The organism is Paraburkholderia sp. 32, assembly GCF_050435345.1.
Lineage (GTDB): Bacteria > Pseudomonadota > Gammaproteobacteria > Burkholderiales > Burkholderiaceae > Paraburkholderia > Paraburkholderia tuberum.
This window is the reverse complement of sequence record NZ_JBNDKD010000002.1, coordinates 57672-171861: the sequence shown is the minus strand read 5'-3', so window position 1 is coordinate 171861 and position 114190 is coordinate 57672. Positions and strand designations below refer to the sequence as shown.

Genomic DNA, 114190 nt, shown 5'->3' with positions numbered 1-114190 from the left:
GGCGTCGACGCTGATCGCGACGGTGCTCGGCACACTCGCCGCGCTCGGCTTGAGCCGCACGCAGTTTCCTTACCGCTCGATCATCATGCCGATCATCGTGTCGCCGATGATCGTGCCTATCGTTGTCGTCGCGGCAGGGTTTTATCTGGTCTTTTCGCCGCTCGGCCTGGTCAATTCGTATCTCGGCGTCGTGCTTGCGCATGCCGCGCTCGGTACGCCCTTCGTGGTGATCACCGTGACGGCTTCGCTGCTGTCGTTCGATCAAAGCCTGCTTCGCGCTGCGTCGGGGCTGGGCGCGCAGCCGTGGGTCGCGTTTCGTCGCGTCACTCTCCCGCTGATCACGCCCGCCGTCGCAACGGGCAGTGTGTTCGCATTCGCGACGTCGTTCGACGAAGTGATCGTCATTCTGTTCATTGGCGGCCCCGAGCAGCGCACCGTGCCGCGGCAGATGTGGAGTGGCATCCGTGACCAGATCGACCCGTCGATCCTTGCCGTGGCCACACTGCTGATGGCGTTCGCCATCGCCCTGTTCGCCTGCATGAACTGGTTGCGCAAGCGCGCAGCGGCGGCCAGCCGCTCGTTTGGCTGAGCCGACTGTTGTGCCGGCGTGATGCCGTGGACATGCGACTTGACGACCTCCCTGTAACCGTCGACCGTTGCCAGCCTCGTTGCGGCAAAGCCGGAACCCTTGGCGCGGTCCGTCCTTGGCTGTTAGTTGCGCTTTTAAAAAGAAAAATATTGAGCGCCTGACTGTGTGGCGATATGCTTCGCATCGCCGCTCAACCACATGCAACGACCGAGGGTCGCGAAGGAAACGACAAAATGCGATTGCGACGCATCACCGCACGACGCTCACCAGTGCATGGCATGGGACTGTTTGCCCTGCAGCCGATCGCCCCGGGCGAACGGGTGATCGAGTACAAGGGGGAAGTGACCAGCTGGCGGCGCGCCGCCGCCCGTCAGCGAGCCGACGCGGGCCACACCTTCGTGTTTGGGCTGTCCAGCGGACGAGTGATCGACGGCAGCCGCGGCGGCAACAGCGCCCGCTTTCTGAACCATGCGTGCGCCCCCAACTGCGAGGCCATCGAGACGGGAGACCGGGTGTTCATTCATGCGCTCGCCACGATCGCACCCGGGGAGGAGCTTTTCATCAATTACGGTCTGTCAGTGGACGGCGCGGTCACCGACGACGTTCGCGCCCAGTACGCGTGTCATTGCGGCGCGCCGGCATGTCGTCGAACCATGCTGGGAAATGACGGACAGTCGTCGTAGTCCTGCCGTCGCGCAGACGCTTCGATGAGCGATTCCTGCGGCGGTTCATCCGACGCGCCTGCCGCGTCTGTGGTGCGCGTCGATGTCTGGAACATGGCCTCGGCGTCGATCGCCGCATGGTCGCCCCGTCGCGCTGCGTCGCGTTTCAAGGTACAACGTCACAGCGCGAACAGCCGCCCAAGCTGAGGCTCGCAATCTCCCACGCCGGCGAGCCGCAACGCGTGCCACGCCATCGCGTAGTTGCTCGATATCACCGGCTTGCCGATCGCCGCCTCCAGCTCCGGAATCAACCCGGCGATGCGCAAGCTCGTGCACGATACGAAAATCGCGTCCACGTCACGATTGCGCGCAAGTCGCTCAACACCAGTTCGCAATGACGCCGCATCGATCCGCGCCACTTCGTTATCGTTCGCATGCTCGAACGACGCCACGCGCGTAATGCCAAGACCGCGCGACTCGATATAGTCGCGCATGTATTCGTTGATCGAACGCACATAGGGAGTAAGCAGGGCCGTACGTTGGACGCCAAGTGCGCGAAGCGCCGCCAGCGCCGCGGTGATCGGCGTAGTGCACGCGGCGTCCGCACGCGCTTCGCGAATCCGCGCGAACACCTTTTCCTCCCCAATCACCATCGACGCGGACGTGCAGCCAAACGCCACCACATCGATACGCTCGGCCGGACGGATCAGCGCGACCGCCGGTGCAATACGGTCCTCCATTTCCGCTAGCCGTTCGGGCGTGATGTCCGCCGAGTTATACACACGGCTTTCGTAGAACGCCACGCCGTCCTGCGTCAGCAAGCCCCGCCACTCATGCTCGATCGTATGATCGGTGGCGAGCACCACGAGCCCAATCGCGGCACGACGGCCGATGCCGTCGTCCAGCGTGAAATCGAGCTTCGTGTACACGTCGTCATGCGGTGCAATCGCACTCATTTCGGAGTCGTCCTGTCATGTCGCGTTCGGGCTCGCGAGTCTCTGTCGTCACTGCCTCTTAAAGGTAGGGGATTGCCGGCGCCTTTGTGTAATGGTTTATACGCAAATACCCTATACCGTCCAACGCACACCGGCTTCTATCATGAAAGAAGCGCTTTAGTGTCAGCGCTCCGGTGAAACCAGCAGTCACGCCGTTGACCTGGTGGGTATGAATCACACGCAATCGCCCCATTTCCGTCCGCTTTCCGATGTCACCGGTATACCCGTGTGGCGGATCGTCCGATCCCTCTCACAATAAGGAGTCTCTAACATGTTTGCTCAGACGATTGGCTGGTCCGGTGCAAAGCGGGGCTCGCGGCAAACGGCCTTTGCGGGCATGGCGGCCGCCGTGGCCCTGCTTGTCGGCATGGCTCCCGGTTCGGCGCTAAGCCAGGGCGCCACCATCAAGATCGGCGTGCCCGTTCCGCTGTCGGGCAGCAGTGCCAATGCCGGCACGGATATTGTCAATGGCGCGAAGCTCGCCGCCGCCAGAATCAACGCGGCCGGCGGCGTGCTCGGCAAGCAGATCGAGCTGGTGCCCGAGGACGACGCCTGTGATGCGCAGACCGCGGTGCAGGCGGCACAGAAACTCGTCGATGCGGGCGTTGTCGCGGTAGCGGGCGGATATTGCTCAAGCGCGGCGCTGCCGGAATCGACAACCTTTCATCGCGCCGGGATTCCCTACGTGCTGGATGCGTCGACGAATCCGCAACTGACCGAGATGGGGTACGACAACGTGTTCCGCACGATCGGCCGTGACGACCAGCAGGGCCCATTCGCGGCAAGCTTCATGAAAGACGTTCTGCACGCGAAGCGCGTGGCGGTGATCGACGACAACACGACCTATTCCAAAGGCCTCGCCCAGAACACCGTGCAAGCCCTGAAGAAGGACGGTGTCGATGTCGTGTACGCCAATTCGATCACCCCCGGACAGATGGACTATTCACCGACGCTCACGCGGGTCTCCTCACTGAAGCCTGACGTGATCTACTACACAGGCTATTTCTCCGAAGCCGGCCTGCTGGTCAAGGAGGCGCGGCAACTGGGTCTGAAAATGACCTTCATGGGCGGCGACGCCACCAATGACCCCACCCTGATGAAGACGGCCGGCCCCGCCGCCGACGGCATGATCATCACGACGGCACCGCTCGCGCAGTTCCTGAGCGGCGCGCACGCCTACGTCGATGACTATATGAAGGCTTACGGGCAAGCGCCGGGACCGTACTCGGTCTATGAATACGACGCTGTCGGAGTCACGGCCAAAGCCATCGCGGACGCAAAATCGGCCCAGCCTGCCGCGATCACCGCGGCTCTGCACAAGATCTCGAACTACCCGGGCGCGACCGGAACGATCTCCTTCAATGCGAAGGGGGACCGCAGTAAAGCGGTGTACATCACCATCATCGTGCACAACGACAAGTTCGAGCCCTACCAGCGGCAGGAAGCGAACGGGCATTGGGTGGCGATGAAGTAGGCGTCATTGCGCGCGCCGCCCCGTCATGAGCGACTTCTTCCAGTTCGTCATCGAAGGGCTGACGACCGGCTCGTTCTATGCCCTCGTCGCCCTCGGCTACACGATGGTCTACGGCATCATCCGGCTGATCAACTTCGCCCATGGCGATCTGTTCATGGTCGGCGCGTTCATCGGCTGGACCGGTCTGATGGTTCTTGCATCCGCGCATCTACCGCTCGCCCTGGCGCTGCTGATCGCCCTTGTGGCCGCCATGACGGTCACAGGCGCGCTCGGCCTGCTGATCGAGCGGCTCGCGTATCAGCCGTTGCTGCGCGCGCCACGGCTGTCGATTCTGATCACGGCGCTAGGCGTCTCGCTGGCGCTGCAAAATGGGGTGCTGCTGATCTACGGCGCGGGCTTTCGCACCTATCCGCACGTGCTGAGCCAGGCCGGCTTCGAACTCCACGGCGTGCAGATCACCTTCGCGCAGATCGGCATCATCGTGACGAGCCTGGCCCTGATGCTGGCACTGTATTTCTTCGTTCACCACACTTTCCTCGGCACCGCGATGCGCGCGCTGGCAATCGATCAGGACGCCGCGCGTCTGATGGGCATCGACGTCGAACGCCTGATCCAGCTCACCTTTCTGCTCGGCTCGGTGCTGGCCGCCGTGGCGGGCGTCATGGAAGGTCTTTACTACACGCAGATCAATTTCTTCATGGGCTTCGTGCTAGGCCTGCGCGCGTTCACCGCCGCTGTGCTCGGCGGCATCGGCAACATCCCGGGCGCGATGGCGGGCGGCATCCTGATTGGCCTGCTCGAAGCCTTCGGCGCGGGCTATGTCTCTTCGCAATGGACCGACGTGTTCGTCTTCGGCGTGCTGATCGCCGTGCTCGTGATCAAGCCGACCGGGCTGTTCGGCGAACGCGTTGTCGAGAGAATGTAGTCCATGAGCGCCAGTCAGGTCTCCGCGCGTTGGGCCAGGCCTCTCGGCGGTGCGCTGCTGGCCGCCGCCGTGGCGCTGCCCGCTGTCGTCAGCAACTATGTCGTCGATGTCGGCCTGACCATCGTCACCTATTCGATCCTGGGTCTTGGGCTGAACATCGTAGTCGGTTATGCCGGGTTGCTCGATCTGGGCTACGCGGCCTTCTTCGCGATCGGCGCATACACGACGGCATTGCTGGAAACCCTGCTGCACTTCTCGTTCTGGGAGACGCTGCCGTTCAGTCTGGCGTTCGCCGGGGTATCGGGCATCGTCATCGGCTATCCCACCCTGCGCCTGCGCAGCGACTATCTGGCGATCGTCACGCTGGGGTTCGGCGAAATCACGCGTATCGTCGCCACCAACCTCGACATCACGGGCGGCCCGAACGGCATCTTCGGCATCGCGAGCCCGAGCCTGTTCGGTTTCGAGATCAGTTCGCCGCTAGCGCTCTACGAACTGGGCATGGCGTTCCTCGTGCTGGTGCTCGTGTTCGCCATCCGGCTCGGCCAGTCGCGGCTGGGCCGCGCATGGACCAGCATCCGCGAGGACGAGGCAGCTGCCGAGGCCGTCGGCGTGCCGACGCTGCGCGTCAAGCTGCTCGCCTATGTGATGGGCGCGCTGATCGGTGGGCTGGGCGGCAGCCTGTTCGCCGCCCGCTTCGGCACCATCGATCCGACCGGCTTCACCTATCTGCAGTCCGTCACGATCCTGATTGTCGTCGTGCTCGGCGGCCGGGGCAGCATTCCCGGTGTGCTCCTCGGCGCCATCATCGTCGCCGGCCTGCCGGAGATTCTGCGTTTTCTCAATCTCTGGCGCATCTTCGCTTTTGCGATCGGGCTCGTGATCCTGATGCTGTTAAGGCCACAGGGATTGTGGCCAGCGCCGTTGCGCCGCGTCGCGCCGGCGCGCAAGGGCGCTGACGCCGATCGCGTCGCTGTGCCCGATCACGCCGTCACCGATGAGGTCCTGCTGGAGGTGCGCGACATGCAGCGCCGCTTCGGTGGCGTGCTGGCGGTCGGCGGTGTCAGCTTCATGGTGCGAAGCGGCGAGATCGTGAGCCTGATCGGTCCGAACGGTGCCGGCAAGACCACCGTGTTCAACTGCCTGACCGGCGTCATCCGCCCGACTGGCGGCCAGATCGTCTGGTGCGGGGAACGGCTTGCCGGTGGCGCGCCTCATCGCATCGTCCATCAAGGCATGGCGCGCACCTTCCAGGGCATCCGCCTGTTCGGCCACATGACGGCCTTCGAAAACGTCCTGACCGGCATGGACCATCGGCTTCGGACACCGCTCGCAGCCGAGCTTCTAGCGTTGCCGTCCGCGCGCGCCGAGGCGGCGGACCATTCCACCGAAGGCCTGCGCTGGCTTGCCTTCGTCGGTCTTGCCGGCAGGGCGGGCGAGCGCGCCGCCGATCTGCCCTACGGCGACCAACGCAGGCTGGAGATCGCCCGTGCGCTCGCCAGCAGCCCTCGCCTGCTGCTGCTCGATGAGCCGGCTGCAGGCATGAACCCGACCGAGAAACGCGCGCTGATGGAACTGATCCGGCGGATCCGGGATCATGGCGTGACGGTGCTGCTGATCGAGCACGACATGATGCTGGTGATGGGCGTATCGGACCGGATCATCGTGATGGACCACGGCGTCATCATCGCCGAGGGCCAGCCCGCCGCGATCCAGGCGGACCCGCGGGTGATCGATGCCTATCTCGGCACAGCCGGAAAGGACGAGGCGAGCGACGATACTGCCGGGGAGAAATCGCTGTGGGACTCCTAGAAATCCGCGATCTGCGCGTGAGCTATGGGACTGTCGAAGTGCTGCACGGCATCTCGCTGGACGTCGCGGAGGGCGAGATCGTCGCGTTGCTCGGCAGCAACGGCGCGGGAAAAACGACCACGCTGCGGGCGATTTCCGGATTGATCCGGCCGCGCGCGGGCGACATTGCGATGGCTGGCCAGCGCCTGACGGGCTTGCGCGCACACCAGATCGTGGCGCTGGGTCTCGGTCATGTGCCAGAGGGGCGGCGCATTTTCGGGGCGCTGACGGTGGAGGAAAATCTGCATCTCGGCGGCTATCTGATCCGGCGCGACAGTGCGGCATTGCAACAGCGAAGGGATCAGCTCTATGCGACTTTCCCCCGGCTCGGCGAGCGACGCAGCCAGCTGGCGGGCACGCTCAGCGGCGGCGAACAGCAGATGCTGGCGATTGCCCGAGCCTTGATGCTGCGCCCGCGTATCGTGGTGCTGGACGAACCGTCGATGGGACTCGCGCCGAAGCTGGTCCGCGCGATCTTCGGCATGATCGCCGACATCTGCCGCGAAGGCACCTCGATTCTCCTCGTCGAGCAGAACGCCCGCCAGGCGCTGCGGATCGCTCATCGCGCTTACGTGCTGGAAAGCGGGCACATTGCGCTCGCGGGGTCCGCCCGCGAGCTGGCTCAGGATAGCCGGGTCCGCGCTGCCTATCTGGGCGGCAGTGCCAGCTCGGCAGAGTAACCCGCCAACTGGGCAATCGACCTTGGCTGAAACGGGTCAGACGTCATGGAGGCAAAACATGTCAGAGATAGATAAGGAAAAAGATAAGGAAAAGGTCGTTGCAGTGCTGCGTCGCCCGAGCGATGACGACGCCGCCTCGTCGCGGCACGGCGCCGGCCTGAGTTCGACGGAGAATGCATCATGCTGAATTATCCTGCTGCCTATCAGTCCACCAAAGGCTCAGCGCTCGACGTCGACAAGACGTTCTATCAGCGCATCGCCTCACAGCACGACACCCGCACGCTGGTCGAATCGATCGTCGTGCCGATCCGCTCGGGCCAAGCGTGGACCGTGCCGGCCGGCCACGTGTTTCGCATTGTCACGATCGAAGGCCCGCAGGTTGCCGACCTGAACATGTGGAACCGGCACAACCCGCGCGAGCGCATGTGGGCGTCGCGCACGCGCCAGTTGCAGCAGGCGCACGTGAGCACGTTCGACCGTCTGTGGTCGACGCTGCCATTCCTGCGTCCGATGGTGACCATCACGGACGACAGTCTCGCAGGCTACGGCGTCGACGAGCACGGCGGCCGTGTCCACGATCTGCTCGGCACGCGCTGCGACCCCTACGTGAACCGCATGCTGACCGGCGAGGATTTTCATTTTCACTGCCACTCCAACCTGACGCGCGCCATCGCCCCGTATGGATTGACTGAGTACGACGTCCACGACGTGCTCAACGTGTTCCAGTGCACCGGCCTGAATCTCGAAGACAAATACTTCATGAAGGCGTGTCCGGCAAAGAAAGGCGATTACCTCGAATTCTTCGCGGAGATCGACTTGCTGTGCGCGCTGTCGACCTGTCCGGGCGGCGATCTGTCAGTGCCGATGTGGGGACCCGACGCGCGCGATCCGCTGGAAGTGTGCCGGCCGCTTGGCATCGAGGTCTGGCAACTCGCGCCACAGATGCTGGATGGGTGGACGCCGCCGGCCGTGGCTGCCTACAAAGGGCAGCACGGAATGGTGCTGAATCAGCCGCAATGGAAGTGAGACTGGCGCCTCCTGTCCAGCAGGAATCGATGGTGGCGCAGCACAAAAGCCGGAGCGAGACCGCGCCGCCTTGAATGCCGCCGGCCCCCTTGTATCTGAGGACATCATGAAAGTTGTCGTGCTCGGTGGCGGGGTAGTCGGTGTGACAACCGCGTACCAGTTGCAGAAGGATGGCCATGAGGTCGTGATCGTCGAGCGGCAGCCTTTAGTCGCATCGGAAACCAGTTGGGGTAACGCGGGCATGATCGCGCCCGGGCATTCCTTTGTCTGGTCCTCGCCCAAAGCGCCGATGATTCTGCTCAAATCGCTGGTGCTGAAAGATCAGGCGTTGCGCTTCAAGTTCTCGGCAGATCCCAGGCTTTACAGCTGGTCGTGGCGTTTCCTGATGGAATGCACATCAGAGAAGGCACGCCGCAATACCCTGCTCAAGCATCGGCTTGCCGCGTACTCGCAACGCGTGCTACAGAATGTGATCGCTGAGGACGCCATCGAATACGATCGAAATGACCGCGGAATTCTGTATTTTCATCGGACGCAGGAAGCGCAGGATCGCGGAGTCGAACACATGAAGCTGCTGGAATCCGATGGGCAAGTCATCAGGGTTCTCAGCCGCGATCAGGTCGTCGCTCTCGACCCGTCGCTGGCTTCGGCAAAAGACAGGATAGCGGGTGCCATTTACTGCCCGACCGATGAGACCGGAGACCCTGCGAAGTTCACCCGCGCCCTAGCGGAAAAGATTGTCGCGCGTGGCGGTACGCTTCTGACGGACACCACCATCGACGGCTTCGAAACCGCTGGGCAGGACGTGGTGGGCATAAGAACGAGCCGAGGCCTTGTAAAAGCCGACGCGTATGTGCTCGCCCTTGGCCCCTATAGTCCGGTTCTTGGCCGACAGATCGGCATCGATCTTCCGATCTATCCGATCAAGGGATACTCCCTCACGATTCCGATCGATGGCCGGCCCATGCCACCCTCGGTCGCAGTGGTCGACGAGCACAACCTGGTCGCAATCTCGCGCTTCGGCGACCGGATCCGGGTCACCGCAACGGCGGAGTTTGCTGGCTACGACACGAGCCATAAGCCTTCTGATTTTGCGTTTATGAAGAGCGTGACACAAGAACTCTACCCGGCCGGCGCCAACTACGATCGCGCCGAAATGTGGGCCGGTCTCAGGCCGATGACGCCGACGAACCTGCCGTTTCTTGGGCGCAGGAAGTATCGCAATCTTTATCTGAATACCGGTCACGGTCATATCGGCTGGACCATGTCACACGGATCGGCTCGAATCACGGCCGACCTGATCGCGGGACGAACCCCGGCGATTCCGATGGTGGGGCTGCTTTGCGACTGATGGCGACGCGTTTTGCAGCCAAAACATGGGGCCCAGCCGAACGATGCCTGCAACTATTGCATCGGCCGGTCGAATCCGCCGCGCATGACCCGTCGGTACACGTCGCGCTCAAAGAATCGCGACTTCGAGACGCGTTATCGCGCGTCACGCGCAGCTTTTCGCCATCAGATCCACTGGAACGCTGGCGACGGTTGCGCGGCTCGTGTCGGGGTTGCTACGATCCACGCCCAGCTCAGAGCTTTCTCAAGCGCATCTGCAATTGCGGCCGAGTTGAGCGCCGCGTCAAGAGAATCGAATCTTCGGCTTGACCACACGGGTCAATTTTCGCCGCGAACGTCCTTCATCAAGGCCTTTTTGATTTGATCGGGCGCCATGGGTTGCCGGGCAGTCTGTCAGGATCTCTCTCTCCCTACGTAAGCTCATATTACAATGCCGGGCCAAAAAACGCTGCCCGGTAGGGCGGCACTCAGACCAAAAGGTTCAATGTCGACCCAGCTTTCGAATCCCACGTCGCTCGCCTCAGCCTCCGATAAACCTGCCGCCGCGCGCGTCGCATCACTCGGCTGGCTGCTCCCCTTCCACGCGCTGGTCTGGACGCTGGCCGCCTGGCTCGCGCGCGGCAATCTCGACATCCAGGGCGACATGGTCGAGACCTATGTCTGGGGCATCGAGTGGCAGGCCGGTTACGCGAAGCACCCGCCGCTTTCGTCATGGGTCGCAGCGGCCTGGTTCAGCGTGTTCCCGCACACCGATCTCGCGTATTTCGCGCTGTCGGCGGTGAACGTGCTGGTCGGCCTGGCCGGGATCGTCGCGCTCGCCGGGCGCTTCGTGCCGCGCCAGATCGCGATCATCGCCGGGCTTGCGATGGCGGTCTCGCCGCTTTACTCGAATCTCGCCATCAAATTCAATCCGAACTCGATCCTGCTGTCGGTCTGGCCGTGGACCGCCTACTTTTTCGTCCGCTACGTGCAGCCGGGCAGCCGCCTCGCGCGCAGCGGCGCGGCGCTCGGTCTCGGGGCGTGCGCGGCGCTTGCCGTGCTGGGCAAGTACTTCACGATCGTGCTGCTGCTCGGGCTGTTGCTGGCATTGCTCGCGCGTCCCGCATGGCGTGCGCGCCTCGTCAGCGTCGATTCGCTGCTCGCGGTGGCGGCGGGAGTCGCCGTGCTGGCCCCGCACGTACACTGGATGATGGTTAATCATTTCCCGACGCTCGAGTATGCCGCGCAACGCACCGGCGGCACGCTTCTCGCCGCGGTCGGGCGCTTTGGCATCTACACGCTCGCGCAGATCGGCTATCTCGCGCTCAGTTTCGTTTTCGTGCTGTTGATGGTGCGCACGCGCGGGGCTGCGCGGCTCATGGCGCTGAGCGTTGTTCGGAGCGCGTCGTACCCGGATCTCTGGTGGCTCGCGCTGGGGCCACTGTTCGCGGTGGGCCTGCTGTCCGTGATCGGCAAGACGCAGATGGCCTCGGTCTGGGGCATGGCGCAGTGGTTCGCAATGGTGCCACTCTGGCTTGCCGTGCTCGTGCAAGCCCGCTTCGAGTTCGCGCCGCAGCGTGCCATACGCGTCATGGCGGTGTACTGGGCGCTGGTGCTCGCGGTATCGGCAGTGGTCGGCTACACAGGGGCGCGGCGCAATTCCGACGACGCGGCCGAGCCGCGCGCGGAACTCGCGGCAGCCGCGCAGGCGGTGTGGCACGAACGCACCAGCCAGCCGCTGTCGATCGTGGCGGGCTCGACGCATGAGGCCGCTTCGATGGTGTTCTATGACGGCGGCCACCCCCGCTTCTGGGATCTCGACTGGCCGGCGGCAACGCCCTGGCTCACATCCGCCGATTTCGCGCGCCAGGGCTCGCTGATTGTGTGCCGTGGCGACGACTCGGGCTGCATCGCGACGGCATCGTCGCTAAGCCATGCAGCGCCGATTGCGCTCGAGGTGAGCAAGACCGCATGGGGACGGGAGTTGCCCGCGCGTCCCTACCAACTGTTCGTGATCGTGCCGCAGTCGTGAGCCACGCGCCCATCACGGCGTACCGCGGCCGGCCGGTGGCGCCGATGGCCTCGACTGCCTCTCAGGGGAAGATCGGCTCGTAACCTAACCGAGCGAGTGGAAAGAGGTACCATGAGTACGCCGTCGAACGCCAGGCTCATCCGTGCCTGAGCGTGTAACGTCTCTCTGGCTAGAGGTCCTGCCATGATCCTGTATCACACCGTCCCCGATTCGTCGGTCATCGAAATATCCGTCGAAGGCAAAATCACCGACCACGAACTGCGCGAAGCCATCGAGCGCATGCGCGGTGATCTTGAACTGAACGGTAAGACCCGCGTGCTCGAACGCATCGAGCATTTCAGCGGCATCGAGCCGAAGGCGCTATGGACCGACCTGACGCTCGGCGTCTCCGTCGCCCGCAAGGTCACGCGCGCCGCCGTGGTGGCCGACGCGGGCTGGATTCGCGCCTCGATGCATTTGGCCCGGTTCTTCACGAAGGCTGAAATCAAGGCGTTCCACGTCAACGAGCTGGAACAGGCGCGAGCCTGGATCAACGCCTGAACGTCGTCTCCAGCCGGCCGCATCGGGCGGAGGCCGGCTAGTTGGGGCCGCACGACTCAACATCAGAACTGTTACTGCCGAATCAAGGACACGGAGCGCAACGATCCTATGATGGAATGAGGCCGCGCGACACGCGCGGAAAAGCGCTAAAACATGTAGGAAAACAGGAGAAGAGGAGCACATGACGAAGCGAGTGATCGTGACCGGCGGCAGCGGCCTGGCCGGAAAATGGGTGGTCCAGAACCTGGTCGAGCACGGCTACGAGGTGATGAATCTTGATCGCGTGCCGATGGCGGCGCGCACGGCGCGCACGTTGATTACGGACATCACCGATGCGGGCCAGGTATTCAATGCGCTGGCATCGAGCACCGCGCCGGGAGAATTCGCCGACGACCTCGAACCAAAGCCGATCGACGCGATTGTGCATTTTGCGGCGATCCCTCGCATCATGATCACGCCCGACAACGAGGTCTACCGGATCAACGTGATGGGCACGTACAACATCCTCGACGCAGCGTCGAAGCTTGGCATCCGCAAGGTGATCGTGGCATCGAGCGAAACCACATACGGTATGGTGTTCGCGCACCGGGATCGCAGTCCAGAGTACTTCCCGCTCGACGAGGAATACCCGGTGAACCCGATGGACAGCTACGCGACGTCGAAGGTTATCAACGAAGTGACGGCGAAGGCGTTCCACGCGCGCACCGGCTCTGACATCTACTGCTTTCGTATTGGCAACGTGCTCGAACCCAACGACTACGCGAAGTTTCCGGCGTGGCTCAAGGATCCAGCACTGCGCAAGAGGATTGCATGGAGCTATATCGACGGGCGCGATCTCGCGAGCGCGTGCCGGCTCGCCATCGAAAAGGACGGCCTCGGCTTTCAGGTGATGAACGTCGCGGCCGACGACGTGTCGTCCGACGTACCTACCGCGGAACTGCTCCGACGCTACTACCCCGGCGTGCCGCTCAAAAAGCAACTCGGCGAGTTCGAGACCCTGCTCAGCAACGAGAAGCTCAAGCGCCTTCTTGGGTGGAACCAGCAACACTACTGGCGCGACGAAGCGAAAAAGATCGCCCAGTAAGCATGGCGGGCCGGCCCCCGGCCGGCCAATCACGCCGTGCGAGTCTTCATGGACTGCCTTGCAACGACGCAGACCGGCGCAATGGCGTCGTTCCCGCAGTCGTGTGGTGGGTCTTCGGAAGAATTCTCGAACAAGCCCGCAGCAAAAATTCTCCATGCGATGCACTGCATTGCAGGCGTGCCGCCACCTCGAACGCGGACCGACAATGAAGCCAATGGCTCGCCTTCACGGCTGTCAGCGCTGGCGCCTGCGTCGCTTATCCGCCGTCGGTATTGCTACGTTCAGCCGCCGGTCAGCGAGTAGTCGTTTGCAGCAGGTCGCGCGCGGTGCTTAGCATGCCGTCGGCGATCTTTCCGGAATCGATCTTGTAGCTGCCGTCACGCAGGGCGGCCTTGATCGACTCGACCTTCGCCGTGTCGCTATCCGAATCGCTGGACGTGTGCATCGCGGACATTGACGAAAGATTAACCGTCGAATTCTGCGCGCCGGCAGCGCTGACCTGGTGCGCGGACTCGACGGCATCCTTCGCATCGCTGTTGATCGTTGCGCGTTGCGGACCGTTCTGCGAAGCCGCGAGCGGAAAATTGCTGGATTCAATCTTCATGGTGTGTGTTCCCCACTGGTTGAGTCCTTTAACGGTTCAGCATTTGAAATCTTCACCCTGCTGTGGGAAGCGGAACCGTATCCACGTTTCGCCGCGAGCCGCTAAGCCTTGCCGGGCGGGCACTCTAGCCGCCTGCAGCAAATTGCAACAAAGTGTGAGCAATACCACACAACGGCTATAAGCTGATCGAAGCGTCGACCCGCTCCGAATCAAAGGCGCAGGTATGCTTGAGAACACGACGCCGCACCCCATTTTGCTTGCTGTGAACAAACGTACCCGCCGCCCCTTGCAGCCTCGATGGCCCTTTCCGCCAAGTCGCGATGTCGCTGGTCGCGCCTTTGGCGATCTCGTCGCGCTTCAATATTGCGGCGCGGACATGTGGCTCTGGCGATGCCGATGCGGCGACCATGTGACTTCCGCCCTGAAGACGGTAGAGAGCGGTGCAGTGCGTGATTGCGGCTGCCGTGAGCAGCGTCGCGTGTGGCGGTCGCGACCGGGCTCACCTGCGCTGAAGAGCGGCGAGGTTTTCGGCCAGCTGACGACCGAGCGGTACGCTGGCGATGGATTGTGGGTTTGCCGGTGCGACTGCGGTGGTGAGGCGACAGTTAGCGCCGGACGCTTGCGAATGGGCAAGGCGCGCTCGTGCGGCAGGTGCCTCGTCGCTTCGACTCACCGAGTGGCGTAGCGCCGGAACGGAAAATGTTCGTTCGACTCAGGTCAAGCGATCTACACTGCAATTCAACGAATAAGAAAAGATCGCCAGCCTTGGCTGGGCCTGGACGATCGTATTCCGATTCCGCTTTGATTTCGCTTTGATCAAGCGTAGTCCGTACATGCTCCCCTTTCTGTCTGGAGGCGGTCATGAAAAAGGAGAGGAAGACAGCACGGCAAATTCTGTCCGGGAACCCTCGGGAGGTTATCTCAGTGGGCCCCGACGACACGGTGCTGAACGCGTTGCAGTTGATGGCCGACAAGGACGTGACGACGGTGCTGGTGCTGCAGGGCAGCAATCTGGTTGGCGTGCTGTCTCAGCGCGACTACGCCCGCAAGGTCGAGGTGCTTGGCCGCAACGCCGCGAACACCAGGGTTGGCGACATCATGACCACCCAGGTGCTTTATGTGACGCCCGAGCATACCTGCGATCAATGCCTCGCGTCGATGCATACCCGGCGGATCCGGCACCTGCCTGTGATCGAATCCGGGCGCGTCATCGGCGTGCTTTCCGACAGTGACGTGCTGGAGGAACTCCTGCAGGAGGACGAGCATTTCATCAGGATTCTCGAGGACGACATGCTCCATCTGACCATTGATACCGGTGGCGCCTATTAGAAAGTCGCGCTCGAATCAGGCGAGGTGAAACGTGAGCACGCAATCAACCGCGGGGGCGCTTTCACCGGCCATCCTTTCCCGTTCGTCCGGCAAAGTGGCGTCGGCGCGCGATGCCGTGCGCCTGATCCGCGACGGCGATACGGTCGCGACGGGTGGCTTCGTCGGCATCGGCTTCGCCGAAGACATCGCCATTGCCATCGAGGAACTCTGTACGGCGCATGACGAGGATACGTTAGTCACCCTCCCAAAGCCCGCCAACCTCACGCTAGTCTACGCGGCCGGCCAGGGAGACGGCAAGGAACGCGGACTGAACCACCTGGCGACGCCGGGACTCGTCAAGCGCGTCATCGGCGGACACTGGGGCCTCGTGCCGAAGCTACAGCAGCTTGCGGTGGATAACCAGATCGAGGCGTATAACCTGCCGCAGGGCGTGATCAGCCACCTGTTTCGCGACATTGCGGCCGGAAAGCCAGGCCATCTCTCCCGGGTCGGCCTCGGCACCTTCGTCGATCCGCGCTTCGGCGGTGGCAAACTGAACGAGCGCACCACCGAGAATCTGGTCGAGTTGATGCGGATCGGCGACGAGGAATATCTGTTCTACAAGGCCTTCCCGATCAACGTCGCGATCGTGCGCGGCACCACTGCCGACCCGGAAGGCAATGTGACGATGGAGCGCGAAGCCCTGACACTGGAGGCTCTCGCGATCGCCATGGCCGCGCACAACTGCCGCGGCCTCGTGATCGTCCAGGTGGAGCGCATCGCCGAAAGCGGCTCGCTCAATCCGCGACAGGTCAAGATCCCCGGCGTGCTGGTCGATTGCGTCGTGCTGGCGCCGCCCGAGAACCACCAGCAGACCTTTGCCACACCATACAGTCCGGCGTACGCGGGCGAAATCCGGGTCCCCGCGAGCAGTGTGGCGCCGATGCCGATGAGTGAGCGCAAGGTGGTCGCGCGACGCGCGGCAATGGAACTCCAGCCAAACAGCGTGGTGAATCTCGGGATCGGCATGCCCGAAGGCATCGCCAGCGTCGCCAACGAGGAAAGGATCCTCGACCTGATGACGCTGACCACCGAGCCCGGCGTCATCGGCGGCATTCCGGCGGGAGGCTTGAACTTCGGCGCGGCGACCAATGCGCAGGCGATCATCGATCAGCCCGCCCAGTTCGATTTCTATGACGGCGGCGGGCTCGACGTCGCCTTTCTTGGCCTCGCCCAGGCCGATCGCATGGGAAACCTCAATGTGTCGAGATTCGGGCCGCGCCTGCCCGGCGCCGGAGGCTTCATCAACATCAGCCAGAATGCCAGGAAAGTCGTGTTCGTCGGCACTTTCATGGCGGGCCACAGCCAGATTTCGGTCGTCGACGGCAAGCTGCATATCCACCGTGACGGCACGGCCAGGAAATTCATCGAGGAAGTCGAGCATCGCACGTTCTCTGGCCCGTATGCGGCGGCAATGGGCAAGCCGGTCCTCTACATCACCGAGCGTTGCGTGTTCGAGCTGGGCGCCGAGGGCATGGAACTCATCGAGATTGCACCGGGCGTCGATCTGGAGCGCGATATTCTGGCCAGGATGGACTTCGCACCGATCCTGCGTTCGCCGACGCAGATGGACGAGCGGATTTTCCTGCCTGAACCGATGGGCCTGCGCTCGAATGTTTTGCGACTGCCGCTGGAAGCGCGCTTCATCTACGACGACCACAAGAACATCATGTTTCTCAATTTCGCGCGCCTCGAGGTGAAGCGTCCCGACGACATCGCGGCGATCCGGGCTCAGGTATGCCGCGTCTGCGAACCACTGGACCACAAGGTTTATGCAGTGGTGAACTACGAGGGTTTCGTGTTGGACCCCGCGCTGGAGGACGCGTACGTCGAAATGGTCGAGGATATGGTGCAGCGCTACTATGTCGGCGTAACACGCTTCACTACCAGCGCTTTCATGCGCGCCAAGCTGGGTGGCGCCCTTACGCGGCGCGGGCTGTCACCTTATGTCTATGAGACGGAGGCGGAAGCGCAGGCCTACCTGCGCGAACAGTCGTCAAACCGCTGAATCCGGCTTGCATCGTGATCGCGGCACCGAAGGCCGAGTGCGCCCGCGCCGGGTTCTGTCGGACCCTCGATGTCAGTGCCCTGCCAGCCAGCGCAACTGAGGCCCCGGATATCCCGCGACCCACGTGCCGTTCGCGCTGAAATCCCACGTCGGACCGAAGCTCGCCGGCTCGAGCAACTGGATGTCCGTGAGTCCGCTCGAACTGGCCACCGCCGTGCCCGAACCGACACCCGCCGCCGCCCCCGACGATTGGCTGTTCCAGAACACGTTCGCCGCGATCCGGCCGCTGTTCGTGCCCGCGATACCGCCCTCCGTCGAGTTCGCGCCCGCCGTGAGTCTGGACGCGGCATACGACTCGCGGATGAAGCCCGTATTGCTGCCGACAAGTCCGCCGACAGTCGCGCCGCCGTTCAGGAATTCGTAGGCATACGATCGGCCGATGACGCCATGGTTCGTACCGACGAGTCCGCCGACCGTGCTTTGCGCACCGGCTGTTGCGCGGCCGATTGCGAAAGACTGATCGATGCCGCCATCGTTGAGCCCGACGAGCCCACCGATCTGGCCCGCGCCGATGATGTTCACACCCGCCCACGAACGCTCGATGCGCCCAAAGTTCTCGCCGACCAGACCGCCGGCCACTGTGCTCGTGTTGCCCGGGGCACCGATGGCGCCCGTTGCGCCGACGTTCACCATGTATCCGTAGCTGATGCCGGCCAGCAAGCCGACCGTTTCTCCCGAGGACGTCGCGGTGCCGTCCGCGAGCGTGAAATTGCGCACGACGCCGCTCTTGCCGATCGCGCCGAAGAGTCCGGTATCGGTCGCGCTTGAGAGACGCAGATCCGCGGGGAGATGCCCCATGCCGTCGAACTGACCGGTGAACGGATTCGCGGCGGTGCCGATGCCTCCGAACTCCGGCGCACCCGCGAATTCCAGCCCCCTGCTGCCCAACGCATAGTTGCCGGAGAGGTTGTTATTCACCGCGCTCAGGTCCGTCATGGAGTTGACGAGCTGATAGGCCGTGAACTGCGTGACGAGCCCTGTAAACGGCGCGGGGTGCCACGATACGTTGCTGTACACGGTGCCGGGTGTGTAGCTGCCGTTCATGTCGTACAGGCCGCTGACGATGCCCATGCTTCGCGACCAGTCGATCGTGCCCTGGTTGGTCAGACTGCCGCCGTTGTCGAAACCATAGGTGTCGGCGGACAGCGTGAGCGAGCCTGTGCCCCTATTGGCGATGGTCGCCTGCGGTGCGATCGTCAGCGAGTGCGCCGCGTCGAGCGTCAGGGAGGAGGCTCCGTGCCAGCGCACGCTCGCTTCGATCGCGATGTCTCCCTCGCCGGTCGCCCCGAGCTTGCCGTCCGCGCCGTTCGCGAGCACGGAGATGGACGCGCCGTTGCTCAGACTTGCGCCGAGCGTGTTGGCGGTGGGGACGTCCGCGGTGAAGTCCCCCGTGGTGATGTTCCATGCTTTCGCCCGCACATCCGCGCCGCCGACCTTGACGTCCTTGCCGGACATGTCGAGCGCGCCGCCGCTGCCGTCGGCGTTACGCGCGCTGATTTGCGCCCCGCGCGCATCGACGTTGCCGGAGTTGACGACGACCCCGTTGACGGTGGTGTTCGCGACGAGCCAGACGTGGCCGTCGCGCGTCGCGGTGCCGGTGGCGCGCAGGGCGCCCGAATGACCCGCGAGCGCGAAGATATTGCCGTCGGCCGCTTGCACGTCGATGATCGCCGCCTGTACCGTGCCTGAGTTCGTCACCGTGCCGCCGCTTCCGACGTCCACGAAGACTTGTTGAAAGTTGCCGTCGAAGAGCCGGACCTGACGGCCTGCGACGAGTTCGGCATTGCCGTTCGGCGCATCGATCGTCCCTGCGTTCGTGACCTTGCTGGCCGATATCAGGAACACGTCCCCACCCGACGAACTGATCTTGCCGAGATTGACTACATCCGCCGTGGAACTGCCTGTGTAAGCCGAGCCACCGAACACGGGCGGGTTGAGAAAGACGTCGTTGGGGACGTCGAGCGTCGACGCGACGAAACGCCCTCCCGTCGACACCACGCCGCCTGGCCCGATGAGCACGCCATGCGGATTGACGAGGTAGATGCTGCCGGTGCCCTTCAGCGTGCCGTAGATCGCCGACACATCGTTACCCGTCACGCGATTGAGTGTCGCGCCCGTGCCGTTGTTGATCGACACCGTGCGGGACGATCCGATCGAAAAACTGTTCCATTCGATGATGCCGCGCGAGCCCGCTTGCGTGATGCTCATGCCGGCATCGTTCTGAGTGATGCTTCCCGAGCCGGCGACGAAATGCCCGCCTTGCGGCAGGGTACCCGCCGCGCACGCGACGTGCGTCGTGGAAAGTCCGGTCAGCGAAATGGCGATGGCAAATGAAATTCGCACGCTTGCATGACGGCGTTGCGATGGACGTTGCCGCAGCAGAGATGGCCTTCGAGTGCTCATACATCCCCCTTCCACGCTCGCGCGAAACGGCTGCCAACGACCCGTGGAGCCGACCGGAAACGCGTGAGTCGCCGCGTATGAAGATTAGCAGTTCGCCTCGTCGCCACTTAACGACCGTGGCTGATTTGGTCGATATTTCGGCCCGAAATGTTGTTGCGCGACCGGGACGGGATTACCGTCGCGTTCCATCTTGATAACGATTTCAATGCAAGTTTGAAATACCTTTATTACGGGAGGTTATTAAGTCACTGGTTTCAAGCGCGGTCGACCGTCGTCAAGCGCCCGTGCGGCGGGCCTTGCAGCCTGGCGGCACCGCGCGCGCCCGGATTCGCGATCGAGCAGCGCGAACCTTGCTGTGCAACAGCCGCAACGCGACATTTCGGTATACTCGCGAGCTTTCCCAAAAACGATTATTCGCGGCCCTCCTCCCGCGCAGCGACCGCCGTTTCATAGGCGTGCCGCCCTCGCGCGACAAGCGTGCCCGCCCCGCTCACCATGTCCGATCTCTCCACGCCGTTCGGCGCGCCCCGCCGTCTCGTCAACATCAATCCGAAGCCGCTCGCCGTCGCGCTCGCGCTGGTCGTGCTCGGCGCGATCTATCTCGCGCAGACCGTCAGCGTGAAACAGGCCGCGCTGTACGTCCTCGGCGCGCTGCTCGGCGTCACGCTCTATCACGCCGCGTTCGGCTTCACGTCCGCATGGCGCGTGTTCATCGCCGACGGCCGCGGCGCCGGCCTGCGCGCGCAGATGCTGATGCTCGCGATCGGCGTGCTGCTGTTCTTCCCGGCGCTTTCCGCCGGCACGCTATTCGGTCATCCGGTCGTCGGCGAAGTGTCGCCCGTCGGCACGTCGGTCCTGATCGGCGCGTTCATGTTCGGCATCGGCATGCAGCTCGGCGGCGGCTGCGCCTCCGGCACGCTGTATACGGTCGGCGGCGGCAGCACACGGATGGTGGTCACGCTGATCGCGTTCATCATCGGCTCGGTAATCGGCACCGCGCACATGCCGTTCTGGTCCGCGCTGCCGCATCTGCCGCCGATCTCGCTCGTGCAGACGCTCGGCGTCGGCCCGGCGATCGCGCTGAACCTCGTGGTGTTCGCGGCCATCGCCGCGCTGAGCGTGCTGATCGAAAAGCGCCGTCACGGCCGTCTCGTCAGCGACGTGGAGCGCGCCCCGAACGCATCGCCGTGGCTGCATGGCCCGTGGCCGCTCCTCACCGGGGGCGTCGTGCTCGCGATCCTCAACTTCGCGACGCTCGCGCTGTCAGGCCATCCGTGGGGCATCACGTCGGCGTTCGCGCTGTGGGGCGCGAAGGCGTTCTCCGCGATGGGCGTCGACGTCGCGAGCTGGCATGTGTGGAGCACCGGCCCGAACGCGGCCGCCCTTGCCGCACCGATCAGCCACGACGTGAAGTCGGTCATGGACATCGGCATCGTGATCGGCGCGATGGTTGCCGCTTCGCTGGCCGGCCGCTATGCGCCGGTGTGGCGTCTGCCGCTGCGCTCGCTGATCGCGGCAATCATCGGCGGACTGATTCTCGGCTACGGCGCGCGCCTCGCGTACGGCTGCAATATCGGCGCGTACTTCAGCGGCATCGTGTCGGGCAGCCTGCACGGCTGGCTGTGGCTCGTCTCGGCATTTTTCGGCAACGTGGTCGGCACGAAGCTGCGTCCGCTGTTCGGCCTCGCGGTCGAGCGCGTCAAGCGGACGGGCTGCTGAGCGGGCGGCTTCGGCCGCCTACCGGGCGGGGGCGGCGCTGCCGGCCTCCCTTGCACCCGTCTGAAGCCGTCGCGCGAGTTCGTCAGCGATCTGCTCCGCGCTTTTCCTGACCGCCGTCTTTTCATCGCGGCCCGACAGAACGACCTTCGCGGCGATCACGTACGGGTTGAGCTTGATCACGGCGCCCGGCATATCCCTGCTCGCCCCCTCTTCAACAGTTTCATAGAGCGGCGGTAACTCCGGCGTAGCCAGGTTATCGCAGGAAACCGCGACCTGAAACTGGCTTTGGCCCGCGCCCATACCCACCATCGCGCGACGCAGCCGATTACCCTCATCGACACTGAGAAAAACGCCGCGCACCTGCCAGCCGCCGTGGGGCAGCGGTTCACCCGGCGTGACGCGGCGCGCGTCTACTCCGGCCTTCTTCAGATCGTCCGTCAGAGATTGCGCCATCAGCGCAACCATGTCTCGCGCACGCGCCTGCGGATCCTGCTGCTGACGCAGCGGGCCCTCAGGCACCAGATTGCCCAGGATGCCTCGCGCGCGGTGACCTGGCCCGCTGTCAGGGGCGATGTTCGCGGCGTCGAGATCGAAATCGGAGACATAGACGACCGGCGGCGCGACAGGAGCCGCGAGCGCCGCCGACGAATCCGCGGCCAGACATCCTTGCGCGCTGGCACACACGTACGTCGCCAGACATACCATTCGCACCCATCGCAACACCATTGCGCACCTCCACGCTGATCGCCTGGTACTGGTTGGATGGCCGCGACGAAATACGGCATTCATATCGCGGCCGTTCATCCAGCTTAGGTCTTTCAGAAGCGCACCCATGGCTTGATCGTCTGCATCGCGATCTGAAAATCCTATACTGGGTCGGTGCGGTTGCTGACTTCGCGCCTTGTCTGCACATCCGTTTGCGCGAGTCCAATCGTCCGACATGACGCCTCTGAAACCCGGTGCACCGCGCGCTACGTCATCTGCCTGACAGAACGGAAAACCAAGCCATGCTGACGATCGACGACATCCGCGCCGTGCCGCTGTTCTCGACCCTCCCCGACAGCGAACTGGAAATCCTCGTGCACGCGTGCGCCGACCTGCATCTATGCGCGGGCGAGTTCGCGGTCCATGAAGGCGGCGAGCGCGCGTTATACGCCGTGCTGTCGGGCAAGATGGAAGTCATCAAGACGTTCGACGGCATCGAGCGAACCTTGGGCTGGCGTCTGCCCGGCACGATCTTCGGCGAAGTGCCGCTCGCGCTGAGCTCACCGTTTCCGGGCGCGTATCGAGCGGCCGAGCCTTCGCGCGTGATGCGGGTCGACGCGCCGCAATACTATGCGCTCGCGGCGGCGTCGCCCGACGTGGCGTTCAAGATGGGCGCGCTCGCGCGCGAACGCATCGGCGGGCTGCAAAGCCTTTCCGCCGAGCCGCCGAAGGCGCGTGTGACGATCGTCGGCAACCGTTGGGACAATGCGTGCACGCTGCTGCGTCAGTTCCTCGCGCGCAATCAGATCAGCGTCGACTGGCTGGCGCCGGATGCGCCCGAATTGGCCGCGCGCTGGCCTGGCACGTGTCCAACGGAAGGCGAGTGCCCCGCGTTGCGCCTCGTCGACGGCACAGTGCTGAGGCGGCCCGCGACCCGCGAGCTTGCGGGACTGCTCGGCCTCCAGACGCAGCCGCGTCTGGCCGGATACGACACGGCGATCATCGGCGGCGGTCCCGCGGGGCTGGCTGCCGCGGTATACGGCGCGTCGGAAGGTCTGCGCACGCTGGTGCTCGAGCGCGAGGCGCCGGGCGGACAGGCGGGCACGTCCTCGCGCATCGAAAATTATCTCGGCTTTCCCAATGGCGTTTCCGGCGACGAACTCGCGAGCCGCGCGCTGCAACAGGCACGGCGGCTCGGCGCGGAGATCCTCGTGACGCGCTCGGTCGAGCGCATCGATGTGCAGGCGCGGCGGATTCATCTCGATGGCGGCGACGCCGTGCACGCTCGAACCATCATTCTCGCGACGGGCGTCACGTGGCGGCAGCTCGCGATCGACGGCTTCGACCGCTTGATCGGCAAGGGGATTTACTACGGCGCGGCGCGCAGCGAAGCGAGCGCGACGCACGGCCTCGATGTCCATCTGATCGGCGGCGGCAATTCGGCCGGCCAGGCGGCGTTGTACTTCGCCAATCATGCGCGCAGCGTGACGCTCGTCGTGCGCGGCGATTCGCTCGAAAAGGGCATGTCGCGCTATCTCGTCGAACAGCTAGCGGGCAAATCGAATGTCGCGGTGCGGCTGCGCTCCGAAGTCGTCGGCGCGCATGGCGATACGCATCTGACGGCCATCACCGTTCGCGATTCGACGAGCGACGCAGTGAGCCAACACGACTGCGGCGGTCTGTTCGTCTTCATCGGAGCGGATGCGCAGACGGAGTGGCTGCCGCCCGAAATCGCGCGCGATGTGCGCGGCTACGTTCTGACCGGCGATGACGTCGTCAAGGCCGGACGCTGGTCGCATCAGCGCGATCCTTATCTGCTCGAATCGAGCGTGGCTGGCGTGTTCGCGTGCGGAGACGTGAGACTGAGTCCTGTGAAGCGCGTCGCTTCGGCCGTCGGCGAGGGCAGCATGGCGATTGCTTTCGCGCACAGGTATTTGCAGTCGGACGGAGCTTGAGTTCGTCGCGTGAGTCTGCTGCGCGATCGGGTTGCGCGGCCGCTATGTATTCGCAGGCAGCGCGACGCGTTCCAATACCCTCATCGGGCCGAGCCTTTCGATCACATCCAGTTGAGCCGCATCGCGCACGAACAGCGAACCCGCAAAGCCGAGCGCGTTGACCGACACGCCTTCGACTCGCTCTTGCGATCTCGGTACGAGCAACATCCAGCGCCGCGTGACCAGCAGGTTGTAGGGCGTCGCATGACAGCAGGCACGGTCGATTTCGAGCGCGCCGATATCCGCCGCGTCGAGCAGCGTGCGATAGCGGGAAAGCGCCAGCTTCGGCGCATCCGCGCGAGCCAGATCATCGGCGTGAAAGCGTGCGAACGCATGCCGAAACGGCAGATCCGGCAAGCCGTTCTCCGCACCGAGCAGGGGCTCGACAGGCACGGACGGATCGGCTTCCCCGAGCGGCAGCGGCACGATCTGCAGGTGCTTGTGCGGCTGGCTCGCGCCCGCCTGCGTGCCGGCGTTGTAAAAGCCGATGCCGTCGAATTCGGCCATGCACGCGAGCAGCGCTTCGAAATCGGCAAGATCGAGCAGCGCTTCCTGCGGTTCGAATTCGCGCGTGACGATCAGCAAATGATGATCGATCACGTTGAACTTGTTCAGCAACGCGAGGTGAGTATCGGAGATGTCGGCGACGAACAGATCCGGCTCATAGGGAAGAAATGGGTTCGCCTGAGGGTGCTTCGCCGTCTGCAGCTTTCGCGCTTGCTCGCGTTGCTGTTCCTTGCGCGTCAGGCTCGACACCCGACGCACGAGAAAGCGGATGCCGCCGCTGTCGATCACGGACTGTTGCGTGTCGATCGGTCGCAGCGCGCCGCAGCTCAGCGCATGTCCGGTCTGTCGCGCAATGGCGGGCCACAGCGTGCCCGGAATCAGGCGTCGTTGTCGTTCCATAGCATGTCGGCAGGCGTGGCGGCGCGCGTGAAGCGGGTGAAGCGGGTGAACGCGCAGCCGCTACAGCTTGTAGCCTATCGTGCGCAAAAGATCCTTGCGCCATTGAATGTCCTCCGCGCTTTCCGTGCCAACAGGCGAAAAACCATCGACCACGCCGACGATGCCTCGCCCCTGATCTGTTTCAGCGATCAGCACCTCGACGGGATTCGCCGTTGCGCAGAAGATGCGGCAGACCTCCGGCACGGCCTTGATCGTGTTCAGCACGTTGACGGGGAAAAAGCCGTCGCCCAGAAACACGAAGAAACTATGGCCCGCGCCGACGTTGGTTGCGTTCTGGCATGCCATCTCGACGAGGCTTTCGTCCGTGCCGGAGCGCCGCACGAGGCGCTTGCCGGAAGCCTCGCAAAACGCGAGACCGAACTTGATGCCGGGCACCGTGCCGACCATCGCTTCGTGAATATCCTCGACAGATTTGATGAAGTGGCTTTGCCCGAGAATGAAGTTGGTCGCTTCGGGCTTGACGACCTTGACGGCGGACAATTGCATGGTGGACCTCGCTCCAATGCGGCAACACGCCGATGAAAACACGTCGAACACGGGCCAACGCGACCGTGGATGGTTCGCGCGTCAGCCGGTCTTCGTCGATCCGGCTTCTAGCCTAGTACTAACCGCGCGTGAGCGAAACCTCGACCGACCACGAGCCGCGGGATTCGAACACGCCCGGACACCGCTTCCGGGTCGCGCCAGTCCAGGATCGAGCAGGCAGAGAAAGCCTGGCTTATGGCGGCACCGATCGACCAAAAGCCGATTCATCGTCATAGCGTTTTGACCCGCTTTAAACCCCCATCGCACCGCGGCAACCTCTCCGGGTCAACAAGGTCAACCGCCGGTTTACGCCCCCGACCGAGTGTGCAAGTATCTTCACCAAGCCGCATCCCGCACACTCTTGCGAGGTTCACGATGGCCTGGAAACTTTGGAAGACCGAGAAGCGGTACGACGAGACGCGAAGCTGGCCGAGCGGCACGCATGAGTCGTTGAAGCAGCTTCTGGATATGTACCTGGGCAGCGACTCGCCACCGTTTGCGAACTGGGCCGCGCCTGGAATTACTTTTGCGCCCGAAGTCGAAACGCTCGCGCGAAACGGAGTCCGGGGGTATCAGCTTGCCCTCTGGTTGTGGCTTTTCGCCGAGAAGCACGGCACGATCGCGGCAAAAATGGTGCGTGAGTCTTTGTGCCTGCTCGCCGACGCCATGCAACCGTCGTCCGGCGACAAGATCGACTCGCTCCTCGACCTCGAAAACCGCCTCGCGCATTCTGTCGAGGACCTTTCCGCTCAACAGCGCACCTTCCGACTGGAGGGTCTGTCCATCGAGCTACCCATGGAGTTTTTCCTCGCCACTGCTTTCCTCAGGCTCGCACCGGACTCGCCTTATTCCGGGAACGAAGGCACCGACCTGCAAGGCAACGACTTCAAACTGGCCGACTGTTTTGAGCATGCAACCGAAGAGGGGCTGGCGGTATTCCGGCCCATGATAGACGCGGTCGATTTCGACGCGAAATCGCTGCCCAACTGGAGATGGAGCGCTCATCCCGGCGCCGCCGAGCGACACCTGCAACGCCGCCACAAGAATCCCCTTTTCGCCCTTCATCGCCAGATGGTGACGGCTCACGAGGTCTATGAGGCGCGGCTTGCCGACGCTCGGGCCATCGAGGACATCAGGACCGAGCTCAATGAGACTAGCCGGTCGTTCTCCGAGACGACCGAATTGCCCTTGAACTGGCAGCCCTTCCTCGAAGGATACCGGGACCACGTCGACAGGCTCGACGAACGCCGGCTCGTCGTTGGCGGACAGAGCACGTCGCTCGGCAATGCGATTGCAGCGTTGCGCGCCGACATACTTGCGACCTGGCGCGCTTCGATTCACAAGAACCGGCACAGTCTCGCGACTCTGGAGCAGGAAGAAGCGAAACGGGCTGAGCGACGGACGCTGCTGTATGGATGCGAGTGGACGGCCCAGCTTTTGAGCCACGGGTCGCTGATCCCGGCGGAAGAGGTGGTTCCCGCCCTGCTAAGCGAGCCCCCCTCCGAGCTGGAAAAGGTGGTGACCGGTCTGCGGGGCGAACCGCGACTGCATGAGACGCTTGCGCAGTGTTGCGCAACTGCGCATCGGCTTGTGAACGAGCTTCGCGCGGCTGGCCATCAGCTTCCCGACATCGACGACAAGCTTCGCATTCTGGATGGTGCGCCCGGCCAGTTGCCGGTCTGATCGTCTTCCAGGTGTGCCATGTCGCGTTACCTATTTGGATGCCACGCCCGACCCACAAAAGGCCACTTATGAACTCTTCCTCTCGTGACCCCGCATCTACGCTTTCAGAGTACCTGGAGCTTTCGCTAGACAAAGGAAAGAGCCTGATTTTTGTGCTCTCCCAAGGCGAAAATTGCGAAGTCTACCTTGGTGATCCTGGCGAGCCAGACGCGGACTGGACAAGCTGCGCGGCCATTCCGAACAAGCTGGTCCACGCGCTTCTGGAGACCACGCGGTCAGGATTCAACCAATTGGTCATTGAAGGACAGGCCTACCGCTTCGCTCGGACCTTCGCGCAAGTTGCCGAGCAGGGCGCTGTCGTCTTCACACCTGCGTAGACGTTGTAGCCAATCACGTTGATGCATTTGATCATGGATGATCGTGACGATTTCCTTGTGCGCAACATGGCGTTCCGCGAGGTCGATCTGGCGGTCGAATGGGCTGCGGCAGAGGGGTGGAATCCGGGCCTCGACGACGCGAGGTGCTTCTGGAATGCGGACCCCAATGGCTTTTTCGTCGGTACCTGGCGCGGGGAGCCGGTGGCATGTATCTCGGCAGTCGCCTACGATGAGCGCTTCGGTTTCATTGGCCTCTATATCGTCAAGCCGGCGTTTCGCGCCAGGGGTTTCGGTCTGCGCACCTGGCAGCACGCGATGCGCTATCTGGGAGATCGTACGATTGGCCTCGATGGTGTCGTTGCCCAGCAGCAGAACTATAAAAAATCCGGCTTCCAGCTCGCCTATCGCAACATCCGCTTCCAGGGCGTCGTGCAAGCTGCGTCGACGCCAAACCTGACGAACGCGCGGGAGGTACCGTTCGCGCAACTGGTTGCCTACGACAGCGGATGTTTTTCGACCGCCCGTCCCCGCTTCCTGGCGGGCTGGATCGCGCAGCCACAGGCGCTGGCCCTGGCGGATGTGCGCAATGCTCAGATAAGGGGGTACGGCGTGCTGCGCCGTTGCGGGACCGGCTACAAGATCGGTCCGCTCTTTGCCGACGACGCACGGATCGCCAACGATCTGTTCGACGGACTGGTCGCGAGCGTCGCAGGCGAAGTCATCGCGTTCGACGTCCCGGAGGTCAACGCGGCAGCCGTAGCGCTCGCTGAACGCTACGGCATGGTTAGCGCGTTCGAAACGGCGCGAATGTACACTCGCGCCCCGCCGGCCATTCCCGTGCAACGCGTGTTCGGGGTGAGTTCGTTCGAACTAGGTTGACTGCAAAAATCGAGCCGCTGGAAAAACCCGGCGGTGATGCGCCAGACCTCCATTACGATCCGAGCGCTCCGCCCCGAAAGGGAACGATCATCGCGGCGGTTTTTCACGAGCGCTGTCCTCGCGACATGAACGTCACTTTCGCGAGACCCACTTCTTCCTTTCCGGAACTTCGACGGTGGCGTCGACCGGTGTGAACGGTGCGTGAAAATGATCGACGAGGAAGTCGATGAAGGCGCGCGCCCGCGCGGTCTGATTGCGCTGCCTGGGGTAATAGACGAACAGGTCCGCGGACGGCAGCACGGTATTCGGCAACACCCGCTTAAGGCGCCCGCTCTGTACATACTTGGCCAGATCCCATTCAGAGCGAATCAGAATCCCATGACCGTCGAGCGCCCACCGAAGGACAATGTCGCCGTCATTGCTCGATAGCGCGCCTTTCACCTTGATCGCCTCGATGTGGTCGTTCACGATGTAGCGCCACACGCCATAAGCGTCATCGTTCTGCCGATGAATGATGCAGCGATGCTGGTGCAGGTCCTCCACCCGCTCGGGCGTTCCAGAACGTTCCAGATATTTCGGGGACGCGCAAAGAAAGCGGCGATTGCTCATGATGCGCCTCGCGCTCAGACGACTGTCGGGTAGCTCGCCGAACCGTATCGCCATGTCGAAGGCCCCTTCGACGAGATCGACCGGCCGGTCTGTCACCTCGAACTGAACTTCGACATTCGGAAAACGCTTTGCGAAGTCGGAGACGAGCGGCGCGATGGTGGTCCTGCCAAAACCGAGCGTCGCGTTGATGCGCAACGGCCCATGCGGATCGCGTCCGGCGCCGGATATGGCCTCCTCCATCTCGCGGACCTGCCCGACGATCCGAGACGCGTAGCGCAGATAGGTCTCGCCCTCGGGCGTCAGGCTAACGCTGCGCGTGGTCCGGTTGACCAGACGCGCGCCGAGCCGCTGCTCGATGATCCCCAGCCGCTTGGTCGCCGCTGGCGGACTCAGATCGAGCGCCCGGGCGGCGCCGGACATGCTCCTGAGTTTCGCCAGGAGAATGAAGAACTCAAAGTCGGATGCGGGGGCAGTACTCACTTTTGGTGAAATATGTAGTGAACGTAAGTGAATTCTAGCAAGCTCTTTCGCGGCTAAGCTAAGCACCACATTGAAGCCGGTGTGGCTCAATAACTGTTCAAATCTCTGGAGACAGTGGCGTGAGAATCGTTGAAATCCGCGAAAAAACCGTTCCGATCAGTTCCCCGATCCGGAACGCCTACATCGACTTCAGCAAAATGACCTTGAGTCTCGTCGCGGTCGTCACGGACGTCATTCGCGACGGCAAGCCGGTGATCGGCTACGGCTTCAACTCGAACGGCCGTTACGGTCAGGGCAAGCTGATGCGCGAGCGCTTCATCCCGCGCCTGCTCGAGGCCGCCCCTGCCTCGCTGGTCGACGACTCCGGCGACAACCTCGATCCCCACAAGATCTGGGCGACGATGTTCATCAACGAGAAGCCCGGTGGCCACGGTGAGCGGTCCGTCGCCATCGGCACGATCGACATGGCTGTCTGGGACGCGGTGGCGAAAATCGCGGGCAAACCGCTGTTTCAGCTCCTCGCGCAACGGTACGGCAATGGCGACGCCAACCGCAAGATCTTCGTCTATGCGGCGGGCGGCTACTACTATCCGGGCCAGGACCACGAAAAGCTCAAGGATGAGATGCGCAGCTACATCGACCGGGGCTACACGGTCGTGAAGAAGAAAATCGGCGGTGCCTCGCTCGACGAAGACCTGCGACGCATCGACTCGATCCTCAGCGTGCTGCAGGACGGCCAGAAGCTCGCGGTCGATGCCAATGGCCGCTTCGACCTCGATACGGCGATCAGGTATGCGAAGGCCCTGTCGCAGTACGACCTGTTCTGGTACGAAGAGGCGGGCGACCCGCTCGACTTCGAGTTGCAGGCGACACTGCGCAACTACTATGACAAGCCGATGGCAACTGGCGAAAACCTGTTCTCGATGCAGGATGCTCGCAACCTGATCCGCTACGGCGGCATGCGCCCCGATCGCGACTGGCTGCAATTCGATTGCGCGTTGAGCTACGGCCTCGTCGAATATCTGCGAACGCTCGACATGCTGCATCAGCATGGCTGGTCGCGCAGCCGTTGTATTCCCCACGGCGGGCACCAGATGTCGCTGAACATCGCGGCGGGCCTCGGACTTGGCGGCAACGAATCGTACCCGGACCTGTTCCAGCCATACGGCGGCTTCCCCGACGGCGTTCGTGTCGATAACGGATACATCACGATGCCGGAGCTGCCCGGCATCGGCTTCGAAGGCAAATCCGACCTCATCGCCGAGATGCGCAAGTTGGCTGAATAACGCGCGCGCGCAACGGCACCGACCAATATTCCCGGTTGAATGGCTCATATAAAGACGGAACGAAGCCGGCTCAATGCGGCCTTTCCACGCTACCGCGTGGGAGGGCCGCATTTTCCCTTTGAAGACGCCATGCACAGGAGGAGATGGTATGGACGCCTCCCTCCCGCGTCGGATAGGAGAGGCAGTAGGAACGGCGGAGCCCTCGCTATACCCGACGGCATCAGAGTGCCAAAGTGGTGGTGTCAAAACGACCACTGAGGGTAAGGAGGGCTCGAAATGAAGACTACGACATTTGGCGTGGACCTGGCAAAGCGGGTCTTTCAGGTGCACTGGGTAGACATGGACACAGGCGAGATCAACCGTCGTCAGCTCAAGCGCGAACAGCTCGTGACGTTCTTCGCGAAGCAGGCGCCCGCGCTCATCGCGATGGAAGCGTGCGGCAGCGCCCATTACTGGGCACGCCGCTTCGCGAGCTTCGGTCATCAAGTCCGGCTCATTGCGCCGTCATTCGTCCGACCGTTTGTGAAGCGCAACAAGACCGATGTGGCAGACGCGCAGGCGATCTGGGAAGCTGCACAACGGCCGGAGATGCGTTTCGTCGCTGTGAAGAGCGAAGCGCAGCAAGCGGTGCTGACGCTGCACCGCGTGCGCGCACAACTGCTCAAGATGCGTCGCATGCAGATTAACCAGACGCACGGCTTGCTGTACGAGTTTGGCGCGGCAGTGCATCGCGGCTCGCACAGCATGAGCGACGCGGCCCGCATGCTCGGCGAGCTGGCCGACGCTTTGCCCGCCATGGTCATCGACACGCTTCGCGAACAACTGCAGCGTATCGAAGCGCTCACGCGCGACATCCGTGCCATTGAACACCGGCTCGCAGCATGGTTGCGCCAGGACGAAGGGGCCACGCGGCTCGCCGCCATTCCGGGTGTGGGCCTGCTCACGGCGACTGCCGCCATTGCCACCATCGGCGAGGCGAGTACGTTTCGCTCCGGGCGCGAGTTCGCCGCGTTCCTCGGTCTGGTGCCACGGCAAAGCGGCACGGGAGGTCGTGTCAAGCTGCTGGGCATCAGCAAAAGAGGCGACGTGTACTTGCGTACCTTGCTGATTCACGGCGCGCGCGCAGTGCTCTCGCATCCGAAGCGCCTGAGCGACGCGCTGCAACGTTTGCTCGCGCGACGACCGTTCAATGTAGTGGTCGTCGCGCTCGCAAACAAAACGGCACGCACGATCTGGGCGCTGCTTGCCCACGCTCGAACGTACCAATCTGGTTACGTGGCTCACGCTGCGTAGAAGATCAACTAACTATGGAGACGTGGTCGCTAATAGGTTGCGCAGGTTGATATACATGTGATGGCGAAACAGGTCGGACCGCGGGGAAGCAAACCTGAATTCTGTCTTGTCCTTCGAGGACTCGCAGGAGATGAGGACTTCCCCGGCAGATTCCATCAGGGCCAGCGGATCACCATCCGCACCACAGGCCGGATATAAGTCTGCAACCTCATCCTGTCCGTCACACACCGAATATCACCTGGCAAACCGGGAGGCGTCCATATAAGACAGACATGCCAGTATCGAAAGTAACAAGAGCACTTTCCAAGCTGTACGTTCAGGTCCTCATCGGGATCGTGGCCGGTGTCCTGCTCGGCCACTTCTACCCCGAGCTCGCCTCGCAGATGAAACCGCTGGGCGACCTGTTCATCAAGCTGATCCGGATGCTGCTTGCACCGATCATCTTTGCATCGGTCGTGGTCGGGATTGCGCGCATGAACGACCTTCATCAAGCGGGCCGGGTTGGCGTGAAAGCCCTCCTGTATTTCGAACTGGCGTCGACCATTGCCCTCATAGCGGGAATGGTGGTCGTCAATGTCATCAAACCCGGCAGCGGAATGAACATCGATCCCTCGCAGATCGATGCCGCTGCGATTTCGACCTACACGCACGCGGCGCAGCAACACGGCATGCTCGACTTCTTCATGAGCATCGTTCCGAATAGCATCGTCGGGGCATTCGCCAAAGGCGAGATGCTTCCCATCATTTTCTTTTCAGTCCTGCTCGCCATCTCGCTGGCAAAGCTCGGACCTCGTGCCGCGCCATTCGTCGACATGCTCGACATGTTCCTTCAAGGAATGTTCGGCGTCGTGCGAATCGTCATGTACGTTGCTCCGATCGGCGCGTTCGGGGGCATGGCCTTCACCATCGGCAAATACGGCATCGGCACCTTGGCATCGTTCGGCGAGTTGATGCTTTGTCTGTATCTGACTTCGTTCTTTTTCGTGTTCGTCGTGCTCGGCCTCGTCATGAAAATGTGCGGGCTATCGCTGTGGAAGTTTCTCCGCTACATCAGGGACGAGATTCTGATTACGCTCGGCACGGCGTCGACGGAAGCGGTGTTGCCGCAGATGCTGATCAAGATGGAGGCGATGGGCTGCGCTCGCCCAGTGGTCGGCATGGTCTTGCCCACCGGCTACACGTTCAATGCCGATGGAACGGCGATCTATCTGACGATGGCGGCCTTGTTCATCGCCCAGGCGATGAACGTCCACCTGAGCATCTGGGACCAGTTGCTCGTGCTCGGCGTACTGCTGCTCACGTCGAAGGGTTCTGCGGGTGTGGCCGGGGCGGGATTCGTCGCACTGGCCGCGACGCTCGCCTCGATGCACAAGATTCCCGTGGAAGGCCTCGTGCTGCTGCTCGGCGTGGACCGCTTTCTCAACGAGGCGCGCGCAGTCACGAACCTGATCGGCAATGGCGTTGCCACCGTCGTCGTCGCTCGCTGGGAGGGGCAACTCGACAGGAACCTGGCGCGCGCGGTGCTGGATCGCGACAATACGCCTCACTTCCACACACCTGGTCCTGCCGCGCAACCGGCGATCCCGCCGGCACCGACGACCGAAGCCGCCGCGCTTCTCGACGGCTCGCCGAATCATCAATAGAACTGAACTTTTCCGGGTCGGTGCCGTTAATGCAGAGATATCTCACTCCACCGAACTCAGCATGAAACTGACCATCAAGTTCCGTCTTCTCGCCACACTCGCCTTGCTCGGGTTCCTGCTGACCGTGACCGGCGTGCTGGGAATCGCCGGCATGCGTGGTTCGAACCATGCCGTTGCGAAGGCGTACACGAACGACGTGGCTGCCGCAACCGCGCTCGGCAAGTCCAACCTGAACCTGACGGTAGTGCGTACCACGCTCGACCGCGTGCTGCTGCACCCGGAAGCAGCGGACAAAACCGCGCTCATCGATAAGGCGCGCAACTATCTTGCGGTCTCCGACAAGGCCTGGAAAGAGTACCGCGCACTGCCCGTTTCCGAGGCCGAGGCGGCCTTGTCGAAGGCCGTGGCCGACGCCCGGGAAGCGATGCTGCATGGCGCACTCGAGCCGATGATGGACGCGATGAGCCGTGGCGACCATGAAGCCGCCGACCACGATGCGATGGTCGTGATGCCACCGCTGTCGGCGGCTCTCACGCAGAAAACCGCGAATCTGGACAAGTTTCGCAACGAGCAGGGTAATGTGCGTTACAAGACGGCACAGGACCGCTATGACACCCTCGTGACAATTACCGGAATCGCGATCGCCGTCGGTCTTCTGACCTGCGTCACCTGCGGTTTCACGCTGCTTCGCGCAATCGCGCGCCCGATCGATATGACGGTGCGCCATGTCGAGCGACTCGCTCAGGGTGACATGTCGCAGCAATTGCGCTTCGACAGTGATGACGAAATGGGTCGCCTCGTCAGAAGCGTCGGGCAGATGCAGAAGGACATCGGCACGATGATCGAACAGATCGCGCGCGGCAGCGAGTCGATCGCATCCGCGACCCAGCAGATCTCGGCCGGCAACGCGGACCTGTCGGCGCGCACCGAGACGCAGGCGGCGTCCATCGAGGAAACGGCGGCGAGCATGGAGCAACTCACCAATGCCGTCACGGAGAACGCCGCGCACGCGCGTGAAGCGCGCGAGCTGGCCGACGCGACGAAGGCGACGGCCGGTGCGGGTGCGGACGTGGTGCGTCAGGTCATCGCCGCGATGAGCGACATTCACGACGGTGCGAAGAGGATGGGCGAGATCATTGGCGTGATCGAAGGCATCGCCTTTCAAACCAACATCCTTGCGTTGAATGCGGCTGTCGAGGCTGCTCGCGCCGGAGAGGAAGGACGTGGGTTTGCCGTCGTCGCTGGCGAGGTGCGCAATCTCGCCCAGCGCTCAGCGACAGCGGCGAAGGAAATCAAGGAGCTTATCGACGCCTCGACAGCCCGCGTCGCGGACGGTTCGCGCCTGGTCGGTCGGGCCGGTGAGACCATGGGCGAAGTACAGACGGCCGTCAGCCGCGTCACGTCGATCATGAGCGACATCGCGACGGCCTCGGCCGAACAGAGCGATGGCATCGAGGAAGTCAATCGGGCGATTACGCAGATGGACCAGATGTCGCAGCAAAATGCCGCGCTGGTCGAGCAGGCAGCCGCCGCGGCCGCGTCGCTTACCGAGCAGACCGGTCTGTTGACGAAGGCGGCGGGTCGATTTCGCTTTGCGTCCCTGTCCTGATGCCGCGCTATGGGCTCGCCTGCCGCTGCGGGCCTTAGCTGCGCGCGTCGCCGGAGGTCGTGGCGTCGGGCTCACCGGTAGGCGCTGCCTCGAGAAAGCCGCGCCCCATCTCAGCCTCGAAGCGCGAAGCGCTGCCCTCCCAGATGATGCGTGCATGTTCGAGCACGTAGACACGGTCCGCATGCGGCAGCGCAAACCTGACGTTCTGCTCGCCCAGCAGTACGGTAATGGGCGTGGACTTTTGCAGCGAATCCAGCGCTTTCGACAATTGCTCGAGAATCACGGGCGCGAGCCCCAGTGTCGGTTCGTCGAGAATCAGCAGCTTCGGCTGGGTCATCAGCGCGCGCGCGATCGCGAGCATTTGCTGCTCGCCGCCGGAAAGCGTGCGCGCGGTTTGGCCCTGGCGCGACTTGAGGATCGGAAAGAGATCGAACAGCCACGACAGCTGTTTGGCGCGCACCGTATCGGCGAGATGATATCCGCCGAGTTCGAGATTCTCGCGTACTGTCATGTCGCCGAATAGCTCGCGCGTTTCCGGGCATTGCACGAGGCCGGCGCGCGAGATCGCGGCTCCGCTGCTGCCGCGCAGATCGCGCCCGTCGAAGCGAATCGTCCCCTTGTACGGCACGAGGCCCGAGAGCGCGTTGAAAAGCGTCGTCTTGCCCGCGCCGTTCAGACCGACAACCGATACGAACTCGCCCTCGCGCACCTGCAGACTGACGTCGTCGAGTGCGCACGCCTTGTCGTAAAGCACACGCACACCGGTCACCTCGAGGATCGTGGGCCTGGCAATGCCCGCGGCTCCGGTGCGCTGGCGCAACTCCAGCTTGCTGCCCAGATAGACCCGGCGCACTGTCTCGTTCTGCATCACTTGTTCGGCGGTGCCCTCGGCGACATGCTCGCCAAGGTACATCGCGAGCACGCGGTCGGCGAGCGCGGACAGACTTTTGACGTTGTGATCGACCAGCAGCACCGCGCGGCCTTCGGCGCGAAAGCCGCGAATCAGCTCGGAAAACGCCTCCGATTCCGCCACCGTCAGTCCCGCGAACGGCTCGTCCACAAGCACGACCTGCGGGTCGCGCGCAATCGCTTTGGCCATCTCCATGCGGCGCAGATCCGCAAATGGCAGTGTCGCGGGATGCCGATGCATGACGGCGGCAAGGCCCACACGCGAGGCAATTTCCTGCGCGCGCTGGTGCACGTGCGGTTCGGCGGCCAGCTTGACGAGCGAATCAGGAAGTAGCGCGAGCTTGATGTGTTCCAGCACCGTCTGCCGATGGAGCGGCCGCGAATGCTGAAACACGATGCCCACGCCCGCGCGCGCGATCCGGTGCGGCGCCCAGCCGGCCATCTCCACGCCATTCACCTTGACCGACCCCGCGTTGGGCCGCTCGATGCCCATGATCAGCTTCATGACGGTGGACTTGCCCGAGCCGTTTGGTCCGATCAGGCCAAGAATCTCGCCGGGCCGGATGTCGAAGCCGATATCCTTCACGGCGACGAGACCGCCGAAGCGCTTGGTCAGTCCGCGTACGGAGAGCAGCGGCGTGTCGCTCATTGGCGCTCCCTCGCACGCAGCAGATTGCCGAGCAGACCGTCTGGAAAAAACAGCAGCGCCGCCAGTGCGACCGCCGCGACGACGAATGTGTTGAGCTGGCCGAGCGGGCGCAGAAACTCGCCGGCGACGATCAGGAAGATCGAGCCGAGCACCGCGCCGAGTATCGTGCGGCGTCCGCCGAGCACGGCCGCGATGATGATCTGTACTCCCACGCTGAGATCCACCACCGTGCTCACCGAGGCCGTGCCCTGGTAGAACACCAGCATCGCGCCGGCCACGCCGGAGAAAACGGCGCTGATGCAAAAGGCCACGAGCTTGTGTCGCGTGACATTGAAACCCAGCGCCTGCGCGCCGGTCGCGTCCTGGCCGCTTGCCTGCAGGATCAGACCGACGGCCGAACGCGACAGGCCGAACAGCAGGACGGCGCAAACGATCAGGAACGCGAGCGCGATCCAGTAGTTATGGTTCGCATCGACCGACATCACGTCCGGCACCATCATGCCGATCTCGCCGCCAGTTATGCCCGCAAAGATCACGATGGCGTTCTGCAGCAGCAGCACGGCCACGAGCGTAACCAGCCCGAAGTAAGGACCGCGCAACCGCAGCGCGGGCACCGCCAGCAGCAGGCCGCCCACCAGCGCGACGCCGCCGCCAGCGAGCACGCAAACGGGTATCGGCAGACCCCATCTGGCGTCGAGGATCGCGGCCGAATAGGCGCCGAGTCCGATCAGGAACGTCGGCCCGAAGTTGACCTCGCCGGCAAAGCCGAACAACAGGTCCCACGACATGGCGAACACGCCGAAGTAATACGCAACCGTGAGCACGCCGAGGATGTAGCCCGAAAGCCACCACGGCAACGTCGCCGCCATCGCGACGAGCGCAACGGCGATCCATGCGCCACGCGAACGGAGAAGAACGGACATGGGGGTACGCTCCATTCGCACTGTTAGCGGCGTCCCAGGAAGCCCTGGGGTCTTACATACACCACGAGCACCAGCAGCAGCAACGCGGGCAGCGGCCGCAGGGTCGGCGCGATCAGATAGGCCGTAATGGTTTCCAGATAACCGACGACATACGCGGCCATCAGCGAACCGGACACGCTGCCGAGCCCGCCCAGCACCACAATGGAGAATGCGCTGGCCGTGAGCTGCCCCGCATTGTTGGTGCTCACGCCGAGGAACGAAGCGAGCAGCACGCCCGCGATACCGGCCAGCACCCCATAGATGCTCCACGCGAGAAGATAGATTCGGGAGAGTTCGAAACCGAGCAGCGTGAGACCACGAGGGTTCATCGAAGCCGCGAGCAGCGCCTTGCCTGCGCGCGTGCGGTTCACGAACAGCCACAACATGCCGATCACGGCCCAGCAGACCACCGCGATCATGATTTCGTTGAACGGCACGCGCACGCTGCCGACCATCGCCACACCGCTGATCAGCGGGCGCATCGTCACCGGGTTGTCGGTGAAGAGCCACGCCATGCCCTGCTGGATCATGATGCCCCACAGCAGCGTGCCGGTGAGCACGAAGATTTCCTTCTCTTCGCCGGGAATCGCGGCCGAGCGTTGAATGGGCCGCACCACCATCAGGTAGGTGACGAAGGCCGTCACGAGACCCGCCAACACGCCGAGCAGCGTGCCGAGATAGGTGCCAAGTCCCGCCTCGCCCGCGAGCATCCAGCCCATCAGCGCCGCGACCAGCATCACGCCGCCGTGCGCGAGATTCAAGATGCCGGAGACGCCGAAGATCAACGTGAAACCGATCGCGCCCAGCGCGTAGAGGGAACTGATCGCAAAGCCGTCGACGAGAATCTGCAGTAGCAACATGCCCGGCCTTTCATGTTGGTTAAGGTGTCGATGCGTGCGGTGTCCGGGCCTTCGCTACGCGCGGGTCCGGACAGTCGCGATCGTCGCGCTGCTAGTTCGCGCTTGCCTGCTGCACCTTCATGAAGGTCGGGAATTTGACCACGCCGTTGGCAATCGACTTGGGCCAGATCGCAACCTGCTTGCCGTTTTGCCATTGCAGGTCGATGCCCGTGATATAGCCGGGCCCGTACTTCAGCGCGTGCGTGAACTGATCGCTCTTGCCGTAGAACTGCCAGCGTCCGATCGTGCCCACGTAGTCGGTTTTCTCGAGTGCGTCGACCATCTGGTCCGGATCGGTCGAGCCCTTGTTGCGCTTGATCGCGTCCGCGAGGATGTAGACGAGGTCGTAGCTCGTGAAGCCGCAATACGCCGGAGAAACGCCGAACTTCTTCTGATACTCATCCGTAAAAGGTACCGTTTTCGGCGTGATCGCCACGCCCGGCGCCGCGGCCGAGGCCGTGATCACGCCTTCCGTCGCGCCGTTCGTGTCCTTCCAGAAGCTCGTGGTCGTGGCCTGCGAGCTTTGGCCCGACATCGGGATCGGCACCTGCTGGTCGTGCCATTGCACGGTCGGCTGCACGCCAACGTGGCTGATGCCGGTGGTGATCGTATCGGGGTGCTTCGCCTCGATCTGGTTGAAGATCGGCGTGAAGTCGGAAGTGTCAGGATTGAAGCGGATGTGATCGAGCACCTGAAGTCCCGCTTTGGGCAGGCATTCGAGGTAGCGTTCGTCGAGCGGCTTGGTCCACGCCGCGTCCTCGCTCATGACGACCGTCGTTTTCATCTTGAACTGGCCGACCAGAACGTCGTGTGAGAAGTCGCAGATGGACTGTGCGATGAACGCCGACGTCATCCAGCCGTGGAACGTGTACTTGTAGTGGTCGTAGTCGTCGTGAACGTGCTTCGAGATGTCGTTGCTAGCCGCGCCGGGAGTGATGAAGGGCATCTTCAGGCGTCCCGACCACGGCTCCATCGCGAGCGCCACTTCGCTGATGTAGCTGCCGATCACAGCGACTACCTTGTCCTGAGTCGCCGCGCGCTGGAAGGCGCGCACGCCGTCCGAAGCCGATGAATGGTCGTCGTACGCGACGATCTGGATGGGCCGGCCATCGACGCCACCGCTGGCGTTGATCTGGTCCGCGGCGAGTTGCGCCGCCTTGCTGATCGAAGCGCCCGCCACCGAGGATTCTTCGCTGATCACGCCGATCTTGATCGGCTCTGCCGCCGCATGGGCGCCTGCCGGCAGAGCCAGGCCCGCCGCTACCATCCCCGTCGCGACGACGCAATGAAAGTTTCGCCACACACTGTTACTGGACATCATGCATCTCCGATTCGAAAGGATCGTTGAGCAACATTTGCCCGCCACATCGCAGCATTTGAAGAATGCGCACACAACAATATTCACGGGACTCGCAGCGCTCAATCGGTACAAACGATGACCGGGTCGCTACGGATTTCATGGTGCAGAGCGGAAAAAATTTTGCCGCCCGCGCCACCGGACGCGGTTTGTCCATCGTGAGAGCGATGGCTATGGACCGCGAGACTAGCGGCCTTCATCCTCTCGCTCATTCGTGATCCGAAGCATTGTGGCCGCATCGCTTTGCGGGGTTGGTGCGGCGGTTCAATGAACCAACCCGCGCCATGATCAGCCGAGGGCGGTCGCGGCGCGGAAACGGACCACGCGGCCAAGCGTGCCTGCGTGCGGGTCCGAACACTACCCGGCAACCTTGCTTGCTGACACATGTACGTCATGCTAGGTTGCTGCAATTCCCGCTGCCGCATCTGGCATCTATTTTTCGCAACGCTGCGCGCGATCAAAAAAAAGCGGGGTGGGTTGCTCTGGACTCATCGTACGCATACGCCTTTCCCTAGAGGAATTCAAGAGCCATGGCTTCAATGATCCAGCGGACCACCCTGTTCGCCTGCCTGCGCGCGGCTTGCGTCGCGGCTTGCCTGTCCGTCGCCGCCCTTGGTGCCCATGCCGCGGATCTCGTGATCGCAGGCCGGGACGACATCTACGGCCGCGGACTCGCGCAGGCGGTGGACGGCTACAAGAAACAGCACCCGGGCCTCGATATCGAGTTGCTGAAGCTGCCGAACAACGACCTGTACCAGAAACTGAAGCTGTCATTACGCGAAAACACGCGCGCCTATGACCTGGTGATGATGGACGACACCTGGTCCCCCGAATTCATCGCCGACGGATGGCTTCAGCCGCTGCCCGCCACGCTCGCGGATGCCGACATGGTGACGTCCACGATCTCCCTCGGACGAACGTCGACGGGAACCTTGTACGCGATGCCGATCGTCGGCAATGTCGAGATGTTCGCTTATCGCAAGGATCTGCTCGCGAGTCGCGGCCTGCAGCCGCCGCGCAGTTGGGACGACGTGCTGAAGATCGCGCAGACCATCGGCACAGCCGACCAGGACGTCTCGGGTGTCGTGTTTCGCGGCGTGAAGGGTAACCCCGTCGTCACCGGTTTTCTGCCGATCCTGTGGGCCTATGGCGGAGATGTCGTCGACACCAACGGCAAGGTCACGATCGATTCGCCCGAAGCGCTGGCCGCGCTGAAGATGCTGCTCGCCCTGAAGAAGTGGGCGCCGAAGGACGTCGACGTATATGGCGCCGGTGAAGTGCGAGACGCCCTGCAAGGCGGCACGGCCGCGCAGGCCATCGAAGTGTGGCCCGCCTGGCTGCCCGCGCTCGACGATCCGGCGAAGTCGCGCGTCGTCGGCCAGGTCGCGCTGCAACCGCCGCCCGGTCAGGTCAAGGGGCCGGCGCCGATGCTCGGCATCTGGCAAATGGGTATTGCGAAAGATGCGGCACATGCGAAAGTGGCGGCGGACTTCCTCGCCTATCTGACTTCGTCGGCCACGCAAACACAACTGGCCGTGCTCGGCATTCCGCCGACGCGCAAGAGCGTCTTCGTCAATCCGACGCTCGTCAAGCAGTATCGCTGGTACCCGGACCAGCTGAAGGCGCTCGAAGCGGGCCGTGCGCGGCCTCGCGTGAAAGACTGGCAGCAGATCGAGGCGATTCTCGGCGACGCGTTGCAACTCGCGCTGACGGGGCAGGCCGCGCCCGACGCAGCCTTGCATCAGGCGGCGCAGAAGATCGCCCAGGCCAACGCCGCATTGCAGTGAAAGCGGCGGTGACAGCGCAGACAAGCGTGGGAGAGAGTCGATGAGCGGGTTGCGACGTTATCTGCCGCTGATCGTCCTGATGAGCCCAGCCGCGCTCGTGCTCGGCGTGCTGGCGCTCTACCCGATGGCGCGCGTGCTGATCGATTCGTTTTTCTCGGTGAATTACGCGTCGGGGCATCGCTCGTTCATCGGGCTCGCCAACTATCGATCGGTCATTGCGGACGGCGAGTTCGGCACGAGTTTCGTCAATACGATCCAGTTCATGAGCGTGGCCTCGCTCGCTGAAGTCCTGTTCGGCCTCGCGCTCGCGCTGCTGTTCGTGCGCGCGTTTCCGGGCCGGCGCATCGCCTTGCCGCTCGCCGTGCTGCCGATGATGCTCTCCACGCTCGTGTGCTCCGCCATCTGGCGCAATTGGCTCAATTACCGCGGCTTCCTGAATGCGCTGCTCACGGCGGCAGGTCTGCCGGCGGTGCCCTGGTTATCCGATCCGCACCTCGCGCTCTGGTCGCTGATGTTGGTCGATGTCTGGCAATGGACGCCGATGGCATTCCTGATCATTCTCGCGGGGCTGCAGTCGATTCCGCCGGAAATCGCCGAGGCGGCCCGCATCGACGGCGCGAACGAATGGCAGTGCCTGCGATACATCACGCTGCCGCTCGTTGCACCCCACGTCGCCCTCGCGATGCTGCTGCGCTCGATCGACACCTTCAAGCTGTTCGACAAGGTGTACGCATTGACGGGCGGCGGTCCGGGCAATGCCACGCAAACGCTGTCGACGTACATCTACGACACGGGTTTCCGGTTCTTCAACGTAGGACCCGCCAGCGCGGCTTCGGTACTGATGCTGCTCACGTGCGCGGTGCTGGTCTCGGGATACATATGGAAATCGGCCGTCAAGCGCGACCGTTGATGCCTCTCGCACGCTTGCAGGGTTTAGCGCGACGCTCGTCCGCTGCCGCGGTGCGAGGGCTGTTGCGGATCGCTGCGCTGGCGGTGTTGCTGCTGCCGTGCATATGGATGGCTGGCGCGGCCTTCACGCCGACGCTGGAACGCCTCGCCCATCCGCTCGCGTTGTGGCCTTCGGCGCCCACGTTCGAGCATTTCGCGGCGGTGTGGGAAAGCGGCATGGCCCAGTCGGTGCTGAACTCCGTGTGGGTCGCGCCAGGCGCCACGTTGCTCGCGCTCGCGCTGGCTTTTCCGGCCGCTTATGCCCTCGCGCGGCTTGCATTTCCCGCGCGCCTCGATCTGCTGTTCCTGCTGCTCGTGCTGGCACTGAAGCTGATGCCGCCGATTACGGTGGCCGTACCGCTGTTTTCGCTGGCCAAGTGGCTCCATCTGCTCGATTCGCTGTTTGGGCTGATACTCGCCTATCAGCTGTACGCGCTGCCGATGGCGATCTGGATGTTGCTGCCGTTCGTGCGCGACGTGCCGATCGAATTCGAGGAGGCCGCGGCGCTCGACGGCGCGAACCTCGCGCAGCGCATCGTCTTCATCGTCGTGCCGCTGTGCGCGCCAGGTCTCGTTGCCACCGCCATCTTCGTGTTCATCATCGCGTGGAACGAGTTTCTGCTGGCGCTGTTGTTCGTCTCGTCGCCGAGTCATTTCACGCTGCCGCTCGCCATGGCGGGTTATGTGACCGAGAACGGCATCGACTGGGGTGAACTGATGAGCGCGGGGCTGATTTCGTCGGTGCCGACGCTTCTGCTCGCGGGCTATGTGCAGCGCTATCTGCTGCAGGGCTTTTCGGGCGGGTTGAAGTAGGGGGCTCCGACTTCACGCCGCCGCTGCAGCAGACGCTTTGCTTATCCAGAGGTTCTCTTGCGCCCTGCCCTGACTGATCACACCGTTTCGCCGGCTGACTGGATGTCGGCCATCGATGGGAGCCGCTTGCTGTCCGCACTGACCTTGCCGGGCAGCCATGACACCTGCGCCTACACGGTCGATGACCGGCTCGCGCGCACGCAGCATGCCGCGCTCGACGATCAGTTGCACCATGGCGTGCGGGTCCTCGACATCCGCTGCCGCCATGAGGGTAATCGCTTCGCGATTCATCACGGCGGCATCTCGCTGGGTCTGACTTTCGACGATGTGGTGCGGACATGCGCTCAGTTTCTCGCGCTTCACCGCGGCGAATGTATCGTCATGTCCGTCAAGGACGAATGGCCCGCGCGCGACTGCGCCCGCGCGTTTGCCGCGACCTTCGAGTGGTATGTGGAAAGACATGCGGATGTGCGCTGGCACCTTGCTTCCGGGCGGCCGCTGCTGGAGGCGGTACGCGGGAGCATCGTGCTACTGCGGCGCTTCGCGAGTGAAGCGCCGCTCGGCATCGACCTGACAGTCTGGCCCGAGAACGCGACGTTCGATATCGACGTCGTGCCCACGCCATTCACCATTCAGGACGAGTTTCGCGTGCCGGTGCCGACATCGATCGCTTACAAATGGCGCGCCATCGATTCACTGTTGAACCTCGCCCCCGCTCTGTGCGGCGAGCGGTGGGTCATCAACTTTTGCAGCGGCACGGGGATGGCGGCGGCGCCGGTCGTCGTGGCGTGTGGCGATACACGGCATCGCGGCATTCACGAGCAACTTGCGGAGCGACTCGCGGCTCGTCCGGAACCATGCGGCACGCTGATGCTCGACTTTTGCGACTGGCAGGACTGGCGCCTCGTTGATGCGTTGATCGACTGCAACTGCAGCCGATAAGGTTTCGCTGCGGGTATGACGTCGCCCGCGAACGTCAGCGTGGTTCCTTGTTTGCCTGAGGCTGCCGCGGTGGCGGCTTCGATTCTTGTCCGCGTTGCGCCGGTTCACGCGTACAGGCGTCCGGCGGCGTGACATAAGGAACGTCGTCGCGGCAACAGGCATAGATCGGAAACCCATACGCGTTCGTGCCGACGATGGTCGTTGGCCCGTGCAGCGGGCACACCGTCTTCATGGCGCCCCCTTGAAACTCATCGATCAATCGTTTCCATCTTACGCTCGCGTGCGAACGGTGTTCTAGGTGCGCCTGCGTTGCCCTTGGAAACCCGGTCCCGTTCACCGCCGCCGACACGCATTCGCTATGCGTGCCGCGCCGCAGCGTTCGCCATTCTCTACCGCACGCGCCGCGGACGAGCGACGCTCCTTGGGCAGCCGCCCCTCGTGCAGCGAGCCGGCCGGGCCCAGGCAGAAGTGTCTGACAGCGTCGGCTGAATTGTCATTTTCTTGCATGACATGCAATGATGCATCCGGTGGTGCTCACTGCAGTGTCCTGTCATTTGGGACATTTTCGTGACATTGTTGGGGTGCTCCGCGAAGCAATCGGAGAGCGCACTCATCATCGCTGGCCATGCGCGTCCTTCGTTCGGACGTTCGAACGTCGACTTAGCTCGACTATCTCCTCTGATAGCCGACCTTTCGGAATAAGGGTATTTACCTAGCCCTTCTTCTCAAAAATTTAACAATTTGAAGTTAGAATGAACCTTCTAACATCGATTGTTATGTCATTTCATGACAGTTGAAATCCAGGGCGAAGCATCCGGTCAGCGGCACGGCCGGACTGACGAGGGTTATGGCCAACCGATCGGCCGCGACCCGATTATGGACACCGTGTCGTCATTCGACTGTTGAATACCGACGATCAGAAGTGCGATCCGGGGCGAACTGGTTTTGTGGTGTTTATTCAGTCTTACTAATAATACTTTTGCTCTGGAATCGTTTCCGACTGACATTCAGCACATTCATTGCGCATGTCGTCTCCGGGGCAAGTGGGTTCGAAATCAATCCAGGGAGAAGCAATGAGAGACCTTTCGTCCGAAGATTTGCTGAAATTCTGCCGAACGAATGCGTCGATTTTTCTTTCGCTCGCCGGCGAAGCGTTTGAAGGGCACAGAAACTCGCCGGCCTGAACCGGCAGGCGAGAAACACCATTCGGGGCATCTGGAATCTTTGAGCAGTGCGCCGGCGCGGCATATCGCCGCGAGCTGACGCACCCGGCTCCATTCGCGCAATACCACAAGCCTATAAAAACCCGCGCAGTTCAATCAATGCCGCAGCCGTTCCTCCCTTGACGCTGGAGGCGGCAGCGCATTGTGGCAAAGCGATGGCGGGTATGCGAGACGGCCATTGGGTATTCACGATCCTCGCAGACATTACGATCACGGATGGAAAGGATGACGAAACGAATCGTAGTAGTAACGGGCGGCATGGGCGGCCTGGGAGAAGCGATCAGTACGAAACTGCACGACGCAGGGTATGCGGTGGTAGTCACGCACTCGCCGAACAACACCGGTGCGGACAAATGGCTGGCTGACATGGAAACTCAGGGCCGGAGCTTCCGCGCTTACCCGGTCGATGTGGCCGACTACGACTCATGCCAGCGTTGCGCGGACAAGATTCGGGCGGAGGTCGGCCCGGTCGACATCCTGATCAACAACGCGGGGATCACCCAGGACATGACCCTCAGGAAGATGGACAAGGTGAACTGGGATGCGGTCATTCGCACGAACCTCGATTCGGTCTTCAACATGACCAAGCCGCTGTGCGAAGAGATGGTCGCACGAGGCTGGGGGCGCATCGTCAATATTTCGTCCGTCAACGGTTCAAAAGGCTCGGTCGGCCAGACCAACTACGCCGCGGCCAAGGCCGGCATGCACGGCTTCACCAAGTCGCTAGCACTGGAAGTGGCGCGCAAAGGGGTCACCGTCAACACGATTTCGCCGGGCTACCTGGCCACCAAGATGGTCACCGCGATTCCGCAGGAGATCCTCGATACGAAGGTCCTGCCGCATATCCCGATGGGACGGCTCGGCAAACCCGAGGAAGTCGCGGCGCTCGTGCTCTATCTCTGCTCGGACGATGCCGGCTTCGTGACCGGCTCCAATATCGCGATCAACGGTGGCCAGCACATGCAGTAACGCGACACACCGCGCCGGTACGCCCCGGAACATCGGACGAAGCGGCGTGAACCATTCACGCAACACCCCTGTGCTTCCATGAGAGGAACGTGTCATGAGTGAGACCTGGATGGGCCTGATCATTGGGGGCTCGGCCCTCGGCATCGCAATGCTGATGGTGATTGATCACTATCGCCGTGAGCGCAGACGGGCACGACTGCTACGACAGCTGGATCATCATGAGTGGTGGCATCAACCGCGCGGGCGAATGTAGGTGCATCGTCCGTGCCAATAACAAATCAGATACATCGAGAGGGCTGAAGAATGACACCGGAAACCACCGGACAACTAAAGGCCACAGGCCATCAGATTACGGTTCGTACGAGGCGCGGCTGCATGCGGGTCGCCGCAGTGTGGCAGGTATTGATGCCGGTCGCAGATGCCATCGAGGAGGTACGGATTACGAGCAACCGTAAACGTGACGTCGAAGACATGACGATCGCGTTTGCCGACAGGCTCTCCGGATCGCTGCACACCGTTCTCAGGCAGTTCGAGACGATGCCGTGGGTGGCCGCCGCGGAGCTTTGCTGAACACCGGGGCCGTGCCGCTTGCAATGGGTCGCGTCGCCACGCGACCCCGCGCGCGTCATGCTACCTGGCCCGCCAGGTAGCTGGCGGGCGCGCGCCCCGCATGGGTTGTTTGGCACGAACCGGCCAATTGAAGCCGGACGTATACGACCGGACCCAGCCGGTCACCACCTGAGAGAAGTGGATGAAAACAACAATCAGGAAAGGGCCCCCGGACAGGGAGAGCCCCTATACACCCCTGACCGCTGGAGATGCGATTTCCCATCTCGAACGGATCCTGTCCTCCGATGGCGCGGATTCGTTGTTCAGCCGGACCTACTGGCGCGCGCGTGTTCAGCAGGTGAGCGCTACTCAAGGACTGACTCCGCAGCAGCAGGCAAGGCTCGTGAAGTTGCTCGAGTCGCTCCCGCCCCCGGTCCCGAGCGAAGAATCGTGCTAGTCACTTTTCGACCTCGCTACATCGTGGAGATTCAGGCGCAACTCGATTGGCAGGCGGCCGCCGGCTCGGACAGCCAATCGGCAAGCCGCGGACGTACGCCGTCCGCGATGGATCAGAGCTGATCGTCGACATCCAGCAGCCGATCCTCCACATGCAGGTCTTCGGCGCACTCTCCCCGCAAGGGCAACTCACCGCCTTCCGCTCGGAGTCGATCGCGGACCATTTGGCAGAGGCGTTCGCGCACGAGGATACGTTGTGCCGTGTCCATCTGCGCGTAACGCTGAATCTGCGGATCCGAAAAGTGGAGTGTGAGCACGCATCGCGCATCCAGCGTCGTGTCGCCATGTGACTCGACGACCCAGGAGGCCTGGATAAAGAACGTCCGGCCGTCGTCGTAGCTGCTGATCGCGGGCGCCTTCGGCGACTCGAATAGTGTGGAAAGAGCCAGTTCGATTTCTTCGACGCGCTGGTTCAGATCGATGTCTTTCATTGAAACTCCTCCTTGTGGTCGAAGGCCCGGTTGCATGGCATCGGGCGTCGTCGTGACCGCGGGGTCGCTCGACGCTGCGCCCGAGTCGCCCGCTGGCACGACGGCGCTCGCGTGTCCGCACTATGCGTGCCGGCTTTGCGCCTGGCCCCGCCGAATTGATGAATCGATGAATACGCAAGCAAGAACCGTGTCCGGCTGCCTCTGGCCGCCCAATGAAGAGGCAGCGTGCTTCGGCTGAAGCCGTCGAAATCGCTGGCGCGTCCCGAAGTGGGCGCGCGGCTCGTGAAGCAAAGCGCGGACTACGACCGCACCGGCGCGCGCTGGCCGGCATCGGCTGGGTGCCGCAGGAACGCAATATCCTCAAGTCGCTGACGGTCGAAGAGAACCTGACGGCGATCGCCGTGTCCGGTCCGTGGGATCTGGCTCGCATCTACCGGATGTTCCCGCGCCTGCAGGAGCGCCGCGCCAATATGGGCAACCAGCTCTCCGGCGGCGAGCAGCAGATGTTGGCCATCGGCCGCGCGCTGATGCTCAATCCCAAGGTGCTGCTGCTCGACGAACCGCTCGAGGGCCTCGCGCCGATTATCGTGCAGGACTTGATGCGCATCCTCTCGGAGATCATCCGCGACGAAGGCCTCTCAGTGATTCTGGTCGAGCAGAACGCGCGCAAGGCGCTGGGCATCACGCACAACGCCGTGGTGCTCGAGCGCGGCTCGGTCATTCATTCGAGTACGGCGGCCGAGTTGCTGGCCCAGGATCACAAGATCGATACCTTGCTGGCCGGGAAAACCAGCGTGCACGCCGGAGCACTCTGCCGCCAACCGGGCTACGCCGCGAAAGTCGCAACCGCCCTGTTGAACGCATCCGGTCTCGCGACATTCATCCCATGCGACGCACCGTCGATCGTTTCGCGTTCGGCAAACTCGATCCACTGTTCGAGCTTGTCGACCGTATTGCGGAACATACGGGGACTTTTCTGGCCGTCGATCAACAACGTACGGCACTTGATATCGCGCGCGGCTTCCGGCGTATAGGCGGGAAGCGGATCGAGCAACTGCTTTGGCAGCGTGAGCGCGTTGTCGAGCGCCATGCGACGAAAGCTCTCCGGGCTTTTGTTCCAGAACCCCGGCATGCTCACCGAGTCGACGAACATCGACAAGCCGGCGTCGAACTCGCCCCGCTCGATCAGTTCCGCGACCCGTGCGCGCAACACGTTGGTCGCTGGCGGCATGAACGCAGGCTGCCCCCTCGGTTCGGTTTGCAGCGGGCCGCCGGGATCGGCTAGCGTCAGCGTCTTCACGAGGCGCGGAAATTCGCGCGCGAGATGGAAAGCCACGCACCCACCCCGCGAGTGACCGACCAGATGAACGGGAGCAAGGTCGAGCGCCGTGATGAATCCGGCAATTTCCTCGACGTGCGCTTCCCAACTGAAGTCGCTGTGTCCAAATGCATCGATCTCAGGCCAGTAATGGCTCAAGCTCGGCGCGAAGCAGCGAAACCGGCCCGACAGGGAGGCCATCTGGGCGTCCCAATAGCGATAGTCGCAAAGCGAGCCGTGCACGAACACCATCGGCTCGCCGCGCCCGGACTCGACATACGGTATCGCAAGACTCGATGCGGTGGTCACAAACGATGGCGCGGCCGCGCCAAAGGCCGGGGCCAGAATCGATGGGCTGGTACGTGCATTCATCACAGGACTCCTTTGGCGCCACTATCGAGGGTGTGCTCGCAAAAGAAAATCGCATAATATTGATGGAATCGATCTACTTTTCTGATATCAACCATCATGGCAACGGAAATGAAAGCGCTCGATCTGGACGTGCTGTCCATGATCATCGCGGTCGCGGACGCCGGCACGATCAGTCGCGCGGCGCAGGTCGTGCATCGTTCGCAATCGGCGGTGAGCATGCAGATCAAGACGCTCGAGACGGCGCTCGGCAAGGCGCTTTTCGTGCGCAAGCCTCGCAGCGTGGTGCCGACGCAGGACGGCGAAATGCTGTTGACCTACGCGCGGCGGATGATCGCCCTGCGCGACGAAGCGTGGGCAGCGGTGGTACGGCCCGACGTGACCGGACGCGTGGTGATCGGCGTGCCTGACGACTATGCGACGTCACTGTTCCCGCCGATCCTCAAGAAATTCTCGGCGACCTATCCGAAGGTGGAGATTCAGGTAGTGGGCCTGCCAAGCGTCGCTCTCGAGCCCATGTTGAAAGACGGCACGGTCGATCTCGTCTGCGCGACGCGCGTGAAAGGATTGCACGGCGAGTTCTTGCGTCATGAACCGATGGTCTGGGCCGCCGCGCCAGGCGCGACCGAGATCTGGCGTGAAAGGCCCTTGCCGATCGCCGTGTTTTTGCCCGGCAGCGTCGCGCGGGAGAAAGCCATCCGGAGCCTGGAGCGCGCGCGCATCACCTATCGAACCTCGTATGAAAGTCCGAGTCTGCTGGGTCTGCTGACGATGGCCGAGGCCGGACTCGCGGTGACGCCTTTGGCCAAGTGCGCGGTACCGGCTCACTTCTCGCTGCTGGGAACCGCGAATGGCCTGCCGGAAATCGGCACGCTTGAAGTCGTGCTGGCGCGAAGTGCCGCTTCGAAACGGCCCGTGTGCGATTTTCTCGCGGAACGCATTCTCGCCGACCTGAAGAATTGACCCGCAGATCGACCGTTGCGTATCACGCCGCGGCGGACAGTTCCGACGGAGCGTACTTCGAGGTCGCGAGCGCTTCGGCGGGAACGGCAACGTGCGCGCGCCGCACCCGCGCGCCGCCGCGAAACAGTCCGCTCGTGCGCTCTCGTGCGCCGCAAAGACGTGGCGGTGCCAACGACCTCAGGACGACTCCCCCTCCTGGACCCCGCGCGACGCGCACATCCGCCACGAAGCCTTCGGCACGGCAGCGGTTTGCGCAACGTCGCGCCACCAGCGTTCGCCGCGATGCACCGCGGTCAGATCGAGCCGCTCGCCCATGCGCGGTGTCGACAGCGCGACGCCGCGCGCGAGCGCCAGCCCCGTCACCCTTTCGAACGGCTCCTGCCAGCGATGCATCGCGAGGTCGAAGGTGCCGTTATGGATCGGCACGAGCCAGCGGCCGCGCAGGTCGATATGCGCCTGCACGGTTTCTTCGGGCTGCATATGGACGTATGGCCACATCGCGTCGTACGCGCCGGTTTCGATCAACGTGACGTCGAATGGTCCGAGGCGCTCGCCGATCGCGCTGAAACCCTCGAAGTAACCGGTGTCGCCGCTGAAAAACACGCGCAAATCGTGATCGACGATTACCCACGACGCCCACAATGTCCGGTTGCCGTCGAACAGGCTCCGCCCGGAGAAGTGCTGCGCGGGCGTCGCGGTGAACTCGATGCCCTCGACCTCCGTGCCCTGCCACCAGTCGAACTGCCGGACCTTTGCCGCGTCGATACCCCATTCGATGAGCCGGTCGCCGACCCCAAGCGGCGTCAAAAACACCTCGGTACGCTGCGCCAGTATCAGCACGGTCTCGCGGTCGAGATGGTCGTAGTGATCGTGCGACAGGATCACGCCGTGCAGCGGCGGCAAATCGTCGAGCGAGATCGGCGGCGCATGAAAGCGCTTCGGACCGAGATTGCGGAACGGAGACGCCCGCTCGGCGAACACGGGATCGGTCAGCCAGAACTTGCCGCGCAACTTCAGCAGCATCGTCGAATGACCGAGCCGGTACAGGCTGCGGTCGGGCGCCGCGTCGAGTTGCGCGCGCGTCAGCGTTTCGACCGGCAACGCGTCGGCCGGCACGGTGCCGCGCGGCTTGTTGAACAGCACCGTCCACGCGAGGCCGAGCGTTTTGCGCAGGCTTTCCGCCGGACGCGGCTTGACGTTGCGAAAGCGCTCGCCGTCATGCTGCGGCGACAGGCTGAACCTCGCGCGGCTGCGCTGTGCGGCGTTCACGCCGAGCATTCGGCGGACCAGGGCGGGAAGCGACGTCATGAAGTTTACCTTCCGAAGAAAATTTACACTCGGCAGTGTAGATTATCTTAAATAAAAGTAAACTGCTCAGTGTAAAATTGTTGGATGGAATCCTGTGCCCGCCCCCAACGTCTGACTGACCGAAAGCGCGTCGCGATCGTCGCTGCCGCGATCGAGGAATTCCTCGCGGCCGGCTACGACGCTACCAGCATGGACCGTATCGCCGCCCGCGCGAATGTCTCGAAGCGCACGGTCTATAACCATTTCCCGAGCAAGGAAGCACTTTTCGCGGCGATTCTCCATCAGCTGTGGGACGCGAGCCATGACGGCGATGCACCCTCTTATCGTGCTGACCAACCGTTGCGCGCGCAGTTGCTCGATCTGCTGGAGCGCAAGCTGCGGCTGCTTCACGACGAGTCCTTTTTGTCGCTTGCACGGGTGGCGATCTCGGCTGGCATCCATTCGCCGGAGCGCGCGCGGGACATGGTCGCTCGCATGGGCGAACGCGAGGAAGATCTGACGGCGTGGGTCCGGGCGGCCGCCGCGAACGGCCGCATCAAGACCGATGACCCCGTCTTCGCGGCACTGCAGTTGCAGGGGCTCGTGAAGGCTTTTGCCTTCTGGCCGCAAGTGGCGATGGGGCAAGTGCCGCTCGATGCCAAGGAGCAGAAGCGCATCGCGGAAGCGGCGGCGGATATGTTTCTCGCGCGGTATGCGTGAGTCGGTTTGCCGGGTTGGGGCGTCAGGTCGATCGCGTTCAGACGAGCGTACGCGTAGCAATCGCTGTGGCTTTACCCGACAGGGCAAGAAGTTCTTTGCTCGAAGGCGGAGGTGCACGCAGCAACCTTCCGGGAAGCGGCGCCGCGAGAGCGAACTCTTTCTTTTTTCGCAAACGTTTGCCCCCAGGTATCAAGTCTGAGCATCCCAAGCCGAAAACGCGTACATCGCCACGAAACTTTGGAGACCCCGACGTGACGCGCGTTGTGCTCTTACTTGCCGTAATGTTTGTAACGGGCTGTGCACAACTGCAGCAGCCCAATACGGCTCAAGCCGAGAAACCTGCGGTGTCGGACGTGATCATGAAGTTCGACATTCCCGCCGATGCACTCGGCGCGCGCGATCCGCAACTGACTACGGTGCTCGCCAAGGCGGGTGCGCTCGCCGCCGCGCAGAAGCAGCCCACTGTGATCCGCGTAACGGCGCTGGGCCAGGACTTCAAGTACATCAACCAGGCGATCTGGCGGGGCGTGCCGCAGCAGGGGCTCAAACCCACGCTCGAAAACCTTACGACCGGCGCGAACCAGACGTACAGCGTCTCGATCCAGCCGCTACATGCGGGGAGCTGACACGATGCGCCTGATTGCTTTCGCCGCGGCATCGCTATGCTTAGGTTCGGCCGCATGGGCGGGCCAGCCCGCTGCCAGCGCGCCTGCGACTGCGGCCGGCACTGCCACCGCTGTCACCACAGCCTCTGCGGACAAGGTCTACCCGCCGCTGCCCACGCTCTCCATGCTGCCGCCCTCCACCGGCGACGACGACGATCTTCCCGCGCCGCGCTCGACGTCGCACAACAAGAAAAAGACGCACCAGCACGATTGCCGCTGCGCGATGCCCACGCCGCGCCTCGTCGTCTCCGATGCGTCGCGCACCTATCTCAAGGACATCGAGCGGCAGCTCGATTCCGCGCTGGCGCAGTAAAGCAGGACCTGGAGCCCCGACTCATGGACCAGCACAAGACCAACGCCTTCCGCCCTTTGCGGTCGTGGGCCCTATGCGCCTGGGCGGCGCTGCTGGCGCTCGGCAGTTCGGCCGCGCAAGCCGCCCCGTCCGCCGACGATTGCTTCGACAAGGCCGGCGCTTACCAGGGCGTCAATCCGCACGTGCTGCGCGCCGTGGCATGGCGCGAATCGAAAGGCGACGCGAGCGCCATCAACCGCAACGCCAACGGTTCGATCGACGTGGGGCAATTGCAGATCAATTCGATCCACTTTCCTGAACTCGAGAGCCGGGGCATTCCGCACCGCGCGCTCACGGACCCGTGCGTGAATATCTTCGTGGCCGCGTGGCTGCTCAAGCAGAAGATGGTGCGATACGGCAACACATGGCGCGCAATCGGAGCGTATCACTCGGAATCGCCGCACGAGCGCGACGCCTACGCGCGCAGCATCCAGGCGATTCTCGTGAGCTGGGGGCTGTTGCAGCCGGAGCGGTAAGGTTCAGGCGCAGGCCTGTCGGGGCAAAGCCGCCACGCCCGACCTGACGAAGCAGGCAAACGCAACCCACTCCGCTAACTGCTCGTCGACGCAAGCTCCATTCGCTTGCGCTGCAGGAACCGGCGTACGGCCGGATCACGCTCAAGGCCGATTGCCAGATCGTACGCGTCGAGTGCTTGCGCAGTCGCGCCGGTACGCGCGAGCAGATTGGCGCGTGCGGCCCAGTAGGGCTGGTAGTCGGCCAGCCGCGGGTCGTCCGCATACGGCGCAAGCGCGTCGAGCGCCGCCTGCGGGCCGTCGCGTTCGGCCACGGCAAGCGCACGGTTCACGGCGACCACCGGCGACGCTGCAATGGCGAGCAGCCCATCGTAGAGCTGCACGATCTCGTCCCAGTTCGGGCGACGCGTCCGGCAGCGATCCACATGCGCCGACTGCAGCGCGGCCTCGAGCTGAAAGCGCCCGATTGCGTTGAGCGCGTTCGCGCGCCGCAGCAGTGCGTTCGCCGCGTCGATCATCGGCGCGTTCCACGTTGCAGGGTCCTGGGCCGACAGCGGCACGTAGTCGCCAGCCGCATCGCGTCGCGCATCACGTCGCGCCTGTGCAAACAGCATCAGCGCGAGCAGGCCCAACGTCTCCGGTTCGTCAGGAAGCAGCTCGACGAGCAGTTGCGCGAGATACAGCGCCTCGTCCGCGAGGTCGCGCCGCTCGGTATCGCCGCCGACCGGGTCCGTCCAACCTTCCGCATACGCCGCATAGACCGCTTCGAGCACCGCGTCGAGCCGGCCGGGCAGCTCCTCGCGCTCGGGCACGCTGAACGGAATGCCCGCTTCGCGGATCTTGGTCTTCGCCCGCACGAGACGTTTGCTCATCGCGGCGGGCGACATCAGGAACGCCGACGCAATCATCTTCGCTTCCAGCCCCAACACCACTTGCAGCATCAGCGGCGTCCGAATCGCGGCCTCGAGCGCAGGGTGCGTGCACGCGAACAGCAGCGCAAGCCGCCGGTCGGGCAACGCGCCTGCCTCACTCTCGTCGATCTCGTCGGCGAGGATCATCAACTGGTTCGCCACGTCGTCGCCAACCTGGCGGCGACGCGCGCCGTCAATCGCCCGGCGGCGCGCAACCGTCATCAGCCACGCTTCAGGACTCGCGGGACAGCCGTGCTCCGGCCAGTCCGCGAGCGCGGCCGCGAATGCGTCGGCGAGCGCGTCCTCGGCTGCGGCGACGTCGCGCGTGCGCATTGCCAGCAGCGCGACGAGCTTGCCGTAGCTGCGGCGAGCGACCGCCTCGGCAATCGAACGCGCGGCGCCGTCATCGCCCAGGGCGCCGCCGGACGCACTCATGCAGTGGGTGCCTCGTAAGGGGCGGTCCAGACCGGGCGCACCTCCATGACGCCGTGCGCCGCGCCGGGACAACGCGACGCCCACGACATCGCCGCGTCGAGGTTCGGCACGTCGATCAGGTAGTAGCCGGCGAGTTGCTCCTTCGAATCGGAATACGGTCCATCGAGCACTTGCGGCTTGCCGTCGACGAGCCGCACCGTGGTGGCCGTGTTCGTGTGCTGCAGCCGGTTGGCCCCCACCAGAGCCCCCGCTTTCTTCAACGATTCGGTGTACGCGTGATAGGCGGCAACGCCTTGCTGCCGCTCGCTTTCGGTCATCTTGTTCCAGCCGTTTTCTTCCGAGTAGATCATCAACAGGTATTCCATTTGAGCCTCCGTCATGGGGTTGAGGCGGATGAATTGCATCGGCCGCCATCACAATGACGCGCGGGCCGCATGCTGGCGGACAGGGGGCGTCAAAAAAATCGCGGACGACCGCCTGGGACCCCCGCTGCATTGGAAAAAGACGCTTGGATCACAGCCGGTTCGACCGTGTTTCGCCAAGCATTGTCGGACGGGTCAAGTGCCTTGTCGACCGGCGATTGGCTGCGGCGCGGTAAGGCCGAACCGCGATCCCTGTTCGGCATGATCCGTGTCGGCGGAACACTCGCTAGGTCCTGACCGGGACAAAGGCCGGACCGGGATCAGACGTGAGAATTTCCGAAACGAAATCGATAAATACGCGGGTCTTGGTCGGCAATCGTCGGCCGGCAGGATGAACGGCGTGGATGGGCATCGGCGCCGGCGCGAAATCCGGCAACAGGCTGACGACCGCACCGCTCGCGATCTCCGGCGCAAAGAGCCACGCCGGCGCTTGAACCAGTCCCATATGGGCGAGCACGGCAGCGCGAATCTGTTCCGCGTCGCCGGTGTGAAAATTGCCGGACGGGACGTGCAAGCCGGGACCGTCGACGTTTTCGAAGCGCCACGCCCGCGGCTCGCGCAGCGGTGCGAAAACGACGCAGGCATGTCGGGCGAGATCCTGTGGCCGTTCGGGGCGCCCGTGTTTTTCGAGGTAATCCGGCGTTGCGACGACAACGACTGGGCTCGATGCCAGCTGCCTTGCAATCATCGAAGAGTCGGCAAGCCGCCCGCTTTTGATCGAAAGGTCGAAGCCCTCCTCGACCAGATTGACGGTTCGCTCCGTGGCCGACAGGTCCACCGACACGTTCGGATACCTGGCGAAAAATGCCGGCAGGCGCGGCACCACATACAGCCGGCCAAAAACCGGCGCCACGGTGACCCGGACCATCCCGGCCGGCGAAACCTGACCGCGCCCTACGGACGATTCGAGCTCCGTGAAATCTCCAATGATGCGCAAACCCGCTTCATAGACCGATTGTCCCGTCTCGGTCAGCGTCATGCTGCGCGACGTGCGCCTGACCAGTTGGGCGCCAAGATGGCGTTCGAGCGACGCGATCTGCTTGCTGACCGCGGGCTGGCCCACGCCTATTTCGCGCGCCGCCGCAGCGAAACTACCCGCTCTCGACGATGCGGACGAAAAGTTTGAGCGCATCCAGACGGTCCACTCCTTGCCTCCCAAAACTTCCAGAATGGAATTGATTGTATTCCGTTCAGCCTTCTTCTATACGCTGCGTGGAATCGATATCGTCTGCCCATCGACCACCGCTAACGAAGGAGCAAATGATGAGCGTCGTACAGCAGACCAACCTGATCGAGATGCGGCACCCCTTGAGTGACGACGACCGCGAGGCGGCGATCTCGGTGCTCGACCGTACTCAGCGACTCTTTGCGGAATTCGGCGGAGCCTCGCGTGAGGCCTACGACGCGATGACGGCGCAAACGCCTATAGCGGATGGCGTCGATCTTGAAAGAGTCGAGAGCGCGGACGTAAAAGGTTGGTGGATTCGGCCCGAATCGGCCGTGGCCGGCCGCGCGATCCTCTTTCTGCACGGAGGCGCGTTCGTACTCGGGTCTGCCACCGGTTATCGCGGCCTGGCGAGTCAGATCGCCGTGCGTGCCGGCATCGACACCTTCGTTCTCGACTATCCGCTTGCGCCCGAGCATCCGTTTCCCGCGGCATACGATGCCGTGATCGAAGCGTTGCGGTGGATGGCGCAGTCAGGCATTCGCGACATCGCGCTGGTTGGCGACTCGGCAGGCGGCGGGCTCGCGCTTGCGGCGCTGGGCGCTGATGGAGGTCGGTCGATGAACGTTTCTTGTGTGGCCACTTTTTCGCCGTGGCTCGATCTTGCGTTGACGGGCCCGTCGTCGCGCAGTGAGGAGACCCGCGACCCGGTCTTGACGCGGCCCATACTCGCCGATGCCGCGGCCGCGTACCTTGGGTCAGCCGATCCCGCGGACCGACGGGCGTCGCCGCTGTACCACGTTCCCGCACATCTGCCGCCGATCGCCATTCAGGTCGGTACGGACGAACTGCTGCTCGACGACGCCCGGCGCTACGCGGCTGCCGCTGCGCAGCGGGGAAACACGGTGCAGTTGGAAATCTACGAGGGACTCCATCACGTGTTCCAGCGCTCGACCGACGAGCTTGCAAGCGCCCGATACGCGTTGGACCAGGTCGCGGGGTTTGTCTTGCGATGCGGATCGGCTATCGCCAGTCCCTGAGATTCCTCTGCGATCCCGGCGAGGCTGCCGCGCGCGGACCTCGACTCGAACGCCGCAAAAAAAATGGCGCCGCAGGCATTCAGCCCACGGCGCCATTTCGTGGCGCTACGACGCGAACCACACGCCGTAGTCCGACAGCACACTTACATCGTCACGGCGTCGGCGACTTCCTTGAAGTCCTCGATCTGGTCGAAGTTCATGTATTGATAGATCTTGTCGCCGTTGGCGTTGAGCACGCTCATGTCGGCCATGTACTCTTCCTTGGTCGGGATCTTGCCGAGGCGCGAGCAGATCGCCGCCAGTTCCGCCGAGCCGAGGTACACGTTCGTGTTCTTGCCGAGGCGGTTCGGGAAGTTACGGGTCGACGTCGACATGACCGTCGCGCCTTCGCGCACCTGTGCCTGATTGCCCATGCACAGCGAGCAGCCCGGCATTTCGGTACGCGCACCAGCCGTGCCGAAGACGCCGTAATGGCCTTCCTCGGTCAGTTGCTTCTGGTCCATCTTGGTCGGCGGGGCCACCCACAGCTTGACCGGGATGTCGCGCTTACCTTCCAGCAGCTTCGACGCGGCGCGGAAGTGACCGATGTTGGTCATGCACGAGCCGATGAACACTTCGTCGATCTTCGCGCCGGCTACGTCGGACAGCGTCTTCACGTCGTCCGGATCGTTCGGGCAGGCCACGATCGGCTCGTGGATGTCGGCGAGATCGATCTCGATGACGGCTGCGTATTCGGCGTCGGCATCCGGCGACAGCAGTTGCGGGTCGGCCAGCCACTGCTCCATCGCCTTGATGCGGCGCTGCAGGCTGCGCGGATCCTGGTAGCCCTGGGCGATCATCCACTTCAGCAGCGTGACGTTGCTGTTCAGGTATTCGATGATCGGTTCCTTGTTCAGGTGCACCGTGCAACCGGCGGCCGAGCGCTCGGCGGAAGCATCCGACAGTTCGAACGCTTGCTCGACCTTCAGATCGGGCAGGCCTTCGATTTCGAGAATGCGGCCGGAGAAGATGTTCTTCTTGCCTTGCTTGGCGACCGTCAGCGTGCCTTGCTTGATCGCGTACAGCGGAATCGCGTTGACGAGGTCACGCAGGGTCACGCCCGGCTGCATCTTGCCCTTGAAGCGGACCAGCACCGATTCCGGCATGTCCAGCGGCATCGTGCCGGTGGCGGCCGCGAAGGCGACCAGACCCGAACCGGCCGGGAAGCTGATGCCGATCGGGAAGCGCGTGTGCGAGTCGCCGCCGGTGCCCACGGTGTCGGGCAACAGCATGCGGTTCAGCCACGAGTGGATCACGCCGTCGCCCGGGCGCAGCGCGATGCCGCCACGGTTGCTGATGAAGTTCGGCAGCGTCTGGTGAGTCTTGACGTCCACCGGCTTCGGATAAGCGGCGGTGTGGCAGAACGACTGCATGACGAGATCGGCCGAGAAGCCGAGGCACGCCAGGTCCTTCAGCTCGTCGCGGGTCATCGGGCCCGTGGTGTCCTGCGAGCCGACCGAGGTCATCTTCGGTTCGCAGTACGTGCCCGGACGGACGCCCTGGCCTTCCGGCAGACCGCAAGCGCGGCCGACCATCTTCTGCGCCAGCGAGAAGCCCTTGCCGCTATTGGCGGGCTGCTGCGGCAGGCGGAACAGCGTCGACGGGGCAAGGCCCAGCGCTTCGCGTGCCTTGGCGGTCAGGCCGCGGCCGATGATCAGCGGAATGCGGCCGCCGGCGCGCACTTCATCGAACAGCACGTCGGACTTGACCTGGAACTCGGCGATCACTGCGCCGTTCTTCAGGGCTTTGCCTTCGTACGGGCGCAGTTCGACCACGTCGCCCATTTCCATCTGCGACACGTCGAGTTCGATCGGCAGAGCGCCGGCGTCTTCCATCGTGTTGTAGAAGATCGGGGCGATCTTGCCGCCGAGGCACACGCCGCCGAAGCGCTTGTTCGGGATGAACGGGATGTCTTCGCCCGTGAACCACAGCACCGAGTTGGTGGCCGACTTGCGCGAGGAGCCGGTGCCGACTACGTCGCCCACGTACGCGACCAGGTGGCCCTTTTCCTTCAGCGACTCGATGAACTTGACCGGGCCGCGCTTGCCGTCTTCTTCCGGGGTGATACCGGGACGCGCGTTCTTCAGCATTGCCAGTGCGTGCAGCGGGATGTCCGGACGGGTGGTCGCATCCGGGGCCGGCGACAGGTCGTCGGTATTGGTTTCGCCCGTCACCTTGAAGACGGTGATGGTCAGGCTTTGCGGCACTTCCGGACGGCTCGTGAACCATTCGGCGTCGGCCCAGCTCTGCATCACGGCCTTCGCATTGGCGTTGCCCTTGTCGGCCAGTTCCTTGACGTCGTGGAACTGGTCGAACATCAGCAGGGTTTTCTTCAGCGCGTCGGCGGCCACGGTGCCCACTTCGGCGTCGGACAGCAGTTCGATCAGCGGCTGGATGTTGTAGCCGCCCAGCATCGTGCCGAGCAGTTCGGTGGCACGGGCGCGCGAGATCAGCGCGCAGGCGGTCTGGCCGTTGGCCACGGCGGCGAGGAAGCCTGCCTTCACGCGGGCGGCTTCGTCCACACCGGCGGGCACGCGGTTGGTGATCAGGTCGAGCAGCGTCTGCTCTTCGCCAGCGGGCGGGTTCGTCAGGAGTTCGACCAGCTCGGCGGTCTGCTGAGCCGTCAGCGGCAGGGGAGGAATGCCGAGCGCGGCGCGCGCGGCCACGTGAGCACGAAAATTTTCAAGCATGGGGGACCTGCTGGTATTTGCGTTTCAGGGAAAGGCTTTTAAGGCACTCCAAGCTGTGCCGGGCACTGCTTCGATCGCGATTTTAATTGCAATACCCATGCAAGGTCAAATGTCTTATGTCTTATATAAGAGTTGCGCCCCTCCTGCACCGCAAAAGCACCGACTGTGTAAGCCGCTTCAATCATTCGCAGCGCCCGAACACTTTGATTACTGCCCGCTTAACGGCTACAACAGAGGATGTCCGGCGATGTTCTTCCCGGCCGGATCCAACCGGCAGCGGAGGCGTGAATGAGCTATCAACTGATGGGCAGCATCCTCGAAGTGTGTGAATGCAAGGTGCTGTGTCCGTGCTGGATCGGAGAAGATCCCGATAACGGCGTTTGCCGCAGCGCGCTTGCATACCACTACGAGCAAGGCATGATCGACGGCGTCGATGTCTCGGGCCTGACGATCGCGTTCGCGGCGTTCATTCCAGGCAACGTGCTCAAAGGCGGCTGGCGCGTCGCGATGTTCGTCGACGAGCGCGCGAGCGACGCGCAATTCGACGCCCTGGTTAGCGTGTACCGTGGCGAGCGCGGTGGCCCCATCGCGGATCTCGTGCAGTTGATCGGCGAAGTCGTGTCCGTGGAACGCGCGCCGATCGAATACGCGGTCGTCGACGGCAAGGGCAGGATGAAAGTCGGCGAAGCCATCGAGGCCGAGTTGGAGCCCTATCGCGGCCCGACCGGCGAGCCGACCAAACTGGTCGAAAGCATCTTTTCGACGATACCCGGCTCCCCTGCTTTCGTCGGCAAGGCGAACGCATTCCGCCTGCGGCACGAAAAGCTCGATCTCGACCTCGCCTTGACCGGACATAACGCCATTCAGGGATCGTTCAGCTTCGCGTCGTGAAGATGCTCGCACGCTCGCGGCTGTTCGCGCCGCTGTTCGTCGCATTGACGGGCAGCGCGTGGATCGCGTTATGGATATGGGACGCGGGGCCCTATGCGCGTTTTCTGCATCATGCGAGTTGGGCCGAACTGCCGCTCGTCGGCGCGATATGCCGTGAGGTGCCCGGCGCGAGCCTCACGATTGCGGCATTGCTGCACAGCGTCGCATGGCTGCTGATGATCGCGGCGATGATGCTGCCGACCGCCTTTCCGCTCTTCGACACGTTCCGGCGGATGACCGTCGCGCGCGCCAACCGGCGCACGCTGATGGCGCTTCTGATCGTCGGTTATGCGACGATGTGGGCGCTGTTCGGCGTGCTCGCGCACGGCTTCGACGCGGCGCTCCATCTGGTCGCGGACCAGTCTGCGAGCTTGCTTGCAAACGGCTGGCTGATCGGCGCCGCGATCGTCGCGCTCGCGGGCCTTTATCAGTTCAGCAGCCTCAAGCACCGATGTCTCGACAAATGCCGCTCGCCGCTGATGTTCATCACCGAGCATTGGCGCGGCAGGAGCGCGCGCCGCGAGAGCTTTGCGCTCGGCATCAGTCACGGCGCTTTCTGCATCGGCTGCTGTTGGGCCCTGATGCTGCTGATGTTCGCGGTCGGCACTGGCAGCGTCGGCTGGATGCTGGCGCTGGGCGCGATCATGTCGGCCGAGAAGAATTTCAGCTGGGGCAGCTCCATCGGCAAGCCGCTCGGCATTGCGTTGCTTGTGTGGTCCGCATGGATCGTCGTACATCACGCCCGCATCGCCTGAGCCATGCGCGGCATCTTGCGCCCCCGTAGCCCCGTTACCCCTCTGCGCTTCCAAAGAACGCAGTGAGTTCGTCGGCGACCGCGCGCGGTTGTTCTTCTGGAATGAAGTGCCCGCAGTGACTAATGATGCGGCCTTTGACGTCGGTGAAAAAGGCTCTCAAAGGTGTTGCCATATCGGCGATGGAACCTTGATCGGAACCGAGCGTCAGCAGTGGCAGGTCGAGCATGCCTCGTTGCTTCAGTTCTGCATTCTGTTGGGCGGACACATGCGCGGCCCGGTAATACGCAAGGCCCGCGCGTAAGCCGCCGTCTTTCTTGAGAATGCGTAGATATTCATCGATATCGGCGTCAGTGAAAGTATCGGGATTGGCCGCCTTTCGCCGCAAAAACCAGTCGAGGTATTCACGTTCCTTGCCGGCGAGCAGCACTTCCGGCAGGTCCGGTAGCCCGTGAAATGCGAAATGCCAGGTGCGCCATGCACGCTCGGGCGCGCTCGGCAACGCATCAGGCAACGTCACGCCGGGGATCCCCGCATCCAGCAGCGCGAGTCGCCGGATCTCGTCGCCGAACATTACGGCGTAAGGAAAAGCCACCCACGCTCCAATGTCGTGTGCAGCAAGAAAGTACCGGGTCATCCCCAGTTGCTGGAGCAAACCGTGAACATGGCTCGCAAGGGTTTGTGTGTCGTAGCCGTCCATCGGACGATCCGAATCACCTTGTCCGGGAAGGTCCGGTGCGACGACTCGGTAGGTCTTTGCAAGCAGTCCCATCACTTTGCGCCAGGCGAACCAGCTCTCGGGAAAGCCCGCGAGCAACACGACCACGTCGCCCTGTGGGTTTCCACCGGTGACGTAGTGCAGCCTCAGTCCGTCTACGGTTGCGAACTTGTGCTCGAATCCTGCTAACCCCGCAACGGGCCTTGCTACTGGCAACGTGCTTACGAATCCGGAACTCCCTGATGGCACCGGCGAGTGATGTGTTTTCACGAACGAAACTCCTCTGGGTTGGGGGATGACACCGTTGAGCGGCTTTTCTCATTGGCGGATGATGTTAGGAAATGGACGTTTCCTAATATGGTGAGCGGCACGCGGAGGTCATGCGATGCCATGTCTTGCTGTGCTTAGTCCAGCAGACGCATGGCCTGATCCGCCGCCGCCATCATGTGTGCCCGGGATCGCCCGACTTTGCCGACGACTCTCAAACCTTGCGTCAGACTCAGCAGTGCGCGGCCGGTAGCGTCCGGATCCACGGCGGACGCGATCGAACCGTCTGTCTGGCCCACTCGGATCAAACGACACAACAGACGCTCCGTTCGCTGCAAAGACGCGACCACGTGACTCGCGACCTCATCATCGAACGCCACCAGGTCGACTGCACTTCCGACTACGAGACAGCCTCGCTTGCCCTCTTCGCCAATTGCAGACTCAGCATAAAACCGCAGAATGGCCCGTACCTTGCCGCGGCCGGTCTGCTCCGCGTCGAGCAGGCTCTGCAACTGGCCATTTCGTAGGTGGATGTAGCGCTCGAGCGCGGCAAGGAATACCGCTCGCTTATCGGCGAACGCCTTGTAGATACTGCCGGCGGTGAGCCCCATCGCGGACCCAAGGTCGCCAAGAGACGTCCCTTGATAACCGCGCTCGCGAAAAATCCGGATCGCGCCGTCCAGCGCGACGTCCATGTCGAATTCGCGTGGACGACCTGGAGCACGTGGCTGTCTGGCAGCATGGTTGCGTGTAGTCATACGGCGATTATAGGAAATGATCATTTCCTAATCAAGATGTCCCAACGTGTACAGGCATTCGCGCCAGGCTCGTCCACCGTCTCATCCACTTTTCCGTGTCTAACTTTTATCTGAGGCCACTGGGGACGATCGGCCGTGACGCGGTCCAGCCAATCCGGTGTAGTCTGACAGTCTGGTGCTCATTTCGGAGGCAGCATGGAACGGGAACTGAAGCTGCGCGTTGCGACGGAAGATCTCGTCAAATTGCGTAACGCGTCGATGCTTGCGCAATCAGAAGCCACAGCGGGAACGCCTCACCTGCTGACGAGCACCTATTTCGACACGCCCGATTTTTCATTTCACTGGTGCGGGACTTCGCTGCGCGTGCGCACCGTCGGCAACGAGAAAATCCAGACGCTGAAGCGCGAAGGATCGGCCAAGGCGGGGTTGTTCGACCGGGACGAGTTCGAGATGCCCGTGAATAGCGACGCGCCCGATCTGACGCTGCTGTACGACCAGATCCCCGACGACAGCGACTGCGGAAAGCTGATTCGCGACGAGACCGTTGCGGCCCAACTGAAGCCGGTGTTCGTCACGCGGATCAACCGGTCAGCGTTTGTGCTGCGCCAGCCGTCCGGAGACGAACTCGAGCTTGCTCTCGACGAAGGAAGCGTCGAAGCGGATTCGGGATCAGTGCAGATCGCCGCGGTGGAACTGGAACTGAAACAGGGCAATCCGGATGTGCTGTACCGTGTCGCGCTGGAAATGCTCGAAACTGTGCCGCTGCGTATCGATCATCGCTGCAAGGCAGATGTCGGGTATGCACTGCTCATTGACGAGCACAGCGAGGCGGTGAAAGCGCAACCAGTGCGACTGAACAAACGCGACTCGGTCGAGCATGCGTTCTGCGTGATTGTGCGCAACTGTCTGGACCAGGTCCACGCGAATGAACGGGGCATCGTGTCGGGCCACGATCCATCGAGCGTCCATCAGATGCGCGTGGGACTTCGTCGCTTGCGTTCGGCTCTCGACCTGTTTGCGAAGGTCATCCCCGCCTCGTCCGGATTCGACGAGGAGTTGCGCTGGATTGCCTCGGAACTCGGTGGCGCGCGCGACTGGGAAGTGCTTGCGGGATCGACGCTCGACCATGCCGGCGCCGACGGCAATGCGGACGAGATCCGGCCCGTCAGACAGGCGTGCGAGCAGATTGCCGTCAACAACCGGCAGCGCGCGGCGGCCGCGGTCGAGTCGGTTCGCTACACGCGGCTCGCGCTCCAGTTCGCGCTCTGGATGAACCGCAAAGGTTGGCGAGATGAGATGTCCGACGAACAGCGCAACGCAATCAGCGGCCCGGTGAAGTCATTCGCCGCCGATGTCCTGCGTCGTCGGCACAAGAAACTGATCAAACGTGGCAAGGGTTTGGCCGATCTGGACGATCACCGTCGTCACCGCGCCCGCATCGCGGCGAAAAAAGTTCGATACGCCACCGAGTTCTTTGCGTCGCTATGCCCGAAGCAGGCCGTTCGCCATTATGTCGACGCGCTCACCGCGCTTCAGGATGATCTCGGCTGGCGCAACGATGCCGTCGTCGCCGATCAGCTTCTGAAGTCGTTGTTGAAAACCTCGCCGGAAGCAGCCTCGGGCGCGGCCTTCGCACGCGGCTTCCTCGCGTCACGCGTCGCTGCCGATCATCAGACATTGAAGAAGCTGTGGAAGCGCTTCAAACTGCTTTCGTCACCGCACTGACGCGAACAATTCACCGCGAGGTATCCGGGCGCGAACGTGTCACGCGCAACACTCATCGTGAGGTCTCACGATGTTCGAGATCGAAGTCTTATTATCCGAACAAGCGCGACCACGCCGCGCGTATGCGGCGCGCGCGGTCCTCGAACAGGTACGACGCAGCGAGCGCGAACAGGCCTGACATGACCCCCGTCGCGACGTGTTCGAGAACATGAAAGCGGTACTGGCTCAAATGAGAGTAGGCATCGCCGATAGCGGTCAGGCAACCGACGAGCAGTGCGTTGCTATAGCGATTCCCGTACCACTTCGCCGCCGGCGTGAAGGTGAGCAGCAGGGCGAGCACACCGGTGAGCAGCCCGGTTTTGAATGCGATCGCCCAGTGCGTGAGGCTCATGATGTTGCCCCAGCTCCCCGGCATACAGGTCATGCACGCGCTGGTTGGCTGCCAGAAACGCTGGATAAACAGTTTGAAGCGGCGTTTCCATGCGCTTCCCATGATGTACTCCACGATATCCAGCGCGAGATTTCACGCAGACATGGTACATCGCGAGCGTGGCGTGGCGTGGCGTGGCGTGTGATGAGCGTTCCCACCTGATGGATCCGACAGGCAAACGCCAAAGGCTATGACGACCGATCGCGATTACGCGCACGCGTGGCGCCCGTAATCACCGCAATGCCGAGCAGGATCACGGCCACGATTGCGATGATGTGCTGCGCGACATGCAGCGCCATCAATCCCCACGCGACGCCGCCAATGAAAATGATCCATCCGACCAGATAGATGAGCAGGGTCATCGATTTCTCCTTGTGGTTCCCGCCAATGGCGCCGGTTGCCCGCGCTGCTAGATTTACCGTGCGCTCCGATGATCCGCTGACAGCACTCCTAGCGGCGCATGGCGCGGTGCACACGACGCCCTCGCCGCAAAAGCGATCAACGGGTCTATCTCCGAGCACATTGCGCGCCTGATCGTCAGACGCAAGGACGAGCCGAGCTATCAGGGCACGTTCACGGGCGCGCGTCGGTACTGCTGCCGCGGCCTCACAGCAGCGCTTACTGGCCGAGTTGCCAGCGCAGGATGGGGTGGGTCGCGCCGGCAGGCATGACCCACGCGCCGGTTGGACTGAAATCCCACGATGCGTCGAAGCTCGCCGGGTTGCTCATTTGAGCAGTCGTGAACCCGTTTGACGCGGGCAGTTGCGACACGTCTCCAGTGCTCACCGTACGTGTCGTCGTCTCTTTGTCCCAGTAGACATTGCCTGCAATCGTTCCGCTGGCGCCGTATGCCACGATTCCCCCGTAAGTGCCGTAGCCCGGGCCTTGGTAGGAAGGTCCTAGCACCGGACCAACCGCGAACGACTGCTCGATCACGCCGCTATTCGCGAACGCCAATCCGCCAGCCGCAAAAAGCCCTAACACCCTGCCGGCGGCATAAGACTGTGACACCGTGCCACTGTTGATGCCGACGAGTCCGCCCGGTTCCATCCGCACATCTCCGCTAACATCCGCGGTAGTAAATGATTGAACGATCCGGCCGGTGTTGACGCCGACGAGCCCCCCTGCCTCGCCGGCATCATTCACTGAAGCGCTGCTCCACGAGCGCTCGATGAGACCATCATTGGTGCCCACCAAACCGCCGATCGGAACGTTCCCATAGTGGGGCGACGTACGCAGGCCGGTCGTATACGCGTAGGTGATCAACCCCTGGTTCCGGCCGGCCAGCATGCCGTACGTGACAGAGATGGGATCGTTGAACGAAATGTCGAAGAAGGCCGTAAGCTCGCTGTTCGTCATGCCGACGTTGCGTACGACGCCCGTGCTCCCGATTTCGCCGAACAGGCCAAGCGACCGGGTACCCGACGGCGAGTAATACTCCTGCTGACTGAAGTGGTCGATCACATGTCCCATGCCGTCGAACTGGCCTGAAAAAGGTGTTGCCGCGCTGCCGAGCGAGATGAAGTCGACGCCGCCGGAGGGGGTGGAAGAGAGATTCGTCGCACTCGCGTCAATATCCTTGCCGAGCGCATAGTTGCCGGTCAGATCGAGCGATATGTTCTGCAGGTCGGAAAGCGAATTGACGAGCTTGTAGCCGGTCACTTGCGTGAGAAGACCGCTATAGGGCGCGGCAGTCCACGCGGTATTCGAGCGGATGATTCCTGGGCTGTAGCTGCCGTTCATGTCATAGAACGAACTCACCGAACCGGTACTTACCGACCAGTCGATCGTGCCGCGGTTGGTCACGCTGGCTGCGTTGTCGATGCCCGTCACGTCGGCCCGCAAACTCAGGTTGCCACTGCCGGTGCTCCTGAGCGTTGTCGCAGGTGCGATCGTCACGTTGCCAAAAGCGGCGAGCGATAACGACGCCGGTCCTCGCCAGTTGAGATTCGACGCAACCGTCATGTCGCCGCTTGCGCCGTTCGTGCCGGTCGCGGTTGCATCGACGGATGTGCCGGCGTTCAGACTGCGCATGAAGGCGTCGGCTGTGCCGCGATCGATCGTGAAGTTTGGCGTCGACGCGTTCCAAAGCCCTGCTCGCACGCGGGCGCCATGCGCCAGCGTGAGTGTGTCGGCAAGCGTATCGACGGTGCCGCCGCTGCCGTCGGCATTCGTTGCGGCGATCGTGCCTTGCTGCGTAACGTGCCCGTTGTCGGCGACCAGCCAGATGTGGCCGCCACGCATCGTTGTGCCCGTCGCGCGGATACGCGAGCCACCACCTGCAAGGGCATAGATATTCCCGTCGACCGCTTCCAGATTGATCTGCGCGGCTTGCGTGGCACCGCGATCTATCACGGTCCCTGTGCTGCCTATCTGCACGAATACCTGCCTGCTGCCCGACGATTCGAGCAACGCCACTTGCTGCCCCGTGACGAATTCCGCGGTGCCGTTCGGTGCGCTGACCGAGCCCGCATTGACCACGACACCGCGTGCAATCAGGAAAACATCGCCTCCGCTGGAACTGATGTTGCCGAGATTCACCACATTGCCATTCGATGTGCCCGTGAGCGTGAGCGTCCCGCCATTCACGAAGGGTGTATTCGGCAGATCGAGCGTTGAAGCAACGAATCGTCCGCCGGTAGTGATAGTCCCGCTACGACCCACCACGATGCCTTGCGGGTTGATCAGATACACGCTGCCAGTTGCCTTCAGGCTGCCGAGAATCGCGGAAGGCGCGCAGGCCGTCACGCGATTGAGCGTTGCGCCCGAACCGTTGTCGAAGTTGACGGCGCTGCCTTTGCCGATCGAGAAGCTGCTCCAGTCGATCACGCCGCGAGTCGAGTTCGGCTGCGTGACGGTGATCACGTTGCCCTGACCGGCGATGGTTCCCGCCCCGGCAACATAGTGCCCGCCCTGCGGAAGCACGCCACCGGCAAAGGCCGCGTGCGCCAACGACAATCCAGCGATGAAGGGTGAGATGTGTTGAGACGGATGTCGGCGATAGAGTGCGCGCAGTATCGGACGACTTAATGACAATGGCGTCATATGTCCCCCTTCCGCGGAAGTTGGACGCCATCGGCCCGCAATCCGACCGGAGTCGCGTGAACCGTGGTGAGCCCACACGCAGAATATTAGTCAGCTTGTCCGAGAGATACCAGCGAATCCCGCACTTGCCGCCTACGCAGGTCGTCCCGCACACGACGAGCGACCAGCACCGTCAGGTAGTCCGTGATTCGTGCACCTTCGCTGTATTCAATCCACGTCTGCGCGTACATCTGCGAGACCGTTTCCTCAGGAGTGTCGGTAGCGGCGGCAATCTGCCTGATGACATCCTCGACGTTGCGCGTGACCATGGCTTGCTCCGAGCGTGCGGTGATAAAGGACCGTCACACACACGTTACCCGCCTCGATGCGTCAGTCAATTGACCTGCGTCAATTGACTTCGTCCATGATCGATTACAAGCTGTTTGAGGCGGGTGGCATCTCGAGGCCTTCACTGAAACACCGGTTTTCCCGACGCGTCCTTGACCTTGGTCTTCCATTGCGCGCGGATTTCCGACACGACCGAATCCGGCAGCGAAATGTAGTCGAGATCGCTGGCAGCCTGCCCGCCGTTCTTGAACGCCCAGTCGAAGAACTTCAACGTTGCCGCGCCTTGTGCCGGCTTGTCCTGCGTCGCATGCAGCAGCACGAAGGTCGCGCCGACGACTGGCCACGCGTCCTTGCCGGGCTCGTTCGTCAGGATCTGGTAGAAGGTCGTCTTCCAGTCCGCGCCCGAGGCGGCCGCCTTGAAGGTTTCGGTCTTCGGCGCAACCACGATACCGGCCGAATTCTTCAGGCTGGTGTAGATCATGTTGTTTTGCTTCGCATATGCCCACTCGACGTAACCGACCGCGCCCGGCAGGCGTTGCACGAACGCGGCAACGCCGTCATTGCCCTTGCCGCCCGTACCGGTCGGCCAGTTCACCGTCGTGCCTTCGCCGATCTTCGACTTCCACTCCGGGTTCACCTTCGACAGAAAGTTCGTCCAGATGAAGCTCGTGCCCGAACCGTCGGCGCGGCGCACCACGGCGATGTCCGTATCTGGCAGCTTCATACCCGGATTCAGCGCGGCGATCGCCGGATCGTTCCATTTCTTGATCTTGTTCAGATAGATGTCGCCAAGCACGGCGCCCGACAGAATGAGTTGACCCGGCTTCACGCCGGGCAGGTTCACGACCGGCACGACGCCGCCGACCACGGTCGGGAATTGGAACAGGCCAGTCTTCGCCAGTTCGTCGTCCTTCATCGGCGCATCGGAACCTGCGAAATCAACGGTCTTCGCGATGATCTGCTTGATGCCGCCCGCTGAACCGATGCCTTGGTAGTTGACCTTGCCGCCTCCCGCCTTTTGGTAGGCGTCAGCCCACTTGTTATAGATCGGGGCCGCAAAAGTGCTGCCCGCGCCGGTGATGTTGACGGTTTGCGCTTGCGCGGCCGCAAGCGGTAGAGCAACGGCAAGAACTGCAATTCCTCGTTTGAACAGCATGGTTTGCCTCCACGAGATTGACTGACCGGTTCAATGGTTGCAGCAAGCTACGCGCCGCGATCCCTCTCTTGCGCATTCCGCAGGCCCGGCGTGCCCATCGCCGCGTCGAGCCTTGCCATCGGCTCGAACGTCTAAACTTAGGCGGTTCGAATGACATTTCGTTGACAACTGCGGCGCGGCGTTCAGACAGTCTGATTGCGGCGTCGTTCAGCAATGCGGTTGGCTTTGCCGCGTTGAAGGATGGAATCTCACGGACAGGCTTCGGCTTCTGCATAGTACCGGTTCGGCGCGGGAAAAACTCCGGTGATGACTTCGATCAGAAAGGGGCCGTCATATTGACAAGCTTCACTCAGTACACCATCAAGCTCGTCGATCCGCTCAACCGCGCGCGCGGCCACACCGATCGATGATGCAAAAGCCGACCAGCTATGACAGGGTAATTTGGTGAACTGCTCTGAAATCGAACCACTCCTGATAGCGTCGATATGGATTGCGCCATGTGCGGCGTTGTTCAGAACCACATAGATCACCTTGACTCGGTATCGAGCCGCGGTCTGAATCTCCATGCCGTGCATCATCATGCACCCATCGCCGGTCACCACGACACACGGGCGTTCTGGGGCCGCAAGCTTGACGCCGATTCCGGCTGCGATGGCCCAGCCCATCGGGGCGAGCGAGCTCGACGAAAAGTAGTTGCCCTTACCTGACGACAGCCAGTAATGGGCCATGAAGATGCGGTGGGCTCCGGAATCCACCACGACGTTGCTGTCCTTCGGCAGAATCCGGCACAAGTGCTTAACCACGTCTCCAGGATATAGCGCTTCGTCACCGCTGGAAACTCGGTCTCCTAACTGCTCGAACCGGTGGTCGTAGAGGGGGGTCTCGTTGATCTCGGCAATCCACCCCTTTCTTCTTTGCAGTGCTTGCGGCAGCCCGGGAGGGTTGTCCGCGGCTTTCTGGGCCAGCAACCGGAAGCTCGCGGAAATTCCGGAGAAGATTCCTTGACGCGAAATGTGCCCCATCGCCGGTGAATCGAAGCTGTCATCAAAGATGAATAGCTCCTTCCCCCCTGTCAGCCTCCTGCTCCAGTTCATGCTGTCTCGCTGGTTCAGGTCGCTACCAAACACGACTAGTACATCAAGTTCGTCGGAGTTGATCACCCGTGCAGCGCGCGAATGACTTGAAAATCCGTAGACACCCAGTGCAAGGGCATGTTGCTCAGGAAATGCACCTTTTCCCGATAGTGTCGTTGCGACTGGAATGTGAAAGCCTTCGGCAACCTCGAGAAGAAGCTTTGCAGTTTCCGCATCATTGCCGCGACTTCCGACCAGAAACGCGACTCTCTTCGACTGAAACAGATACTGGTCGCACAGGGCATCGAGAGCGGCGCGGTTTGCGGGCACTTCGCATGCGTTAAATTCGCGGTGAGCGTAGGGTTGCCGTGCCACGTCCTGACCGGGCAGGACATCCTGCTTTTGAACGTCTACGGGAATACTGATGAATGACTGCGCTCGACGCATCCAGTTCAACCCTTCGATCGCACGACGCATCTCGGCCTGAGTATTTTCCTTGTTCTTTAGCTCGACGATATCCGTCACCAGACTTCTGACTACGCCGCTTTCAAAAATGCCTCCGGGCGTGGCATCCTGGAACGCCCCTTTGCCTTCCGCGTGCGACGAGATCCCGCCGGCAATATAGAGCATCGGAATCCGGTCTGCGTGAGCGGCCGCCATGCCGGGCACGAAATTCATCGTGCCTGGGCCGGAAATCCCTGCGCAAACGCCGAATTTCCGGCTGGCGCGGGCATAGCCATCGGCCATGAAAGCACTGCCAGTCTCATGAGCGCCTACGATTCCGCGAATCAAAGGGGAGTTGTCGATTGCGTCCAGCAGCGGATAGATCAGTTTTCCCGGGACCAGGAACACGTGGTCTATTCCGGCGGACTCCAACGAGTTCACAACCATTGTCGAGACATTGAGCGGAGCGTTTGATCCCATAGTTTTGATTACGATCTCACGAGTTACCGTTAATCGAATCTCACCGCTGCGCATCTGCCCGTCACGCGCTGCCTGTCGGAGCGGCGCGAGACGAGATCGGCGATGGCCAGTGCGCGGAGACGGCGAGACGACATTCAAGGCGCTGCACGTCGAGTGCAGTCGCGCATCGCGCTATTTCCTCGAACCCGCTTGACCGGCGGGCCCGGGTGTCTCCGTCCACAATCACACGCCCTGGCTGCACTGTTGATCATCCACGCTGCCTGCGTGCCTGAGGCAGTCGCCGCGCCGCATTGATAGCCATCCGGCGCACGTGTATCGCGGATCTTCGCCCGCTCGACTCCCGCGGGGCTGGCACGCGCCGACGGTATGAATCGACGTCATCCAGCACCCGGAACCGGTCGGAATCGCTCAGAATTTCTGCCAGTCCGTCTCAGTCGCGGCGGCGACGACTACCGGACGTTCTGAAGAGGGGACTGGTCTCCTCGCAAGCTTTGCCGGTGTTACAGCAGAGGACGGGGCGCGGTTCAGGGCCGTCCGTTGCGGTACTGCCGCTTGCGTCGTCGCTCGCGACGAAGCAGCCTTCTCGCCATCGACCTTGAAAAAAGCGACCGTCTTGCGCAGGCTTTCCGCTTGCCGGGCCATTGTCTGGGCCGCCGCCGACGCCTCTTCGACAAGCGCAGCGTTTTGCTGTGTGACCTGGTCCATCTGGTTGACTGCCTGATTGACCTGTTCGATACCGGTGCTTTGCTCGCTCGATGCCGACGAGATTTCGCCCACGATGTCGGTCACGCGCTTCACTGACTGCACGATTTCCTTGATCGCACCGCCCGCTTCTTCGACGAGCATCGAGCCTGCCTCCACCCGGCTGACAGAGTCGGAGATCAACTCCTTGATTTCCTTCGCGGCAGTCGCACTGCGCTGCGCGAGCGTGCGGACTTCACCCGCAACGACAGCGAAGCCCCGCCCCTGTTCTCCCGCGCGGGCCGCTTCGACCGCTGCGTTCAGCGCGAGGATGTTGGTCTGGAAGGCGATGCCTTCGATGACGCCGATAATCTCGGACATCGTGGCCGAGCTGGTGGAGATGTCACGCATTGTCTCAACCACGCGCCCGACGATCTCGCCGCCATGTTGCGCGACGCTCGAGGCGGTACCCGCGAGCGTGGCAGCCTGGGTTGCATTGTCCGTGTTGTGGCGGACCGCCGCAGTCAGTTCCTCCATGCTGGAAGCCGTTTCTTCGAGCGACGCCGCCTGTTGCTCCGTGCGACTCGACAGATCCAGATTGCCTTGTGCGATCTGCGCACTCGCAGTCGCGACACCTTCGGCGTTCTCGCGCACCTCTGATACGACCCGCACCAGGGCGTCGCACATGGCTTTGAGCGACGCCATCAGGCTGTTCGTGTCGCCGGGCCGCAGGGCGATACTGATGTTCAGGTCGCCGGCCGCCACGCTTCTGGCCACAGCAGCAGCCGTCGCCGGCTCCGTACCCAGTTGCCGCGTTACGCTACGCATCATCCATATGCCGATTCCCACGCCGATCGACACGGACATCGCCACGAAGACCAGCATCAAAGTTCGACCTTCCTCGTACACGGCATCGTTGGCTTCAGCTGTCCGTTGCGCGTCGGCCTGTTTCAGGGCAACCAGATTGCCCATCAGCACGAGGGTCTTGAAGCCTTTGTCGTGGTACTCGCCCAGCATGTATTCGGTCAGGCTGTCCCGGTCCCCTAACGCCGCCGCGTTGATCTTGCCTTTCATTTCATTGAAGGCCTGGATGTAGTTTTGCCAACCTTGATCGAGGTCGGCGAACGTAGCCTTGCCTTTGTCGGTATAGACGAGCGGCTCCGCCTGATTGAGGTGCTCGCGTGACGAGGCAAAGGCCTTGTCAGCTTGATCGAGCGAGCCAGCCCGCTGTGCGGCCGTCGTGGCCAGAACCGCGTTGCGCAGATAGGTGCCGACTCTCAGTACGTCGGCGTTAGCCTGCTGTATCAGGTTGAGCCCGACAAGGTCCTGCCGATACGTCTTGTCTGCGTTCGCACTGATCTCCGCCATGTTGTGCAGGCCGATCCCGCTGACAACAGCGCTGATGATCGAAACCAGGATGAAAGCGCTGATCAGCTTGGCGCCGAGTTTCATATTGCCGAAATTCATAGTTCGCTTTGTTGAGAATGTAAGAACCCGAACGGATAAGCAGGTACATCACCGCTTTGGCGCCCGCTATAACACAAGGCCATACCGACGCGAAACGCAGTACCGGACATAACTGGTTATCGGCAATACGCTCTCATTCTTCAGGTGAATAGCGGGATTATCGCGAAGATTTTTTTACGTCCCTATAAGAGAAACAGGAGTGCTCTATTTTGAGCCGATGAAAGTGCCAATCGGTGCACGCACTCGTGCCGGCCGCACTCGCTTGGTGCAAAGCTTTTGGTCGCCCCGAACATGCACGCTCTATGTCTTTAGCTAAATATAATATTTATCGTTTGCATAGCCCGGTGATAGCCTGAATTCGTCCCACAGGCGTGCACCGCGTCACGTCTGCTTGCGCGGGTCTGGACCGAAGAGCGCATTAGCGACGAACAACCGCGCTGAGATTCATTCTATTTCGATATGTTTATATCGATTCAATATTTAAGTTTTGCATCTTCCGGAGCATCCGCACAGGCATGCAACACGCGCCGAAATTTTATCCAGGAGGCCCTATGAGCAATTGGATCGCGCAGCTTTTCCGGCATTTGACTGCGGGTGTGTATGTGATCGGCGTAGCGGACGGCGAGCGCCGCAATGCGTTCACCGCAAGCTGGCGTACCGACGTGACCGGCGCGCCGCTGCTGCTCGATGCGCTCGCGCATTTCGACTGCCGGGTGACCGGCGACATCGAGGCGGGAGATCATCGGCTGATAGTTGGGCGCGTCGTCGATGGCGCGCTAGCCGGCGCGGAAGGCGACCCGCTGATCTACGCGCAGACTGGCAATCTCGACATGAGCGAGGATCTTTATCCGGAGACGTTTTCGTAGTTGGCTGGCGTGCTGGCTGCTCAATGCCAGTGCCCGCCATGTCCTCCGTGCCAGCGGCCGTAATAGCCGCCATGGCCATAGCCACCGCCCCAGTAGCCTCCGATCACCACTGACGGTCCCCACCATCCGTAGTAGCCCGGCCATGAATAGCCATAGGGATAACCGTAATAGCCCGGATAACCGTAATACCCGGGATAGCCGTAATAAGCAGGCGCAGGTACCGCGACGTACGTGCAATTCTGTCCCGACAACGGCAAGTCGTTTGGCGCCGGATTCGCGGCCGCCGTACCGCTCGCCGGCACAGGCGCGTTGCCAGACGATGCTTGCGCGGGGCCAGTGGCAGTGGCGCTGGTGCAGGCGTAATAGCCACCGGCTCCCGGATAGTACGAATAAGGACCGTAATAGACGCAGCCAGACAACACACACACGCCCGCCACGCCAGTGCATAGACCAACGATTCCACAACGCATGATCGCTCCCCCTATCCGGGCGCAGCGCAGCCGTCTCGACACGGCGTGTTTTTATTCTAGTCTTCGAATCCGGTCTCGGGTACGGGTCTTGCGAACCGCAGATATTCCGTGGAAATCAGGAGTTTCGACATGAACCCGCTCGATCCTCTCGACCGTCGAAAGCGATCCCGCGACACGTGTCGATCCGACGAGCGGAATCTGAAGACACGCATCGCGACGCTCGAGCACCGCTACCTCGCACGCGTTGCCTGTTGCGGCGAGCACGCGAGGCGCGGTGCGCTGTTACGCCCCGATAGTCCGCGTCGTCTTCAGCGCGATCCACGTCATGCCTTCGCGCAAGCCTTCGAGTACCGCTTCTCTTTCCACGGCGAACACCTGCGACTGATGAAAGGTGCGTTCGAAGTCACCCTCGGGCGACACATGTTTGACATGGATCGTCGACAGAAACCCGCCTTCCTGCGCCTCCCGCGTCTCGACGCTCACGGACCAGGTTCCTTCCTGCGCGTTTGCTGATATGGCCATTGGATGCTCCTCGGGGTTGTCGCGAGCGACTGCCATCGTCAGCGTAATGGCCCGCAACGCCTCTCTCGTTGATCCACGTCAACCGTCAACACGAACCATGAGTCACGCTCGATGTCGTTCACTTTCCCCGATACTTTCAGCTCCGTTTCAGACGCCCGCCATCGCGTGAAAACCCTGCCGGGAAAACGCGCAATGCCTCTTGCACGCGGCGTGCTTGGCGCGCCGCGCGCACCGATTTCGCGCCCCTCGCCCCGACGTTTCGCGGTAAGCTTTGCGACGGTATCCGCGTCACGAGTTCGTGCCGGTGCGGCAACGCTGCCCTCATGATCGACGAACGTCGGAGTTCATCATGTGGTACGCCTTCATCGATGCACAGCAACGCCTCGCGCGCGCGATGGTCGGGGGAGTTCTGTCCGAACCGGAGTCGGGGCCGCGCCCGCAAGCGGCCTGGCTCGGCCCGGACCAGGCGGCCGACGCGTTCAGCTACTGGCTGCTGAGATCCGCCTGCGCTTTCGAACGAACGCCGACATTCGCGATCCACTCCGTTGCCGGCAACGGTAGCCGCGTTACCGTCGACGAAAGCGTCGTCGCCTCCTTGCCGCTCGGCGCGCTGCTCAGGTTCAAGCGCAACCCCTCTACACCCCCTACCGACGCCAAACTGCCGGTGCTGTTGTGCGCGCCCCTCGCCGGACATCACTCAGTCATGCTGCGCGAGACCGTCGAAACGCTGCTCGAGGAACGTGACGTGTTCGTGACCGATTGGGCCGACGCGCGCGACGTGCCGCGCGAAGCGGGCCCGCTATCGCTCGACGACTACGTGCACGCGCTCGAAAGCTTCGTCGGCGCCGCCCGCGCGTTCGGTTCGCCGGTTCATGTGATCGCGATCTGTCAGGCGAGCGTGCCTGCGCTCGGCGCCGCGGCGCTGCTCGCCATGGACGAGGCGGCGCCGATCGCGAGCCTCTCGCTACTCGGCGGCCCGATCGATACCCGTTTGAACCCGACCATCACCGACCGCTTCGCCAGTTCCCATTCGCTCGAGTGGTTTCACGACCATGCGATCGATATCGTTCCACCGCCCTATTGCGGCCAGGGGCGTCTCGTGTATCCGGGCTTCATCCAGCAGACCGCGATTTTTGCCGCGCATCCGGAGCGGCAGTTGCGACTCGAAGCGGATTATTGGTCCCGATGGCTCGCCGGCGACATGCCCGGTGCGCAGCGGGCGCTGCGCTCGGCAAACGAATATGCCGCGGTGCTCGACATGGCGGAGTGCTACTTCTTCGACATGCTGCGTGTGGTGTTTCACGAACATCTGTTGCCGCGCGATCTGTGGTCGGTCGCCGGGCGCCGGGTACGAATCGCCGCGCTGCGCGATACCCCGCTGTGCTCGATCGAGGGTGACAGCGACGAGATCACGGGCGCGGGGCAAACGCATTGCGCGCATGCGCTGTGCGATGCATCGCCGATGCGAGCCGCGCGGCAGCTCACCATCGAGCAGTGCAATCACTACGACCTCTTCATCGGGCCGCGTTGGCGCGATGCGGTTCACCCGGGGCTCTGCGAATTCTGGCGCGATGTCGAGCACGCCGCGTTGAAGGTTTGCCGGCCGCGCCGCGCGGCCAGGGGTTCGGCAAACCGCGAATCGGCGTGAGGTGACCGGGAAAACGTCGGCAGTCCGCATCTGACGAACGCCGAGCGTCACGTCACGACGCAAGTTCGTCAGTTCCCACGCTCGGTGCCGATCGCTGTTTCGAGGGTCATTTCCGCCACATCGAACGCGCGACGGATCGCCGCTTTGGCGTCGTCGTCAGTGCAGTGCGCGACGGGCTTGAACTCGTGCGCGGGCGTGACCAGATCCAGCCTCACGTCATACAGCGGATGCGCCGATCCCGGACGCAACGCCTCGATGGCGAGATGGCAGTGCGACACGAGCGCGCCAAACCGCGCGAGACGCACCAGTTGCGCACCTGCTTCCGCTTCGAGCGGAGCGGCACCCGCAAAGCCAAGGTAGACGATCTGCATGTCGATGCCCATCTTCGCCTCCCCTTGCGAGTATCGATCGAACCTGTTCCGCGCAGACTCAGGGTCCAGGCGCCTGCTACGGGGCTTATTTTGTTCTTGCCAGAAAGGCGGTCATTGACGTGGGTCAAGCGCGGTGAAGGCGAGCACCCTCACTGCATATGCATACCGCCGTTAATCGCAATGTCCGCACCGGTGATAAAAGCCGCCTCCTCTGAGCATAGAAACGCGATCAACGCCGCCACCTCGTCCGGACGTCCCAGCCGGCCGAGCGGAATCTGCGGCAGGATCTTCGTGTCGAGGATCTCGCGCGGCACCGCTTCGACCATCGCGGTCGCGAGATAACCGGGCGACACCGTGTTCACCGTGACGCCGTGCTTCGCGGTTTCGAGCGCAAGTGCCTTCGTGAAACCGTGCACGCCCGCTTTGGCCGCTGAATAATTGGTTTGCCCGTAGGCGCCGCGCGAACCGTTGACCGACCCCACGTTGACGATGCGGCCGTGGCGCCGCTCGAGCATGCCGGGCAACAGCGGCTTGCTCATGTTGAACAGGCCATCGAGATCGGTGCGCAGCACGGCGTCCCAGTGCTCCTTGCTCATCTTCGCGAAGCTCGTGTCGTGCGTGATGCCCGCGTTGTTGATCAGCACGTCTACCGCGCCCAGTTCGGTCAGCACGCGTTGCGCGCAGCGCGCGCATGAATCGAAGTCGGCGATGTCGGCTTCGTACGCGTGAAAGTCGCGCCCCGTGTCGCGCTCGTGCTGCAGCCATGTCGACACGTGATCGTTGTGCGTCGAGTGCGTCACCGCGACCGTCATGCCCGCGTCATGAAGCGCCCGGCTGACCGCCGTGCCCAAACCGCCCATCCCGCCTGTGACCAATGCCACGCGATCCGTTCCCATCTGAACTCCTCCTTGCCGTGTCTGCCATTGACGGTGCGCGCGCCGGCCTTGCCGGCTCGCGCGGCTAAACGACGCCCGCGAACGGCAGCGCGTTCTGCGAGCTCCACCACCATGCGCTCAGGCCGCCCGCGAGCGGCGCGACGCCTGGCGCGATGCCGTACACCGCCTGCCACCCCGCATACCAGGCGGCGCAAGCGCGGTTGGCCTCGCCGAACCAGTCCGCCTCGCGCTGCGCGACGAAAGCGATCGACTTGCTCCAGTCGGCGAAGCACCGCTCGGCGTACCCGTGTGCCGCGCCCTGTGCGGTCTGATACGCCGCCGCGTAGTCGAGCCAGCCTTCAGGCGGTCCGGATGCCGTCGAGGTCCATGGTGAAGCGGGGCGCCCGAGCGGCGCATCGGATTCGGAAATCATGATCGCTGCCCTCCAGAGCACAGCATAGGATTGCCAGGCGCGGTTGCAAACCGTCGAGCGTGCCCGTCACTGTACTGAGCGCGCGGCGGCCCGCGCTTGATCTGCATCAACAGCCGCGGCCGCCGGGCTCATAGACTCCATTTGACGACGGGCTCGAGCCTGCTTGTGCCCGTTTCCCCACGTTTCTGTCACGGAGCTTTGGCGATGAGCTACAAAAGCATTCTCGTTCACCTCGATACGAGCGTTCGTGCACATCCGCGCCTCGAAATCGCATTGCAGCTCGCACACCGCTTTCATGCGACGCTGACCGGCCTGTTTTCGACGTACGTGCCACCGCGGCACGCGTTCTTCGTGATGGCCGGCACCGCCGACTACTACGCGGAGCACGAGCGTCTGCGGCACGAGCGCGCCAGCGCGCTCGAGCGGCTGTTTCGTGCCGAACTCGCGCGCGCGAACGTCGACGGTCATTGGATCGCCGCGAACAGCTACGCGAACGACGTCGTGCCGCCCTATGCGCGTCTCGCCGATCTGATCGTGCTCGGGCAGACCGATCCGACCGATCCCGAGGCGTTCGTCGCCGAACAGTTCGTCGAGCACGTCGTGCTGTCGGCCGGGCGGCCGGTGCTGCTGGTGCCGTCGGGCGGCACCTTCGCGGCGCCCGGCCGCCACGTGCTGATCGCGTGGGACGGCAGCCGCGAAGCCACCCGCGCGATCCACGACGCGCTGCCGTTCCTCGCGCACGCGTCCAAAGTGACGCTGCTGACGGTTCATTCGTCGGGCGATCGTCCGCCGCGCGACACGGTTCCGGGCGACGACATCGCACTCACCGTCGCGCGTCACGGCGTCAAGATCGACGTGCGCGAACTGAGCGTCGCGGACGGCACGCCGGTCGGCGACGCGCTGCTGTCGCAGGCGGCCGACCTCGGCTGCGACATGATCGCGATGGGCGCCTACGCGCATTCGCGTCTGCACGAAGTCGTACTGGGCGGTGCGACGCGCACGATGCTCGAGTCGATGACCGTGCCGGTGCTGTTGTCGCACTGAAGTGCGCGCTTAAGGAGTCCGCCATGTTTCACCGCCTACTCGTCGCGCTCGATGGCAGCGACACCGCCTCCCGTGCGTTCGACGCCGCGCTGACCCTTGCCGCCGAATCGGGCGCCGAGCTGCAGCCGCTGTACGTGATCGACGTGCCCGTCATCGCCTACGACGCGCCCGGCTTCGACCCTTGCGTGATCCAGGACGCCTTCATCGAGGAAGGCAAGCGGATCGCGGCCGATGCCCAGAGCCGGATGACCGCGCGCGGGAGCAAGGGCACGGCCCGCACCGTCGAAGCCGCGATCACCGGCGAAGACGTCGCGCATCGCATCGTCGAGGCGGCGCTCGAATGGCACGCCGACGCGATCGTGATGGGCACGCACGGCCGCCGTGGTGTTCAACGACTGATGCTCGGCAGCGTCGCCGAGCGCGTGCTGCGCAGCGCCAGCTGCCCCGTGCTGATGGTTCCCGCGCACGCGAACGGCGCGACGCGCGATCGGTCAGTCCCGGCCTGCGCCGAACACGAACTCACCTGAGCCGCGAAAACCAGGCTGCAGCGCGGCCGCTCCCACGCGATCGCGCCACGGCTGCGCGACGCGGCGCTTCAGGGCCGCGCGTGCCCGTGTTCGTCATGCCGCACGATCAGCACCGGCTTGTCGGTCGCACGCACGAGCGACTCCGCGACGCTGCCGAGCAGAAAGCGCTGCACGCCGTGGCGGCCGTGCGTGCCCATCACGATCAGATCGGCTTCGATTTCGTCGGCGACGCGCGCGAGCACCGCGGACACGCTTTCGGCGTACGCGTCGATCACCCGCACGCCGCCGGGCACCTGCGCCTCGCGCATCAACTCGCGCGGCGCATCGAGCGCGCGGCTGGCGAATTCTTGCGCCGCGGCCGCCGGTTCCGGCTCGAAAGCCACATCGGCATTGTCCGACCACTTGCCGTGCCCTACCACGCAGCAGGCTTCGAGTGTGGCGCCCGTCAGCTTCGCGAGCTTCAGCGCCTCGGCAAAGGCGCGCTGCGCGCTGGGACTGTCGTCGAGCGCAACCAGAATTCGTGCATACATGTTGGACTCCCTGTGAAAGCGCTGGCATGAACCGAAGCGGTGCCGTCGCGTATCCGCGCCGACAGTGTGAAGCGCGCGCCGCCGCGCGGCTTGACGCAGGTCAATGGGTCTTTATCGGCTTGTTCCGTGATTACTTAATCAACTGCATGCCTGCGACCTTCGAAGCCGTCACGTCGAAAGTAGCCGTGTACTCGCACTCGGCTACATACCCCATCGCCAGCCATGCACTAGGAATATTCCTACAACACTACCCGAACTCCTAGCGCCGCTTAAATCCCCGCCGATATATTTCTGAGATGAGGTCGCCAATACTGGTCGGTATGGACACCGCCCCGCCAGCCACCTTATCGAGAGTCTTCCTCGTCGACGATGCGACCGAGGTCCGGCGCCGGCTTGCTTGCCTGATCGCGCTGATTCCCGGCATCGAAATCGTCGGCGAGTCCGCGGGCGTCGAGCACACGTTCGACGACATCGTCGCGAGTCGCGCCGATGTCGCGGTGCTGGACCCGTCCTTCTCGGGCAAGACCAATCTGCTGCTGCTCGCGGCGCTGTCGCGGGCGCGGCCGTCCATCGTCAGCATCGTGTTGACCAATCATTGCACGACGGCGTTTCGCCGAGCGTGCGAAGCGGCGGGCGCCGACTTCTGCTTCGACAAGACCTCGGAGTTCGAACTCGCCTGCCGTGCCATCGAAGCGATTGCCTATGCGCGTCATGCGCATCCGGTCTGACCGCCAGGAGCCGAGCATGCAAGTTGCCACAGTCTGTGAACCCCGCCACGACGCGCCCCGCACTTCGCACGTCGTACCGATCCACGTCGTGCCACGCACCGCGGCCACACGCTACGCCGTGCCGCGCTGCTCCACCTGCGCGATGCGCGCGATCTGCATGCCGCCCGAGCTGACATCCGACGAACTGAGCCGACTCGACACGTTGATCTGCTCGACGCGCTCGATCAAACGCGGTGATGCGCTGTATCGCGCGGGCGATGCGTTTCAAAGCCTCTACGCGATCCGCGCCGGATCGTTCAAGACCGTGGTCATGCATCGCGACGGCCGCGAGCACGTGACCGGCTTCCAGATCGCCGGCGACTCGCTCGGCCTCGACGGCATCGGCGAGGGCAAGCAGAATTGCGATGCGATCGCGCTCGAAGACAGCGTCGTGTGCATCATTCCGTTCGCGCAGCTCGAGGCGATCTGTCGCGAGATGAAGCCGATGCAGCATCACATCTACCAGATGATGAGCAGCGAGATCGTGCGCGAATCGAGCCAGATGATGCTGCTCGGCACGATGACCGCCGAACAGCGCGTCGCGACGTTTCTGCTGAATCTGTCGAAGCGCTTCAAGGCGCGCGGCTTCTCCGCGGCGGAGTTTCATTTGCGCATGACCCGCGAGGAAATCGGCTGCTTTCTGGGCATGAAGCTCGAAACGGTGAGCCGGATGTTCTCGAAGTTCCAGCGCGAGCGCCTCGTCAAGGCGAACGGCAAAACGATCCGCATCGAAGACGCGGAAGGACTGGCTCGGGTTTGAACGCCGACGCGACGCTCGCCTCACGTTCGTTCGCGGGACATGCGGGGTGGAACAAGCGCTCCCGAACTGATATAACTCGGTGCGTTGCGGTGCGCGACCTTGCGTGACCACCCGGAGGAGCGATGGGTCTGTCGAGCGGCGAGTCTTCCTGCTTCACCAGTGCGGCGTCCTTGTCGGACGTGCCAGTCGAGGATCGCTATTTCATGTTGATCGATGCGGTTCAGGACTATGCGATCTTCATGCTCGACGTGTCCGGCCGCGTGACCAGTTGGAATCCCGGCGCACAGCGCATCAAGGGCTACACGCCCGAAGAAATCATCGGCCAGCATTTCTCGAAGTTCTATACCCCGGAAGACATCGCGGCCGGCAAGCCCGCCCGCGAACTGGAAATCGCCGCAGCCGTAGGCCGCACCGAGGACGAGGGTTGGCGCGTACGTCGCGACGGCTCGCGTTTCTGGGCCAACGTGGTCGTTTCCGCCGTGCACGACGCGTCGGGCGCGCTGCTCGGCTTCGCCAAGATCACGCGCGACCTGACCGAGCGTATGCGCCTCGCGGAACTCGAACGCGCGGATCAGGTATCCACGCACGTGCAGATCGCCCGCGAAAACGAGCAAAAACGTATGGCGCGCGAACTGCACGACGATCTCGGCCAACGGCTTACCGCGCTGAAAATGAGCGTCGCGCTGCTCGAAGCGAAGCTGAAAAGCCAGGCCGACACCGAGCCGCTGGCCGCGCAGACGCATGAACTGCAAAAGCAGATCGACTGGATGGCCGCTTCGCTGCGGCGTATCGCCGCCGATCTGCGGCCCCGCTGCTCGACGACCTCGGGCTCGCCGCCGCGCTCGACTGGCTGGCCGAAGACTTCACGAAACGCTACGACGTGCGCTCGAGCGTGCATCTCGAACCGGCCGAGCCGGTGTGCGGCGAATTCGCGGCGACGGCGCTGTTTCGCATCGTTCAGGAGGCGTTGACGAACGTCGCGCGGCACGCCAAGGCCAGCCGCGTACGCATCGACATGACCTGCGCGGGCCCCATCGTATCGCTCGATATCGAGGATGACGGCGTGGGTGTCGCGCTGGATCGGTCGCAGGGAACAGATTCATTCGGTTTGCTCGGCATTCGCGAACGCGTGCGGCAGTTGCGCGGCAACGTGTCGTTCACCAGCTCGCCGGGCCATGGCTTCAGGATCTCGATCCAGATACCGGCCGACGCGCTCGCGTAATGTTCACGCGCTGCCGCGCCCCGCTGTCGCGGGTTACTCTGCGGGCGCATCCTCGGTGCTTGGCTCGCGCATGAGCAGCACCGGACAGGTCGAGAAACGCAGCACCCGCTCCGCCACGCTGCCGATCACGAGGCGCCGCACGCCGCGTCGCCCATGCGTGCCCAGCACAAGCAGATCGGCACGGATCTGCTCGCCGTGGCGCAGCACGATCGCGGCGACGTCGTCGGACAGGCTCTCCGACTCGATCATTTCAGGGCGGCAAGGCACATCGGCGGCGGCGCAGGCCTGTTCGGCCTCCTCCAGCACCAATTGGCCGTCCTGGCGCAAGGCTTCGACGAGCGTGAGCGGGTCGTAATAGCCGGCATAGGAAAAGAGCGGCGTCTTGTCGACCACATAAACCGGATGCACGACGCCCTTCGTCAACGCGGCGAGATTCACCGCTTCTTTCAGCGCGCGTTTCGAGAAAGTACTGCCGTCTAGCGCGACGAGGATATGTTGGTACATGCCGATTCTCCACTGAGGTTGGATTTGTCAACGCGCGTGGCGCGCTCCCGCTACAGATAAAAGGGCCCGCCCGGACTGCCCGGATACGGCTCCCGCCACTCGCCGTGCGGCACGTCGTCCGCCCGCAGTGACGACGCGCCGCGCGGACACACGAGCACGGGACACGCCGCGTCGCGCAGCGTGCGCGACGTCACGTGCCCCGGCAACGGGTGCGGCGCGCCGCGCATGCCGTGCGAACCCATCACGATCAGGTCCGCGTGCCAGCGTTGCGCTTCGTCGAGAATCGCGCTCGACGCATCGCCGGAATCATCGTCGAACTCGAGCAACGCGGTTTCGGCCGCGCGCCGGCTTTGTTCGAGCATCGCCGCGCCGCGCCGCAAGACATCGATTCGATGCTGCGACACGACTTCGAACGGCAGCCATTCGCACCACGCGAAGCGGTCGTCGGCCGCGTAGACGACCTTGATGCGCGCGTCGGGCGGCGCTACCGCGAGCGCGGTGCGCAGCGCGTCGAGCGCGGTGTCGCTGCCATCGATCGCGACCAGCACGCGGCTCACCGCCGAGGCATCGCTCGCGTCGGTCGACCTCGCCGGCATGTACAGCACCGGACGCCCGATCGACGCGACCAGTTCCTCGGGATCGATACGGCTGTCCCAGCGATGTTCACGCGGATGCGCGGCCACCGCGACCAGATCCGCGTCCCATTGCGTCGCCGTGTGGGCGAGCGCTTCGGCCGCGCCCTGATGCAGCGCGGTGAGATCGACGATCTCGGCGTCGGTCGCCGCGACGACGCCGTGCAACGCGATCACCGCGTCGCGCAGCGCGGCCTGCGCGCCGTGCAGCATCGCGCGATGCGCCTCGCACCAGTCCGGATAGCTGAGCATCAGCGTCGGATAAAGCGCGGCAGGATTGCAAACGATATCGACGAGACGAAAGCGCGCATCCGCCGCGACCAACTGCCGGGCGACGCCCGTGCCGAGCGGCAGTCCGCTGCCGCCCGCGGACGCGATCATCACGCGGTGGAAGGTGTTGCGCCCGGCAGCAGTGTTCATCGGCTCTCCTCGGATCGTCGCACCGCGAGGCGGCGCGCCGACCGCGTCGCTTCACACCTCGGCCCGTGACGGGGACGCCAACGGTTCGCGCTTACATGATGAACGCCGACGCGGCGCGCGGCTTGATCTGTATCAAGCGCCAACGGCTCGCTAGCGGATCACGGGCGGACCGCGAGCACGGCCGCGCCGGTCAGGTTGCCGTTGCGCAGATCGTCGAGCGCGCGGTTCGCGTCGCGCAACGCGTAAGTCGTCGTCTCGATCGCGAGCTGCGTCTCGGCGGCGCTGCGCATGAACTGAAGCCCATCGTCGCGGGTCAGATTCGCGACCGACACCACCCGCCGCTCGCCCCACAGAAACGCGTACGGGAACGACGGAATGTCGCTCATATGAATGCCGCCGCACACCACCACGCCGCCTTTCGCGACCGCCTGCAACGCCAGCGGCACCAGTGCGCCGACCGGCGCGAACAGCAGCGCGGCGTCGAGTTCGCCGGGCGGCGCCTCGTTGCTGCCGCCGGCCCATGCCGCGCCGAGGCGCAGCGCGAGTTGCTGGGCCGCGTGGTCGCCGGGACGCGTGAACGCATAGACGGTGCGCTGCTGGTGACGCGCCACCTGCGCGACGAGATGCGCGGCCGCGCCGAAACCGTAGATGCCGATCCGTTCGGCATCGCCCGCCATGCTCAACGTGCGATAGCCGATCAGACCCGCGCACAGCAGCGGCGCGGCCTCGATATTGCTGTAGTGCGGCGGCAGATGGAAGCAGTAGCGGCTATCGGCGACCGTGCGCTCGGCGTAGCCGCCGTCGATCGTGTAGCCGGTGAAGCCAGCGTCGTCGCAGAGATTTTCGCGGGCGGACAGACAGTAGCGGCAGTGGCCGCAGGTGCGCCCGACCCACGGCACGCCGACCCGCTCGCCCACCGTGAAACCGCTGACGCCCGCGCCCAATTCGGCCACCACGCCGACGATTTCGTGGCCGGGAATCACCGGCCGCTTTGGATGCTCGAGCTCGCGGTCGACCAGATGCAGGTCCGTGCGGCACACGCCGCACGCATGAACGTCGATCAGGATCTCCCCGGCACCGGGCCGCGGATCAGGCACTTCCCGCTCGGTCAGCGTCGCCGAGCTGCCGTCGAACACCATCGCTCGCATCGGGTTCTCCTCCAGAAGCTTCGGCGGCGACAAGCTGCCGTCATGGCAGACAGCAAGGCGCGCGCCGTTCTCATCAGCGTAGGCGCGCCATTGTGTCGCGCGATCGGCCCGCGCCGTAGACCGTTTGATCGAAGTCAATAAGGGCGGTTTCGCCGCCCGTACACTGATCTTATTCCTGATGCGGGAGTACGTGCCGTGATTGCGCGAATCCGAAACTGTCTGCTCGTGTGCTCGGCGTCCGCGCTGACGGCCGGCGTTGCCTATGGCGAGCCCGAGCCGAGCGCGGTGGGCCGTTATCGGCGCAGGACGCGTACACGCTCGTGCAATGGGTACTTAGCCAATAAGGACTCGATGCGCACGCAGCGGGCCCGCTGCCGACGCGCGATGGCGCCGGCAATGCGAATCAGTTGTATACATTGCGGAGACATGTCATGCGTTTGACTGTTCATCTCGACACGTTCGATCGTGTCAACCCGATGGCCTTCGCCATTCTCTGGCTCGACAAGGACACGCGGCAATGGTCGCGCGAAGGTCATTTCGGGCTCGAGTTGCCCGAATGGGGCGCGTTGCAGATGGATTGCGGCAATACGCTCGTGTGCGCGCCGCATAGCTCCGCGCCGGTCTGCGTGCTCGAGGGGCTCGATCTGAATCAGCTCGACGGGCCGTTCGAAGGCGAGGTCGGCCGCGTGCAGTGGTGCGCCGAACACGGCCGCATCCTCGCGAGCGGCCACTGGCGCGTGCAATGCATCGACGTCGAACGGACGGCACCGGAAAACGGCGTATTCGCAACCGGCGAAGACGCCTGAATCGGCACAGCTCCGGCGTACCGCGTCGCCGATGCCATGACGCGCCGCCGGATATTTTCGTGAGTACGTTCGCAACGATGCGATCGCACTGCGCCCCGCCGAATTCGAACACGTCGCGCTCGGCGAGATCGAGTGCCTGAGCAAGCGACTCGCGCAACATGCTGCGCGCGTTCCCGAGCGGCTGAAAGCGCCGTGGCTGCGCACGCAGATTCGCGCCGCGCACACTACATTGCGATCACCTTGCCAGGGTTCAGGAGATTGTGCGGATCGAGCGCGAGCTTGATCGCCTTCATCGCGGCGAGTTCGGCCGGCGAGCGTGACAGGCCGAGCACGCCCAGCTTCTCCTCGCCGATCCCATGCTCGGCCGATACCGAGCCGCCCATTTCCCCCGTCAGTTCATAGACGACGCGCTTGACGTCGTCGATGGCCTCGTCGGTCCAGCCAGGTTCTTGCACCACCACGTGCAGATTGCCGTCGCCGAGATGCCCATAGACGAGGATCGTCGCTTGCGGCCAGCGCGCGCGCAACCGCTCGTCGCAGCGCTGCGCCGCGTCGCCCGCCTGCGCGACCGCGAAGCTGATGTCGAACGAGACGCGTCCCGGGATCAGGCGCGGATATTCGGCTGGCGCGTCGCGAATCGCCCAGAACGCCGCGGCGTCCGCGTCCGATTGCGCGATTGCGGCGTCGGCGATCACGCCGGCGTTCAACATGTCGGCGAGGAATTCCTCGAAAGCCGCCGACTGCCGTTCCGGGTCCGCGCCGCAAGTCTCGAGCAATACGTAGTAGGCGTGATCGCTCGCGAGCGGCACGCGCAGTTCGGGCAGGCGTTGCCGCACGAAGTCGCAATAGCTCGGCCACATGACCTCGAACGCGGACACGCCGGCCGGCAGCCGCTCCTGCGCGCGGCCGAGCAGCGTGGTCACCGCCGCGTAGTCCGGCATGCCGCACCATGCGGTCGAGATCGCGCGCGGCTTGGCCCGCAGGCGCAGCACCGCGCGCGTGATGACCGCGAGCGTGCCCTCGCTGCCCGTCAGCAGGTTGCGCAGGTCGTAGCCGGTATTGTTCTTGATCATCTTGCGCTCGCCGCCGATCACGCTGCCGTCGGCGAGCACCGCTTCGACGTCGAGCACCTGGTCGCGCATCATCCCGTAGCGGATCACTCGATTGCCGCCCGCATTGGTCGCGATGTTGCCGCCGATCGTGCAACTGCCGCGCGCGCCGAGGTCGAGCGCGAACATGAAGCCGGCGTGATCGGCCGCTTCCTGCACGACCTGCAGCGGTGTGCCCGCGAACACGGTCATCGTCGCGCTGACCGGATCGATGTCGATGACGCCGTTCATCCGCTCGACGCTCAGCGCGACCTCCCCGCCAAGCACGCAGGCGCCGCCCGCGTGCCCGGTCATGCCGCCTTGCGTGACGACCGGCTGCCGGAATTGATGGCAGATCCTGAGCGCGGTGGCGACCTCTTCGGTCGTGCGCGGGCGGATCAGCGCGATCGGATCGGTCGATGGCGTGCCGCTCCAGTCCGCGAACTGCCGCCCGCCAAATTCGGCCGGCAGGCTCACGATGTCAGCGCCGAGCGCCGCGCGCAGCGCGGCGACGGCTTCGTTACCGCGGGTCGCGGAGATCGGTTCGTGCTGCATCGGATATCTCCAGTTCGTCAGACGGGCAGAGCCGCTGCGCGCGCTTCACCTCGCGGCCTGAATAAAGACGGCGTTCCAATTGCATCCTCCAATGCGTGATCCGTTCGGCTATTCGGTTGTGTCGCTGCAATGCACCCGCTCAGGTCACCACGCCGACCTGCCACGGCACGAACTCGCTTTGCCCATAGCCGTGCAGCTCGCTCTTCGTGCGCGTGCCGGACGCGCAGTCGAGCATCATGCGAAAGATCGCTTCGCCGAGTTCGTCGATGCTCGCGCTGCCGTCGACCACACCGCCGCAATTGATATCGATGTCGTCCTGCTGGCGCTCCCACAACGCGGTGTTGGTCGCCAGCTTCAACGACGGCGACGGCGCGCAGCCATAGGCGGAGCCGCGCCCGGTCGTGAAGCAGATCAGGTTCGCGCCCGAGGCGACCTGTCCCGTCGCCGACACCGGATCGTAGCCGGGCGAATCCATGAACACGAAGCCCTTCGCGGCGATCGGCTGCGCGTATTCGTAGACGTCGACCAGATTCGTCGTGCCGCCCTTCGCGACCGCGCCGAGCGATTTTTCGAGGATCGTCGTCAGGCCGCCCACCTTGTTGCCCGCCGATGGGTTGTTGTCCATCGCGCCGCCATTGCGCGCGCAATAGTCCTGCCACCATGCGATGCGCGCGAGCAGCTTGTCGCCGACCGCGGCGCTCACCGCACGCCGCGTCAGCAGATGCTCGGCGCCGTAGATTTCCGGCGTCTCCGACAGGATCGCGGTGCCGCCGTGCCGCACGAGCCGATCGACCGCGGCGCCGAGCGCCGGATTCGCGGAGATGCCAGAGTAGCCGTCCGAACCGCCGCATTGCAGACCGACGCATAGATGCGAAGCCGGCACCGGCACGCGCTGCACGCGGTTCGCGTCGACGAGCATCTCGCGCACCATCGCGATACCGAGTTCGATCGTCTTGCGCGTACCGCCGCTGTCCTGGATCGTGAAGCTGCGCAGCTTCGTCGTGCTGGCGTCGAGACCGCCCGCGGCGAGCACGCCGTCGATCTGATTCGTCTCGCAGCCTAGCCCGACGAACAGCGCCGACGCGAAGTTCGGATGCACCGCGTAACCGGCCAGTGTGCGACGCAGGATCGCAATGCCCTCGCCTTGCATGTCGATGCCGCAGCCGAGCCCGTGCGTCAAGGCGATCACGCCGTCGACGTTCGGATAGTCGGCGAGCGCGTCGGGACGCACGTCGCGCCGGAAATGATCGGCAATCGCGCGCGCGACCGTCGCCGAGCAGTTCACACTGGTCAGAATGCCGATGTAATTGCGCGTCGCGATGCGGCCGTCGTCGCGGCGAATGCCCATGAAATGCGCGGGTTCGTCGACGTAGACCGTCGGCTGCGCATCGACGCCGAACGCGTGCTCGCGCGCGAACTCCGACATGCCGAGATTGTGCGTGTGAACATGCTGGCCGCGCGCGATCGCCTCACGCGCGACGCCGATGATCTGGTTGTAGCGCTTGACCGGCTCGCCTTGCGCGATGTTGCGCGTCGCGATCTTGTGCCCCGGTGGAATCAGTCCGGCGACGACCAGTTGTTCCGCCTCGATGCGCGTGCCCGGCAACAACTGCCGGGTCGCGATGATGACGTCGTCGCCGGGGTGCAGGCGGATGATCGCGGACGCGACGCTAGCTTGAGTCGACATGAGAAGCCTCGAAAACAGGGTTATCCGTATGCGTTGACACAGAATACGTCAGATCGTGGAGCGCGCGCCCTTCGGCAGATCGCGGCTTTCCGATTCCAGCGACAGCGGCTCGATGCGTCCCACGATGAAAAGATAGCTGAACGCGCCGAGAAAGCAGAAGCCGCCCGCGACGACGAGCGGGATCGTGAACGAGCCCTTCGTCATCGCGACCATCACGCCGGTGAACGTCGTGATCACGATCCCCGCCAGATTCGACGCAAAGTTCTGGATGCCGCCGATCGACGCGACATGGCGCGGTGTCGGCGCGACATCGCAGGGCAGCGACCAGATGCTCGCCGCGGCGAACGCGAGGCTGCCATAGGCGATACCGAAGAACGCGAGCATCAGATACGTGTTCTCCGTGAACGCCGACAGCGTGATCACCGACGACACCAGCATGCCGCCGACCATGCAGGTCTTGCGCGCAGCCGTCAGGCTCCAGCCGCGCCGGAACAGCGCGTCGGACACATAGCCGCCCAGCCAGCCGCCCGGAATCGCGATCAGCGCCGGAATCATGCCGAGCGTGCCGAGCGATTTCAGCGAGAAGCCGCGCGTCTGCACGAGATAGCTCGGAAACCACGTAATGAAGAAGTAGATCACGAAGTTCAGGCAGAAGAAGCCGAGCATCATGCCCCACAGCGTGCGATGGCGAAACAGCGATGCCCACGTCACGTTGTCCTGGCCGCCTCTCGCTCGAGCCGCCGGCGCAGCGTTGCGCGCGGTCTCCATCGCGTCCTGCACGGGATTCCGATAAATCACGAACCAGCCGACGATCCACACCGCGCCGAGCAAGCCGGTGAGGACAAAAGCAGCCTTCCAGCCGAGCGTGCCGATGATCAGCGCGACCACGGGAATCGACAGCGCCGAGCCGACCCGCGAGCCGCTATCGAAGATGCTGGTCGCGATCGCGCGCTCCTTGGGCTCGAACCATTGGCTGACGAGCTTCGCGCAGGACGGATACGCGCCCGCCTCGCCGACGCCGAGCAACAGGCGGCAGCCGAACATGCCCGCGACGCTGGTCGTGACCGCGGTGGCCGCGGTAAACACCGACCACCACCCGACCGCGAGCGGCAACGCGATGCGCGCGCCGACACGATCGACGAACCAGCCGAACGGCATCTGCATCAACGCGTAGGTCCAGAAGAATCCGCTCAGGATGAAGCCCATCTCGGCGGGGCCGATGCCGAGCGCCTTTTCGATTTGCGGCGCGGCGACCGCGAGATTCGCACGATCGATGTAGTTCACCGCGATCGCGAGAAAGCACAGAAAAATCACTACCCAACGCATCTTCTTCTTCATGAAACCGTCTCCTCCTGGGCTGGCATCTACTCTATTTGGATGAACCATGCGGCCTCGTGGCCGCCGGTGTGCTGCCGGGGTCTGCTACAGATCTACTGCGGATTTGCGGCCCGCGTCGTTAGCCGTCGTGCGTGCACAGTCTTCATCGTCATGGAGAAATTGATCGGGTGTCGGGATGCGGAGCGACCAGCAGGGCTGCACGGCTGGCGTCTCCGTGGCGTCAATCCGGCCTTACCAATTTGCAAAAATAACGGCGCGTGCGATACTGGTCAAGCCAATTTACACGGAGTTGGGGGAAACCCCGAACGCTGTCGCCGCGCCGCCGAGCACGCACGATTTGCGCGCCGGGCGCTTCGATCTACAATCGGCGCTCGCCTTATGGGGCTTGCACAAGCTACATCGCCGGGAATCGTTTCGTGACCACCAGACCTGCCGACACTCGCCGCCTCTATCTTCAGATCGCGGAGAAATTGCGCGAGCTGATCGCTCAGCCGGAGTTCGCGCCGAACGGCCGCCTGCCGCCCGAGCGCGCACTGGCGGAGACGCTCGGCGTGTCGCGGCCGTCGGTGCGCGAGGCACTGGTCGCGCTGGAACTGGAAGGGCTCGTCGAGATTCGCATGGGCTCGGGCGTCTACCTGTGCGCGACGCCGTCCGCTCAGAATGATGCGTCGCTGTCGCAGGCCGAACTCGGCGATAGCCTGCTCGACATCCTCGGCGCGCGCTGCCTGATCGAAGGCTCGATCATCGCGAGCGTCGCACCGTTCTGCAAACCGAAAGATCTGAAGATGCTGCGCGCCATCTACAACGAGATGGCGCGCGAAGTAAAGGCCGGCAGAATTCCGGTCGCGGCCGATCGCGCGTTCCATCTCGCGATCGCGCAAATGTCCGGCAATGAGGTGCTGGTGCGCACCGTCAGCTCGCTATTCGATGCGCGGCATAGTCCGCTGTCGGAAAAGCTGCGCGGCCACTTCGAGAACGAGACGACGTGGGGCGCCGTGCCCGACGAACATCTCGTGATTCTCGAAGCGCTGGAGGCGCATGATGCGATTCAGGCGCAAGCGGCGATGCAGCGTCACTTGAAGCTGTCGTTGGAGCGGGTGATTGCGGGGGGACAGAAGACGCCTTAGGCGGTGGTGTGACTGTGAACCAGCGTCGGCGTTGTTCTGCTCTGCGGCTTCGAAGTGCCCTGTGATGGCGCCTGCGCCGCGCAGCCCACCCCAGCCTGCGCGAACGCTTCGGCGAGAAAGTCCACGCACACCTTCACCTTCGCCGACTGCGCAAGACGTTCGGGAAATACGGCCCACACGCTGGCGGGCTGCGTGAGCTCGGGCAGCACGCGCCGCAGCCTCCCTTCGTCGAGCAAGGGCTGCACGTCCCAGATCGAGCGCAGCACGATGCCGCGCCCTGCCAGCGCCCATTGCACTGCGGCCTCGCCGTGATTCGTCGAGAGCGGACCCGTCACTTTCACCGCGACCGTCTTGCCGCCCGCATCGAGACGCCAGACGCCGAATGGGTGATCGCGCTCCTTGATCGCGAGGCACGCGTGCGCCTCCAGATCCGCGACGGTTCGCGGCTCGCCGTGCTGCGCGAGGTATGCCGGCGAGGCGCAAAGCACGCGATAGTTGGTTGCAAGGCGCCTTGCAATCAGGTGGCCAGCGATCTCGTCGCCGATGCGCACGTCCAGATCGAAGCCTTCGCCCGCCACGTCCACGACGCGATCGAACAGGTCGAGCCGCACACCCAGTTGCGGGTAGCGATCCGACAAGGCTGCCAGCGCCGGTGCGACGAACTTGCGGCCGAAGCCGAAGCTGCTCGACACGCGCAGCGTGCCGCGCGCAACGCGCCGCGTGCTGGAGACGTCTTCGACGAGCTGTTCCATGTCGTCGAGGATTTTCTCGGCCCACGCGAACACGCGCTCGCCCGCGGCCGTCATCGCCACGCGGCGCGTCGAGCGGTGCAGCAAACGCGTGCCGAGGCTCGCTTCGAGTATCCCCACGCGCTTGCTCACATACGCCGCCGAGGCGTCGAGCGCATCGGCGGCCGCGCTAAAGCTGGACTTGCGGGCGACCATGCAGAACACCCGCAGGTCGTTGAGCTCAGGGGAAGCAGGAAGTTTCATCAGAACGAGTGGCGCATGCCGATGCGCACGTCGGCCTGCGTCGTCGTCGAAGAAGGCGTGAAGCTGTAGCCGATCACCGCATCCACACCGTTCGACGCCTGCAGCCAGTCGCCCGAGATGTACACGTCCGTGCGCTTCGAAAGCAGGTAATGCAGACCCGCAGACAGCTGATTCCAGTGGTGGCCGTCGAAGTGCGTGTATTGATAGCCGCCCGCGAAACTTGCCGCCGGCGTGATCTGCCAGTTCGCACCGCCCTCGGCCACCAGCATGTGTTCGCTCTCGCCAAACGCCTTGATCTGCGTGTACGTGAAAGCACCCATCAGCGTGACCTTGTTGATGACATAGCTCGCGCCCACGCCGAAGGCACCTTGCCTGTCGACCGGAAAAGGCGTATCCGCATACAGCGACGTGACGGCGCCCGTGGCAGGATCGACGCTCACGGTCGGCCTGCCGAAGAACGTGCGCACGCCGATCATGTTGTACGGGTCGAACGCGTAAATGCCCGACGGGTTGTTCAGCTGCGTATAGGCGGTGCCCATCGAGAACTGGCCGTGCTGATACTGCGCGCCGACGCTCCACGCGCTGCCCTTGTGAAAATCGCCAGGCGCATTGCTGAACGAGTACATGCCGCCGAACTGAAACCCGCCGTACGTGCTCGACATGAACTTTACGGCGTTCGGCAGATGGTCGCCGTTCATGCGGTCGAAGTCACCCTGGTTGATGGCGTAGCCGCTTGCCCACGCGGACGCGTTGTACTGGTAGACCATTTCCCGCGTCATGTCGAACTGATTGCCGAACATGAGTGTGCCCCAGTCGTTCTGCAAACCCGCATAAGCGGCGCGACCAAAAAGCGAGCCGCCATTCGAGATTTGCCCGTTACCCAGATGAAAGCCGCTCTCCAGCTTGAACACGGCCTTCATCCCGCCGCCCAGGTCTTCGGTACCCATCAGGCCCCAGCGGTTCGCGTAAGTCACGCCGTCGTCGAACTTGACCAGATGCGAGCTACCCGCGTTAGAGACGTAGGTGATGCCCGCGTCGAGCACGCCGTAAAGCGTGACACTGCTTTGCGCGCGCGCGGCCACCGGGAGCAAGGCGAGTGCGAGCACCGCCGTAACGAATACGGCGGGCCGCAATTTCTTCGTCTGATTCATGTTGTAGTCGTTGTTGAGTCAGGTTCAGTTCAGGCCACGGTCGGCTTCGCGCACGAGCTGGCGTTCTTTTTCGATGTCGATCGAGCGACAGGCCCACAGATAGACCAGTGCCGCGACGGGCAGGCCCACGAGCATCGCGATGTCGATGCCGCCCAGCGCATTCGCGACCGGTCCGGAATAGAGCTCTGTCTTGAAGAACGGGATCATCGCGGCAAAGCCCACCCCGTATGCGGTCAGGCCACGCCAGTTCCAGCGTCCGTAAATGCCGCGCGGGTTGAAGATCTCACGCACCGAGTAATGCGAGTGGCGCACGATGAAGAAATCGACGAGGTTGATCGCGGTCCACGGCGTGAACAGATAGCCGAGAATGCCGAGGAAGTCGCCGAACTTGCCCATGAAGTTGTCCGACGCCGAAAACGCGAGCGAGGTCGCTACGAGTGCCACCACGACGAGGCTCACGATGCGCTTGGTCGCGTTCGACTTGAGCGGCTTGAACGAGTCCGTGATGCTCAGCAGCGTGAGCGAGGCACCGTAGAAGTTCAGGCCCGTGATGGCGAGCAATCCGAGCAGCGAGAGCAGCAGCGTAACCGTACCGAATCCCGGGAAGATCATGTCGCCCGCGCGCTGGACGGCGTCGGAGATCTCGATCTGCGAGTTGAGCGCCGCGGCCGCCGTGCCCACCAGCATCATCCAGACGCCGCCAATGAGCGCGCCAAGGAAGGTCCACCAGAAGGTGGCGCGCACGCCGGTATTGGGCGGCAGATACCGCGAGTAGTCGGAAACGTAGATCGACCACGAGAGCTGATATGCCGCTGCCGAAAAAAGCTGCACGAGGAACGGCGTGGTCTTGAAGCCCGCGAGGCTCAGCTGGCCTGTGGGGAACGGCACCTTCAGGCACATGCCGATGCTGAAGATCGTGAGCGCGGCGAGCAGCGCAAGCGCGAGCCAACGTTGTGCCTTATGGATCAGGTCATAGCCGAACACCGCGAGCGCAACCGCGATCACCGTGAACACGATGTAGCTCAGATGCGGCTCGGTGCCCAGCAGGTGATGCGCGGTCTGTCCCGCCATCAGCTGGTTGAACGAGTTGTAGCCGATATAGGTGACGAGCGCGACCACCCACACGAGCAGCGCTCCCATGTAGCCGAACTGCGGGCGCGACTGGATCATCTGCGGCAGCCCGAGCTGCGGCCCCTGGCTTGAATGGAACGCCATGAAGAAGGTGCCCAGCACGTTGCCGAGCACGATGGCGATCGCACTCCACAGCAGGTTGCCGCCCATGCTGATGCCAATCGCACCGGCCGCGACGGTCGCGAGATTGGCGTCGCCCGTGAACCACACGGGCCATAGATGCCAGGCCTTGCCTTTGCGTTCGGCAAGCGGCACGTAGTCGATCGAGCGTGATTCGATTCGCGATTTTGCGCGCGAAGGTTCGTTGGCCAAGGTTTCGGCAATTGCCTCGTGGGACATGTCTCCTCCAGTTGTGGGTGGCGAAAGCGGCCGCGAATGGCACGGTCCCGCCTTCCGCGCCGGTCCCGATACCTGGAGTTCCAGTTTCCTGACACGACACGGTTATCTTTCAGTTAACTACAAACCATCAGTTAACGATGGTACCCACCCTGGAGTGTTTCGTCGCACTATCGCATCCTCCTATTGACGTCTATGCGGAAATCGATTTGGTTCGTCGAATGTCAATTTCCATTGATTCTTAACAGAAAGAATGGGCGTCTTGCATCGAACCCGCACGCCACCCGGGCGGTCAGTGCGGGATAACCCCGATCCTCCGCCGGACCGTTTTCTCCTATATTTCAGTTAACCAATAGTTTTATAGTAACTGTCAGTTAATTAACTCCCAGTACGGCGGACCCCATGACCTACCTCCCGATCGAATTCCACAAAAAACCCGACCTCCCCAAGTTGCCGGCCGACTTCTGCGCCAACCCCGAACTCGCCTGGACCATCCCGGCGAGCTACTACACCTCTGAATCGGTGTACAAGGCCGAAGAAAGAAGGATCTTCGAGAACACCTGGATCTGCGTCGCGCACCGCAGCGAACTGGCCGAAGCGAATGCCTACGTGACCCGTGAAGTGGTGGGCGAGAGCATCCTGCTCGTGCGCGGCAAAGACAAGGTGCTGCGCGCCTTCTATAACGTCTGTCCGCACCGTGGCCACCAGCTGCTCGAAGGCAGCGGCAAGGCGAAGAACGTTATCACCTGCCCGTACCACGCCTGGGCGTTCAAGCTCGACGGCGCGCTCGCGCACGCCAACAACTGCGATCACGTGGAGTCGTTCGACAAGGAAAACTCGACGCTCGTGCCGGTACGCGTAGAGGAGTACGCGGGCTTCGTGTTCATCAACCTGAACCCGGACGCCGAGGGCGTGGAAGCGCAACTGCCGGGCCTCGAAGCCAGCCTTCGCAAGGCCTGCCCCGTGATCGACGACCTCAAGCTCGCCGCTCGCTTCGTGACCGAGACGCCGGCCAACTGGAAGTCGATCGTAGATAACTACCTCGAGTGCTACCACTGCGGCCCGGCGCACCCCGGCTTCTCGGATTCCGTGAAGATCGACCAGTACACGCACACGCTGCACGGCAACTGGACGCTGCAGTTCGGTCACGCGCAATCGTCGGAGCGTTCGTTCAAGCTCGATCCGTCCGTGAAGGACCCGAGCTTCAGCGGTTACTGGGCGTGGCCCTGCACGATGTTCAACGTGCCGCCGGGCGGCGACTTCATGACGGTCATCTACGAATTTCCGATGAGCGCCGAAGTCACGCTGCAGCACTATGACATCTACTTCCTGAACGACGAGCCGACCGAAGAGCAGAAGAAGCTGATCGAGTGGTATCGCACCGTGTTCCGCCCGGAAGACCTGCGCCTCGTGGAGAGCGTGCAGAAGGGCCTGAAGTCGCGCGGCTATCGCGGCCAGGGACGCATCATGGTCGACAGTCAGCGCAGCGGCGTCAGCGAGCACGGCATTGCGCACTTCCACAACCTGCTTGCCCAGCAGTACCAGGACTAAGGGGCCACGCATGAATTCACTGCAACATCCCGGCCTGCTGCGTGAGCAGGCCTATATCGACGGCCAGTGGCGCAACGCCGACGACGGCGCCACGCTCGACGTCTACAACCCCTCCACGGGCGAGCTGATCGCGAACGTGCCGAACATGGGCGCCGCCGAAGCGCGCGCGGCCATCGCGGCCGCGCACCGCGCCTTCCCTGCGTGGCGCGCCACTACGGCGAAGGAGCGCGCGCGCCTTCTGCGCAACTGGTTCGAGCTCATCATGGCGAACCAGCAGGCGCTGGCCGAGATCATGACCCGCGAGCAAGGCAAGCCGCTCGCGGAGGCACGTGGCGAGATCGGCTACGCGGCCTCGTTCATCGAGTGGTTCGGCGAGCAGGCCAAGCGCATCGACGGCGATGTGATCCCGAGCCCGAACCCGGACCAGCGTCTGGTCGTGACGAAGGAGCCGGTGGGTGTGTGCGCCGCGATCACCCCGTGGAATTTTCCGGCCGCGATGATTACGCGCAAAGCCGCTCCCGCGCTGGCCGCCGGCTGCACGATCGTCATCAAGCCCGCCAACGAGACACCGCTCTCCGCGTTCGCGCTTGCGGCGCTGGCCGAGGAGGCCGGCATTCCCGCCGGCGTGATCAACATCGTCACGGGCAAGTCGCGCGAGATCGGCCTCGAGATGACTTCGAGCCCGCTCGTCAAGAAGCTCACGTTCACAGGCTCGACCGAAGTAGGCCGTCTGCTGATGCGTCAGTGCTCGGATACCGTCAAGAAAGTGTCGCTCGAACTCGGCGGCAACGCACCGTTCATCGTGTTCGACGACGCGGACCTCGACGCCGCGATCGAAGGCGCACTGCTTTCGAAGTATCGCAACGCGGGGCAAACCTGCGTCTGCGCGAACCGCTTCTATGTACACGATTCGGTGTACGACGAGTTCTGCCGGCGCTTTGCCGCGCGGGTGGCCGCCTTCAAGGTGGACGACGGTTTCGCCGAGGGCGTGAACATCGGACCGCTCATCACCGAAGCGGCGCGCAACAAGGTCGACAGCCTCGTGCGCGACGCCGTGGCGCAAGGCGCGCGCGCGGTCACGGGCGGTGCGCCGCACGAGCGCGGCGGCAACTTCTACGCACCCACCGTGCTCGCCGACGCGAAGCCCGGCATGGCGGTGCTCTCCGAGGAAATCTTCGGACCGGTCGCGCCGATCGTGCGTTTTTCGAGCGACGCCGAAGTCGTGCAGCTCGCGAACGATTCGATCTACGGGCTTGCCGCGTACTTCTACAGCCGCGACATCGGCCGCGTCTGGCGCGTGGCCGATCAGCTCGAATACGGCATCGTGGGCATCAACACGGGCCTGATCTCCAACGAAGTCGCACCGTTCGGCGGCGTCAAGCAGTCGGGCATCGGCCGCGAAGGCTCGAAGTACGGCATCGAGGATTACCTGTCGATCAAGTACCTCTGTATGGCAGGGGTTTCGCGTTAATCGACGCGCTCACCTTCGAGCGGATGCGGGCCGCGCCGCATCCGCTCTTTTCTCCGGACTCAGAAGTCAAGGAAGTCAAGGAAGTCAACATGAACGCCCGCGAATCGATCGCTGTCGACGTCGTCGCCGTCGAGCAACTCACTCCACTCATCAAGCGCTTCACGCTCGCACTGCCCGACGGCGCGCCACTGCCCGCCTTCAACGGCGGCGCCCATGTGCTGGTCTCCATGCAGGACGGCGAAGCGTGGCGCCACAACGCGTACTCGCTGCTGAGTTCGCCGCACGACACGCGCCGGTATCAGATCGCCGTGCGCCGCGAAGAGGCCTCGCGCGGCGGGTCCGCCTTCATGCACGAAAAGGTCGAAGCGGGCACGCGCCTCGCTATCGGCTCGCCCGCCAACCTGTTCGAGCTTGCGAGGGGCGCGAAGCGGCACGTGTTCATCGCGGGCGGCATCGGCATCACGCCTTTTCTCGCGCAGCTCGCCGAGCATCGGCCTGAAGATCTCGAGCTCGATCTGCACTATGCATTCCGCAGTCCCGAGCACGGCGCATTCGTCGACGAACTGAAGGCTGGCCCGCACGCGGCCAACGTGCACTGCTATGTGGAAAGCGAGGGCCAGCGTCTCGACCTGCTCAAGCTCTTCAAGAGCCTGCCGACCGATGCGCATGTTTACGTGTGCGGCCCGCAGGGCTTGAACGACGCCGTCTACGCGAACGCCGCGTTGCTGGGATGGCCGAAGTCACAGCTGCACTCGGAGCAGTTCGCCGCTACCGACACCGGCGGCAAGGCGTTCACCGTGCTACTCGCGAAGTCGGGCATCGAGCTCGAAGTGGGCGAGGACGAGACCATCCTCAAGGCCATCGAGCGCGCGGGCGTGACGGTGGAGTCGCTGTGCCGCGAAGGCGTGTGCGGCACCTGCGAAGTGGCGATCCTCGAAGGCGAGGCCGATCATCGCGACCAGTATCTCGACGACGACGAAAAAGCCGCGCAGAAGACCATTCTGCTATGCGTGTCACGCTCGCGCACGCGACGCCTCGTGATCGACCTGTAGGCCGGCCTCCACAGGCCGGATTTCCGGGTGAGCGCTGCAGCGCCTGACGGAACGGCCCTCGCGGCGATCCGTTAAACTACCGAAAGATAGGCGCTCGCACGCATTGTCCCGGCCGCGCGCCCCATTCATCATCGGCGGCATAGGCCCCGAGCCCTTCTTTCGGGCCCAGGGCCTATGCCGCCCTTTTCGCCTGATCCGTTCGACCGCGCGATACGTCATAGAGGGAAATGGATGTCCGAGGATACGTTCGCGTTCCGTCTGAAAGTACTGCTCGAGCACAAGAAGCTGAGCTTGCAGCAAGTGGCCGACGCCGTCGGCATTTCACGACCCGCCGTGCACAAGTGGACCCGCGGCGGCGAGATCGACTATTCGAACCTGCGCCGCCTCGCGGCGTTCCTCGACGTCAACTGGGTCTGGCTGCGCTACGGTGACGAAGCCGTGAAGGACCTCGGCATCGCAGGCAATACGGAACTGCCCATGACCGACCTGCGCCGCCGCTACACCGCCGAGATCATGTCGAACGAAGCGCGCATGAAGCAGGCTCAGGAGTCGGCCGGCATCGTGACCTGGGAATGGAATCTGATCACCGACGAGCTCATCTATTCGAGCAATTGCGCGAAGCTTTATGGCCGCGAGATCCACAGCAACGCCGAATTCTGGGAGATCCTGCACCCCGAAGACGCGATCTGGCTGAACGAAGGGTCCTTGAAGGAACTCGTTGCGAGCACGGCGCCGCGCGTGTGGGACTTCCGCATCATTCTTCCCGACGGGCAGATCCGCTGGATCGAGTCACGCGTCGCCATGCTGCTGGACGATGCCGGGCGTCCCGTGCGTGTGGTGGGCACCACCATCGACGTCAGCGCGCGCAAGCAAGCGGAGCGCGCGTTGGAAAGCCGCCTGCAGTTGCTCAACGACGCTGCGCGCATCGCGGGTTTCGGTGCATGGCGCTGGCTGCGCGCGCAGGACGAGCTGATCGTGTCGGACGAATGGTGCCGCCTGTTCGGCGTCGATCCGGCCGGGGCGCCGCGTCATTTCGTCGAACTTTCGCAGCACATTCATTCCGACGACCGCGCGGCGCGCGAAGCGAGTGTGAATGACGCGCTCACGCATCGCGCGGACTATCGCGTGCTGTATCGTGCGTTGTTGCCCGACGATACGTGGCGGCTGGTGGTGGAGCAAGGCTACGCGCGTGTCGCGCCGCACGGCGAGGATGTGTGGCTCACGGCACTGTGCCGCGCGGCGCAGCCCGCCGACATGACGGCGGCCGCGACCACGGGTGCGCAGCCGGTCGCCGAAGAAGCCGCGGCCACGGGAAGCGCGCCGTTCGGCATCGGCGCGCGCTAAATCCGGGCGATGAACGTTCGCTGAATCCGGGCGATGAAACGTTCGCTGAATCCGGGTGACGAGCATTCGTCAAAGATAACGGGGTGTCCCGCAGGAACACCCCGCGCGCTTCCCGCTCAAAGCGCGGCGGCGACAGCCTTGCCGACGTCCGCCGTGTTCGCCGCGCCGCCCATGTCCGGGGTACGCGGTCCTTCCACCAGCACGTTCTCGATGGCCCGCATGATCGCGTCGTGCGCCGCTTTGTATTGCGCGTCGCCGTTGCCGAGGAAGTCGAGCATCATCGCACCCGACCAGATCATCGCGATCGGATTGGCAATCTTCTTCCCAAAGATGTCCGGAGCCGAACCGTGCACCGGCTCGAACAACGACGGGAACTTGCGCTCGGGGTTCAGGTTGGCCGAAGCCGCGAGACCGATCGTGCCCGTACACGCGGGGCCGAGATCCGAAAGAATGTCGCCAAAGAGGTTCGACGCCACGACCACGTCGAAGCGATCCGGCTGCAGTACGAAACGCGCACACAGGATGTCGATGTGCTGCTTGTCCCACTTCACGTCGGGATACGCCTCGGCCATCGCAGCTACGCGCTCATCCCAGTACGGCATGCTGATCGAGATGCCGTTGGACTTGGTAGCCGCCGTAAGTTTCTTGCGTCCGCGCGCGTTCGCGAGCTCGAACGCGTACTGAAGGATGCGGTCCACGCCCTGGCGCGTGAACACCGACTCCTGGAGCACGAACTCGCGCTCCGTGCCTTCGAACATCTTGCCTCCCACGGCGCTGTACTCGCCTTCGGTGTTCTCGCGCACGACGAAAAAGTCGATATCCCCGGGCTTGCGATTCGCGAGCGGGCACGGCACGCCGGGCAACAGACGTACCGGCCGAAGGTTCACGTACTGATCGAACTCGCGGCGGAACTTCAGCAGCGAACCCCACAGCGAAATGTGATCGGGCACCTTGTCGGGCCAGCCCACCGCTCCGAAATAGATCGCGTCGAACTCCTTGAGCGTGGCGAACCAGTCGTCCGGCATCATTTTGCCGTGCTCCAGGTAGTAGTCACAGCTCGCCCAGTCGAAATGCGTAAATTCCAGCTTCAGATCGAACTTCGCGGCTGCCGCCTCCATCACACGCACGCCCTCCGGCATCACTTCCTGGCCGATGCCGTCGCCGGGAATCGCGGCGATTCTGAATGTCTTGCTCATGTCTCGTTCTCCGTTGCACGGCGCGCCTCAATGGGTGCGCGCTCGATGAGTGCAAGCATGCCTCAAAGGGCGCCGGAAATTAGCCGCTGTAGCGTTGAAACATTGAACACGATGCATGAATAATCGTCCGCGAGGCCCGGGCCTGCATCGCTACGAGGTCTTTGCCCGACTGATTCGACCTGAACGAACCGTCGGATCGAACTTATCCGTCCGCGCAATGCGTGGACGGTCACATCGCCACTACGCGTCGCCCTCAAACGTCGGTATAAACCTGCATCGCAATCCGCTTGCTCTGCGGCTCACCCGCCGAGATCTGGATCAGCTCGCAAGCACGGCGCTCCGGCTGCGCCATGACTGGCGTCCACACCCAGTAGTGATTGCCCGGCAAGCCATTGACCGCCACCACGCGGTGATTGCCCGCGGCATCGATCGCATGGATCGTCACGCGGCTGATCAAGCCGCCCTTGAGCGCGCGCATATCGTCGACGGCCTCGCTGACCGCGCGCTCGACGCTCATGCCCATTTTCATGTAGAGCACCACCGCGCGCGCCGTGCCGGCGCGGATCGTCATCTCGCCCGCGCCCGTGCATGCGCAGGCGCCGTAACGGCTATCGGCATAGGAGCCCGCGCCGATCACGGGGCTGTCGCCGAGACGGCCCGGATATTTCCAGCCCCATCCCGATGTACTCGTGCCGCTCACGACATTGCGGGCGCTGTCGAGCGCAAGAAAAACAGTCGTGTCCTTGCCGATCTCCGGATCGACCGCGTCGTGGCAATAGCGTTCGAGCGGCACGTTCGGCCACGCGGCCCTGTCGGCCGCGCTGACTTCGCCGTCGAACCAGCGCGCGTACGCTTTGCGCGAATGTTCGGCGAGCAGCTCGCAGCGCTCCGCACCCGTTTCGGCCGCATAGCGCGCGGCGCCCTCGCCGATCAGCAGCTCGTGCGGCAGCCGTTCCATCACGGCACGCGCGACGCTCACCGGATGCCTGAAGCCCTTCAGACCGCCCACCGCGCCGGTCCGCAGCGTCGAGCCATCCATCACCGACGCATCGAGCTCGACTTCGCCGAGCAGATTCGGCCAGCCGCCACGCCCGACCGTGCGCACCTCTTCGTCATCTTCGACGAGCCGGATGCCTGCCTCGACCGCGTCGAGCCCGGCACCGCCATTGCGCAGCAGTTCCGCGGTCAAGCCGATGCCGGATTTACCTTCGTTGTTGGTCAGAATAATCATGTGTTTGGGTCTTGCAGGCAGAAATGTGCGGAGCCTCAGGGTCAAAGTCCAGCGCGGAAATCCTTGTTCCAGAAGTCGAGCATTTCCGTTTTGTGTTTCATCAGCATCGCGAAGTCGACCGGCACGATCCGCTCCAGCTCCTTGCCCGAGAAGCCCACCGCCTGTTGCAACGACGGCGGCAGGTTCGCATTCGCGATCGTCGGCGCGTAGCCCATCGATTCGGCGAACGCGCGCTGGGAACGCGGATCGAGCATCGCATTCAGATAGGGAAACGCGCAGGCGGACGATTTACTGCCCGCGGTGACCGCGGCCTCGAACGTGGCCGGTAATGCGCCCTCCTTCGGGAACACGTAATCGACCGCGAGGCCCGCCTTTTTCCACTGCAGCGCGCGCGCCTTCCACGTGACGGTCACGACGATCTCGCCGCTCTTGAGCGCCGACGCCAGCGCATCGACCGACGGATACACTCGCGGCGATGCCTCGCGCAGCGCGCGCAAATACTTCTGCCCGAGCGCGAGATCGCTCGCTTGCCCACCCGAGGCAAGCGCGCCCGCGAGCGTCAGATAGTCATACTGATCATCGACCAGGCCGATTTTGCCCTTGAATTGAGGGTCCAGCAGCGCGGCGATACCGTCCGGGCGCGTGCGCACCCTGTCGGTATCGTAGACGAGCACCAGCGCGCTGAAGATGTGCGGGACCGCGTAGCTGCGACGAAATTGCGGAATCACGTTGGCAAGGTTCGGCAGCAGCGCGTCATCGAGTTTCGCGGTCGTGCCTTCGGAGTACATCTGGAACATGTCGTTATCGCGCAGCAGCGCGACATCCAACGTGCTGCGCCGGCCGTGCGCTTCGGCACGCATCGTGGTCTGCCGCGCGAGCGCACTGCCGACCGCATAGGTGATCGCATCACCGGTAGGCGTCACCAGCGAATCGATGTACTGTTGCAGCAGGCGTTGATAGTCGCCTCCCCACGTGCCGACCACCACCTGACCGGAACACGCACCGGCCGCATTGGCTTTCAACGCGAACGGACCCAGCGCGGAGGCGGCGACGAGCGTCCCCGTCGATCGAAGAAAACGGCGGCGTGGCTGGTTGATGTGGTTCATACACTCGCTCCAGGAGAAATGCGTTTCGAAAAGAAGCCGCAACAGACGACGTCAGGCCTCGGTGGCCCGATCGGTATTTCATTGGATAGGTGGGGAACGCCGCTGCCGCCGCGAAGCGGCAATCGGTCAGCTCGCTGCCGTCAAGCGCGTATTCACGGCCGCCAGCACTTCTTCGAGCGTCTCCTCCATCACCTTCGACAATTCGTCGAGATGCGGAGCCGGCGCGGCGCCATGCGGCGTGATCTTCAGCGTGTAGAAAGGCATTGCGTGCTCGAAGCGGCGCAAGATCAGATTCGAGTCGAGAAAGTCGTACGCCGACACCGGATGCAGCAAACCAATGCCGAGGCCTTCCTTGACCATCGTCGCGATGTTGACCGAATACGGCGCGGTCGCCACCACCTGCGATTGCAGCTGACCGCTCGCGAACACCTGATCCATGCCCCAGCGCACGAGGTCCGGCAAATCGTACGACACGATCGGCTGATTCCGCAGATCCGCCACCTTGATGACCTTGCGCTTGCCCAGCGGATGACCGGCCGGCAACGCGCAGATCGCGTCGAGCTGCGCGAAGGCGGTCGAATCGGTGCCGGTCACGTCGACCGTATTCGTGACGAGACCGAGCGCGAGTTGACGCGACACCACCTGATCGCGAATCAGCGACGATGCCCCGGTCGTCAACGCAATCTGCACGGCCGGATGCCGGCGATGAAAGTTCGCCACGACGCGCGCGAAGTAGCCGAGCCCGAACGATACGACCGAGCCCACGCGGATCACCGCGGTCGACGGATTGCGCAAGCTCAGCGCGAACTCGCGGATGTTGTCCAGGCCGGCATAGCGCCGCTCGACTTCCTCGAACAGCGCCAGGGCTTCGACGGTCGGTTCGAGCCGGCCGCGGCTGCGATCGAACAGCGTGAGACTGGTCGAGCGCTCCAGATCGGTAATCAGGCGGCTGATGCCCGACTGCGAAGTGCCGATGACCTGCGCGGCGCGGGTCGTCGTGCGCGTGAGCATCAGCGCCCTGAATGCGTCGATGTGCCGAAAGTCCATCCGTTCTCTCCGGATTGCATGGGCCGCCGGCGCTCCCCGCTGTCAACCTCGCTCGCAAGCGAGCGCTCCGCACGTCACGCCGGCAAATCAAAGGCATGGATTCTACCGCCCTTCATCACGACCGGAATGCGCTCGCCCTGCCCCAGCAGACAGTCGAGCGACGCAAGCGGATTGCCGTCGACGACGAGCATGTCGGCGTGCGCGCCTGCCGTGATCTGCCCGAGCTGCCCGACCTGGCCGAGCACCTGCGCGCCGACCACCGTTGCGCTGCGCAGGATTTCGAGCGGCGTCAGCACTTCGCTGCGCAAGCGGAATTCATCGCTTTGCAGACGCTGCGATTCGCCGAGCAGATCGCTACCGAAGCCCATCGGCACGCCCGCCGCGCGGAAGATTTCGAGCGAACGCAGGCCCGCCTGGCGCACGCTCCCGATCTTCGCGACGCTGTCGGCGGGCAGGCCGAGCGCTTCGCCTTCGTTCGCGAGCGCGTCGTAGGTGACGAGCGTCGGCACCGCGAACGCGCCGTGCTCGGCCATCACCCGCGCAGCCGCTTCGTCGACCAGATTGCCGTGCTCGATCGTGCGAACGCCGCAGCGTACCGCGCGCGCGATCGCCTCGGCCGTGTACGCGTGTGCGAGCACGTAGGTGCCGCGCGCCCGCGCCTCGTGGACGATCGCCCTGATCTCGTCTTCCGAATAACCCCATGCGCCGACCGGATCGGTGGGCGAGGCGACGCCGCCCGAGGCCATGATCTTGATCTGGTCGGCACCCATCTGCAGCTCTTCACGCACTGCGCGACGCACGGCATCGACGCCGTCGGCGACACGCGATATCGCGCCGACCCGCGCGCAACACGCGCACGGGCTATCGGTGCCGATGTAGTCGCTACGGCCGCGCATGTCGCCGTGTCCGCCGGTCTGGCTGATCGCGCGGCCCGAGACGAACAGGCGCGGACCTTCGGCGAGCCCCTGTTCCAACGCCTGTTTGAGCGCGAAGCCCGCGCCGCCCGCATCGCGCACTGTCGTGAAGCCACGCCGAAGCATGCCTTGCAACAACGGCAACGACTTCAGCGTGACCAGCACGTTCGGCAAGTTCACCTGTGCCGCGAGATTGAGTTGCGTCGCATGCACGTGCACGTGCAAATCGATCAGGCCGGGCATCAGCGTCTTGCCGCGCAGGTCGATTTCGCGTGCGGACCCGCTGCGGATCGGCCGGTCCGAGACCTCCTTGATGCGTCCGTTTTCCACCAGCACCGCGTGGTCCTCACGCAATTCGCCGGCAGCCGGATCGAGCAGCGCGCAGTGCGAGAACAGAATCGACTCCATCAGGTCTCCTTCCGGTACAAGATCCGGGTCATCTCCAACGTTGAAGGGTGTCGCGCGCTGCGCGACTCAATCGATGGTCGCGTGCGCGAGCGTGCGAGGGGTCTTCGTGAGCAGCTCCGGCGTCGGGCCGGTCACGACCGAATCGTCGAGCCGGAAACCGCCGAGGCCGTACACATAGATGCCGGGCTCCGCCGAGTACACCTCGTTGTCCAGCAGCGCGCGGTGATTGAACGCCATGTCGTCCGGATACTCGTGACCGATGATGCCCATGCCATGCCCCGTGCGATGACGGATGTGCTTCGCGCAGCCGGCCTGCTCGATCACCGCCTGCGCGGCCGCGTCGATACCCGAAACCGGCTGACCCGTGACGGCCGCCGCGACGGCCGCCTCGTTGGCCGCGCGCGCGACCTCATGAAAACGCGCCTGCTCGGCGCTCGGTTTGCCGCAGAACCAGGTGCGCTCGTTCTCGATCACGAGACCGTTCAAACGCGGAATCACGATATTGACCAGACCGTCGCCCGCCTTGATCTGCGCGCCGCACGACGCACCGTCGCCGTGCGGCGACGCCGATGCCGGCCCCGACAAGGTCCAGCAACGCATCACTTCGAGGTTCTCGCCAGGAAAGCGGCGCGCGCCTTCGGTCACCATCAGGGCGGCCATCTGATAGTCGAGTTCCTGAACGAGCCGTCCGGGGCGAATGTTCTCGCGATAGCGGTCCTGCACCCAATCGGCGAGGCTTGCGGCGGCCCGCATGATGGCAATCTCCTCCCGGTGCTTGACCCAGCGCAACGAGCGCAGCTCGGCGAGCATCGGCAGGAACTTCGCGTCTGGCAGCAGCGCCGCCGCGCGGCCGAGCGGACCGCCGGCGGCTTCGACGCCGATTCGCGATGCGCCAAGCCCGGCGGCACGCAAACGCGCGGCGATCAGCTCCGGGACTTCCGCGAGTAGCGGCTGCCGCTCGACCACGCGCGGATGCTCGGAGTAGAACGAGATATCGTCGAGCCACAGATGTCCGCGCTCGCGCGCCATCATCACGTGATGCGTCGACAGCTCGTTCATGATCGCGAACGGCTCGCCCGACAGCGGCACGCACACGGCGATCGGCCGCTCCCAGGTCTGCACGTCGACGTGGAAATTGGTCGCCCACTGGAAGAAGTCGGCGGACGTGAAGATCAGCGCATCGACTCGCTGACGTTCCATCAGTTTTTGCATCAGGTCGTGACGGTAAGCGCGAGTCTTGTCGGTGAGGATTGGCATCTGTTGTTCCTTCAGGAAGAAGAATTAAGGAGAGGCGCATCCCACCCACCAGCCCGCGGCGCGCCCTGCCAGTTCAGGTCATCATCGTCTTCGCGTAGCGCCGCTGGATGATCCAGTGCGACAACAGCGCCAGCGCAAACGTGACGACCATCGATACGATCGACAGCACGGCCCCGAACGGCCAGTTGTTCGCCTTGGCGATCTGGTCGTAGATTGCCGGCGTCATCATCGTGATGCCGGTGCCGCCGAGCAGAACCGGTGTCGCGTACGCGTTCATGCACAGAATGAACACGAGCATCGTGCCGGCCGCGACGCCGGGCGCCGCGATCGGCAGCACGACGCGCGCGAGCGTCTGAGCGAAGCTCGCGCCGAGATTGCGCGCGGCTTCCTCGATCGAGAAATCGAGGCCTTCGAGCACGCTCTGCAAGGTCAGGATCATGTACGGCAGAACCACGGCGGTGGTACCGGCCACCACCGCGAACGGCGTATACAGCAGCCGCACCGGTTGATCGACGAGGCCGAGCGCCATCAGCATCGCATTGACGAAACCCGCGTTGCCGAGCATGACCATCCAACCCGCCGCGCGCACGACGTTGCCGACCAGCAGCGGAAACACCAGCAGCATCACCAGTTGGCTCTTGAAGCGGCTCTGCGTTTTAGCAAGCACATAGGCGACCGGAAAACCGAGTACGAGCGACAGCGCCGTGCACAGCGCGGCCACCTTGATCGTGGTCCACAGCACCGCGTGGTAGTACGGATCGGTCAGAAACTGGACGTAGTTCTCGAGCGTGAACGCCGCCTGCATCATCTGGACCGAGTCGAAATGATTGAAGCTGTAGCGCACCAGTTGCACGCCCGGCAGCACGATCACGAATAGCACGACCAGCACGGCAGGCGTTGCGAGCAGGCCCCCGGCGAAGTCGCGGCGCCGCGGCGCGGCGTTCAGTGCGCTCGTCGTCATGGTTCAAAGTCCCGGCTTGAATTCCTTGTTCCAGAAGTCGAGCAGCGCCGGTTTTTCCGCAGTGAAACGCGCGTAGTCGACTTTCACGAGGCGATCGAGCTCGGCATTCGTGAAGCCGACGCTCTGTTGCAGCGTCGGCGGCAAGGCCGCATCGGTGACGGTCGGCGCATAGCCCATCGTCTCGGCGAAGCCGACCTGCGCGCGCGGATCGAGCATCGCGTTCAGATAGTTGAAGCCGCACGCACGCGTCGGCGCGTTTTTCGGCACGGCGGCCTCGAACGTGACCGGCACGCCGCCCTCTTTCGGGAATGCGTAGTCGACCGGCACGCCGCCTTTCTTCCACTGCAGCGCGCGCGCTTTCCACATGCAGGTCATCCAGATTTCGCCGCTTTTCAGCGCCGCCGCGACCGTTTCGTTCGACGGATAGACCTTCGGCTGCTGCTTGCGCACCTCGCGCAGAAACTGGATACCGGCCGCCGTGTCGCCATTGTGCTGGCCCGCCGCGAGCGAAGACTGCAGCACGTTGAAGTTGTACAGAATGTCGGAAAAACCCACCCGTCCCTTCAGTTTCGGATCGAGCGCGACCGCGAGCGAATCGGGCTTCGCCTGAAACTTCTCCGGGTTGTAGACGATCACCATCGCACTGAAGATGTGCGGAATCGAATACGGGCGGCGCAGCGCTTCGATCGTGCGCGCCGAGTTCGGCACCAGTTTCGTGTCGAGCGGTTCGAGCACCCCGGAACGGTTGACGTCGAACATGTCGATGTCGGCGAGACAGGCGACGTCGAGCGAACCGTGACGCGACATCTTCTCCGCGCGCAGCTTCGTCATGCGGCCGATCTGATCCGCCGAGTCGTACGTGACGCGACCGCCAGCGGCCTCGATGATCGGCTTGCCGATGTTCTGTTCGAGCAGGTTCAGATAATCGCCGCCCCACGTGCCGACGACGACGTTGGGGCAAGCGTCGGCCGCCAGCGCCGTGCGCGGATCGAAACCGAGCGACGGAGCGACGAGCAGACCGGAAGCAGCTTTCAGAAACGTGCGGCGCGTGATGGGATAGCTCATTTTATGGTCCTTCAGGCGGAAAAAAGCAGGCAATCTTCGGTTCTGAAGCACGCGTGCAGCGTGTCGCCCGGCGACCATGCGCCGGCACCGGCGTGCGCGGTGTTCGGCACGAGCGCGACGAGGCTCTGGCCGCGCTCGCTCGTGAGGCGCAATTCGACGGTCGCGCCGAGATAGATCCGCTCGGCCAGCCGGACCGGGATCGACACTTCGCTGTGCTCGGGCGCCGCGGCGAGACGCAGGCGCTCGGGTCGGATGCCGAGCGTGTTGGCATTGCGCGCGGCCGCGTTGACCGTGAACTTTTCGCCGTTCGCGGTGATGAACTGGCCGTTGTCGACGTGGCCCGCGAGGAAATTCATGCGGCCCAGGAAGCTCGCGACGAACGGGTTGGCGGGCCGCTCGTACAACGCGTCCGCGCTGCCGATCTGCTGCACGCGTCCGTCGTGCATGACGGCCACGCGGTCCGCCATCGCAAGTGCCTCCTCCTGATCGTGCGTGACGAAGATCGTCGTGAGACCGAGACGCTGCTGGAGCGCGCGAATTTCTTCTCGAACCTCGACGCGCAGCTTCGCGTCGAGGTTCGACAACGGCTCGTCGAGCAGAAATACGTCGGGCCGGATCGCGAGCGCGCGCGCAATCGCGACGCGCTGCTGCTGGCCGCCGGACAACTGCCGGGGATAGCGTTCGGCGAGCGAGCTCAGCCGCACCATGTCGAGCGCCTCGCGAATGCGCGTGTCGCGCTCCGCCTTCGGTACACGCCGCATTTCCAGACCGAACGCGACGTTCTGCGCGACGGTCATGTGCGGAAACAACGCATAGCGCTGAAACACCATGCCGGTATTGCGCTTGTCGGGTGCGAGCCGCGTGACCTCGGTGTTGCCGATCCAGATTTCGCCGTCGCTCGGCTCGACGAAGCCCGCGACCATGCGCAGCGTCGTCGTCTTGCCGCAGCCGCTCGGGCCGAGGAACGCGACCAGCTCGCCCTCGGCGATATCGAACGACACGTCGGCGACCGCGGTCGTCGCACCGTACTGCTTGCGCAGATTGCGCAGGGATACCTGAGCCATGATCAGATCACCTTGCCGAGCTTCACGAAACGATCGGTGATCAGCATCACGATGCCAAGCAGCACGATCTGCGCGGCCGATACCGCCGCAATGGTTGGGTCGAGATTGAATTCGAGGTA

General features: G+C 63.5%; 103 protein-coding genes and 4 pseudogenes (2 of these 107 only partly in view). 53 read left to right on the top strand and 54 right to left on the bottom strand.

Annotated features, from left to right (window positions below; translation table 11 throughout):
* On the top strand, nt 1-589 hold the 3' portion of the coding sequence (locus OKW26_RS16095) for an ABC transporter permease (RefSeq protein ID WP_090810989.1). 239 nt of this gene lie to the left of the window's left edge; only the last 589 of its 828 coding nucleotides appear in the window; the start codon falls outside the window, past its left edge; the stop codon is at nt 587-589.
* A gap of 233 nt (nt 590-822) precedes the next feature.
* Nucleotides 823-1272, top strand: coding sequence for an SET domain-containing protein (locus tag OKW26_RS16090; RefSeq protein ID WP_187615590.1), 450 nt, complete (start codon nt 823-825; stop codon nt 1270-1272).
* 158 nt (nt 1273-1430) lie between these two features.
* Here OKW26_RS16090 and OKW26_RS16085 read toward each other — a convergent pair whose 3' ends face one another.
* Nucleotides 1431-2207, bottom strand: coding sequence for a maleate cis-trans isomerase family protein (locus tag OKW26_RS16085; protein ID WP_429354365.1), 777 nt, complete (start codon nt 2205-2207; stop codon nt 1431-1433).
* A gap of 310 nt (nt 2208-2517) precedes the next feature.
* On the opposite strand from OKW26_RS16085, the gene OKW26_RS16080 reads away from it, so the two are divergent.
* The 9 genes from OKW26_RS16080 (at nt 2518) to OKW26_RS16040 (ending at nt 13187) form a co-directional block, all read left to right on the top strand.
* A complete protein-coding gene (locus OKW26_RS16080) occupies nt 2518-3720 on the top strand; it encodes a branched-chain amino acid ABC transporter substrate-binding protein (RefSeq protein ID WP_090810985.1) in 1203 nt (400 codons plus the stop codon).
* A 25-nt stretch (nt 3721-3745) separates the two neighbouring features.
* The gene (locus tag OKW26_RS16075) at nt 3746-4645 is read left to right on the top strand and encodes a branched-chain amino acid ABC transporter permease (RefSeq protein ID WP_018422469.1); all 900 of its coding nucleotides are present in this window, start codon (nt 3746-3748) and stop codon (nt 4643-4645) included.
* Between the two features lie 3 nt (nt 4646-4648).
* Nucleotides 4649-6457 (top strand): ABC transporter permease subunit, encoded by a 1809-nt coding sequence (locus tag OKW26_RS16070; RefSeq protein ID WP_429354364.1) that lies wholly within the window; start codon nt 4649-4651, stop codon nt 6455-6457.
* Nucleotides 6445-7176 (top strand): ABC transporter ATP-binding protein, encoded by a 732-nt coding sequence (locus OKW26_RS16065; protein ID WP_090810981.1) that lies wholly within the window; start codon nt 6445-6447, stop codon nt 7174-7176. Before OKW26_RS16070 ends, OKW26_RS16065 begins: the two co-directional genes overlap by 13 nt.
* 180 nt (nt 7177-7356) lie before the next feature.
* The gene (locus tag OKW26_RS16060; RefSeq protein WP_184068510.1) at nt 7357-8202 is read left to right on the top strand and encodes an urea carboxylase-associated family protein; all 846 of its coding nucleotides are present in this window, start codon (nt 7357-7359) and stop codon (nt 8200-8202) included.
* 106 nt (nt 8203-8308) lie between these two features.
* Nucleotides 8309-9553 carry a D-amino acid dehydrogenase gene (locus OKW26_RS16055; protein WP_184044820.1) on the top strand — a complete coding sequence of 415 codons (1245 nt, stop codon included), beginning with the start codon at nt 8309-8311 and terminating at the stop codon, nt 9551-9553.
* Between the two features lie 483 nt (nt 9554-10036).
* On the top strand, nt 10037-11563 hold the full coding sequence (locus OKW26_RS16050) for a glycosyltransferase family 39 protein (RefSeq protein ID WP_429354363.1): 1527 nt from the start codon (nt 10037-10039) through the stop codon (nt 11561-11563).
* Nucleotides 11564-11746: 183 nt separating this feature from the next.
* Nucleotides 11747-12103 (top strand): STAS/SEC14 domain-containing protein, encoded by a 357-nt coding sequence (locus OKW26_RS16045; protein ID WP_184024102.1) that lies wholly within the window; start codon nt 11747-11749, stop codon nt 12101-12103.
* Nucleotides 12104-12284: 181 nt separating this feature from the next.
* Nucleotides 12285-13187, top strand: a complete 903-nt coding sequence (locus OKW26_RS16040; protein WP_429354362.1) for an NAD-dependent epimerase/dehydratase family protein — start codon at nt 12285-12287, stop codon at nt 13185-13187.
* 292 nt (nt 13188-13479) lie between these two features.
* Here the strand turns inward: OKW26_RS16040 and flgM are convergent, their stop codons facing one another.
* Entirely contained in the window at nt 13480-13791 is a 312-nt protein-coding gene (flgM, locus tag OKW26_RS16035) for a flagellar biosynthesis anti-sigma factor FlgM (RefSeq protein WP_429354361.1), read from the bottom strand.
* A gap of 861 nt (nt 13792-14652) precedes the next feature.
* On the opposite strand from flgM, the gene OKW26_RS16030 reads away from it, so the two are divergent.
* Together OKW26_RS16030 and OKW26_RS16025 are read left to right on the top strand one after the other, a co-directional pair.
* Nucleotides 14653-15120: a CBS domain-containing protein gene (locus tag OKW26_RS16030; protein ID WP_184005654.1), complete on the top strand. Its 468-nt coding sequence runs from the start codon at nt 14653-14655 to the stop codon at nt 15118-15120.
* A 31-nt stretch (nt 15121-15151) separates the two neighbouring features.
* Complete coding sequence (locus OKW26_RS16025) at nt 15152-17167, top strand: acyl CoA:acetate/3-ketoacid CoA transferase (RefSeq protein WP_429354360.1); 2016 nt, start codon at nt 15152-15154, stop codon at nt 17165-17167.
* Nucleotides 17168-17239: 72 nt separating this feature from the next.
* Here OKW26_RS16025 and OKW26_RS16020 read toward each other — a convergent pair whose 3' ends face one another.
* Nucleotides 17240-19570, bottom strand: a complete 2331-nt coding sequence (locus tag OKW26_RS16020; protein WP_429354359.1) for a filamentous hemagglutinin N-terminal domain-containing protein — start codon at nt 19568-19570, stop codon at nt 17240-17242.
* 555 nt (nt 19571-20125) lie between these two features.
* Here OKW26_RS16020 and OKW26_RS16015 point away from each other — a divergent pair.
* Complete coding sequence (locus OKW26_RS16015; protein ID WP_429354358.1) at nt 20126-21349, top strand: YeeE/YedE family protein; 1224 nt, start codon at nt 20126-20128, stop codon at nt 21347-21349.
* A gap of 18 nt (nt 21350-21367) precedes the next feature.
* On the opposite strand, the gene OKW26_RS16010 is transcribed toward OKW26_RS16015, so the two are convergent.
* Nucleotides 21368-22075 (bottom strand): DUF4410 domain-containing protein, encoded by a 708-nt coding sequence (locus OKW26_RS16010; RefSeq protein WP_184024330.1) that lies wholly within the window; start codon nt 22073-22075, stop codon nt 21368-21370.
* Nucleotides 22076-22356: 281 nt separating this feature from the next.
* Between OKW26_RS16010 and OKW26_RS16005 the strand changes: the two genes are divergently transcribed.
* Complete coding sequence (locus tag OKW26_RS16005; protein ID WP_429354357.1) at nt 22357-24009, top strand: FAD-dependent oxidoreductase; 1653 nt, start codon at nt 22357-22359, stop codon at nt 24007-24009.
* A 42-nt stretch (nt 24010-24051) separates the two neighbouring features.
* Here OKW26_RS16005 and OKW26_RS16000 read toward each other — a convergent pair whose 3' ends face one another.
* Both OKW26_RS16000 and OKW26_RS15995 read right to left on the bottom strand, forming a co-directional pair.
* Nucleotides 24052-24954: an ATP adenylyltransferase family protein gene (locus tag OKW26_RS16000; protein WP_429354356.1), complete on the bottom strand. Its 903-nt coding sequence runs from the start codon at nt 24952-24954 to the stop codon at nt 24052-24054.
* A 60-nt stretch (nt 24955-25014) separates the two neighbouring features.
* Nucleotides 25015-25500: an adenosine-specific kinase gene (locus tag OKW26_RS15995; RefSeq protein ID WP_018422486.1), complete on the bottom strand. Its 486-nt coding sequence runs from the start codon at nt 25498-25500 to the stop codon at nt 25015-25017.
* A 414-nt stretch (nt 25501-25914) separates the two neighbouring features.
* Between OKW26_RS15995 and OKW26_RS15990 the strand changes: the two genes are divergently transcribed.
* From OKW26_RS15990 to OKW26_RS15980, 3 genes are all read left to right on the top strand, one after another.
* Nucleotides 25915-27222, top strand: coding sequence for a tryptophan leader peptide (locus tag OKW26_RS15990; protein ID WP_429354355.1), 1308 nt, complete (start codon nt 25915-25917; stop codon nt 27220-27222).
* Nucleotides 27223-27290: 68 nt separating this feature from the next.
* Nucleotides 27291-27599, top strand: coding sequence for a hypothetical protein (locus OKW26_RS15985; protein WP_429354354.1), 309 nt, complete (start codon nt 27291-27293; stop codon nt 27597-27599).
* Nucleotides 27600-27632: 33 nt separating this feature from the next.
* Nucleotides 27633-28478, top strand: a complete 846-nt coding sequence (locus OKW26_RS15980) for a GNAT family N-acetyltransferase (protein WP_429354353.1) — start codon at nt 27633-27635, stop codon at nt 28476-28478.
* Nucleotides 28479-28610: 132 nt separating this feature from the next.
* Here the strand turns inward: OKW26_RS15980 and OKW26_RS15975 are convergent, their stop codons facing one another.
* Nucleotides 28611-29507, bottom strand: coding sequence for a LysR substrate-binding domain-containing protein (locus tag OKW26_RS15975; protein WP_429355230.1), 897 nt, complete (start codon nt 29505-29507; stop codon nt 28611-28613).
* Between the two features lie 179 nt (nt 29508-29686).
* Here OKW26_RS15975 and OKW26_RS15970 point away from each other — a divergent pair, with 179 nt between their 5' ends.
* The 4 genes from OKW26_RS15970 (at nt 29687) to OKW26_RS15955 (ending at nt 35398) form a co-directional block, all read left to right on the top strand.
* A complete protein-coding gene (locus OKW26_RS15970; RefSeq protein ID WP_429354352.1) occupies nt 29687-30853 on the top strand; it encodes a mandelate racemase/muconate lactonizing enzyme family protein in 1167 nt (388 codons plus the stop codon).
* A 276-nt stretch (nt 30854-31129) separates the two neighbouring features.
* Nucleotides 31130-32146 (top strand): IS110 family transposase, encoded by a 1017-nt coding sequence (locus tag OKW26_RS15965; protein ID WP_429354351.1) that lies wholly within the window; start codon nt 31130-31132, stop codon nt 32144-32146.
* Between the two features lie 272 nt (nt 32147-32418).
* On the top strand, nt 32419-33789 hold the full coding sequence (gene dctA, locus OKW26_RS15960) for a C4-dicarboxylate transporter DctA (RefSeq protein ID WP_429354350.1): 1371 nt from the start codon (nt 32419-32421) through the stop codon (nt 33787-33789).
* A 61-nt stretch (nt 33790-33850) separates the two neighbouring features.
* A complete protein-coding gene (locus OKW26_RS15955; protein ID WP_429354349.1) occupies nt 33851-35398 on the top strand; it encodes a methyl-accepting chemotaxis protein in 1548 nt (515 codons plus the stop codon).
* Nucleotides 35399-35432: 34 nt separating this feature from the next.
* Here the strand turns inward: OKW26_RS15955 and OKW26_RS15950 are convergent, their stop codons facing one another.
* From OKW26_RS15950 to OKW26_RS15935, 4 genes are all read right to left on the bottom strand, one after another.
* Nucleotides 35433-36956, bottom strand: coding sequence for an ATP-binding cassette domain-containing protein (locus OKW26_RS15950; RefSeq protein ID WP_429354348.1), 1524 nt, complete (start codon nt 36954-36956; stop codon nt 35433-35435).
* Complete coding sequence (locus OKW26_RS15945) at nt 36953-37879, bottom strand: branched-chain amino acid ABC transporter permease (protein WP_187613388.1); 927 nt, start codon at nt 37877-37879, stop codon at nt 36953-36955. Before OKW26_RS15945 ends, OKW26_RS15950 begins: the two co-directional genes overlap by 4 nt.
* 23 nt (nt 37880-37902) lie before the next feature.
* A complete protein-coding gene (locus tag OKW26_RS15940) occupies nt 37903-38778 on the bottom strand; it encodes a branched-chain amino acid ABC transporter permease (protein WP_184024029.1) in 876 nt (291 codons plus the stop codon).
* A gap of 91 nt (nt 38779-38869) precedes the next feature.
* Complete coding sequence (locus OKW26_RS15935) at nt 38870-40135, bottom strand: ABC transporter substrate-binding protein (RefSeq protein WP_429354347.1); 1266 nt, start codon at nt 40133-40135, stop codon at nt 38870-38872.
* A 569-nt stretch (nt 40136-40704) separates the two neighbouring features.
* Here OKW26_RS15935 and OKW26_RS15930 point away from each other — a divergent pair.
* The 8 genes from OKW26_RS15930 (at nt 40705) to OKW26_RS15895 (ending at nt 47862) form a co-directional block, all read left to right on the top strand.
* Nucleotides 40705-41961 carry an ABC transporter substrate-binding protein gene (locus OKW26_RS15930; protein WP_429354346.1) on the top strand — a complete coding sequence of 419 codons (1257 nt, stop codon included), beginning with the start codon at nt 40705-40707 and terminating at the stop codon, nt 41959-41961.
* Between the two features lie 40 nt (nt 41962-42001).
* On the top strand, nt 42002-42871 hold the full coding sequence (locus OKW26_RS15925; RefSeq protein ID WP_090810929.1) for a carbohydrate ABC transporter permease: 870 nt from the start codon (nt 42002-42004) through the stop codon (nt 42869-42871).
* Nucleotides 42871-43722: a carbohydrate ABC transporter permease gene (locus OKW26_RS15920; protein ID WP_429354345.1), complete on the top strand. Its 852-nt coding sequence runs from the start codon at nt 42871-42873 to the stop codon at nt 43720-43722. Before OKW26_RS15925 ends, OKW26_RS15920 begins: the two co-directional genes overlap by 1 nt.
* 57 nt (nt 43723-43779) lie before the next feature.
* Entirely contained in the window at nt 43780-44664 is an 885-nt protein-coding gene (locus OKW26_RS15915) for a phosphatidylinositol-specific phospholipase C (RefSeq protein ID WP_429354344.1), read from the top strand.
* Nucleotides 44665-46112: 1448 nt separating this feature from the next.
* Complete coding sequence (phbB, locus tag OKW26_RS15910) at nt 46113-46856, top strand: acetoacetyl-CoA reductase (protein WP_429354343.1); 744 nt, start codon at nt 46113-46115, stop codon at nt 46854-46856.
* Nucleotides 46857-46950: 94 nt separating this feature from the next.
* Complete coding sequence (locus tag OKW26_RS15905; protein WP_429354342.1) at nt 46951-47109, top strand: hypothetical protein; 159 nt, start codon at nt 46951-46953, stop codon at nt 47107-47109.
* 50 nt (nt 47110-47159) lie between these two features.
* Nucleotides 47160-47426 (top strand): hypothetical protein, encoded by a 267-nt coding sequence (locus OKW26_RS15900; RefSeq protein WP_184067919.1) that lies wholly within the window; start codon nt 47160-47162, stop codon nt 47424-47426.
* A gap of 181 nt (nt 47427-47607) precedes the next feature.
* Nucleotides 47608-47862 carry a hypothetical protein gene (locus tag OKW26_RS15895; protein ID WP_260321441.1) on the top strand — a complete coding sequence of 85 codons (255 nt, stop codon included), beginning with the start codon at nt 47608-47610 and terminating at the stop codon, nt 47860-47862.
* Nucleotides 47863-47974: 112 nt separating this feature from the next.
* Here OKW26_RS15895 and OKW26_RS15890 read toward each other — a convergent pair whose 3' ends face one another.
* Complete coding sequence (locus OKW26_RS15890; protein WP_429354341.1) at nt 47975-48352, bottom strand: DUF3022 domain-containing protein; 378 nt, start codon at nt 48350-48352, stop codon at nt 47975-47977.
* Nucleotides 48353-48615: 263 nt separating this feature from the next.
* Here OKW26_RS15890 and OKW26_RS15885 point away from each other — a divergent pair.
* Nucleotides 48616-49134, top strand: a pseudogene (locus OKW26_RS15885) (ABC transporter ATP-binding protein); the annotation flags it as partial.
* Between the two features lie 44 nt (nt 49135-49178).
* On the opposite strand, the gene OKW26_RS15880 reads toward OKW26_RS15885, so the two are convergent.
* A complete protein-coding gene (locus OKW26_RS15880; protein ID WP_429354340.1) occupies nt 49179-50042 on the bottom strand; it encodes an alpha/beta fold hydrolase in 864 nt (287 codons plus the stop codon).
* 108 nt (nt 50043-50150) lie between these two features.
* Between OKW26_RS15880 and OKW26_RS15875 the strand changes: the two genes are divergently transcribed.
* Nucleotides 50151-51002 (top strand): LysR substrate-binding domain-containing protein, encoded by an 852-nt coding sequence (locus tag OKW26_RS15875; RefSeq protein WP_184069590.1) that lies wholly within the window; start codon nt 50151-50153, stop codon nt 51000-51002.
* 177 nt (nt 51003-51179) lie between these two features.
* Here the strand turns inward: OKW26_RS15875 and OKW26_RS15870 are convergent, their stop codons facing one another.
* Nucleotides 51180-52310, bottom strand: a complete 1131-nt coding sequence (locus OKW26_RS15870) for an MBL fold metallo-hydrolase (protein ID WP_429354339.1) — start codon at nt 52308-52310, stop codon at nt 51180-51182.
* An 84-nt stretch (nt 52311-52394) separates the two neighbouring features.
* Between OKW26_RS15870 and OKW26_RS15865 the strand changes: the two genes are divergently transcribed.
* The 4 genes from OKW26_RS15865 (at nt 52395) to OKW26_RS15850 (ending at nt 54502) form a co-directional block, all read left to right on the top strand.
* Nucleotides 52395-53009 (top strand): TetR/AcrR family transcriptional regulator, encoded by a 615-nt coding sequence (locus OKW26_RS15865; RefSeq protein ID WP_429354338.1) that lies wholly within the window; start codon nt 52395-52397, stop codon nt 53007-53009.
* A 251-nt stretch (nt 53010-53260) separates the two neighbouring features.
* Nucleotides 53261-53635 carry a hypothetical protein gene (locus OKW26_RS15860; RefSeq protein WP_184067907.1) on the top strand — a complete coding sequence of 125 codons (375 nt, stop codon included), beginning with the start codon at nt 53261-53263 and terminating at the stop codon, nt 53633-53635.
* A gap of 4 nt (nt 53636-53639) precedes the next feature.
* Nucleotides 53640-53987, top strand: coding sequence for a hypothetical protein (locus tag OKW26_RS15855; RefSeq protein ID WP_184044876.1), 348 nt, complete (start codon nt 53640-53642; stop codon nt 53985-53987).
* A gap of 23 nt (nt 53988-54010) precedes the next feature.
* Nucleotides 54011-54502 carry a lytic transglycosylase domain-containing protein gene (locus OKW26_RS15850; RefSeq protein ID WP_429354337.1) on the top strand — a complete coding sequence of 164 codons (492 nt, stop codon included), beginning with the start codon at nt 54011-54013 and terminating at the stop codon, nt 54500-54502.
* A 74-nt stretch (nt 54503-54576) separates the two neighbouring features.
* On the opposite strand, the gene OKW26_RS15845 is transcribed toward OKW26_RS15850, so the two are convergent.
* The 4 genes and pseudogenes from OKW26_RS15845 to OKW26_RS15830 form a co-directional block, all read right to left on the bottom strand.
* On the bottom strand, nt 54577-55845 hold the full coding sequence (locus OKW26_RS15845) for an RNA polymerase sigma factor (protein WP_429354336.1): 1269 nt from the start codon (nt 55843-55845) through the stop codon (nt 54577-54579).
* Nucleotides 55842-56210 carry a YciI family protein gene (locus tag OKW26_RS15840; protein WP_184023933.1) on the bottom strand — a complete coding sequence of 123 codons (369 nt, stop codon included), beginning with the start codon at nt 56208-56210 and terminating at the stop codon, nt 55842-55844. Before OKW26_RS15840 ends, OKW26_RS15845 begins: the two co-directional genes overlap by 4 nt.
* Before the next feature lie 283 nt (nt 56211-56493).
* Nucleotides 56494-57246 carry a substrate binding domain-containing protein gene (locus OKW26_RS15835; protein ID WP_429355229.1) on the bottom strand — a complete coding sequence of 251 codons (753 nt, stop codon included), beginning with the start codon at nt 57244-57246 and terminating at the stop codon, nt 56494-56496.
* Nucleotides 57247-57282: 36 nt separating this feature from the next.
* Nucleotides 57283-57399, bottom strand: a pseudogene (locus OKW26_RS15830) (LysR family transcriptional regulator); the annotation flags it as partial.
* Between the two features lie 47 nt (nt 57400-57446).
* Here OKW26_RS15830 and OKW26_RS15825 point away from each other — a divergent pair.
* Entirely contained in the window at nt 57447-58472 is a 1026-nt protein-coding gene (locus OKW26_RS15825; RefSeq protein WP_429354335.1) for an alpha/beta hydrolase fold domain-containing protein, read from the top strand.
* A 143-nt stretch (nt 58473-58615) separates the two neighbouring features.
* Here OKW26_RS15825 and acnB read toward each other — a convergent pair whose 3' ends face one another.
* A complete protein-coding gene (gene acnB / locus OKW26_RS15820; RefSeq protein WP_184067887.1) occupies nt 58616-61201 on the bottom strand; it encodes a bifunctional aconitate hydratase 2/2-methylisocitrate dehydratase in 2586 nt (861 codons plus the stop codon).
* 288 nt (nt 61202-61489) lie between these two features.
* Between acnB and OKW26_RS15815 the strand changes: the two genes are divergently transcribed.
* Together OKW26_RS15815 and OKW26_RS15810 are read left to right on the top strand one after the other, a co-directional pair.
* Nucleotides 61490-62092, top strand: a complete 603-nt coding sequence (locus OKW26_RS15815; RefSeq protein ID WP_429354334.1) for a DUF1326 domain-containing protein — start codon at nt 61490-61492, stop codon at nt 62090-62092.
* A gap of 2 nt (nt 62093-62094) precedes the next feature.
* Nucleotides 62095-62886, top strand: coding sequence for a DUF2182 domain-containing protein (locus OKW26_RS15810; protein ID WP_429355228.1), 792 nt, complete (start codon nt 62095-62097; stop codon nt 62884-62886).
* A 34-nt stretch (nt 62887-62920) separates the two neighbouring features.
* Here the strand turns inward: OKW26_RS15810 and OKW26_RS15805 are convergent, their stop codons facing one another.
* Both OKW26_RS15805 and OKW26_RS15800 read right to left on the bottom strand, forming a co-directional pair.
* A complete protein-coding gene (locus OKW26_RS15805; RefSeq protein ID WP_409259715.1) occupies nt 62921-63871 on the bottom strand; it encodes an alpha/beta fold hydrolase in 951 nt (316 codons plus the stop codon).
* Between the two features lie 134 nt (nt 63872-64005).
* On the bottom strand, nt 64006-64563 hold the full coding sequence (locus OKW26_RS15800) for a TetR/AcrR family transcriptional regulator (protein ID WP_429354333.1): 558 nt from the start codon (nt 64561-64563) through the stop codon (nt 64006-64008).
* A 258-nt stretch (nt 64564-64821) separates the two neighbouring features.
* On the opposite strand from OKW26_RS15800, the gene OKW26_RS15795 reads away from it, so the two are divergent.
* Nucleotides 64822-66351: a CHAD domain-containing protein gene (locus tag OKW26_RS15795; RefSeq protein ID WP_429354332.1), complete on the top strand. Its 1530-nt coding sequence runs from the start codon at nt 64822-64824 to the stop codon at nt 66349-66351.
* A 91-nt stretch (nt 66352-66442) separates the two neighbouring features.
* Here OKW26_RS15795 and OKW26_RS15790 read toward each other — a convergent pair whose 3' ends face one another.
* From OKW26_RS15790 to OKW26_RS15760, 7 genes are all read right to left on the bottom strand, one after another.
* Entirely contained in the window at nt 66443-66844 is a 402-nt protein-coding gene (locus OKW26_RS15790; protein ID WP_090810890.1) for a hypothetical protein, read from the bottom strand.
* A 125-nt stretch (nt 66845-66969) separates the two neighbouring features.
* Complete coding sequence (locus OKW26_RS15785) at nt 66970-67143, bottom strand: hypothetical protein (RefSeq protein ID WP_013093753.1); 174 nt, start codon at nt 67141-67143, stop codon at nt 66970-66972.
* A gap of 256 nt (nt 67144-67399) precedes the next feature.
* Nucleotides 67400-69826 (bottom strand): filamentous hemagglutinin N-terminal domain-containing protein, encoded by a 2427-nt coding sequence (locus OKW26_RS15780; RefSeq protein WP_429354331.1) that lies wholly within the window; start codon nt 69824-69826, stop codon nt 67400-67402.
* Between the two features lie 86 nt (nt 69827-69912).
* On the bottom strand, nt 69913-70134 hold the full coding sequence (locus OKW26_RS15775; protein WP_184023913.1) for a DUF3562 domain-containing protein: 222 nt from the start codon (nt 70132-70134) through the stop codon (nt 69913-69915).
* A 140-nt stretch (nt 70135-70274) separates the two neighbouring features.
* A complete protein-coding gene (pstS, locus tag OKW26_RS15770; protein WP_184067872.1) occupies nt 70275-71309 on the bottom strand; it encodes a phosphate ABC transporter substrate-binding protein PstS in 1035 nt (344 codons plus the stop codon).
* Between the two features lie 248 nt (nt 71310-71557).
* Nucleotides 71558-73273 (bottom strand): thiamine pyrophosphate-binding protein, encoded by a 1716-nt coding sequence (locus tag OKW26_RS15765; RefSeq protein WP_429355227.1) that lies wholly within the window; start codon nt 73271-73273, stop codon nt 71558-71560.
* Between the two features lie 441 nt (nt 73274-73714).
* Complete coding sequence (locus OKW26_RS15760; RefSeq protein ID WP_429354330.1) at nt 73715-75454, bottom strand: methyl-accepting chemotaxis protein; 1740 nt, start codon at nt 75452-75454, stop codon at nt 73715-73717.
* Nucleotides 75455-76005: 551 nt separating this feature from the next.
* On the opposite strand from OKW26_RS15760, the gene OKW26_RS15755 reads away from it, so the two are divergent.
* Nucleotides 76006-76320, top strand: a complete 315-nt coding sequence (locus OKW26_RS15755; RefSeq protein WP_429354329.1) for a flavin reductase — start codon at nt 76006-76008, stop codon at nt 76318-76320.
* Between the two features lie 20 nt (nt 76321-76340).
* On the opposite strand, the gene OKW26_RS15750 is transcribed toward OKW26_RS15755, so the two are convergent.
* Together OKW26_RS15750 and OKW26_RS15745 are read right to left on the bottom strand one after the other, a co-directional pair.
* Entirely contained in the window at nt 76341-76790 is a 450-nt protein-coding gene (locus OKW26_RS15750; protein WP_429354328.1) for a hypothetical protein, read from the bottom strand.
* 282 nt (nt 76791-77072) lie between these two features.
* Nucleotides 77073-77312, bottom strand: coding sequence for a hypothetical protein (locus OKW26_RS15745; RefSeq protein ID WP_429354327.1), 240 nt, complete (start codon nt 77310-77312; stop codon nt 77073-77075).
* 349 nt (nt 77313-77661) lie between these two features.
* Here OKW26_RS15745 and phaZ point away from each other — a divergent pair, with 349 nt between their 5' ends.
* Nucleotides 77662-78960 carry a polyhydroxyalkanoate depolymerase gene (gene phaZ / locus OKW26_RS15740; RefSeq protein WP_429354326.1) on the top strand — a complete coding sequence of 433 codons (1299 nt, stop codon included), beginning with the start codon at nt 77662-77664 and terminating at the stop codon, nt 78958-78960.
* A 68-nt stretch (nt 78961-79028) separates the two neighbouring features.
* On the opposite strand, the gene OKW26_RS15735 is transcribed toward phaZ, so the two are convergent.
* The 3 genes from OKW26_RS15735 to OKW26_RS15725 form a co-directional block, all read right to left on the bottom strand.
* On the bottom strand, nt 79029-79343 hold the full coding sequence (locus OKW26_RS15735) for a hypothetical protein (RefSeq protein WP_184067854.1): 315 nt from the start codon (nt 79341-79343) through the stop codon (nt 79029-79031).
* 137 nt (nt 79344-79480) lie between these two features.
* On the bottom strand, nt 79481-80227 hold the full coding sequence (gene phbB, locus OKW26_RS15730) for an acetoacetyl-CoA reductase (RefSeq protein ID WP_187613367.1): 747 nt from the start codon (nt 80225-80227) through the stop codon (nt 79481-79483).
* Between the two features lie 64 nt (nt 80228-80291).
* Nucleotides 80292-80639 carry a polyketide synthase gene (locus OKW26_RS15725; RefSeq protein ID WP_429354325.1) on the bottom strand — a complete coding sequence of 116 codons (348 nt, stop codon included), beginning with the start codon at nt 80637-80639 and terminating at the stop codon, nt 80292-80294.
* Nucleotides 80640-80843: 204 nt separating this feature from the next.
* Between OKW26_RS15725 and OKW26_RS15720 the strand changes: the two genes are divergently transcribed.
* Together OKW26_RS15720 and OKW26_RS15715 are read left to right on the top strand one after the other, a co-directional pair.
* A complete protein-coding gene (locus OKW26_RS15720) occupies nt 80844-81683 on the top strand; it encodes a universal stress protein (RefSeq protein WP_429354324.1) in 840 nt (279 codons plus the stop codon).
* A gap of 23 nt (nt 81684-81706) precedes the next feature.
* Entirely contained in the window at nt 81707-82210 is a 504-nt protein-coding gene (locus tag OKW26_RS15715) for a universal stress protein (protein WP_429354323.1), read from the top strand.
* A gap of 68 nt (nt 82211-82278) precedes the next feature.
* On the opposite strand, the gene OKW26_RS15710 is transcribed toward OKW26_RS15715, so the two are convergent.
* A complete protein-coding gene (locus tag OKW26_RS15710; RefSeq protein WP_184044907.1) occupies nt 82279-82740 on the bottom strand; it encodes a universal stress protein in 462 nt (153 codons plus the stop codon).
* A gap of 320 nt (nt 82741-83060) precedes the next feature.
* On the opposite strand from OKW26_RS15710, the gene OKW26_RS15705 reads away from it, so the two are divergent.
* The 3 genes and pseudogenes from OKW26_RS15705 (at nt 83061) to OKW26_RS15695 (ending at nt 85489) form a co-directional block, all read left to right on the top strand.
* Nucleotides 83061-83468, top strand: coding sequence for a response regulator (locus tag OKW26_RS15705; protein ID WP_187615650.1), 408 nt, complete (start codon nt 83061-83063; stop codon nt 83466-83468).
* Between the two features lie 16 nt (nt 83469-83484).
* Nucleotides 83485-84267, top strand: a complete 783-nt coding sequence (gene fnr / locus OKW26_RS15700) for a fumarate/nitrate reduction transcriptional regulator Fnr (RefSeq protein WP_429354322.1) — start codon at nt 83485-83487, stop codon at nt 84265-84267.
* A 122-nt stretch (nt 84268-84389) separates the two neighbouring features.
* Nucleotides 84390-85489 (top strand): annotated as a pseudogene (locus OKW26_RS15695) (PAS domain-containing sensor histidine kinase).
* Nucleotides 85490-85522: 33 nt separating this feature from the next.
* Here the strand turns inward: OKW26_RS15695 and OKW26_RS15690 are convergent.
* The 3 genes from OKW26_RS15690 to OKW26_RS15680 all read right to left on the bottom strand — a co-directional run bounded on the left by OKW26_RS15690 (nt 85523) and on the right by OKW26_RS15680 (nt 88193).
* Entirely contained in the window at nt 85523-85993 is a 471-nt protein-coding gene (locus tag OKW26_RS15690) for a universal stress protein (protein WP_429354321.1), read from the bottom strand.
* 50 nt (nt 85994-86043) lie between these two features.
* Nucleotides 86044-87045 carry a universal stress protein gene (locus OKW26_RS15685; protein ID WP_429354320.1) on the bottom strand — a complete coding sequence of 334 codons (1002 nt, stop codon included), beginning with the start codon at nt 87043-87045 and terminating at the stop codon, nt 86044-86046.
* Between the two features lie 158 nt (nt 87046-87203).
* Entirely contained in the window at nt 87204-88193 is a 990-nt protein-coding gene (locus OKW26_RS15680) for a zinc-dependent alcohol dehydrogenase family protein (RefSeq protein WP_429354319.1), read from the bottom strand.
* A 431-nt stretch (nt 88194-88624) separates the two neighbouring features.
* On the opposite strand from OKW26_RS15680, the gene OKW26_RS15675 reads away from it, so the two are divergent.
* A complete protein-coding gene (locus tag OKW26_RS15675) occupies nt 88625-88999 on the top strand; it encodes a DUF3564 domain-containing protein (RefSeq protein ID WP_429354318.1) in 375 nt (124 codons plus the stop codon).
* Nucleotides 89000-89048: 49 nt separating this feature from the next.
* Here OKW26_RS15675 and OKW26_RS15670 read toward each other — a convergent pair.
* The 4 genes and pseudogenes from OKW26_RS15670 to OKW26_RS15655 all read right to left on the bottom strand — a co-directional run.
* Nucleotides 89049-89168 (bottom strand): annotated as a pseudogene (locus OKW26_RS15670) (RNA polymerase sigma factor); the annotation flags it as partial.
* 55 nt (nt 89169-89223) lie between these two features.
* Nucleotides 89224-90642, bottom strand: coding sequence for an FAD-binding oxidoreductase (locus tag OKW26_RS15665; RefSeq protein ID WP_429354317.1), 1419 nt, complete (start codon nt 90640-90642; stop codon nt 89224-89226).
* 139 nt (nt 90643-90781) lie between these two features.
* Nucleotides 90782-92329 (bottom strand): UxaA family hydrolase, encoded by a 1548-nt coding sequence (locus OKW26_RS15660; protein WP_429354316.1) that lies wholly within the window; start codon nt 92327-92329, stop codon nt 90782-90784.
* 48 nt (nt 92330-92377) lie between these two features.
* A complete protein-coding gene (locus OKW26_RS15655) occupies nt 92378-93667 on the bottom strand; it encodes an MFS transporter (RefSeq protein WP_429354315.1) in 1290 nt (429 codons plus the stop codon).
* Between the two features lie 416 nt (nt 93668-94083).
* Here OKW26_RS15655 and OKW26_RS15650 point away from each other — a divergent pair, with 416 nt between their 5' ends.
* On the top strand, nt 94084-94794 hold the full coding sequence (locus tag OKW26_RS15650; RefSeq protein WP_429354314.1) for a FadR/GntR family transcriptional regulator: 711 nt from the start codon (nt 94084-94086) through the stop codon (nt 94792-94794).
* On the opposite strand, the gene OKW26_RS15645 is transcribed toward OKW26_RS15650, so the two are convergent.
* Genes OKW26_RS15645 through OKW26_RS15635 form a run of 3 tightly spaced genes read right to left on the bottom strand, consistent with a single transcriptional unit; the run spans nt 94791 to nt 98407 of the window.
* A complete protein-coding gene (locus OKW26_RS15645; protein WP_187615660.1) occupies nt 94791-95786 on the bottom strand; it encodes a LysR substrate-binding domain-containing protein in 996 nt (331 codons plus the stop codon). The genes OKW26_RS15650 and OKW26_RS15645 overlap by 4 nt on opposite strands.
* Nucleotides 95786-96937, bottom strand: a complete 1152-nt coding sequence (locus OKW26_RS15640) for a porin (protein WP_429354313.1) — start codon at nt 96935-96937, stop codon at nt 95786-95788. Before OKW26_RS15640 ends, OKW26_RS15645 begins: the two co-directional genes overlap by 1 nt.
* A gap of 24 nt (nt 96938-96961) precedes the next feature.
* Nucleotides 96962-98407, bottom strand: a complete 1446-nt coding sequence (locus OKW26_RS15635) for a purine-cytosine permease family protein (protein WP_429354312.1) — start codon at nt 98405-98407, stop codon at nt 96962-96964.
* 399 nt (nt 98408-98806) lie between these two features.
* On the opposite strand from OKW26_RS15635, the gene OKW26_RS15630 reads away from it, so the two are divergent.
* The 4 genes from OKW26_RS15630 to OKW26_RS15615 all read left to right on the top strand — a co-directional run bounded on the left by OKW26_RS15630 (nt 98807) and on the right by OKW26_RS15615 (nt 103822).
* The gene (locus OKW26_RS15630; protein ID WP_429354311.1) at nt 98807-99955 is read left to right on the top strand and encodes an aromatic ring-hydroxylating oxygenase subunit alpha; all 1149 of its coding nucleotides are present in this window, start codon (nt 98807-98809) and stop codon (nt 99953-99955) included.
* Nucleotides 99956-99965: 10 nt separating this feature from the next.
* Nucleotides 99966-101426, top strand: coding sequence for an NAD-dependent succinate-semialdehyde dehydrogenase (locus OKW26_RS15625; RefSeq protein WP_184067806.1), 1461 nt, complete (start codon nt 99966-99968; stop codon nt 101424-101426).
* Between the two features lie 89 nt (nt 101427-101515).
* Nucleotides 101516-102478, top strand: coding sequence for a PDR/VanB family oxidoreductase (locus OKW26_RS15620; RefSeq protein WP_429354310.1), 963 nt, complete (start codon nt 101516-101518; stop codon nt 102476-102478).
* Nucleotides 102479-102709: 231 nt separating this feature from the next.
* A complete protein-coding gene (locus tag OKW26_RS15615; RefSeq protein WP_429354309.1) occupies nt 102710-103822 on the top strand; it encodes a PAS domain-containing protein in 1113 nt (370 codons plus the stop codon).
* Nucleotides 103823-103938: 116 nt separating this feature from the next.
* Here the strand turns inward: OKW26_RS15615 and OKW26_RS15610 are convergent, their stop codons facing one another.
* From OKW26_RS15610 to OKW26_RS15565, 10 genes are all read right to left on the bottom strand, one after another.
* Nucleotides 103939-105018 carry a tartrate dehydrogenase gene (locus OKW26_RS15610; protein ID WP_429354308.1) on the bottom strand — a complete coding sequence of 360 codons (1080 nt, stop codon included), beginning with the start codon at nt 105016-105018 and terminating at the stop codon, nt 103939-103941.
* Between the two features lie 253 nt (nt 105019-105271).
* Complete coding sequence (locus tag OKW26_RS15605; protein WP_429354307.1) at nt 105272-106249, bottom strand: N(4)-(beta-N-acetylglucosaminyl)-L-asparaginase; 978 nt, start codon at nt 106247-106249, stop codon at nt 105272-105274.
* Nucleotides 106250-106290: 41 nt separating this feature from the next.
* Nucleotides 106291-107355, bottom strand: a complete 1065-nt coding sequence (locus tag OKW26_RS15600; protein WP_429354306.1) for an ABC transporter substrate-binding protein — start codon at nt 107353-107355, stop codon at nt 106291-106293.
* A gap of 126 nt (nt 107356-107481) precedes the next feature.
* Nucleotides 107482-108402: a LysR substrate-binding domain-containing protein gene (locus tag OKW26_RS15595; RefSeq protein WP_429290217.1), complete on the bottom strand. Its 921-nt coding sequence runs from the start codon at nt 108400-108402 to the stop codon at nt 107482-107484.
* Nucleotides 108403-108476: 74 nt separating this feature from the next.
* The gene (locus tag OKW26_RS15590; RefSeq protein ID WP_429354305.1) at nt 108477-109724 is read right to left on the bottom strand and encodes an amidohydrolase family protein; all 1248 of its coding nucleotides are present in this window, start codon (nt 109722-109724) and stop codon (nt 108477-108479) included.
* Between the two features lie 66 nt (nt 109725-109790).
* The gene (locus OKW26_RS15585; RefSeq protein ID WP_429354304.1) at nt 109791-110981 is read right to left on the bottom strand and encodes a M24 family metallopeptidase; all 1191 of its coding nucleotides are present in this window, start codon (nt 110979-110981) and stop codon (nt 109791-109793) included.
* A gap of 73 nt (nt 110982-111054) precedes the next feature.
* The gene (locus tag OKW26_RS15580) at nt 111055-111942 is read right to left on the bottom strand and encodes an ABC transporter permease (RefSeq protein ID WP_090810837.1); all 888 of its coding nucleotides are present in this window, start codon (nt 111940-111942) and stop codon (nt 111055-111057) included.
* Between the two features lie 3 nt (nt 111943-111945).
* Nucleotides 111946-113007 carry an extracellular solute-binding protein gene (locus tag OKW26_RS15575; protein WP_090810835.1) on the bottom strand — a complete coding sequence of 354 codons (1062 nt, stop codon included), beginning with the start codon at nt 113005-113007 and terminating at the stop codon, nt 111946-111948.
* A gap of 11 nt (nt 113008-113018) precedes the next feature.
* Nucleotides 113019-114071 (bottom strand): ABC transporter ATP-binding protein, encoded by a 1053-nt coding sequence (locus OKW26_RS15570; protein WP_184067782.1) that lies wholly within the window; start codon nt 114069-114071, stop codon nt 113019-113021.
* Between the two features lie 2 nt (nt 114072-114073).
* On the bottom strand, nt 114074-114190 hold the end of the coding sequence (locus OKW26_RS15565) for an ABC transporter permease (RefSeq protein ID WP_429354303.1). The gene runs 747 nt beyond the window's last position; the window shows 117 of its 864 coding nt (coding positions 748-864); its start codon lies beyond the right edge, outside the window; it ends in the stop codon at nt 114074-114076.

Coding starts and splice junctions, on each gene's coding strand:
- OKW26_RS16045 (WP_184024102.1), top strand. CDS start 11,747: ATGATCCTGTATCACACCGTCCCCGATTCGTCGGTCATCGAAATATCC.
- OKW26_RS15855 (WP_184044876.1), top strand. CDS start 53,640: ATGCGCCTGATTGCTTTCGCCGCGGCATCGCTATGCTTAGGTTCGGCC.
- OKW26_RS15755 (WP_429354329.1), top strand. CDS start 76,006: ATGAGCAATTGGATCGCGCAGCTTTTCCGGCATTTGACTGCGGGTGTG.
- OKW26_RS15765 (WP_429355227.1), bottom strand. CDS start 73,273: ATGGTTGTGAACTCGTTGGAGTCCGCCGGAATAGACCACGTGTTCCTG.
- OKW26_RS16005 (WP_429354357.1), top strand. CDS start 22,357: ATGCTGACGATCGACGACATCCGCGCCGTGCCGCTGTTCTCGACCCTC.
- OKW26_RS15720 (WP_429354324.1), top strand. CDS start 80,844: ATGAGCTACAAAAGCATTCTCGTTCACCTCGATACGAGCGTTCGTGCA.
- OKW26_RS15800 (WP_429354333.1), bottom strand. CDS start 64,563: ATGGACGTCGCGCTGGACGGCGCGATCCGGATTTTTCGCGAGCGCGGT.
- OKW26_RS15735 (WP_184067854.1), bottom strand. CDS start 79,343: ATGGGCATCGACATGCAGATCGTCTACCTTGGCTTTGCGGGTGCCGCT.
- OKW26_RS15995 (WP_018422486.1), bottom strand. CDS start 25,500: ATGCAATTGTCCGCCGTCAAGGTCGTCAAGCCCGAAGCGACCAACTTC.
- OKW26_RS15795 (WP_429354332.1), top strand. CDS start 64,822: ATGGAACGGGAACTGAAGCTGCGCGTTGCGACGGAAGATCTCGTCAAA.
- OKW26_RS15865 (WP_429354338.1), top strand. CDS start 52,395: ATGGAATCCTGTGCCCGCCCCCAACGTCTGACTGACCGAAAGCGCGTC.
- OKW26_RS15745 (WP_429354327.1), bottom strand. CDS start 77,312: ATGGCCATATCAGCAAACGCGCAGGAAGGAACCTGGTCCGTGAGCGTC.
- OKW26_RS15590 (WP_429354305.1), bottom strand. CDS start 109,724: ATGGAGTCGATTCTGTTCTCGCACTGCGCGCTGCTCGATCCGGCTGCC.
- acnB (WP_184067887.1), bottom strand. CDS start 61,201: ATGCTTGAAAATTTTCGTGCTCACGTGGCCGCGCGCGCCGCGCTCGGC.
- OKW26_RS15665 (WP_429354317.1), bottom strand. CDS start 90,642: ATGCAGCACGAACCGATCTCCGCGACCCGCGGTAACGAAGCCGTCGCC.
- OKW26_RS15620 (WP_429354310.1), top strand. CDS start 101,516: ATGAACGCCCGCGAATCGATCGCTGTCGACGTCGTCGCCGTCGAGCAA.
- OKW26_RS15615 (WP_429354309.1), top strand. CDS start 102,710: ATGTCCGAGGATACGTTCGCGTTCCGTCTGAAAGTACTGCTCGAGCAC.
- OKW26_RS15690 (WP_429354321.1), bottom strand. CDS start 85,993: ATGTACCAACATATCCTCGTCGCGCTAGACGGCAGTACTTTCTCGAAA.
- OKW26_RS15705 (WP_187615650.1), top strand. CDS start 83,061: ATGGACACCGCCCCGCCAGCCACCTTATCGAGAGTCTTCCTCGTCGAC.
- OKW26_RS16080 (WP_090810985.1), top strand. CDS start 2,518: ATGTTTGCTCAGACGATTGGCTGGTCCGGTGCAAAGCGGGGCTCGCGG.
- OKW26_RS15980 (WP_429354353.1), top strand. CDS start 27,633: ATGGATGATCGTGACGATTTCCTTGTGCGCAACATGGCGTTCCGCGAG.
- OKW26_RS15660 (WP_429354316.1), bottom strand. CDS start 92,329: ATGTCGACTCAAGCTAGCGTCGCGTCCGCGATCATCCGCCTGCACCCC.
- OKW26_RS15965 (WP_429354351.1), top strand. CDS start 31,130: ATGAAGACTACGACATTTGGCGTGGACCTGGCAAAGCGGGTCTTTCAG.
- dctA (WP_429354350.1), top strand. CDS start 32,419: ATGCCAGTATCGAAAGTAACAAGAGCACTTTCCAAGCTGTACGTTCAG.
- OKW26_RS15675 (WP_429354318.1), top strand. CDS start 88,625: ATGCGTTTGACTGTTCATCTCGACACGTTCGATCGTGTCAACCCGATG.
- OKW26_RS15990 (WP_429354355.1), top strand. CDS start 25,915: ATGGCCTGGAAACTTTGGAAGACCGAGAAGCGGTACGACGAGACGCGA.
- OKW26_RS15985 (WP_429354354.1), top strand. CDS start 27,291: ATGAACTCTTCCTCTCGTGACCCCGCATCTACGCTTTCAGAGTACCTG.
- OKW26_RS15640 (WP_429354313.1), bottom strand. CDS start 96,937: ATGAATCAGACGAAGAAATTGCGGCCCGCCGTATTCGTTACGGCGGTG.
- OKW26_RS15760 (WP_429354330.1), bottom strand. CDS start 75,454: ATGAATTTCGGCAATATGAAACTCGGCGCCAAGCTGATCAGCGCTTTC.
- OKW26_RS15575 (WP_090810835.1), bottom strand. CDS start 113,007: ATGAGCTATCCCATCACGCGCCGCACGTTTCTGAAAGCTGCTTCCGGT.
- OKW26_RS15605 (WP_429354307.1), bottom strand. CDS start 106,249: ATGATTATTCTGACCAACAACGAAGGTAAATCCGGCATCGGCTTGACC.
- OKW26_RS16030 (WP_184005654.1), top strand. CDS start 14,653: ATGAAAAAGGAGAGGAAGACAGCACGGCAAATTCTGTCCGGGAACCCT.
- OKW26_RS15810 (WP_429355228.1), top strand. CDS start 62,095: ATGCTCGCACGCTCGCGGCTGTTCGCGCCGCTGTTCGTCGCATTGACG.
- OKW26_RS15880 (WP_429354340.1), bottom strand. CDS start 50,042: ATGAATGCACGTACCAGCCCATCGATTCTGGCCCCGGCCTTTGGCGCG.
- OKW26_RS15780 (WP_429354331.1), bottom strand. CDS start 69,826: ATGACGCCATTGTCATTAAGTCGTCCGATACTGCGCGCACTCTATCGC.
- OKW26_RS15725 (WP_429354325.1), bottom strand. CDS start 80,639: ATGATTTCCGAATCCGATGCGCCGCTCGGGCGCCCCGCTTCACCATGG.
- OKW26_RS15930 (WP_429354346.1), top strand. CDS start 40,705: ATGGCTTCAATGATCCAGCGGACCACCCTGTTCGCCTGCCTGCGCGCG.
- OKW26_RS15785 (WP_013093753.1), bottom strand. CDS start 67,143: ATGACCCTGCTCATCTATCTGGTCGGATGGATCATTTTCATTGGCGGC.
- OKW26_RS15845 (WP_429354336.1), bottom strand. CDS start 55,845: ATGAGTGCGTCCGGCGGCGCCCTGGGCGATGACGGCGCCGCGCGTTCG.
- OKW26_RS15635 (WP_429354312.1), bottom strand. CDS start 98,407: ATGTCCCACGAGGCAATTGCCGAAACCTTGGCCAACGAACCTTCGCGC.
- phaZ (WP_429354326.1), top strand. CDS start 77,662: ATGTGGTACGCCTTCATCGATGCACAGCAACGCCTCGCGCGCGCGATG.
- OKW26_RS16090 (WP_187615590.1), top strand. CDS start 823: ATGCGATTGCGACGCATCACCGCACGACGCTCACCAGTGCATGGCATG.
- OKW26_RS15895 (WP_260321441.1), top strand. CDS start 47,608: ATGAAAACAACAATCAGGAAAGGGCCCCCGGACAGGGAGAGCCCCTAT.
- OKW26_RS15950 (WP_429354348.1), bottom strand. CDS start 36,956: ATGAGCGACACGCCGCTGCTCTCCGTACGCGGACTGACCAAGCGCTTC.
- OKW26_RS15645 (WP_187615660.1), bottom strand. CDS start 95,786: ATGAAACTTCCTGCTTCCCCTGAGCTCAACGACCTGCGGGTGTTCTGC.
- OKW26_RS16040 (WP_429354362.1), top strand. CDS start 12,285: ATGACGAAGCGAGTGATCGTGACCGGCGGCAGCGGCCTGGCCGGAAAA.
- OKW26_RS15775 (WP_184023913.1), bottom strand. CDS start 70,134: ATGGTCACGCGCAACGTCGAGGATGTCATCAGGCAGATTGCCGCCGCT.
- OKW26_RS15570 (WP_184067782.1), bottom strand. CDS start 114,071: ATGGCTCAGGTATCCCTGCGCAATCTGCGCAAGCAGTACGGTGCGACG.
- OKW26_RS15595 (WP_429290217.1), bottom strand. CDS start 108,402: ATGGACTTTCGGCACATCGACGCATTCAGGGCGCTGATGCTCACGCGC.
- OKW26_RS15790 (WP_090810890.1), bottom strand. CDS start 66,844: ATGGGAAGCGCATGGAAACGCCGCTTCAAACTGTTTATCCAGCGTTTC.
- OKW26_RS15850 (WP_429354337.1), top strand. CDS start 54,011: ATGGACCAGCACAAGACCAACGCCTTCCGCCCTTTGCGGTCGTGGGCC.
- OKW26_RS15875 (WP_184069590.1), top strand. CDS start 50,151: ATGAAAGCGCTCGATCTGGACGTGCTGTCCATGATCATCGCGGTCGCG.
- fnr (WP_429354322.1), top strand. CDS start 83,485: ATGCAAGTTGCCACAGTCTGTGAACCCCGCCACGACGCGCCCCGCACT.
- OKW26_RS15955 (WP_429354349.1), top strand. CDS start 33,851: ATGAAACTGACCATCAAGTTCCGTCTTCTCGCCACACTCGCCTTGCTC.
- OKW26_RS15655 (WP_429354315.1), bottom strand. CDS start 93,667: ATGAAGAAGAAGATGCGTTGGGTAGTGATTTTTCTGTGCTTTCTCGCG.
- OKW26_RS16050 (WP_429354363.1), top strand. CDS start 10,037: ATGTCGACCCAGCTTTCGAATCCCACGTCGCTCGCCTCAGCCTCCGAT.
- OKW26_RS15935 (WP_429354347.1), bottom strand. CDS start 40,135: ATGTCCAGTAACAGTGTGTGGCGAAACTTTCATTGCGTCGTCGCGACG.
- OKW26_RS15610 (WP_429354308.1), bottom strand. CDS start 105,018: ATGAGCAAGACATTCAGAATCGCCGCGATTCCCGGCGACGGCATCGGC.
- OKW26_RS15925 (WP_090810929.1), top strand. CDS start 42,002: ATGAGCGGGTTGCGACGTTATCTGCCGCTGATCGTCCTGATGAGCCCA.
- flgM (WP_429354361.1), bottom strand. CDS start 13,791: ATGAAGATTGAATCCAGCAATTTTCCGCTCGCGGCTTCGCAGAACGGT.
- OKW26_RS15870 (WP_429354339.1), bottom strand. CDS start 52,310: ATGACGTCGCTTCCCGCCCTGGTCCGCCGAATGCTCGGCGTGAACGCC.
- OKW26_RS15905 (WP_429354342.1), top strand. CDS start 46,951: ATGAGTGAGACCTGGATGGGCCTGATCATTGGGGGCTCGGCCCTCGGC.
- OKW26_RS15600 (WP_429354306.1), bottom strand. CDS start 107,355: ATGAACCACATCAACCAGCCACGCCGCCGTTTTCTTCGATCGACGGGG.
- OKW26_RS15750 (WP_429354328.1), bottom strand. CDS start 76,790: ATGCGTTGTGGAATCGTTGGTCTATGCACTGGCGTGGCGGGCGTGTGT.
- OKW26_RS15900 (WP_184067919.1), top strand. CDS start 47,160: ATGACACCGGAAACCACCGGACAACTAAAGGCCACAGGCCATCAGATT.
- OKW26_RS16000 (WP_429354356.1), bottom strand. CDS start 24,954: ATGGAACGACAACGACGCCTGATTCCGGGCACGCTGTGGCCCGCCATT.
- OKW26_RS15815 (WP_429354334.1), top strand. CDS start 61,490: ATGAGCTATCAACTGATGGGCAGCATCCTCGAAGTGTGTGAATGCAAG.
- OKW26_RS16060 (WP_184068510.1), top strand. CDS start 7,357: ATGCTGAATTATCCTGCTGCCTATCAGTCCACCAAAGGCTCAGCGCTC.
- OKW26_RS16070 (WP_429354364.1), top strand. CDS start 4,649: ATGAGCGCCAGTCAGGTCTCCGCGCGTTGGGCCAGGCCTCTCGGCGGT.
- OKW26_RS15920 (WP_429354345.1), top strand. CDS start 42,871: ATGCCTCTCGCACGCTTGCAGGGTTTAGCGCGACGCTCGTCCGCTGCC.
- OKW26_RS16075 (WP_018422469.1), top strand. CDS start 3,746: ATGAGCGACTTCTTCCAGTTCGTCATCGAAGGGCTGACGACCGGCTCG.
- OKW26_RS16055 (WP_184044820.1), top strand. CDS start 8,309: ATGAAAGTTGTCGTGCTCGGTGGCGGGGTAGTCGGTGTGACAACCGCG.
- OKW26_RS15975 (WP_429355230.1), bottom strand. CDS start 29,507: ATGTCCGGCGCCGCCCGGGCGCTCGATCTGAGTCCGCCAGCGGCGACC.
- OKW26_RS15685 (WP_429354320.1), bottom strand. CDS start 87,045: ATGAACACTGCTGCCGGGCGCAACACCTTCCACCGCGTGATGATCGCG.
- OKW26_RS15890 (WP_429354341.1), bottom strand. CDS start 48,352: ATGAAAGACATCGATCTGAACCAGCGCGTCGAAGAAATCGAACTGGCT.
- OKW26_RS15680 (WP_429354319.1), bottom strand. CDS start 88,193: ATGCGAGCGATGGTGTTCGACGGCAGCTCGGCGACGCTGACCGAGCGG.
- OKW26_RS15835 (WP_429355229.1), bottom strand. CDS start 57,246: ATGACGCTGACCGAGACGGGACAATCGGTCTATGAAGCGGGTTTGCGC.
- OKW26_RS15630 (WP_429354311.1), top strand. CDS start 98,807: ATGACCTACCTCCCGATCGAATTCCACAAAAAACCCGACCTCCCCAAG.
- OKW26_RS16015 (WP_429354358.1), top strand. CDS start 20,126: ATGTCCGATCTCTCCACGCCGTTCGGCGCGCCCCGCCGTCTCGTCAAC.
- OKW26_RS15945 (WP_187613388.1), bottom strand. CDS start 37,879: ATGTCCGTTCTTCTCCGTTCGCGTGGCGCATGGATCGCCGTTGCGCTC.
- phbB (WP_429354343.1), top strand. CDS start 46,113: ATGACGAAACGAATCGTAGTAGTAACGGGCGGCATGGGCGGCCTGGGA.
- OKW26_RS15625 (WP_184067806.1), top strand. CDS start 99,966: ATGAATTCACTGCAACATCCCGGCCTGCTGCGTGAGCAGGCCTATATC.
- OKW26_RS15710 (WP_184044907.1), bottom strand. CDS start 82,740: ATGTATGCACGAATTCTGGTTGCGCTCGACGACAGTCCCAGCGCGCAG.
- OKW26_RS15585 (WP_429354304.1), bottom strand. CDS start 110,981: ATGCCAATCCTCACCGACAAGACTCGCGCTTACCGTCACGACCTGATG.
- OKW26_RS16085 (WP_429354365.1), bottom strand. CDS start 2,207: ATGAGTGCGATTGCACCGCATGACGACGTGTACACGAAGCTCGATTTC.
- OKW26_RS15940 (WP_184024029.1), bottom strand. CDS start 38,778: ATGTTGCTACTGCAGATTCTCGTCGACGGCTTTGCGATCAGTTCCCTC.
- OKW26_RS15580 (WP_090810837.1), bottom strand. CDS start 111,942: ATGACGACGAGCGCACTGAACGCCGCGCCGCGGCGCCGCGACTTCGCC.
- OKW26_RS15715 (WP_429354323.1), top strand. CDS start 81,707: ATGTTTCACCGCCTACTCGTCGCGCTCGATGGCAGCGACACCGCCTCC.
- pstS (WP_184067872.1), bottom strand. CDS start 71,309: ATGCTGTTCAAACGAGGAATTGCAGTTCTTGCCGTTGCTCTACCGCTT.
- OKW26_RS15840 (WP_184023933.1), bottom strand. CDS start 56,210: ATGGAATACCTGTTGATGATCTACTCGGAAGAAAACGGCTGGAACAAG.
- OKW26_RS16010 (WP_184024330.1), bottom strand. CDS start 22,075: ATGGTGTTGCGATGGGTGCGAATGGTATGTCTGGCGACGTACGTGTGT.
- phbB (WP_187613367.1), bottom strand. CDS start 80,227: ATGGGAACGGATCGCGTGGCATTGGTCACAGGCGGGATGGGCGGTTTG.